The organism is Chryseobacterium sp. AG844 (genome assembly GCF_003182335.1).
Classification (GTDB): Bacteria; Bacteroidota; Bacteroidia; order Flavobacteriales; family Weeksellaceae; genus Chryseobacterium; species Chryseobacterium cupriresistens.
In genome coordinates this window covers 1-98,726 of the sequence record NZ_QGTV01000019.1, presented here as the reverse complement: position 1 = coordinate 98,726, position 98,726 = coordinate 1, and the positions used below count along the sequence as shown (strand labels likewise).

At 36.4% G+C, this 98,726-nt stretch carries 92 protein-coding genes and 5 tRNA genes; 54 read left to right on the top strand and 43 right to left on the bottom strand.

Going from position 1 to position 98,726, the window contains the following annotated elements:
• Nucleotides 1-561: 561 nt before the first annotated feature.
• Nucleotides 562-999, bottom strand: a complete 438-nt coding sequence (locus tag DEU40_RS17365; RefSeq protein WP_110011007.1) for a transposase — start codon at nt 997-999, stop codon at nt 562-564.
• Nucleotides 1,000-2,020: 1,021 nt separating this feature from the next.
• Between DEU40_RS17365 and DEU40_RS17355 the strand changes: the two genes are divergently transcribed.
• Entirely contained in the window at nt 2,021-2,548 is a 528-nt protein-coding gene (locus DEU40_RS17355; RefSeq protein ID WP_171006342.1) for a hypothetical protein, read from the top strand.
• A 187-nt stretch (nt 2,549-2,735) separates the two neighbouring features.
• Nucleotides 2,736-3,362, top strand: coding sequence for a LuxR C-terminal-related transcriptional regulator (locus DEU40_RS17350; protein ID WP_228406552.1), 627 nt, complete (start codon nt 2,736-2,738; stop codon nt 3,360-3,362).
• A 75-nt stretch (nt 3,363-3,437) separates the two neighbouring features.
• On the opposite strand, the gene DEU40_RS17345 is transcribed toward DEU40_RS17350, so the two are convergent.
• The 3 genes from DEU40_RS17345 to DEU40_RS17335 all read right to left on the bottom strand — a co-directional run bounded on the left by DEU40_RS17345 (nt 3,438) and on the right by DEU40_RS17335 (nt 8,773).
• Complete coding sequence (locus DEU40_RS17345) at nt 3,438-4,088, bottom strand: HAD family hydrolase (RefSeq protein WP_181397995.1); 651 nt, start codon at nt 4,086-4,088, stop codon at nt 3,438-3,440.
• Nucleotides 4,089-4,131: 43 nt separating this feature from the next.
• Nucleotides 4,132-6,255 carry a Tex family protein gene (locus DEU40_RS17340; protein ID WP_110011003.1) on the bottom strand — a complete coding sequence of 708 codons (2,124 nt, stop codon included), beginning with the start codon at nt 6,253-6,255 and terminating at the stop codon, nt 4,132-4,134.
• 115 nt (nt 6,256-6,370) lie between these two features.
• Nucleotides 6,371-8,773, bottom strand: coding sequence for a hypothetical protein (locus DEU40_RS17335; RefSeq protein WP_110011002.1), 2,403 nt, complete (start codon nt 8,771-8,773; stop codon nt 6,371-6,373).
• 310 nt (nt 8,774-9,083) lie between these two features.
• On the opposite strand from DEU40_RS17335, the gene DEU40_RS17325 reads away from it, so the two are divergent.
• Nucleotides 9,084-9,761: a YceI family protein gene (locus DEU40_RS17325; RefSeq protein ID WP_110011000.1), complete on the top strand. Its 678-nt coding sequence runs from the start codon at nt 9,084-9,086 to the stop codon at nt 9,759-9,761.
• A 65-nt stretch (nt 9,762-9,826) separates the two neighbouring features.
• On the opposite strand, the gene DEU40_RS17320 is transcribed toward DEU40_RS17325, so the two are convergent.
• Complete coding sequence (locus tag DEU40_RS17320) at nt 9,827-10,183, bottom strand: hypothetical protein (RefSeq protein WP_110010999.1); 357 nt, start codon at nt 10,181-10,183, stop codon at nt 9,827-9,829.
• A 128-nt stretch (nt 10,184-10,311) separates the two neighbouring features.
• On the opposite strand from DEU40_RS17320, the gene DEU40_RS17315 reads away from it, so the two are divergent.
• The 7 genes from DEU40_RS17315 to DEU40_RS17285 all read left to right on the top strand — a co-directional run bounded on the left by DEU40_RS17315 (nt 10,312) and on the right by DEU40_RS17285 (nt 17,778).
• The gene (locus DEU40_RS17315; RefSeq protein ID WP_110010998.1) at nt 10,312-10,566 is read left to right on the top strand and encodes a DUF1294 domain-containing protein; all 255 of its coding nucleotides are present in this window, start codon (nt 10,312-10,314) and stop codon (nt 10,564-10,566) included.
• 87 nt (nt 10,567-10,653) lie between these two features.
• The gene (locus tag DEU40_RS17310) at nt 10,654-10,860 is read left to right on the top strand and encodes a bacteriocin-like protein (RefSeq protein ID WP_110010997.1); all 207 of its coding nucleotides are present in this window, start codon (nt 10,654-10,656) and stop codon (nt 10,858-10,860) included.
• A 137-nt stretch (nt 10,861-10,997) separates the two neighbouring features.
• On the top strand, nt 10,998-12,803 hold the full coding sequence (typA, locus tag DEU40_RS17305) for a translational GTPase TypA (protein ID WP_062675162.1): 1,806 nt from the start codon (nt 10,998-11,000) through the stop codon (nt 12,801-12,803).
• 129 nt (nt 12,804-12,932) lie between these two features.
• Nucleotides 12,933-14,549 carry a glycoside hydrolase family 10 protein gene (locus tag DEU40_RS17300; protein WP_110010996.1) on the top strand — a complete coding sequence of 539 codons (1,617 nt, stop codon included), beginning with the start codon at nt 12,933-12,935 and terminating at the stop codon, nt 14,547-14,549.
• Between the two features lie 243 nt (nt 14,550-14,792).
• On the top strand, nt 14,793-15,344 hold the full coding sequence (locus DEU40_RS17295) for a ferritin (protein WP_110010995.1): 552 nt from the start codon (nt 14,793-14,795) through the stop codon (nt 15,342-15,344).
• A 179-nt stretch (nt 15,345-15,523) separates the two neighbouring features.
• Nucleotides 15,524-16,615: a redox-regulated ATPase YchF gene (gene ychF, locus DEU40_RS17290; protein ID WP_110010994.1), complete on the top strand. Its 1,092-nt coding sequence runs from the start codon at nt 15,524-15,526 to the stop codon at nt 16,613-16,615.
• A 332-nt stretch (nt 16,616-16,947) separates the two neighbouring features.
• Entirely contained in the window at nt 16,948-17,778 is an 831-nt protein-coding gene (locus DEU40_RS17285; protein WP_228406551.1) for a hypothetical protein, read from the top strand.
• A gap of 51 nt (nt 17,779-17,829) precedes the next feature.
• Here DEU40_RS17285 and DEU40_RS22495 read toward each other — a convergent pair whose 3' ends face one another.
• From DEU40_RS22495 to DEU40_RS17275, 3 genes are read right to left on the bottom strand one after another with little or no spacing between them, the layout of a single operon-like run.
• Nucleotides 17,830-17,988: a hypothetical protein gene (locus DEU40_RS22495; RefSeq protein WP_171006340.1), complete on the bottom strand. Its 159-nt coding sequence runs from the start codon at nt 17,986-17,988 to the stop codon at nt 17,830-17,832.
• A 36-nt stretch (nt 17,989-18,024) separates the two neighbouring features.
• The gene (locus DEU40_RS17280; protein ID WP_110010993.1) at nt 18,025-18,222 is read right to left on the bottom strand and encodes a hypothetical protein; all 198 of its coding nucleotides are present in this window, start codon (nt 18,220-18,222) and stop codon (nt 18,025-18,027) included.
• Nucleotides 18,223-18,248: 26 nt separating this feature from the next.
• Entirely contained in the window at nt 18,249-18,437 is a 189-nt protein-coding gene (locus tag DEU40_RS17275) for a hypothetical protein (RefSeq protein ID WP_110010992.1), read from the bottom strand.
• Nucleotides 18,438-18,716: 279 nt separating this feature from the next.
• On the opposite strand from DEU40_RS17275, the gene DEU40_RS17270 reads away from it, so the two are divergent.
• Together DEU40_RS17270 and DEU40_RS17265 are read left to right on the top strand one after the other, a co-directional pair.
• On the top strand, nt 18,717-19,655 hold the full coding sequence (locus DEU40_RS17270; protein ID WP_110010991.1) for a helix-turn-helix domain-containing protein: 939 nt from the start codon (nt 18,717-18,719) through the stop codon (nt 19,653-19,655).
• A gap of 89 nt (nt 19,656-19,744) precedes the next feature.
• A complete protein-coding gene (locus DEU40_RS17265) occupies nt 19,745-20,509 on the top strand; it encodes an SDR family NAD(P)-dependent oxidoreductase (protein WP_110010990.1) in 765 nt (254 codons plus the stop codon).
• 89 nt (nt 20,510-20,598) lie between these two features.
• Here the strand turns inward: DEU40_RS17265 and DEU40_RS22490 are convergent, their stop codons facing one another.
• A complete protein-coding gene (locus DEU40_RS22490; protein WP_181397994.1) occupies nt 20,599-20,775 on the bottom strand; it encodes a hypothetical protein in 177 nt (58 codons plus the stop codon).
• Nucleotides 20,776-21,214: 439 nt separating this feature from the next.
• Nucleotides 21,215-22,363 (bottom strand): methionine aminotransferase, encoded by a 1,149-nt coding sequence (locus DEU40_RS17260; protein WP_110010989.1) that lies wholly within the window; start codon nt 22,361-22,363, stop codon nt 21,215-21,217.
• Nucleotides 22,364-22,591: 228 nt separating this feature from the next.
• Between DEU40_RS17260 and DEU40_RS17255 the strand changes: the two genes are divergently transcribed.
• From DEU40_RS17255 to DEU40_RS17220, 8 genes are all read left to right on the top strand, one after another.
• A complete protein-coding gene (locus DEU40_RS17255) occupies nt 22,592-23,143 on the top strand; it encodes a DUF2867 domain-containing protein (RefSeq protein ID WP_110011012.1) in 552 nt (183 codons plus the stop codon).
• 321 nt (nt 23,144-23,464) lie between these two features.
• Nucleotides 23,465-25,351, top strand: a complete 1,887-nt coding sequence (locus DEU40_RS17250) for a DNA topoisomerase IV subunit B (protein WP_110010988.1) — start codon at nt 23,465-23,467, stop codon at nt 25,349-25,351.
• Between the two features lie 107 nt (nt 25,352-25,458).
• Nucleotides 25,459-25,965: a hypothetical protein gene (locus DEU40_RS17245; RefSeq protein ID WP_110010987.1), complete on the top strand. Its 507-nt coding sequence runs from the start codon at nt 25,459-25,461 to the stop codon at nt 25,963-25,965.
• Nucleotides 25,940-28,531 (top strand): DNA gyrase/topoisomerase IV subunit A, encoded by a 2,592-nt coding sequence (locus DEU40_RS17240; RefSeq protein ID WP_410493756.1) that lies wholly within the window; start codon nt 25,940-25,942, stop codon nt 28,529-28,531. Before DEU40_RS17245 ends, DEU40_RS17240 begins: the two co-directional genes overlap by 26 nt.
• A 37-nt stretch (nt 28,532-28,568) precedes the next feature.
• A complete protein-coding gene (locus DEU40_RS17235) occupies nt 28,569-29,210 on the top strand; it encodes a rhomboid family intramembrane serine protease (protein ID WP_110010985.1) in 642 nt (213 codons plus the stop codon).
• Between the two features lie 30 nt (nt 29,211-29,240).
• Complete coding sequence (locus tag DEU40_RS17230) at nt 29,241-30,329, top strand: helix-turn-helix domain-containing protein (protein ID WP_110010984.1); 1,089 nt, start codon at nt 29,241-29,243, stop codon at nt 30,327-30,329.
• A 159-nt stretch (nt 30,330-30,488) separates the two neighbouring features.
• Nucleotides 30,489-31,274 carry an SDR family NAD(P)-dependent oxidoreductase gene (locus DEU40_RS17225; protein ID WP_110010983.1) on the top strand — a complete coding sequence of 262 codons (786 nt, stop codon included), beginning with the start codon at nt 30,489-30,491 and terminating at the stop codon, nt 31,272-31,274.
• Nucleotides 31,220-32,260, top strand: coding sequence for an NAD-dependent epimerase/dehydratase family protein (locus tag DEU40_RS17220; RefSeq protein ID WP_228406550.1), 1,041 nt, complete (start codon nt 31,220-31,222; stop codon nt 32,258-32,260). Before DEU40_RS17225 ends, DEU40_RS17220 begins: the two co-directional genes overlap by 55 nt.
• A gap of 16 nt (nt 32,261-32,276) precedes the next feature.
• On the opposite strand, the gene DEU40_RS17215 is transcribed toward DEU40_RS17220, so the two are convergent.
• The 8 genes from DEU40_RS17215 to DEU40_RS17180 form a co-directional block, all read right to left on the bottom strand.
• Nucleotides 32,277-33,818 (bottom strand): lectin-like domain-containing protein, encoded by a 1,542-nt coding sequence (locus DEU40_RS17215; RefSeq protein ID WP_228406549.1) that lies wholly within the window; start codon nt 33,816-33,818, stop codon nt 32,277-32,279.
• A gap of 7 nt (nt 33,819-33,825) precedes the next feature.
• On the bottom strand, nt 33,826-34,398 hold the full coding sequence (locus tag DEU40_RS17210) for a hypothetical protein (RefSeq protein ID WP_110010981.1): 573 nt from the start codon (nt 34,396-34,398) through the stop codon (nt 33,826-33,828).
• Between the two features lie 533 nt (nt 34,399-34,931).
• Entirely contained in the window at nt 34,932-35,291 is a 360-nt protein-coding gene (locus DEU40_RS17205) for a DUF4180 domain-containing protein (RefSeq protein ID WP_110010980.1), read from the bottom strand.
• 2 nt (nt 35,292-35,293) lie between these two features.
• Nucleotides 35,294-36,316 (bottom strand): serine hydrolase domain-containing protein, encoded by a 1,023-nt coding sequence (locus tag DEU40_RS17200; protein ID WP_110010979.1) that lies wholly within the window; start codon nt 36,314-36,316, stop codon nt 35,294-35,296.
• Nucleotides 36,317-36,345: 29 nt separating this feature from the next.
• Complete coding sequence (gene prmC / locus DEU40_RS17195) at nt 36,346-37,194, bottom strand: peptide chain release factor N(5)-glutamine methyltransferase (RefSeq protein ID WP_110010978.1); 849 nt, start codon at nt 37,192-37,194, stop codon at nt 36,346-36,348.
• Nucleotides 37,195-37,953 (bottom strand): peroxide stress protein YaaA, encoded by a 759-nt coding sequence (gene yaaA, locus DEU40_RS17190; RefSeq protein ID WP_110010977.1) that lies wholly within the window; start codon nt 37,951-37,953, stop codon nt 37,195-37,197.
• 4 nt (nt 37,954-37,957) lie between these two features.
• Nucleotides 37,958-38,659 (bottom strand): CPBP family intramembrane glutamic endopeptidase, encoded by a 702-nt coding sequence (locus DEU40_RS17185; protein ID WP_110010976.1) that lies wholly within the window; start codon nt 38,657-38,659, stop codon nt 37,958-37,960.
• Nucleotides 38,660-38,703: 44 nt separating this feature from the next.
• Nucleotides 38,704-39,315 carry an L-threonylcarbamoyladenylate synthase gene (locus DEU40_RS17180; protein ID WP_110010975.1) on the bottom strand — a complete coding sequence of 204 codons (612 nt, stop codon included), beginning with the start codon at nt 39,313-39,315 and terminating at the stop codon, nt 38,704-38,706.
• 101 nt (nt 39,316-39,416) lie between these two features.
• On the opposite strand from DEU40_RS17180, the gene DEU40_RS17175 reads away from it, so the two are divergent.
• The 5 genes from DEU40_RS17175 to DEU40_RS17155 all read left to right on the top strand — a co-directional run bounded on the left by DEU40_RS17175 (nt 39,417) and on the right by DEU40_RS17155 (nt 39,933).
• A tRNA-Met gene (locus DEU40_RS17175) sits at nt 39,417-39,489 on the top strand.
• A gap of 38 nt (nt 39,490-39,527) precedes the next feature.
• A tRNA-Met gene (locus DEU40_RS17170) sits at nt 39,528-39,600 on the top strand.
• A 38-nt stretch (nt 39,601-39,638) separates the two neighbouring features.
• A tRNA-Met gene (locus tag DEU40_RS17165) sits at nt 39,639-39,711 on the top strand.
• 38 nt (nt 39,712-39,749) lie between these two features.
• Nucleotides 39,750-39,822, top strand: a tRNA-Met gene (locus tag DEU40_RS17160).
• A 38-nt stretch (nt 39,823-39,860) separates the two neighbouring features.
• A tRNA-Met gene (locus DEU40_RS17155) sits at nt 39,861-39,933 on the top strand.
• Nucleotides 39,934-40,088: 155 nt separating this feature from the next.
• Here the strand turns inward: DEU40_RS17155 and DEU40_RS17150 are convergent.
• The 4 genes from DEU40_RS17150 to DEU40_RS17135 all read right to left on the bottom strand — a co-directional run bounded on the left by DEU40_RS17150 (nt 40,089) and on the right by DEU40_RS17135 (nt 42,582).
• Nucleotides 40,089-40,940 carry a GLPGLI family protein gene (locus tag DEU40_RS17150; protein WP_110010974.1) on the bottom strand — a complete coding sequence of 284 codons (852 nt, stop codon included), beginning with the start codon at nt 40,938-40,940 and terminating at the stop codon, nt 40,089-40,091.
• Between the two features lie 75 nt (nt 40,941-41,015).
• Nucleotides 41,016-41,297 carry a hypothetical protein gene (locus DEU40_RS17145; protein ID WP_110010973.1) on the bottom strand — a complete coding sequence of 94 codons (282 nt, stop codon included), beginning with the start codon at nt 41,295-41,297 and terminating at the stop codon, nt 41,016-41,018.
• Nucleotides 41,298-41,601: 304 nt separating this feature from the next.
• The gene (locus DEU40_RS17140; RefSeq protein WP_110010972.1) at nt 41,602-41,850 is read right to left on the bottom strand and encodes an Ada metal-binding domain-containing protein; all 249 of its coding nucleotides are present in this window, start codon (nt 41,848-41,850) and stop codon (nt 41,602-41,604) included.
• Between the two features lie 18 nt (nt 41,851-41,868).
• On the bottom strand, nt 41,869-42,582 hold the full coding sequence (locus DEU40_RS17135) for a 2OG-Fe(II) oxygenase (protein WP_110010971.1): 714 nt from the start codon (nt 42,580-42,582) through the stop codon (nt 41,869-41,871).
• Between the two features lie 184 nt (nt 42,583-42,766).
• On the opposite strand from DEU40_RS17135, the gene DEU40_RS17130 reads away from it, so the two are divergent.
• Nucleotides 42,767-43,213 carry a GNAT family N-acetyltransferase gene (locus DEU40_RS17130; protein WP_110010970.1) on the top strand — a complete coding sequence of 149 codons (447 nt, stop codon included), beginning with the start codon at nt 42,767-42,769 and terminating at the stop codon, nt 43,211-43,213.
• 346 nt (nt 43,214-43,559) lie between these two features.
• Here the strand turns inward: DEU40_RS17130 and DEU40_RS17125 are convergent, their stop codons facing one another.
• Nucleotides 43,560-44,141, bottom strand: a complete 582-nt coding sequence (locus DEU40_RS17125; RefSeq protein ID WP_110010969.1) for a hypothetical protein — start codon at nt 44,139-44,141, stop codon at nt 43,560-43,562.
• Between the two features lie 335 nt (nt 44,142-44,476).
• Between DEU40_RS17125 and DEU40_RS17120 the strand changes: the two genes are divergently transcribed.
• The 4 genes from DEU40_RS17120 to DEU40_RS17105 all read left to right on the top strand — a co-directional run bounded on the left by DEU40_RS17120 (nt 44,477) and on the right by DEU40_RS17105 (nt 48,470).
• Complete coding sequence (locus tag DEU40_RS17120; protein WP_110011010.1) at nt 44,477-44,842, top strand: BlaI/MecI/CopY family transcriptional regulator; 366 nt, start codon at nt 44,477-44,479, stop codon at nt 44,840-44,842.
• Between the two features lie 5 nt (nt 44,843-44,847).
• The gene (locus DEU40_RS17115) at nt 44,848-46,764 is read left to right on the top strand and encodes a M56 family metallopeptidase (RefSeq protein ID WP_110010968.1); all 1,917 of its coding nucleotides are present in this window, start codon (nt 44,848-44,850) and stop codon (nt 46,762-46,764) included.
• 56 nt (nt 46,765-46,820) lie between these two features.
• Nucleotides 46,821-47,723, top strand: a complete 903-nt coding sequence (locus DEU40_RS17110; RefSeq protein WP_110010967.1) for a GLPGLI family protein — start codon at nt 46,821-46,823, stop codon at nt 47,721-47,723.
• Nucleotides 47,724-47,906: 183 nt separating this feature from the next.
• Nucleotides 47,907-48,470 (top strand): sugar O-acetyltransferase, encoded by a 564-nt coding sequence (locus tag DEU40_RS17105; protein WP_110010966.1) that lies wholly within the window; start codon nt 47,907-47,909, stop codon nt 48,468-48,470.
• Nucleotides 48,471-48,543: 73 nt separating this feature from the next.
• Here the strand turns inward: DEU40_RS17105 and fsa are convergent, their stop codons facing one another.
• Nucleotides 48,544-49,197 (bottom strand): fructose-6-phosphate aldolase, encoded by a 654-nt coding sequence (gene fsa / locus DEU40_RS17100; RefSeq protein WP_002978975.1) that lies wholly within the window; start codon nt 49,195-49,197, stop codon nt 48,544-48,546.
• 299 nt (nt 49,198-49,496) lie between these two features.
• Here fsa and DEU40_RS17095 point away from each other — a divergent pair, with 299 nt between their 5' ends.
• Nucleotides 49,497-49,985, top strand: coding sequence for a YdeI/OmpD-associated family protein (locus DEU40_RS17095; RefSeq protein ID WP_110010965.1), 489 nt, complete (start codon nt 49,497-49,499; stop codon nt 49,983-49,985).
• Nucleotides 49,986-50,049: 64 nt separating this feature from the next.
• Here DEU40_RS17095 and DEU40_RS17090 read toward each other — a convergent pair whose 3' ends face one another.
• Entirely contained in the window at nt 50,050-50,580 is a 531-nt protein-coding gene (locus DEU40_RS17090) for a tetratricopeptide repeat protein (protein WP_228406548.1), read from the bottom strand.
• A gap of 194 nt (nt 50,581-50,774) precedes the next feature.
• Between DEU40_RS17090 and pepE the strand changes: the two genes are divergently transcribed.
• The 4 genes from pepE to DEU40_RS17070 all read left to right on the top strand — a co-directional run bounded on the left by pepE (nt 50,775) and on the right by DEU40_RS17070 (nt 54,964).
• The gene (gene pepE / locus DEU40_RS17085) at nt 50,775-51,467 is read left to right on the top strand and encodes a dipeptidase PepE (protein WP_110010963.1); all 693 of its coding nucleotides are present in this window, start codon (nt 50,775-50,777) and stop codon (nt 51,465-51,467) included.
• On the top strand, nt 51,467-52,318 hold the full coding sequence (locus DEU40_RS17080) for a hypothetical protein (protein ID WP_110010962.1): 852 nt from the start codon (nt 51,467-51,469) through the stop codon (nt 52,316-52,318). The genes pepE and DEU40_RS17080 overlap by 1 nt, the downstream gene beginning before the upstream one ends.
• Nucleotides 52,319-52,414: 96 nt before the next feature.
• Nucleotides 52,415-53,788, top strand: a complete 1,374-nt coding sequence (dacB, locus tag DEU40_RS17075) for a D-alanyl-D-alanine carboxypeptidase/D-alanyl-D-alanine-endopeptidase (RefSeq protein WP_110010961.1) — start codon at nt 52,415-52,417, stop codon at nt 53,786-53,788.
• Between the two features lie 6 nt (nt 53,789-53,794).
• Nucleotides 53,795-54,964: a sensor histidine kinase gene (locus tag DEU40_RS17070; RefSeq protein ID WP_110010960.1), complete on the top strand. Its 1,170-nt coding sequence runs from the start codon at nt 53,795-53,797 to the stop codon at nt 54,962-54,964.
• Nucleotides 54,965-55,078: 114 nt separating this feature from the next.
• On the opposite strand, the gene DEU40_RS17065 is transcribed toward DEU40_RS17070, so the two are convergent.
• From DEU40_RS17065 to DEU40_RS17045, 5 genes are all read right to left on the bottom strand, one after another.
• A complete protein-coding gene (locus DEU40_RS17065) occupies nt 55,079-56,935 on the bottom strand; it encodes a PDZ domain-containing protein (RefSeq protein WP_110010959.1) in 1,857 nt (618 codons plus the stop codon).
• A gap of 132 nt (nt 56,936-57,067) precedes the next feature.
• Complete coding sequence (locus DEU40_RS17060) at nt 57,068-58,699, bottom strand: M1 family metallopeptidase (protein ID WP_110010958.1); 1,632 nt, start codon at nt 58,697-58,699, stop codon at nt 57,068-57,070.
• A 135-nt stretch (nt 58,700-58,834) separates the two neighbouring features.
• Nucleotides 58,835-61,795, bottom strand: a complete 2,961-nt coding sequence (locus DEU40_RS17055) for a reprolysin-like metallopeptidase (RefSeq protein WP_110010957.1) — start codon at nt 61,793-61,795, stop codon at nt 58,835-58,837.
• Nucleotides 61,796-62,021: 226 nt separating this feature from the next.
• A complete protein-coding gene (gene tatC / locus DEU40_RS17050) occupies nt 62,022-62,849 on the bottom strand; it encodes a twin-arginine translocase subunit TatC (protein ID WP_171006338.1) in 828 nt (275 codons plus the stop codon).
• A gap of 130 nt (nt 62,850-62,979) precedes the next feature.
• Nucleotides 62,980-63,939, bottom strand: coding sequence for an SIS domain-containing protein (locus DEU40_RS17045; protein ID WP_110010956.1), 960 nt, complete (start codon nt 63,937-63,939; stop codon nt 62,980-62,982).
• Nucleotides 63,940-64,097: 158 nt separating this feature from the next.
• Between DEU40_RS17045 and recQ the strand changes: the two genes are divergently transcribed.
• The 5 genes from recQ (at nt 64,098) to lpdA (ending at nt 69,995) form a co-directional block, all read left to right on the top strand.
• The gene (recQ, locus tag DEU40_RS17040; RefSeq protein WP_110010955.1) at nt 64,098-66,302 is read left to right on the top strand and encodes a DNA helicase RecQ; all 2,205 of its coding nucleotides are present in this window, start codon (nt 64,098-64,100) and stop codon (nt 66,300-66,302) included.
• Between the two features lie 231 nt (nt 66,303-66,533).
• Nucleotides 66,534-67,616: a glycosyltransferase gene (locus DEU40_RS17035; RefSeq protein WP_110010954.1), complete on the top strand. Its 1,083-nt coding sequence runs from the start codon at nt 66,534-66,536 to the stop codon at nt 67,614-67,616.
• A gap of 76 nt (nt 67,617-67,692) precedes the next feature.
• Nucleotides 67,693-68,037, top strand: a complete 345-nt coding sequence (locus DEU40_RS17030; protein ID WP_110010953.1) for a hypothetical protein — start codon at nt 67,693-67,695, stop codon at nt 68,035-68,037.
• A 37-nt stretch (nt 68,038-68,074) separates the two neighbouring features.
• A complete protein-coding gene (locus tag DEU40_RS17025; protein WP_110010952.1) occupies nt 68,075-68,461 on the top strand; it encodes a cupin domain-containing protein in 387 nt (128 codons plus the stop codon).
• A gap of 130 nt (nt 68,462-68,591) precedes the next feature.
• Entirely contained in the window at nt 68,592-69,995 is a 1,404-nt protein-coding gene (lpdA, locus tag DEU40_RS17020) for a dihydrolipoyl dehydrogenase (RefSeq protein WP_047429636.1), read from the top strand.
• A gap of 138 nt (nt 69,996-70,133) precedes the next feature.
• On the opposite strand, the gene DEU40_RS17015 is transcribed toward lpdA, so the two are convergent.
• Nucleotides 70,134-70,595 (bottom strand): hypothetical protein, encoded by a 462-nt coding sequence (locus DEU40_RS17015; protein ID WP_228406547.1) that lies wholly within the window; start codon nt 70,593-70,595, stop codon nt 70,134-70,136.
• 118 nt (nt 70,596-70,713) lie between these two features.
• Between DEU40_RS17015 and DEU40_RS17010 the strand changes: the two genes are divergently transcribed.
• Entirely contained in the window at nt 70,714-71,538 is an 825-nt protein-coding gene (locus DEU40_RS17010) for a S1 RNA-binding domain-containing protein (RefSeq protein ID WP_110010951.1), read from the top strand.
• A gap of 36 nt (nt 71,539-71,574) precedes the next feature.
• On the opposite strand, the gene DEU40_RS17005 is transcribed toward DEU40_RS17010, so the two are convergent.
• A complete protein-coding gene (locus tag DEU40_RS17005; protein WP_181397993.1) occupies nt 71,575-75,486 on the bottom strand; it encodes a T9SS type B sorting domain-containing protein in 3,912 nt (1,303 codons plus the stop codon).
• A 178-nt stretch (nt 75,487-75,664) separates the two neighbouring features.
• On the opposite strand from DEU40_RS17005, the gene DEU40_RS17000 reads away from it, so the two are divergent.
• The 4 genes from DEU40_RS17000 (at nt 75,665) to DEU40_RS16985 (ending at nt 81,968) form a co-directional block, all read left to right on the top strand.
• Nucleotides 75,665-76,258: a TetR/AcrR family transcriptional regulator gene (locus tag DEU40_RS17000; RefSeq protein ID WP_062675102.1), complete on the top strand. Its 594-nt coding sequence runs from the start codon at nt 75,665-75,667 to the stop codon at nt 76,256-76,258.
• Nucleotides 76,259-76,348: 90 nt separating this feature from the next.
• Complete coding sequence (locus DEU40_RS16995; RefSeq protein ID WP_110010949.1) at nt 76,349-77,701, top strand: TolC family protein; 1,353 nt, start codon at nt 76,349-76,351, stop codon at nt 77,699-77,701.
• 9 nt (nt 77,702-77,710) lie between these two features.
• Nucleotides 77,711-78,772, top strand: coding sequence for an efflux RND transporter periplasmic adaptor subunit (locus tag DEU40_RS16990; RefSeq protein WP_110010948.1), 1,062 nt, complete (start codon nt 77,711-77,713; stop codon nt 78,770-78,772).
• A 7-nt stretch (nt 78,773-78,779) separates the two neighbouring features.
• Nucleotides 78,780-81,968 (top strand): efflux RND transporter permease subunit, encoded by a 3,189-nt coding sequence (locus DEU40_RS16985; protein WP_110010947.1) that lies wholly within the window; start codon nt 78,780-78,782, stop codon nt 81,966-81,968.
• Nucleotides 81,969-82,296: 328 nt separating this feature from the next.
• On the opposite strand, the gene DEU40_RS16980 is transcribed toward DEU40_RS16985, so the two are convergent.
• The 8 genes from DEU40_RS16980 to DEU40_RS16945 all read right to left on the bottom strand — a co-directional run bounded on the left by DEU40_RS16980 (nt 82,297) and on the right by DEU40_RS16945 (nt 88,509).
• Nucleotides 82,297-82,743, bottom strand: coding sequence for a KTSC domain-containing protein (locus DEU40_RS16980; protein WP_089692357.1), 447 nt, complete (start codon nt 82,741-82,743; stop codon nt 82,297-82,299).
• 250 nt (nt 82,744-82,993) lie between these two features.
• The gene (locus DEU40_RS16975; protein ID WP_110010946.1) at nt 82,994-83,758 is read right to left on the bottom strand and encodes a hypothetical protein; all 765 of its coding nucleotides are present in this window, start codon (nt 83,756-83,758) and stop codon (nt 82,994-82,996) included.
• 548 nt (nt 83,759-84,306) lie between these two features.
• Nucleotides 84,307-84,990, bottom strand: a complete 684-nt coding sequence (locus tag DEU40_RS16970; protein ID WP_181397992.1) for a DUF2306 domain-containing protein — start codon at nt 84,988-84,990, stop codon at nt 84,307-84,309.
• A 118-nt stretch (nt 84,991-85,108) separates the two neighbouring features.
• Nucleotides 85,109-85,690, bottom strand: coding sequence for a GDP-mannose pyrophosphatase NudK (nudK, locus tag DEU40_RS16965; protein WP_110010944.1), 582 nt, complete (start codon nt 85,688-85,690; stop codon nt 85,109-85,111).
• 38 nt (nt 85,691-85,728) lie between these two features.
• Nucleotides 85,729-86,634, bottom strand: a complete 906-nt coding sequence (locus tag DEU40_RS16960) for a TIGR01777 family oxidoreductase (RefSeq protein ID WP_110010943.1) — start codon at nt 86,632-86,634, stop codon at nt 85,729-85,731.
• Nucleotides 86,635-86,659: 25 nt separating this feature from the next.
• Nucleotides 86,660-87,004, bottom strand: coding sequence for a hypothetical protein (locus DEU40_RS16955; protein WP_110010942.1), 345 nt, complete (start codon nt 87,002-87,004; stop codon nt 86,660-86,662).
• A gap of 5 nt (nt 87,005-87,009) precedes the next feature.
• Nucleotides 87,010-87,603, bottom strand: coding sequence for an HPP family protein (locus DEU40_RS16950; protein WP_110010941.1), 594 nt, complete (start codon nt 87,601-87,603; stop codon nt 87,010-87,012).
• Nucleotides 87,604-88,509 carry an arginase family protein gene (locus tag DEU40_RS16945; protein WP_110010940.1) on the bottom strand — a complete coding sequence of 302 codons (906 nt, stop codon included), beginning with the start codon at nt 88,507-88,509 and terminating at the stop codon, nt 87,604-87,606. It lies immediately after the preceding gene.
• A gap of 378 nt (nt 88,510-88,887) precedes the next feature.
• Here DEU40_RS16945 and DEU40_RS16940 point away from each other — a divergent pair, with 378 nt between their 5' ends.
• The gene (locus DEU40_RS16940) at nt 88,888-89,679 is read left to right on the top strand and encodes a hypothetical protein (protein WP_110010939.1); all 792 of its coding nucleotides are present in this window, start codon (nt 88,888-88,890) and stop codon (nt 89,677-89,679) included.
• Nucleotides 89,680-89,796: 117 nt separating this feature from the next.
• Nucleotides 89,797-90,822: a methyltransferase gene (locus tag DEU40_RS16935; RefSeq protein ID WP_110010938.1), complete on the top strand. Its 1,026-nt coding sequence runs from the start codon at nt 89,797-89,799 to the stop codon at nt 90,820-90,822.
• Between the two features lie 195 nt (nt 90,823-91,017).
• Here the strand turns inward: DEU40_RS16935 and DEU40_RS16930 are convergent, their stop codons facing one another.
• Entirely contained in the window at nt 91,018-91,392 is a 375-nt protein-coding gene (locus DEU40_RS16930) for a helix-turn-helix domain-containing protein (RefSeq protein WP_228406546.1), read from the bottom strand.
• Nucleotides 91,393-91,742: 350 nt separating this feature from the next.
• On the opposite strand from DEU40_RS16930, the gene DEU40_RS16925 reads away from it, so the two are divergent.
• From DEU40_RS16925 to DEU40_RS16895, 7 genes are all read left to right on the top strand, one after another.
• The gene (locus tag DEU40_RS16925) at nt 91,743-92,075 is read left to right on the top strand and encodes a single-stranded DNA-binding protein (protein WP_062675086.1); all 333 of its coding nucleotides are present in this window, start codon (nt 91,743-91,745) and stop codon (nt 92,073-92,075) included.
• A 14-nt stretch (nt 92,076-92,089) separates the two neighbouring features.
• Nucleotides 92,090-92,545, top strand: a complete 456-nt coding sequence (locus tag DEU40_RS16920; protein WP_228406545.1) for an HRDC domain-containing protein — start codon at nt 92,090-92,092, stop codon at nt 92,543-92,545.
• A gap of 123 nt (nt 92,546-92,668) precedes the next feature.
• Entirely contained in the window at nt 92,669-94,039 is a 1,371-nt protein-coding gene (gene hisS / locus DEU40_RS16915) for a histidine--tRNA ligase (RefSeq protein WP_110010935.1), read from the top strand.
• Nucleotides 94,040-94,138: 99 nt separating this feature from the next.
• Nucleotides 94,139-94,987 (top strand): PH domain-containing protein, encoded by an 849-nt coding sequence (locus tag DEU40_RS16910; protein ID WP_110010934.1) that lies wholly within the window; start codon nt 94,139-94,141, stop codon nt 94,985-94,987.
• Nucleotides 94,988-95,004: 17 nt separating this feature from the next.
• On the top strand, nt 95,005-95,652 hold the full coding sequence (locus DEU40_RS16905; RefSeq protein ID WP_110010933.1) for a GNAT family N-acetyltransferase: 648 nt from the start codon (nt 95,005-95,007) through the stop codon (nt 95,650-95,652).
• Nucleotides 95,653-95,714: 62 nt separating this feature from the next.
• Nucleotides 95,715-96,251, top strand: coding sequence for a PH domain-containing protein (locus DEU40_RS16900; protein WP_110011008.1), 537 nt, complete (start codon nt 95,715-95,717; stop codon nt 96,249-96,251).
• Between the two features lie 60 nt (nt 96,252-96,311).
• Entirely contained in the window at nt 96,312-97,103 is a 792-nt protein-coding gene (locus DEU40_RS16895; protein ID WP_110010932.1) for a class I SAM-dependent methyltransferase, read from the top strand.
• Nucleotides 97,104-97,196: 93 nt separating this feature from the next.
• Here DEU40_RS16895 and DEU40_RS16890 read toward each other — a convergent pair whose 3' ends face one another.
• Together DEU40_RS16890 and DEU40_RS16885 are read right to left on the bottom strand one after the other, a co-directional pair.
• Nucleotides 97,197-97,433: a YtxH domain-containing protein gene (locus DEU40_RS16890; RefSeq protein WP_110010931.1), complete on the bottom strand. Its 237-nt coding sequence runs from the start codon at nt 97,431-97,433 to the stop codon at nt 97,197-97,199.
• Nucleotides 97,434-97,532: 99 nt separating this feature from the next.
• Nucleotides 97,533-98,375, bottom strand: a complete 843-nt coding sequence (locus tag DEU40_RS16885) for an isoaspartyl peptidase/L-asparaginase (RefSeq protein ID WP_110010930.1) — start codon at nt 98,373-98,375, stop codon at nt 97,533-97,535.
• Nucleotides 98,376-98,726 lie beyond the last annotated feature (351 nt).

Here is a 98,726-nt window from a genome sequence, read left to right as displayed (position 1 = left end):
TAATAAAAAGTTATTTCCGTAAAATTTTTTGAGCTATGAGGGCTCAAAATTTTCCAGAATAACTTTTTAACTTACACAGTTAGTGAGACACTACCCTTTTGGAAGTAAGGATAATATTGGATAACTGACAATTATTTTTAACCCCTAACTGTCAGATAAAGTCGTGGCTATTACAACTTATTACCAGTATTTTTTGTTCCTCATGCTATTATTCCCAAGTTGGAATTAATACCTCTATTCTATAATTTGTTTACTTCTATACCTATGTGTTGGTTAGTCATACTTATTCATTGAAGATAACTAATAGTACAGACAATGTAACTATTAAATATTTAAGCTCAGGTGCCACAGGATCTGGTCCTGTTACTCAAATGTCCGTAAAACGATTAAAGTAGGGTGCAGTTTCTTAATTTCTATATTTTACTAAAAAAAAGACTGATTTTAGTCTGTTTTTTTTATTTATTTTTCATCCGTAACTTTTTTTTGACAATTTATTGCATAGGCGTAACATGATAAATTGGCATTAAAGTGACAGTATGACTTTACAAAAATTAAGTTGATCTACTTGTTTTTATCCGTATACTTTGCTATCCACTTATATAGTGTAGTTTTTGGAATTTTATAATCATTTATTATTTCCAGCTTTGTTTTTTTTCCTGTTTCAATTTGCTCAAGGATAAATTCTATAATTTCCTTGGTATAGATATTTTTCCTAAATGCAGGAAGTGAAGATGTTTTTTTATCGGAAGTTTTAAGGGAAGCTTCCTTTTTAGGAGGAGAAAAAAGTATCAGATGCTGTGAGTAGGCCCGGAAAAAATCATATTCCAGCAATTTGCTCCACCTCAATAATTTATCGGTTGTCAGATCTTGTTCAAGGAACATTTGTTCAATTTCAGATTCAGTACATTTCATGAAGCTGCATGCTCTCTGCATGTCCAAATCTTCTTCCAGAAATTTAGCTTTAATAGTACTGCCAATATGTATTTTTTTAAAATTCAAAATAAACGATATTATATAATTAAAATTTATTTTCGCAAAGAATAATTAAGTCTGAGGACTTACTTATCGTTGGTTGGATGACAAATATGGTTTGGATTATAGTGAGTATTTTCACTATGCTCTGTACAGGTGATATAAATTCCTACCTGAGAAGAGAAAATAATAGGGATAAACATTTTTTTTATCATTTGTTCAAATTTAGCATTCATTCTTTTTCTGTAATCAAATGGTTCTACATCACAGATACATCAATCTATGGTGTAGGATCAAAAAACTCCCGTAAAACGGGAGTAGCAACTTTGATCAGTATTATAGATATCTATAAAAATGAAAACTGATTTTGTTATTAAATATTGAGAACTGAAAGTTTTACAATAAATGTTTTTGTTTGTGTGAAAACATTAGTTAAATTCTCAATTCACTATTTCTTTTGTGCTTTATATCAGATTGTATCAATAAATTTTACTGTTGCAAAGCTAGATCTGGCATATGATTAAAGCAAAATTTTATATACATCAAAAGTACATCAATTTACAGTTTGCTGCTATAATGGCATCCGGGGCATGAAGATCTAATGCAAAAATGGAATTTTATCAATTGATTATACTACCTCAATAAACTTATTGATAAATTAATTTTCTGATGATTTAAAATTTATTAAAACTGATTGTTTATGCGTTTTAATTAATCAACAAATAGTGAATATAATCATGATATGTTTTTAAATTTAACTAAAATTAGTAAAAATTTTATGACTATATGTTTTTTTATTTAATTTTATGGAAACTAAATTATGTGTTGTAATTTGGTTAAAATAGTTATTATTAATATTTTGTTAGGTAGTTCTTATGTGTTAGAACCTGATGTTGCTTTTTCACTCTAGAAACTCATTATTATTTAATTTACTATGCAAACATTAAAGCTGAACCAATTTTCGAAAATATTGCTAAGCACGCTGATATACTTTTTGTTTTCTAAGTTATTCTATTCTCAGACATACACTCCTCAATATATAGATAGTATGTTGATCAAAGTAAATGAGAATTTAAGAGTAAGTGGCAGAAAGAAAGAATTAATTGACCTTAATACGAAGTTTTACAATATCAGTATAAAACAGGATTATAAAAAAGGAGTAGTACTTTCATATATTAATCTGGGTAATATGTATGCGACCGTCGGGATGTATGAAAAAGCCTTCAAATACCTTCAGTTGGCTGAAGAGGACCTTGAAGGGATGGAAGATTACTACCTGTATACAAGACTATATCAGGAGTATGGTCAGGCTAATTTTGTAATAGGTCTTTATAAAAAAGCCATTAAGTATAATTCCAGATCAATTTATTATGGTAAACAAATAAAGGATAAGCATGATCAGGAGATTTTATCTGTTGTTTATGCAAACAGAGCCGACTTTTTAAGGGAAACAAATTCGGTTGATTCTTCGTTAATCTATCTACACAAAGCTTTAGATGTAAAACCAACACCGGTTATCAATTCCACGATTGCTAATCACTACCTGCTTTTTGGTAAAAATGAGGATTCTGCATAGGTGTATTTTAGCAGGGCTTTTTCTCTTTTAGAAAAAAAAGATTACTGGGATTCCCAGAGGGCGATTACTCATTTTTATTATGGGAATTTTTTATTTGAAAAACAGGATTATAGTCAGGCATTAGATTAATTATATTAAATCGGTAGAAATACTCAAAAAAACCCAAAGAATCTATCTGGTTCCTGTATTGTATCAAGCTATTGCCAAGACCTATAAAAAACTGAACAATAGCTCAAAAGAGAAAGATTATCTGGAAAAATATGCTAAATTAAACGATAGTCTGGAAAAGGTATGGGATGAATCAATCAATACTTCTCTTGATAAAATGATTCAGGAAAAGGAGAAAAATGATATTGAAAAAAAGCATTCAACCATCATATATAATGTAACCGTTTTTGTATTATTGGGTGTTATTGTACTTGTATATTGGGTTTATCAGAAAAGAATTACTAAAAAGCGTAAAATAATAGAGGAGAAAGAATTAGAGACGGAATCTCTGATGAAAAAAATGTCTGCTAATGATGAAAGGCTGGTGTTTTTAGCAAAGAAAAATGATCCTTTGTTTTTTAATGAATATCAAAGTGCTTATCCTGAGCTGATTGAAAAGCTTTTTGAGATTAATCCAAAGCTTTCAGCAAATGAGCTTTCTTTCTGTGCAATGATACAGCTGGGCTTTTCCTCTAAGGAAATTGCACAATATGGCTTTATGCAGCACAGATCGGTACAAACAAAGAAAAATAGATTACGGAAAAAATTAAATATTCCATCCGATGTAGATCTTTATTTTTTCTTGCAAAATTTAAATTCCAAATAATAATTCAATCGCATTGTACGCGCACTTGTAAGTGTATTTTTTGTAAAAAATAAAGACTGTCTTGAGAGACCGCCTTTATTTGGTTATATTGGTAACGCGGAGTCCTACTTGTGAAAAGGAAAGAATCGCTGGCTCGTACAGAGGGTTGGTTAACTTTCCAAATCCATATTTGCAAAAAATAAATGGTAACCCATTGGATGTTGCAGAATCATAATCAGTTTGAGTATCTCCAATATATAGGGTGTCTTCAGCAGATAAATAATTTCTTTCCATAAGAAGCTGTATGTTTTCAGATTTGTTTTTTTTGGTCCGCCCGTGAGACTCAAAATCTACAAACAGATCACTGAATTGATAATAATCTAAAAAAGATTCAATATAGCCATCCTGACAGTTGCTTACAATGAAAAGGGAATAGTTGTTAGCCAGATTCTTTAAAGTCTCTTCCACACCATCATATAAAATTCCACCTTCTAAGTGAAGCATTTTATTTTCTTCGCCTACAATTTCAGAAAGAAGTTTCTGAGCCTGCAGGTCTGAAATGCCGGGAATAATATCTTTTACAATATCATGAGCTAATAATCCCATATACTGATCCATGTCTTCAGGCTTCAGTTCTTTTTGGATCAACTGATGCTTACCCAATACTTTATTCCATATTTTGATAATCGTAGCTCTGGAATCCCATAATGTTCCATCCAGATCGAAGATTAAATTCTTTGTTTTCAAAATGATAATTGTTGGTTTAATTTAAATACATAACGGTTAAAGATTACAAAATCATGCTCAGCTGCACTCTTTTTCTTGCTTCATCTACTTCCGTTACCTTTACACGAACATGCTGATGAAGTTTTACCACTTCATTGACATCTGATACAAAGCCATCTTTAAGCTGGGAAATATGAACCAGCCCGCTTTCTTTGATTCCTAGATCTACGAAACACCCAAAAGCGGTAATATTATTGACAATTCCCGGAAGAATCATTCCTGCTTTTAAATCTTTGATGCTTTTAACATTCGGATCGAATTCAAATACTTTTGCTGCTTTTCTTGGATCCAGTCCCGGCTTTTCAAGTTCTTTTAAAATATCTTTAATGCCTAAAATTCCGATTTCTCCTGTTGTATAGTTTTCAGGTTTTACCAGAGCTATTTTTTCTTTATTGGCAATCAGCTCAGTGGTTTTAATACCCAAATCTTTTGCCATTTTCTCTACAATTCCATACGCTTCCGGGTGTACTGCAGAGTTATCCAATGGGTTTTTGGCATTGGTGATTCTCACGAAAGCGGCAGCTTGCTGGAAGGCTTTTTCTCCAAGTCTTGGAACTTTTTTAAGCTGTTTTCTGTCTTCAAATGCTCCGTTCTCAGTACGGTAATTCACAATGTTTTCTGCCATTTTTTCTCCGATTCCGGAAACATAACTCAATAGTGACTTACTGGCGGTATTTAAATTAATTCCCACAGAATTTACACATTTCATGACAGTAGAATCCAGCTCATTTTTAAGTTGAGTCTGGTCCACATCGTGCTGATATTGCCCAACTCCTATAGATTTGGCATCAATTTTTACCAATTCAGCCAGCGGATCAGAAAGTCTTCTTCCGATAGAAACGGCTCCACGTACTGTTACATCATACGAAGGAAACTCATCTCTTGCAATTTTACTTGCAGAATACACGGATGCTCCGGCTTCAGAAACTACAAAAACCTGCAAAGGCTTATCAAAAGCGATCTTTTTAATGAAAAATTCTGTTTCGCGGCTTGCTGTTCCGTTACCAATAGAAATAGCTTCAATATTATAGGCATTCACCATAGAACGGATTTTTTTCATCGCCATTCCGCTTTCATTCTGCGGAGCGTGAGGGTAGAGGGTTTCGTTATGCAGTAAGTCTCCCTTCTCATCCAGGCACACAACTTTGCATCCGCTTCGGTATCCGGGATCTATTGCCAGAATTCTTTTTTCTCCTAAAGGTGGGGCAAGAAGCAGCTGGCTTAAATTCTCAGAGAAAATTTCAATTGCTTTTTTGTCTGCTTTTTCTTTGGCTTCCTGTAATGTTTCATTTGAAATAGCAGGTTCCAGAAGCCTTTTGTAGCTGTCTTTTATCGCCAGTGCAATCTGGTCCGAACTTTCATTGTTGGATTTAATGACCGCTTTTTCAATAAAACCGATTGCTTCTTCTTTATCTACAGCTACATTTGTTTTTACAAAACCTTCAGCTTCTGCTCTCAACATTGCCAGAAGCCTGTGGGAAGGAGTTCTGGCAAGACTTTCTTCCCATTCAAAATATTGGGAGAATTTCTGTGCATCTTCTTCATCTTTTTTGGCTTTTACAACTTTAGAAGTGATAACAGCCTTACGCTGAAATAATCTGCGGAGATTTTTACGTACATACATATTTTCATTGATCCATTCTGCCATGATATCTCTTGCTCCCTGCAATGCTTCTTCTTCAGAACTTACTTCATTATTAAGATATTTTGAAGCCAGAAAATGAAGATTATTACTTTTCTGACTCATAATAATTCTGGCTAAAGGTTCAAGTCCTTTTTCCTTGGCTGTATCTGCTTTGGTTTTCTTACGCTTTTTGAAAGGCAGGTAAAGGTCTTCCAGCTCCTGGATATCAAAGTTTTCTTCTATTCTCTGCTGAAGTTCAGGCGTTAATGAATTCTGCTCTTCTATCGATTTTACAATAGATTCTTTTCTTTTAACAATGTCCTCAAACTGCTTGCTGATTTTTGAAATCTGTTCAATCTGTGTTTCATCAAGGTTTCCGGTCTTATCTTTTCGGTAACGCGAAATAAAAGGAATGGTGCAGTCTTCTGCTAATAATTGTAAAGTATTGTTGATGCTCTTTTCAGAAATGCTGAGATGTCTCTGGATAAATTCTACGGTCGTCATTGTTCTGTTTTCGGATAGCTAAAATAGGGTTTTGGAATGAGAAAGATGACATACAGATAGAAAAAAGCCCGATTACATTGTATAATAATCGGACAGTATGATTAATTTAAATGAATTAAGGTAGCACTTCATTATAATAAAGCGGGGTCTCATTAGTTTTATCATACCCCATGATAATGATTCTGTATTTCTTTGCATCGTCGTTATTGTAGAACTGTACAGGTGTTGATTCCTGAGTCTGAGCTTCCTGATTGGGGCTCCAGTAGAGAACGCTCCGGGTGTCTTGTGAGATCTTTCTAAAAGCTTCATTGTCATACACCGGACTCTCGAACGGAACTTCTTTGTCATATCCGGAGAGGCTGATTTGCCTTAATTGTGATGGCTGGTTTCTGTCTATTGTCTTGCCAGAGGAACTGCCCCGGCGGGTATAAATGGCTATGGCTCCGTTGCCACCTCCGGGTGCTCCCGCAAAAAATCCTTTGATAACCTTTACCAGGGCAATCTCTGAGGAAGACATATTGCTTACCTGGCCCGGTGAAACAGGCATTTCATCTAGATAAATTTGGGTTGGCTCATTATACAGATATGGAATATAAGTTCCGTTTTTAGAATCGATCCTTAAACTGGAAACCCTCCCTTGCAGCCATTGCATAATGCCGGTTGAGGTAACAGCTTTCGGATCATTAATAAAATCAAAAACTTCCTCACGGGCACTTCTGAACAGCGGGCTGCTCAATTCATTATTTAATTTTTTAGTCTTGCTTCTTATTTCTCCCCTTAACTTTATTTCTTCAATGTTTGTTACTTTCTCATTGATCATTTTATGGGTGTTGAGTGCTATAAATGACCGTGTGATCTCTTCTGATGGCGGATCATCATTAGAGCGCTGTGTGAGCTGACAACAAGTAAGGGGAAGGCTCTTTTGATAAGGAATAAAGTCGAAATTCGGCTGGAAATAAACAGAATAATTATGATCAGGCTCTTTAGACTCTGAATTAAGCTTATATGAAAATTTCATTGAATCTTCAAAAATTAAATTGTTGAGGATAAAGAATCCGCTTTGATCTGATTTGATTTGAAAAATCTTAGATCCTGATTCAGAATCAAAAATTAAATTTAAATCTGTGTCGGGAGCTGGTTTCCCCTGAATATTTATTTTTCCTTTATAAGAAAGATAATTTTCAGGCTGATATTTGATTGTTGGAAAATAGCCTGAAATAATTGATTTCCAGTCAAAACGTTTCCATTTCTCTGAAATCAAAAGAGCATCCAGTGCTTCTATATTGCGGTTTTTTGTAAAATACTGAGCCGGGCTTGCTATATTTGAAGTAATATCTCCGGTTAGCCATAATGAACTTAATAAGCTATGATCTTCTTCGGTGCTTTTCGTATTAGCGTCAATTATCAAAACAGTATAGTTGGAATAATCCGCATCTTTAGGAATAGCAAATGAATTTTTTCCACGGGAGGAGTTGCTGAATAAAAGAGATTGTAATTGTGGTTGTTTGATTTGTAATATTTGTGGCTGTACGAAAGACAACCTGCTGGCAATTACATTCTCCTTATCGTCAAAAACAGTGAGCTGCAAGATACCATTGACGAGCTGATTGTTGGGAATAGAGTATTCGGTCTCGTTGATAATTTTATTTACCTGAGCCTTATAAACAAGCTGGTTGTTTATCGTTCCTAAGATTTTGTAATACTGGGAATCTTGAGAAGTATTTTTTGTCTGTAAAGCATATTTTACATAATCCTTATCGTTGATTACCCGTAAATATATTCCTGATGAAGATACTTCAGGTAAGGCGACATTTTGTTTCTGACCTTGCTTATCCTGAATGACAAGCTGATATTTTTTACCACTTTTTGGAGTAAGGCTGAATAGGCCTACATTTTGATCAAACCCCTTAAATGTCACAATTTTTACATCAGGATTTTCAGAATCTACTACATATCCGTCCCAATCGAGGGGAGCTGTTCCTGCAGATTGTAAACGTACAGCCAGTTTCGTATTGATTCCGTCTATAAGATGCCCGCTTTCGGGGTGTATTGAAGCGGTCCAGCTGGATGCTGGATTGAGTATTAATTTTTCAGGTGAGGCAGGATTATAGATTGCAATAGGTTTTATAAATTGGAAATCCTCATTAAAATTAGCCATCCAGGCTGTGTAAGCTCTGATGTAATAAACGTCTTCTTTTAGAAAAGCGGGCAGAGAAATGCTTCCGCTTCCTTCTCCGTCAATTAAAGGAACCAGTTTTTTACTGATCAGTTTTTTATTCCGGTCATAGAGTTCTACAAATAGTGTAGTAGAAATAGCTGATGTATTGTATCCATCAAATACGTAAGATTTAAACCATACATTTTCACCTGCAACAAAGCTGTTTTTATCTAATAGCAGATGTATTTTTTCCTGATGATATTTTTGTTCAAATGTTTTTATTGCCTGTTCAGCTTTTGTTTGGGCATTAAGGCATAGTGTAGTGCTTAAAGCAAGTAGAAGTATTAGTTTTTTTGACATTTCATGTAAAGATTTGTGTTTTTACAAAAGATAAAAATACATATTTTACCCATAAATAAAATAATATAACTTGGTTTTTATTCCTATTAAATATAAATGGTTGTTGATCAGGATAAAAAGTGATTATAACAATGGATTTAAAGTGCAGTTTAACATGATTAATGCGAAAAAAAGGTGAAAAAATAATACTTACAGACAATAAAAAAAGTAAAAACATTTTTTCTTGATGTATGTTAAGGCTTCTCCAAATAGGTTTTTCTATTTTTGTACCCGAAAACAACAAAATTCAAACTTTTTTAAACAGTTCAATATGAAAAAAATTAGCGTAATAGCATTAGTTGGAGTAGGATTGCTTTTGGCATCATGTGATAAAGGAAAAACAGCGGAGTCTGCAGCAACATCTCAGGAACAGACAGTAGCTGAAAGCAAAGGTGAAACACTGGCAGTAGACACAGCAGCTTCAGTAGTAAACTGGAAAGCATTCCACAAGGGAGGTATGGCACCTCGTTGGGGAACACTTACTGTAAAATCAGGAGATATTAGTGTTGATGCAGGTCAGGTTGCTGCAGGAAACTTTATTATTGACATGAATTCTATCAAAGTTGATCCGGCTTCAGTAACAGAGAAGGATAAAAAACCGGCAGACCTTGAAGCTCACCTTAAAAACCCTGATTTCTTTGATGTAGCTAAAAACCCTACTTCAGATTTCAAAATTACCAGTGTTACAGATTTGAAGGACGCACCAAAAGATGCAGTAGCAGGAGCAAATAAAACAGTAAGCGGAAACCTTACATTATCAGGAAAAACAATGAATGTTACTTTCCCTGCTAAAGTAGATGTGACTGAAAACTCAGCGGCTATTCAGGCTAAATTTACAGTAAACAGAGCAGATTGGGGAATCAAATTCGGTACTTCAGAAGCAGACCCTGCAGAATGGATGATCAGCAAAGATATCGAGATTGCTATCGATGTAAAAGCTAAAAAATAAGTTATTTAAATTTTAATAACAATCGGGCTGTCTTTAAAGGCAGCTCTTTTTATTTACTGTAAAAATCAGTTCAAAATCGTTGAATTCTGAATTCTTACACAATATTCGCTTCCAAGATAGAGAGGATTACCGTGCTTTTCAGACCAGAATCCATCAAGTATATCCTTATTTAGACAGCGATATACAGCAACACCTTTATATAGTTTATGATCTTCACCTTCATAATTGAAGTTGATTACCAGAATCTGATTTTTATAGAATCCGGTACCATTTTGTATATGGTCGCCGATAATCCATTGCGCGATGATACGGTTGTTCCCATCAATGGATAAGGTTAATATACCATGATATGTGGGTAGGGAAGACTCTTCCTGATTACTCCCTTCAATAGAGTAGCTTCCTGCAAGATCCTGTACTGTCATTGATTTTATTTTTAGGAAGCGCAAATTTATAAAATCTTATTCTGATAAAATTATAAATATATTCATGGTTGTAAAGTTGTTTCCATATACAAATTAAGCTTTATTTTTGCCACAAATTAATTTTTTGAATGATTCCTTTTCTTTTTATAATAAACCTGATTACATTTGGGATCTTTGGATTTGATAAATGGCAGGCCCAAAAACATCAATGGAGAATCTCCGAAAATGCTCTTTTAGGAATCTCCCTTCTAGGTGGAATTTTAGGAGCGGCTTCAGGAATGGTGATTTTCAATCATAAAACATCAAAAAAATCTTTTTTAGTAAAATTTGTGCTTGTGGTTTTGATTGACCTGGTTGTGTTTTACAGATTGATAAGACGTTGATATTAAAAATGTTAAATGTTTTTAATAAATAGTTGTCATGATTTATTTTTTTTATCTTTATCAGGCTAATAACAAATAAAGAACAACATGAAAAATCTTAAAAAAATTTCCAGAACAGAAATGAAATCAGTTCAGGGAGGAATCGTCAAAGGAATGGTAAGATGCAAAGATGCTGATACATGCGTTGTAAGATGGGGATGGGGAACCAGATTCTCCAGCAATTGTGCAGAGTTTGACATTATATGTGGAGAACCGCCTGCAGTAGATCCATGCGAAGTACAGGCTTGTGTATAAATAATCTGAAGAGTGTTTTTTTGAGCACTCTTTTTTATTGTCTTGTAAATAAGTATTTTAAACAAAATATTAAATATTTGTATAACTAAATATTTTTTCATTAAAAATCACTACTTTTGCACCCGTAAAAATCTTTTATGCAAAACATTAGAAATATTGCGATTATCGCACACGTTGACCACGGAAAGACGACTTTGGTTGACAAGATCATTCACGCTACCAACATTTTCAGAGAAAATCAGGAGAGTGGGGAGTTAATTATGGATAACAACGATCTTGAAAGAGAAAGAGGGATCACGATCTTATCCAAGAATATTTCTGTTACTTATAAAGACACAAAAATTAACGTAATCGATACTCCTGGTCACGCCGATTTTGGTGGAGAAGTAGAAAGAGTATTGAAAATGGCTGATGGGGTTATTTTGTTGGTGGATGCGTTCGAAGGACCAATGCCGCAAACAAGATTCGTACTTCAGAAAGCTTTGGAATTAGGATTAAGACCATTAGTGGTTATCAATAAAGTAGATAAACCAAACTGCCGTCCTGACGAAGTTCATGATAAAGTATTCGACCTGTTCTTCAACCTTGATGCTACAGAAGAGCAATTGGATTTCCCTACATTCTATGGATCTTCAAAACAAGGATGGTTCAACACTTCATTAGAGCAGACTGAAGATATCTTACCATTATTGGATGGTATTTTACAATATGTTCCTGAACCGAAAGTAACAGAAGGTAATCTTCAGATGCAGATCACTTCTCTAGACTTCTCTTCTTTCTTAGGAAGAATTGCAATCGGGAAAGTGACAAGAGGTGAGATCAAAGAATCTCAATGGATTGGTCTTGCTCAGGCAGATGGTAAAATTGTAAAAGGAAAAGTAAAAGAACTTTACGTTTTCGAAGGATTAGGAAAGAAAAAAGTAACTGAAGTACAGGCAGGTGATATCTGTGCTGTAGTAGGATTTGATGCCTTCCAGATCGGAGATTCTTTCGTAGATCTTGAAAATCCTGAGCCATTGGAAAGAACGGCAATTGATGAGCCTACGCTGAATATGACGTTCTCTATCAACAACTCACCTTTCTTCGGTAAAGACGGTAAATATGTTACTTCTAATCACCTGAAAGAAAGATTAACAAAAGAATTAGAGAAAAACCTTGCCTTAAGAGTTCAGCAGACTGACGATGCCAATACATTCCTTGTATTCGGTAGAGGTATTCTTCACTTATCAGTTTTGATCGAAACAATGAGAAGAGAAGGGTATGAAATGACTATCGGTCAGCCGCAGGTTATCTTCAGAGAAATTGATGGTGAGAAATGTGAGCCTTATGAATCTTTGGTTGTTGATGTTCCTGAAGAATTTGCTTCAAGAGTTATTGACCTGGCAACTCAGAGAAAAGGTGACCTTCACATTATGGAAACTAAAGGTGAAATGCAGCACATGGAATTCGAAATTCCTTCAAGAGGTTTGATCGGATTACGTTCTCAGATGTTGACAGCTACAGCTGGTGAAGCTATTATGGCTCACCGTTTCACAGAATATAAGCCTTTCAAAGGTGCTATTCCTGGAAGAAACAATGGTGTTTTGATCAGCAAAACAACAGGTCCGGCTACAGAATATTCTATTGCTAAACTACAGGATAGAGGTAAGTTCTTCGTTGATCCGGGTGAGGAAATCTATACAGGAATGATCATAGGTGAGCAAAACAAACCTGGTGACTTAGTAGTAAACATCGTAGAAGCAAAACAGTTGAACAACATGAGAGCTTCCGGAAAAGATAAAGATACTGGTGTTGCTCCGAAAATCTTATTCTCACTTGAAGAATGTATGGAATACATCCAGGGTGATGAAGCGATTGAGGTAACTCCGAACTTCATCAGAATGAGAAAGAAAATCCTTTCTGAAGAAGAAAGAAAAAGAGTAGAAAGATCTGCAAAAGCATAATCAAAATCTTATACATAAAATCAAAGCCTCGATTTTCGAGGCTTTTTTTCTATACCTACCCATTAAATGCTTATTTTGGCATAATAATCTCTGAAATAGAAAAATAAATTTTAAAGTAGTTTTGTGACTATGAGAATGAATAAATTAAAACTTATCGTTTTATTGGGCGTTTTTGCATCTTACGCTACCTCCTGTTCCGTTCAGAACAATGTTGTAAAAACACCTTCCGCGAAGAATCCGACAAAACCAATCAACAATACAAATCCTCCGAAAGTAAATCCGACAGCTGTAAAACCTGCTACAGGTACAGGAACTTCCGGTGAAGAAAATTTCAGAACCAATCTTCCCGAAATCAAAAGAGAATTCCGTGGAGCATGGATTGCAAGTGTTGCCAATATCAACTGGCCATCAAGAAATGATCTTACGGTAGAGCAGCAGAAAGCAGAAGCAATCAGTATGCTTGATATGCTGAAAGACAATAATTTCAACGCTGCTATTTTCCAGATCAGACCTTCCGCAGATGCACTTTATACAAGTAATATCGAACCATGGTCTTACTTTTTGACCGGAGAAACAGGAACTGCACCATATCCCAATTATGATCCGCTTCAGTTCTGGATTGAAGAAGCTCATAAAAGAGGGCTGGAACTGCATGTCTGGTTGAATCCTTACCGTGCACATCATACCAACGGAGGCGCAGTAAATAAGCTTTCAATGGTCAATAAACTGTCTGATATTGTGGTTAGACTAAAAAACGGAATGTATTGGTTTGATCCTGCTAATCCGAAAACACAAGGCCACGTATCCAATGTGGTGAAAGATATTGTAAAAAGATACGATATTGATGCTGTACATTTCGACGATTATTTCTATCCTTATGCCACTTACAACAAAGGTGCGGATTTTCCTGATAATGCAAGCTGGAATGCCTATGTAAGCAGTGGCGGAACCTTATCCAGAGCAGATTGGAGAAGAGATAACGTGAATAAATTTGTAGAGCGTATCTATAAAGAGATTCACGCAGAAAAAAATAATGTAAGATTCGGAATCAGCCCGTTCGGGATATGGAAACCAGGATATCCGGCAGGAGTTGTAGGATCATCACAATATGACGAATTGTATGCAGATGCTAAATTATGGTTAAATAAAGGCTGGGTAGATTATTTCTCACCACAGCTTTACTGGCCTATAGATTCCAAAGGACAAAGCTTCGAAGGCCTGTTAAGCTGGTGGCAGTCTGAAAATACAATGAAACGTCACCTGTGGCCGGGATTGAATACTGTTGAAATAAAAGTATCAGACCGTCCGGCTGAAATCAAAAACCAGATTGCAATTTCCAGAAATATCCTTAAAAATGATGCCGGAGAAATTCATTGGAGTATTGCCGGGCTTACCAAAAATCCAAATATGCTTCCCGCTTTGAAAAGCGGACCATACAATGAAAAAGCATTAGTCCCAAAATCTCCGTGGATTAAAGCGGTCCCATTGCAGACTCCAACCTTGTTTATTGCTGATAACGGAAGTTTTGCTCAGACAAGCTGGAGTACAAAAAATGCCGCTGATGTTTTCCTGTGGGTACTTTTTACTCAGTACAACGGAGTATGGCAAACAGAAATCCTGACATTGGATACGCTTTCAAAAGATATTCCCAAATCTAAAGACGGAAAAAAATTGAATGCCGTTGCCATCAAAGCTATCGACAGATTAGGAAATGAAAGTGATTATACAGCAAGAAAGATTAAATAGTTGGGATACTATCCATCCTAAATTGGTCATTGCGAACCTTTTGGTGAAGCAATCTCAATCATAAATTTAAAAAACCGGTTCTCAGACAGAACCGGTTTTATTTTAGAATAACTATAAATTATTGATTTAAGTTACTGAATTTCAGTTGTATTTTAAAGGCGTTTTGAAATTTTTATACGGAATAATAATCCTATCGGAACTGTTTTTGCATGATTCATTCCATAATCACCAAAATATAACATTATGAATACTAAAAGACTTTCCGACAACATGGAAAAGGCATTAAGTGATCAGATGAACAAAGAAATTCATGCATCACACGTTTTTTTATCCTATGGAATCTGGGCCGATGACAAAGGCTATCAGGGAATTGCCAATTTTCTTTACCGCCATGCTCAGGAAGAGAGAAACCACTCCATCAAATTCATGGAATATATTTTAAACAGAGGAGGAAAACCAAAGGTAGACGCTATTCCTGCTCCTCCCGCAGATCCCGAAAGCCTTACTGCCTGCTTTGATGGTGTCTTTAAGCATGAAGTTGACAATACAACCGCAATTTACAGAATTGTAGATCTTTCTCTTGAAGAAAAAGACTGGGCTACATGGAATTTTATGCAATGGTTTGTACAGGAACAGATTGAAGAAGAAACATTAGCACAGAACTTAATTGATAAATTAAAAATTGCAGGCGGCGACAGGGCAACAGATGAATCTTTATTTACTTTAGATAAAACTTTGCAGGAAGCACCGAATGATGTGCCGCTGGCTCAGAATGCTACAGGGGACAATCCTTAAAACAATTGGTGAAACCAGACCTTTTAAAAATCTGTCAGAATATTGGCAGATTTTTTTTATTATGAAACTCCCTCAAAAATCACTATCTTTGCACACTCGTAATTCAAGGTTCTGAGTTCAATGTTTAAAGTTGGAGAAACCTTGAGTTACCCTAAACCTTAAACTTTGAATTTTACAATATGAAATGTGGAATCGTAGGCTTACCGAATGTAGGTAAATCAACTCTTTTTAACTGTCTGAGCAACGCAAAAGCTCAATCAGCAAACTATCCTTTCTGTACGATTGAACCGAACCTTGGAACGGTTTCTGTACCGGATCAGAGATTGTTTGAACTGGAGAAAATCGTAAAACCTGAAAGAGTTTTACCAGCTGTAGTTGAAATTGTTGATATTGCAGGTCTTGTAAAAGGAGCCAGCAAAGGAGAAGGATTGGGAAACCAGTTCTTAGCTAATATCCGCGAGTGTGAAGCGATTATTCATGTTTTAAGATGTTTTGACAACGGAAATATTGTTCACGTAGAAGGTTCAGTAGATCCGTTAAGAGATAAAGAAATTATTGATATAGAACTTCAGCTGAAAGACCTTGAAACAGTGGGGAAAGCAGTTGAAAAAGCTAAAAAATTCATCAAGTCAGGGAAGAAAGAGGATATTCTTACTTACGAAACACTTCAGAATTTACAGAAATTCCTTGAGGATGGTAAAAATGCAAGAGAATTTGCTGCTGATGACTTTACAAAATCAATTATCGGAGAAGTTCAGTTGTTGACGAATAAGCCGGTTCTTTACGTTTGTAATGTAGACGAAAACTCTATCAAAAACGGAAATGAGTGGATTGCCAAGATTGAAGAAATGGCTAAAGGCGAAGGTGCTGAAGTCGTAGTATTAGCGGCACAGATTGAAGCTGATATCAACGAACTTGAAACTTTCGAAGAAAGAGAGATTTTCCTTGATGAGCTGGGACTTACAGAACCTGGTGTAAACCGTCTGATCAGAAAAGCTTATGATCTTTTAAAACTTCAGACGTACTTTACAGCCGGAGTAAAAGAAGTAAGAGCCTGGACTATCGGACAGGGATGGACTGCTCCTCAAGCTGCAGGAGTAATCCACACAGACTTTGAAAAAGGATTTATCCGTGCAGAAGTAATCAAGTATAATGATTATGTAAACTATGGTTCTGAAGTAAAAGTAAAAGAAGCCGGAAAACTTTCTGTAGAAGGTAAAGAATATATTGTACAGGATGGTGACATCATGCACTTTAGATTCAACGTATAAGAAAAGTATTAAAGTTAGTTATATTAAAAAGCGCTTCCATGTATTTGGGAGCGTTTTTTGCATTTGTGTATTAAACTTTAACAATGAAAATTTTTTGTTTCGCAAGCCTTATTTTATTTTTCTCATGCACAAAACCGGCAGAAGAAAACTGTTTTGTAAACCGCAGAGACCAGGTATTTGAAAGTTATAAGGAACAAAAGCCTTTTACAACAGAACAAATATTAAATGAAAAGCCTGATTATCTTGATATAATAAATCTAAAAAAATACTGAAGCTTTAAGAAAGACAGTATCGGGTCTTATACCCACTCAGGATCTGAGAAGTATAAAATAATGGAAAAAAGACTGGAGAATGAATTCAAAGTGTTCAGGGAGAAGTTTTCGGATCAGTTTATGATTTATTCGTCACAGCAGACAGCTGATACAATGTATGGATTAGGTCGAAACAGACTGGGATTTTGGTTACTCAAAATCGAACATGATATACCTGAGGCCTATTTTCTTGGACTGAGCTTTAGCCATTACTATATAAATGAAGTTCAGGAAAATCCGATTATAAAAGATGGAGTCCTTCAGTTGGAAGGAAGTCTCGTGAAAATTATAAAGGTTGAAGGACTTCCAGGTTATGACGATTATTCAGCAATGGAAGACGGAAAAATGTTTAAAATAAATCTAAAGTATTTGATGAAGGATTCTGACCATGACGGATATAATGACATTTTTGAAAAAAGCATTGGTCTGAATCCGCAAAATAAGGATACAGATGGCGATGGCATCAATGATTTTGAAGATATGAATCCTATGTTCATATCTGAAAAGAATAAATTCACACAGCTTTACGAACTTTTGCTGCCGGGCTATGGAACTGTTGAGATGAAAAAGCTGCATTATACATTTCAGGTTTATGAAACTGATTGTAATTATTTTCAGGGGATCAATCCCGGCCTTAGAGTTTTGTTCATTCCGGAAAATAAAAACAGGCAGACCTATTACACAAGAATGACGGATGTAACAGATCAAGGTATTTCCAAAATTCAAAGAAACAATAAGAATCCTGATACATTTTATATTTTTATATCAGGAAGTAGTTTTACAAATGATTATGTAGCAGAATATGCAAAAGGAAAATGGGTGCTAAAGAATATTGGAGGCACTGTTATTTAGTAATTTAACAATAAAAAATCGCTCCCGATTAGAGAGCGATTTTATTTGAGATTAAAATTCGATACCGGGCTGGCATTGTAGTTCTGCGCAGGTAAAAGAATATTTCTTACAAGTAAGGTCTGGAAGCAAGCACATTTCTTTTCCTCCGGTAATAACTCTTAATTGTTTTTTGTTTAATTTTTTTCCTTTAGCTAAATTTTGATTTTTCATAGTGCTTAATTTTGGAGTTGAGTGAATGATTCTATTTTAAGGTTGCGGTCTGCAGATTTTTTGTGCACAGCCAATAGAGATCTTGGTGCAGTTTCGGACATCATCCGGAGGATAGGTTTCACAAGGAAATTCCGTACATGGGATAGGCTCCATGCAATCTAACATACCTCCATGAATCAATTTTAATTGTTTTTTTTCAAGCTTTTTACCTTTGCTTAATTCAATCTTTTTCATAGTTTTTGTTTAAAATGATATTTTAGTTATAACTCAGGTCTGCACTCTTTTTGTGCGCATTTAGGAGAAATGATTGTACATCCGTATGGATCAGAAGATGGCTCACAGGGTGTTGGACATAAAACAGGTTCCATACAGTTAATAAGACCTCCTTTGATCGTTCTTAATTCTTTTTTGTTTAATTTTTTTCCAATGTGACTGATTTGATTTCTCATTGATTTGATTTTTAATGGGTTAGTTTTAACGAAAGTAATAAAAATAAATGAAGTATATCACTGTCTTTAGAAAAAAATGGAGAGTTTTTTAAATATTTTATTATGGTATTGATGATGAATATTAACTGTAATCGGCAAATACACTGAATTTTTCAATAAGTTAATAAGGCTTTATTTTTGAGATGTAAAGAGACTTTTTTCTTTGCCAAACAATCTGGACTCATTTCAAAAAATGTTGGTTGATAAGTTCGTATATTTGAATTTTACAAATTATTTGTGATGAAAAAATTAGCATTTACTTCACTGGAAGATTTTTATAATGAGATGGCTGCCAAGTTGGGCAAAGATCTTGAAAGTATTTTTCCAAAAGGACTTCACAAAGACATTGGTCACTTTAATGTCTTCGATATTGCCCAGACCATCGAAAGAGCAAAGACCACTTCTGAAATGCCCTATAACAGAAGGAAGTATTATAAGATCAGCTTTATAAAAGGACGGAACAGGGCAGAATATGCGGACAAGGTCATTTCAATTAAACAGAACGCACTGTTATTTGCAACGCCTAAGGTCCCTTATCACTGGGTTCCTGAAGATCCCGATCAGTCAGGAAGTTTCTGTGTTTTTACCGAAGACTTTTTCATCAAGGATAAATCGTACTACAACCTCGAAGATCTTCCTATATTTCAGCCAGGTGGAGTGCCGATCTTTGAAATTGATGGTGAACTGGCAGAAGAGATTGAAAACCTTTTTAAAAAGATAAAAAAAGAAATTGATTCAGATTATGTATTTAAATATGATCTGATCAGAAACTATGTTCTGGAGCTGATCCATTACGGACAGAAATTACAGCCTGCTTCCAAAATATCATCGTCAAATGATGCATCCATGAGAGTGGTTTCTTTGTTTATAGAGCTGCTGGAAAGACAGTTTCCCATAGAATCCTGGGAACAGAGACTTCAATTGAAGACTGCAAAAGATTATGCAGAGCGGTTGGCGGTTCATGTCAATTACTTAAACAAAAGATTAAAGGAAAGCACAGGAAAAACTACCACGGAATTTATTTCAGACCGTATTATCCAAGAAGCAAAAATTCTTTTGAAACAGACCAGATGGAATGTGTCAGAAATATCGTATGCGCTGGGATTTGAAGAGATTGCTCATTTTTCCAATTTCTTTAAAAGGAAAACTTCTTTTACTCCATTAGAATTTCGTTCCTGATTTGAATTTTGCAAATTTCAGATTGATTCAAGCAAACCCTTCAGTCTGAAAATTTCCCAACTTTGTACCATCAAAATAATCAAAATACAATGAACACAAAAACAAATATTGCACTGGTAACCGGAGGAAGCCGTGGATTAGGGAAAAACTCAGCACTTAAAATTGCTCAAAAAGGATTGGATGTTATTATTACCTACAGAAGCAATAAAGAAGAAGCAGAAGCTGTTGTGAATGAGATCAAATCAATGGGAAGGAATGCTGTGGCTTTTCAGCTCGATACAAAAGACATTAAAAGTTTCGATGCCTTTATAAAAGATGTTACAGATCATTTGAAGGAAAGTACAGGAAGCACTCATATTGACTACCTGATTAATAATGCAGGAACAGCCCTATATTCACCGATTACAGAAGTGACAGAAGAACAGTTGGACGATGTGGTAGACATTCATTTTAAAGGCGTATTTTTTCTGACTCAGAAATTATTGCCATTTATCAATGACGGAGGAGGAATTATCAACGTGTCTTCAGGCTTGGCAAGATTCGCAACACCGGGATCTTCTGTTTACGGATCCATCAAAGCAGGCGTTGAAATGCTCACAAAATATATGGCGAAAGAATTAGGTTCAAGAAAAATCAAAGCCAATGTTGTAGCGCCGGGAGCTATTGAAACAGATTTTGGCGGCGGAAGAGTAAGGGATAATGAAGAAATCAATGCCATGGTAGCTGGTGTTACAGCTTTGGGAAGAGTAGGTCTTCCAGATGATATTGGTGGAGTGGTGGCATTCCTGTGTACGGAGGATGCAAGATGGATCAACGGGCAAAGAATTGAAGTTTCAGGAGGGATGTTTTTATAAAGTATGATAACCTTAAGTGAATTATTATCTTTAAATAAATCGGCCGGCTCAGAATGAGCCGGCCGATTCCGGATATGGAGTAATGTATTTTATTCAACAGCTTCAAGAGGTTCCGGCAGCTGGCATTTTTGTTCTGAACAGCCGGGTCCGATGTAGATACAGTAGCCTGAAGAATTGGTGCATCTTATGTTGCCCAATCCTCCGTGGAATGTATGCAGCTCTTTTCTGGTTAATTTTTTTCCTTTGTTTAAATCCTTGTTTTTCATGGTAGTTTTATTTTTGGTAATTATTGATTTATTATTTTTTTGATTTAGATATAATAGGAAAAATAAACTAAATAAATCACTAAATAATGATTATATATGATAACATTACTATCGATAAAACTATAAAAACATTTAAATATCAATATTTACGTATCATTAACAGGCCGCTCCTCCGGAGCTTTATTTTTTTGCAGGGACTTCACTTTTTTTCTACTAACAGCAGATTCCGATGGGATCAAATCCAGCTCCTATGGGAACTGACTGCTAATAGAACGTATTTGTTTTAAATATAGCTCCAGGGGAGCGACCTGATACTCATGCTTTAATTTAATCGGACAGGAATAGTATTATAAATAAATACTCCGCAGATTAAACAGACAAGACCGGTAGTTTTGATCTGCCAATCTGAAAAGTCAGATGGGTGAAAAATCGATGACTGTTAAACCTTTGATAAATTCTCAAGAGCTTTTTCCAGTGTTTCCTGCTTCTTCGCAAAGCATAATCTGATCACATTCTCGTTCAGCCTGTTTTTATAAAATGAAGAGAAAGGAACGCTGGCAACCTTATGGTTGATGGTAAGTTCTGAAGCAAAATCAAAATCATTTTTATCTGAAATTTTATCATATTTTACTGCCTGGAAATAAGTTCCTTCACAATCCAGAAGTTCAAATGGTGTGCCTGCAAGGCCTTTTCTCAGGAAATCTCTTTTTTCCTGGAAAAACTGATTAAGATGGGTGTAATGTTCATCCTTTTTCATGTATTCTGCCAGTGCGAGCTGAATGGGAGTATTTACGCAAAAAACATTAAATTGATGAACCTTTCGGAATTCATCTGTTAGGCTTTTTGGTGCTGCACAATAGCCTACTTTCCATCCGGTAACATGGAAAAGTTTCCCAAAAGAGGCTACAAGAAGGCTTCTTTCTTTCAGCTCAGGGTATTTACAGATGCTTAAATGCTGTTTTCCGTCAAAAACAATATTTTCATATACTTCATCACTCAGAATAAGAATAGAAGTTCCTTTTACAATCTCAATAAGTTTATGTATATCATTTTCTTTCAGGATTTTTCCTGAAGGGTTGTTGGGATTGTTAAGAATAATCATCCTGGTCTTTTCACTGACAAGATTTTTTACAGCAGTCCAGTCGATTTCATAATCTGGGGCTTTCATTTCAAATCGTTTCACAATTCCCCCGAAAAGCTCCACAGTAGGTTCGTAGCAGTCATAGGCCGGTTCAAAAATAATCACTTCGTCATCCTTTTTAATGAAAGAGGCGATAGCGGTAAAAATGGCCTGAGTACCGCCTGCAGTAACTGTTATTTCAGATTCCGGATGGTATATTGCCTGATGGCTGTTTTCAATTTTTCGTGCAATTTCTTCCTTTAAGCCAATCATTCCACCAAGAGGAGCGTACTGATTGAACCCTTTTTTGATAAAGTGATCCACATCATTGAGTAATTCCGGATCTGGCATAAAATCAGGAAAACCCTGAGAAAGGTTGATCGCCTCATTTTCATTGGCAAGTTGAGTCATCTGGCTGAAAATAGTAGTTCCTACATTGGAAAGTTTTGATAAAGGAAGTTGTATCATAAAAGCAGTTTTGTTGACCGAATTTAATGAAATATTTAAAACAGTTTGAACTTATGGTAATAAAAATCAGAAAATAGCAGGTTTAAAGAGAATGATGGCAAATTATAAGAAGCACTCAATAGTCAGTTTCAGACCATTAAATAAATCTAAACATTTGTTTAAATTTTCCTTTTAAATGAATGGAAAGATACTTACATTTGTTAGACAACAACCATAAAAACAATGACAATGAAGATTAAGAAGACAAAGTTTCCTGAAAAATCTGTTTTATCTCCGGGAAAAAAAGATTTCGACTATATTGATAGTTTTCAGGGAGAACTTACAGAATGTGGTAGAAATATCGATATCTCAGAAATAGGAAAAGCTTTCTTTACAAGCGGGCCAAAATGGGGAAAGAAAATGTTTGCTTTCAGAAATAGAGTAATGGGATTATTCGGTTTAAAGACAGGTTCTGAAAATGAGAAGCAACAAGCAGAGAAGGTTTTCCAATGCGAAATTGGCGAACGAGCGGGACTTTTTAAGATTTTTGATAAGACCAGTAACGAAATTGTTCTGGGAGAAGATGATAAACATCTGGATTTCCGGGTTTCTCTTTTAATTGACAAAAATAGTAAAGATGTCAATCAAAACTCACTTACCATCTCTACTACGGTAAAATTTCATAACTGGTGGGGCGTTTTGTACTTTTTACCCGTTCGTCCTTTCCATAAGCTGATTGTTCCGGCTATGCTGAAAAATATAATCGGGCAGCTGGAAAAGAATAAATTGTATACAGTGTAAATATTGAAATAAAAGACCATCCACATAACAGGATGGTCTTTTTTTAAGGAATAAACTTAATAAAGTTTAATAATAAATCAATATCTCGGTTGGTTATTCACCACCCTTAGAGTCTGTAATAAAAACATGTTGAAAAGAATAAAATTATAAAGAATATGAGGGAAGTAAAGAAATTTTTCACTTGATAATGATAATTTCGTAAATATATAATTTGATTAAAAATACTACAATGTTTGCAGTGAAATATTGAAAAAAACAAGTTGAAAAAATTCGGATAATTTTGGACAATTTTGTACTTTTGTATGTTTGCTGAAATCATATATGTCACAAGAAATAAATCCAACCTACTCCGAAGATAATATCAGAACCCTTGATTGGCAGGAACACATCCGTCTGCGCCCCGGTATGTACATCGGGAAGCTCGGTGACGGTTCTTCCGCTGATGATGGTATTTATATCCTGCTAAAAGAAATTCTTGATAACTCTATTGATGAGTTTAGGATGAGAGCAGGAAAAAGAATTGAAATAAAGCTGGATGACGGTAAAGTTACCATCCGTGATTTTGGCCGTGGAATTCCATTAGGAAAAGTGGTAGACGCGGTTTCAAAAATGAATACCGGAGGTAAATACGACAGTAAAGCGTTTAAAAAATCTGTAGGATTGAACGGGGTCGGTACCAAGGCGGTAAATGCCCTTTCAGATTATTTCAGAGTTCGTTCTTTCCGTGACGGAAAAATGAAAGCTGCCGAATTCTCGCGTGGGATGATCAAAGAGAACTTTGACGAGAAAGAAACTTCGGACAGAAACGGTACCGAAATTTCCTTTATTCCTGATGGAGAGATCTTCCTGCATTTCAAATACAGAAAAGAGTATATCGAAAGAATGCTCCGTAACTATGCTTACCTGAATCCTGGGCTTAAAATTCTCTTCAACGGAGAAACCTACTATTCTGAAAATGGTCTAAAAGATTTGCTGGAAGAAGAACTGGAAAGCGATATCCTTTATCCGATCGTTCATTTGAAGGATGATGATATTGAGGTTGCCATTACCCATTCCGACAAATCACAGACAGAAACCTATTTTTCATTCGTTAACGGACAGAATACAACGCAGGGAGGAACACACCTTAATGCTTTCCGTGAAGCATATGTGAAAACAGTTCGTGAATTTTTCAATAAAAGTTTTGATGCTTCTGATATCAGAAAGTCGATCATTGCTGCGATTTCCATCAACGTAGAAGAACCTGTTTTTGAATCCCAGACCAAAACAAAATTAGGATCCAATGACATGGGGCCCAACGGACCTACCGTAAGAACATTCATCATTGATTTCCTGAAGAGTAAACTGGACAATTTCTTACACAAAAACCCGGAAATAGCAGAAGCAATTCAAAGAAAAATCTTAATTTCCGAAAGAGAAAGAAAAGAATTATCCGGAATTCAGAAACTGGCCAGAGAAAGAGCAAAAAAAGTATCTCTTCACAATAAAAAACTTCGTGACTGCAGGCAGCATTATAACGACCAGAAAGCCGAAAGAAAAGGAGATACCCAGATCTTTATTACCGAAGGAGATTCTGCATCGGGATCGATCACAAAATCCAGAGATGTAGAAACTCAGGCTGTATTTTCACTGAAGGGTAAACCGCTGAACTGTTATGGTCTTACCAAAAAAGTGGTGTATGAAAATGAAGAATTTAACCTTCTTCAGGCAGCTTTAAATATTGAAGAAAGTCTGGAAGACCTGAGATACAATCAGGTAATTATTGCTACCGATGCCGATGTTGACGGGATGCACATCCGTTTGCTGATGATTACTTTCTTCCTGCAGTTCTTCCCGGATCTGATTAAAAACGGACACCTTTATATCCTTCAGACTCCGTTATTCAGAGTAAGAAATAAAAAAGAAACAAGATATTGCTATACAGAAATAGAAAGGGTAAAAGCATTAAATGAACTGGGGAAAAATCCTGAAATCACGCGATTTAAAGGATTAGGAGAAATTTCTCCTGATGAATTTAAGCACTTTATTGGCAAAGATATCCGCCTGGAGCCCGTAGTAGTAGGAAAAGACCAGACGATTGATCAGCTTCTGGAATTTTATATGGGGAAAAATACTCCGGACAGACAGACTTTTATTCTTGAAAACCTTGTGGTAGAGGATGATACAGATATAGATAAAAAAGAAATACTGGATGAAGTAGAAAATTAAAAAAACTATAACTTTAAAAAACTGGTTGTAAAGCCATTGCAGACTGAAAAAAGCACAACTTTGGATGAAGTAGGAATTATAGTACTTACACAGCCAAAAAAAATAAAATGAGACTAAGTAACCGTAATAAAGCATCAATTTATAATTTTTTATGCACGTTGCTTTTGATGATAACCATGGTTGGCATCATCGCATTTGCTGCTAATGAATATAGGTTTAATGCGGTGGGGAAAGAAAGTTATTTATTGATTATTGTTCCTGCTCTGCTGCTGATTATCTTTTACATCAGCGGAAGACAGATTTTTGAATATGACAGCGATGGAGAAGCTTTGAATTTTAAAAACAGGAATATCATTCCATTTCTGGATAAGCCACTTCACGACGAATTTCCAAAATACAAACTGATCAAATATGATGTAGTCAGTATTCTCTTTTTCAAAAGATTATACATCACCGTTTCAAGTAAGAATAATGGTTCTGCTATATTGAAGTACCAGATTTCTTATTTGAACAGAAAACAAGTAAACGATTTAAAACTCTCTCTAAACAAAGTAGTGAAAACTAATAAAGAGAAAAAAGATAAACTAGATGATGACAGAAGAATATTCGCATGAGGGTGAAAGCTTAAAAAAAGTCTCCGGTCTCTACAAAGACTGGTTTCTTGATTATGCTTCCTATGTAATTCTGGATAGAGCTATCCCTTCAATATATGATGGTTTAAAACCCGTTCAACGAAGAATTATGCACTCCATGCGGGAGCTGGAAGACGGCCGTTACAACAAAGTGGCCAATATCGTGGGAAATACCATGAAATATCACCCGCACGGTGATGCTTCCATTACAGATGCCATGGTGCAGATCGGGCAGAAAGAGTTGTTAATAGATACACAGGGAAACTGGGGTAATATCTATACAGGAGATTCTGCAGCCGCTGCGAGATATATTGAAGCAAGACTCACCCCTTTTGCTTTGGAAGTAGTATTTAATCCTAAAACTACAGAATGGACAAAGTCTTATGACGGAAGAAACAATGAACCTATCGATTTACCGGTTAAATTCCCTCTGCTTCTTGCACAGGGAGTAGAAGGTATTGGAGTGGGGCTTTCCACCAAAATTCTTCCTCATAACTTTAATGAACTTATCAATGCCTCTGTAGCCTACCTGAAAGGTAAGAAATTTGAACTGTATCCGGATTTTTTAACAGCCGGTTATCTTGACGTTTCTGAATATAATGACGGTCAAAGAGGAGGAAAAGTAAGAGCAAGAGCCAAAATTACCCAGACGGATAAGCATACATTGGTGATTTCCGAACTTCCTTATTCTAAGACAACCACTGATCTTATTGACTCTATTTTAAAGGCCAACGAGAAAGGAAAGATCAAAATCAAAAAGATTGAGGACAATACTTCAGACAAAGTAGAAATCCTTATTCATATCCATAATGATGTTTCACCGGATAAAACTATTGATGCTCTTTATGCATTTACAGACTGTCAGGTGACCATCTCTCCCAATGCCTGTGTGATTGTAGGGGATAAGCCTATGTTCCTTACGGTATCCGATATTCTGAAAACGAATACGGATCATACAGTTTCATTGCTGAAGAAAGAATTGGAAATTGAGCTTCATGAGCTTCAGGAAAGCTGGCATTTCTCTTCACTGGAAAGAATTTTCATCGAAAACAGAATTTACCACGATATTGAAGAGGTAAAAACCTGGGAAGATGTTCTGAAGACCATTGATGCAGGATTAAAACCGCATACCAAACATCTTTTAAGAGCCGTTACGGAAGAAGATATTTTAAAACTGACAGAGATCAGAATCAAGAGAATTTCAAGATTCGATTTAGATAAGTTTAAGGAAAATATTGCTTCGCTGGAAGGCAAAATAGAACAGGTGAAATACAACCTGGCCAACCTGATCGCTTATGCCATTGAGTATTACTTAAATATTCAGAAGAAATACGGTAAAGACAAACAAAGGAAGACTGAACTCAGAATCTTTGATACCATTGATGCTACAAAAGTAGCCGTAGCCAATGAAAAGTTCTATGCAAATTTCGAAGAAGGCTTTATCGGGACATCTTTGAAGAAAGATCAGTATTTGTTCGACTGTTCTGACATTGATGATATCATCACATTCAGAAAAGACGGAAGTATGAAGGTTGTAAAAGTGGAAGCGAAAACTTTCATCGGAAAAGATATCCTTCATGTTGCCGTATGGAAGAAAAACGATAAAAGGACAGTGTATAATATGATCTACCGTGAAGGCAGGGAAGGACCCTATTATATGAAACGATTCTCTGTAACCGGAGTAACCCGAAATACAGATTATCCGCTGGCTTCAGATAAAAAGGGTTCTGAAACACTCTATTTCTCAGCCAACCCTAATGGAGAAGCAGAAACGGTAACCGTGCTTTTAAAACCAAACCCAAGAATCAGAAAGAACAAAATGGAGATTAACTTCTCCGATCTGGCCATCAAAGGACGTGATTCCAAAGGAAATCTGGTAACTAAGTACGCTGTCAAGAAAGTAGATATGAAGGAAGAAGGAGTTTCTACTCTGGCCCCTAGAAAAATCTGGTTTGATGATACGGTAAGAAGACTGAATGCCGATGCAAGAGGAACACTGCTGGGAAGCTTCAAAGGAGATGATAAAATTTTGACCATCAATACAAACGGGGAAGTAAAACTGGTGTCTTTTGACCTTGGCAACCGTTTTGATGATGAATACCTGGTATTGGAAAAATGGAGACCTGCACAGCCGATCACCTGCATCTATTACGATGGAGAAAAAGATATTTATTTCATTAAGAGATTCTTACTGGAAAATACCGGTAATGTACAGACTTTTATGCCATCTGAACATCCGAAATCATTCATTGAAAATGTAATTGTTGCCAACGATGCCACTGCAGAAATCATTTTTGCAAAAGATAAAGGAAAAGAACGCGATCCGGAAACGATAAATATTGATGAGTTCATAGCGGTAAAAGGAATAAAAGCCATCGGAAACCAGTTTACAAAATTCAAAGTAAAGGCCATTAATATTACCATTCCTGAACCGGTAGAAGAGGAGCCTGAAGTATACGAAGATCCTGAACCTGCTGGCGAAACCGATGAAGACGGAGGAATGATCGGAGATCTTTTCCAGGATAACGGGAATAATGAAAATGAATAGATCGCATGTTTATTCAGTTATAACATAAAAGAACATAATGGATATAGTTGTTATCATTATCATTGCAGCCACATGTATTTTTAGCTACATGGGTTTCAATAACACAGCATTATTTGAAAAATATAAATTCAACGTCGGAGCGATTGCGAATCGTAAAGAATATGTAAGGCTGATCAGTTGTGCATTTTTGCATACAGACTTTATGCACTTGTTTTTTAATATGCTGTCCCTGTATTTTTTCCAGGGCGTGGTTATTAGTTTCTTTGGAGAAATAGGATTTTTAATTCTTTATTTCGGATCCATGATCCTTGGAAATTTATTCAGCCTGCAGATTTATAAAAAGCAGCCGTGGTATTCTGCAATTGGAGCATCAGGAGCGGTTTCCGGAATTATTTTTGCTTCCATCGCTATGGCTCCGAATGAGATCAGTGTCAACTTTTTGCCGGGATGGTTATTCGGAACACTGTATTTCGGATACTCTGTATACATGATGCTGAATCCCAAGCAGTGGGACAACCTGGGCCATGCTGCTCATCTTGGAGGAGCATTTTTCGGACTGGTTTACTCTATTGTAATGCATCCACAGCTCGCTATTAGTAATATTCTTTTCCTGGGAATCATGTCACTTCCCCTTATCTATTTAGGATATGAAATTTTTGTAAGAAAGCGAATAGGATAAAAGACTATTTATAATCAAATATCAAAACCAATGAACACATCAGAGTTAAACAGTTTCATCGTGATACTTATCTATGGTTCATTGGTTTTGCTTTCTCTGCTGAAGCTGGCGAACCCCTTAAAAGTAAACCATAAGGCCAATTTCTGGTTCGGGATATTTCTCTTTCTGTGGTCTACTTTTTGGCTGGATGAAGTACTGTTTCTCATCACTGGTTCAATCATCGAGTTTCATTCCTTGTTTTGGGTTAGACTTATTCAGTTTTTTACCCCTATCGTTTTTTACTTTAGTGTACTGTTTTATACTAATCCGTCTTTTACTTTTAGAACTAAAGATTGTAGATTTTTGATACTTCCTGCAGCTTTTGTGCTGTGTCTCATACTGGTAAAATCAGGGTACGAAAAACCATTTGAATATCTCAGTATTATTCTGATCCTGATCCAGGCTCTCTTTTACACGGGGCTTTCTTATATTACCATCAGAAAACATCAAAAGAAAATTCAGCAGTTCTCATCCAATACTGAAGGAATCAATCTAAACTGGTTGGAATATATCATTCTGGTACTACTTATCGTGAATATTATCTATGTGATTTATAATCTGTTCTATGATCCGAAATCACTGAATTTCTTTATCAATGCGGTCTTTTTATCCGTTATCTACTGCGTGGGATACTATTCTCTGAAGCAGAAGGAAATTTATCCGTTAGAAGAAAAACAAAGACAGGAGCTGATCTCTATTGATGAAGATTCCGGTCCGGAAGAAGTAAAGAAAAAACTGATATCCGATGAAGAATTATTAAAGATTAAAACCATGCTGGAAGAAATCATGGAGCTTCAGAAACCTTATCTTGACAGTGAACTTAACCTGATCAAGCTGGCTGAAATACTGTCCGTTTCTACCCATCATCTTTCTTATGTCATCAATACAGGGTTTGGAAAAAACTTCTTCCAATACGTTAATGAGTTTAGGGTAGAGTATGCCAAAAAACTTTTGAAAGAGCCCAACAGTAAATTGTCTGTTTTGGGGATTGCCTATGAAGCCGGATTCAATTCTAAAACCTCTTTTAATACAACCTTTAAAAAAGTGACCGGACAAACACCATCTGAGTTCAGAAAATAAGTTCAGGTTTATAAACTCTTACTTTTTATTTGTTTTAAATAATTGATTGTCATGTAGTTGTTTGTTTTAATTTTCATTTCTTAAAATCAGTTCGTTCAGATAATCCTGAACATTCAGACATCCTCTTTACGATAGCTTTGTACCATACAATTTAAACTTATGGATACCAAAGAATCATATGCGGTCGTCACGGGTGCAAGCCAGGGACTTGGAAAATCATTTGCTGAACATCTTGCAAAACAAAAAATCAATGTCATTCTTATAAGTCTTCCGGATCAGAATCTCAGAGAATTATCCGGAGAGCTGGAGAAACAGTATGGAATAAAGGCTCATTACTATGAAACAGACCTTTCTGTTAATGAAAATGTAATGAAGCTGACAGAGTGGCTCAACCGTTCTTTTGATGTTCATATTCTGATAAATAATGCAGGGCTTGGGGGAACAAAAAAATTTACGGAAGCCTCTTCGGATTATATCAACACTATTCTACAGGTGAATGTGGCAGCCACCTCACTGATGACACATCAGCTGCTTCCTAACCTTTTAAAGCAACCCAAAGCCTATATCCTGAATGTTTCAAGTATGGCTGCTTTTTCTCCGATTGGTTTTAAAACCGTATATCCAGCTTCTAAAAGTTTTATCCATTCATTTTCAAGAGGACTGCATGAAGAACTGAAAGATACCAATGTTTTTGTAAGCGTTGTGAATCCCGGGGCAATGAAAACCAATAAGGATGTTTGTGAAAGAATAGAAAAACAAGGTTTTATGGGAAGATTAACACTTTTGAATCCTGATAAAGTAGCTTCATACTGCCTCCGGCAGTTATTTAAAAAAGATTCCGTAATTATGGTGAACCCAATCAGCTGGCTGGTGATGAAAATTTTACCCATATGGATCAAGCTGCCATTGATGACCCAGGCTATAAAAAGAGAGATCGAAGCATGAAAAAAGTATGTGTAACCGGAGCAACAGGGCTTCTGGGAACTAATGTTATCCTTAAATTATTACAAAATGGTTATTCTGTTATTGCTCTGGTGCGTAAGAAAAGCAGCTGGCTGGGCGAAGAAAACGAAAATCTGAAGCTTGTGGAAGCGGATCTTCTGTGCGATATTTCTGGGCAGCTGACCGATATTGACTCTATTATTCATGTGGCGGCAGAAACACGCCAGAATCTTATCCGTTATGATGAATACAGAAAAGTGAATTACGAGGCTGTTGTAAATCTCTTTACCCATGCAGAATTGATGGGCGTAGAAAAGTTTTTGTTTGTGAGTACTGCCAATACCTTAGGATTTGGAAACACCGCATTCCGGGGAACTGAAAAAGCACCGCAAATCTATCCTTTTACCCATTCACTGTATGCTCAAAGCAAGCAGGCTGCGGAAGATTATCTTTTAAAGAACAGTAAGAACACAGAGGTTATCATTGTTAATCCAACCTTGATGATCGGAGCATATGACAGCAAGCCAAGTTCCGGGAAAATCATCTTCTGGGTATGGAAAAAAAAACTGGTATTTTATCCGAAAGGAGGGAAGAACTTTGTGCATGTGGAAGATGCAGCCAACGGAGTAGTAAATGCCGTTGAAAAAGGAAAGAATGGCGAAAAATATCTTCTAGCTAATGAAAACTTAAGCTACAGAGAGTTTTTTAAGAAAGTGAACCGGATTACCAGGCAAAATCCAATCATGATCCCAATTCCCAACAAACTTTTAAGTTTCCTTGGATTAATTGGTGATGTTTTGAGAAAATTTAAAATTAAAACAGATCTGAGTTCTTCCAATATGAAAGCTCTACAGATTAGTAATTATTATTCTAATCAGAAATCAATAGAAGAGTTGGGAGTTCAATACCAGCCTATTGATAAAGCGATCGAAGATGCTGTTCAGTATTTTATTGAAAATCCTGTTAAAAATAAAAAAACCAGCTCCTAAAAGCTGGTTTATCCAATTATCTTGTGATTTTCTGAGTTACATTTTTATTAGAAATAACGCAGGCTTTGCTGCAGTTATTGGCACTTGAAATATTAACCTGTACCAATGCCGGCAATGACCTGTACTCTTCCTTGTTGTAAGGCGCTTCAGTACCATTACTTCCACCTCCTTTAATATCATACTGTATCTGGGCTACTCCTGTGAATCCTGCCGCAGGTTTGAAAGAGAGTGCTCCGGTAGTAGGGAAATAGGTCCATGTTCCCTGGCTATTGGTGTAGACACCGCCTGTTATATTGGGAATTACAGCTCCGTTATTATCTAAAAAACGAAATGAATTAAAATCAAGGTTATTATAGGAAAGGGTTGGAGGATTCTGCCCATTAGCTGAAGAATAAGCCGCATCATTAAGCAAAGGATAATACGTCGACTTTATCCCTGGACAGCCTGCAAACAAATCATCTGTTACTTCGGCAGCATAAGGTCTTGTAACCCCTAAGTTTTTCAGTAAATGTATATTTTTGGCAGCTCCCGTAGATGCTGCAAATCCAATTCTGAAAGTAGAAGGAGGCGAAGTATCCAGAGTCCTTACCGTAGTGTTGGAAATGGTAGTCTCGGTATATTTCAGCGAAGTAGGGTAGTAATAATTGTCAATCACCTTTTCTTTCACCGTTCCGTGCTGAATTTCCAGGGTTATATTGTAACCTCCGGCCGGATTGGGGACAAGGGTAACATATGCTTTACGGAATCTTGCATCATTTTCATTCTGAGGAATTGTAGTTCCGCCACTTTCAATGCTGAACTGTTGAAGTGCTGTATTTTTAATCCCAATATATTTTCCTGTTGCCGTATCCAGGTAAGCAGATCGGTTGCTGCTGGTTGGTAAAGCATTGGTTGCGATACTGTAAAGCAGCGGATAACCGTTATATCCTGCAGGCTCAGCTGAAGACAGATACTGGTTTCCACGCTTTCCTCTTAATGAAATGTTGCTGCGCCCATCTGCCAGTCCCACCCCAAATATTCCGTTTCTGATCCTTTCAGTTTGGTTAAAACTTGTTTTAAAATTTCCGTATTCATCCAGGCCTATTCCCAGGTAACCACCTCTCAGTCCTTCCGTAGATTCTCCTCCGCGTACAAAACTATATCCTAATCCTCCCCCAAAATATCCGAGGTTAAGCTGATCTTTAGGAATAGAACCATCTACCAGGAATATGGAAATTCCATCTCCTCCGTTGGTATTTCCTCCATAAATGGCAAATTCAAACTCAAACTTGATTCCCTGATCACTTTTGAATATTTTATCTGCCAATATCACTCCTCCTGAAATATTATTCACACTTCTGGTGAGCCTTAGCCCGTCTGTGGTAAAGGTTGCGTCATTCTGAACACCGCTGGTAGCTACCTTATAGGCTTCCTGGGGCTGTAATCCCTGAGTAAAGTTTACAAAATAAGGATAACCGGTTCCCTGTTCGTTCTGAGCCTGGATATTTTGAGAACAGGCAAATAAGGAAAAGGTAAACAAAAACCTTTTGTACCGTAAAATTGAGCTGCTGTTTATCATAACTCAATTATTTAACAACAAAAACAATATTGATAAAAGAACAGTCAGTAGCTGCAGCTTTTACATCATAAGTCATAACTCCGTCATCAGAAATAGAAATATTACTGAATACATTAGGGTCGGCATCGGTTACGTAATAGTACAGATCTTTACTGGACGGGAAAAAAGGAATAGAAGCGGGAGCACTGGTACTCTTTGCTTTTGGAGATCCAAACTGGGTTTTATACAATGTATACAAATCTTTAGTCCGGCCAGTAGCTGTGATGGAAGTGTCAAAAGAAACACTAGGCATATAAAACATTTTTACGGCATTGCTGCTGATACAAAGCCAATCCGGTTTGAGAGGAGTACCGATATTCTGACTTAAACATTTCTTATCTGTATCGTAGATAAGAAGCGAGTTGGCAGGATTGGCAATAGCATCTCTTTGTACTGTAGTCAGTCTGGGTATCAGCATACCTTTATTTTGACTATAAACATCCAGAATCGCACTCTGGTCTGGGGTAGATGTGTTAATCCCTACTTGAGCGAAAGAAAGTGAACTTGCAAAAACGATTGGTAGAAATAATTTTTTAATCATGATGTCGTAATAATTTTTATTTGTGTGTTTTTTGTTTTTTACAGGAAGAAATCTTTATAAGGCTTAATTTCATTAAAGGCAATAGATATAACCAACAAGTCCATTAATACAATGAATTGTTTTGCTCAAATAATAGCCAGACGAAGCTTTTGTTCAAAAGCTCATCAACAGATATAGTAAGTATGTTTCATAAAGAAATATCCTATACCTACCTGGGTGGTTGAAAAATTAAACGATTATGTAGCCGTATAAGCTCTTAAATAAGTAAGATTCATATTCCCTCGTGTTTTTTGCAAATGTACAAAGAAATGTTCAGATGTTTATGGTTATAGAATTAATTCTAGTCTTCTCTTAATGATTAATGTAATTTGTGTTGAATTTTTACACAAGCTTACCAATCAATAAGATTATTTTTATTATGTACATCTTTGTATTGTGGTAAGAAATTAAAAAAACAGATGATGTTGAGGCAGTGACAGCTTAAATTGAAGAAAAATTTTTCCGTTTTTGTATCTAAAGAATTGAAAAATAGACTATTTTGAAAAATTAGCTAAAGCATCTTCCAGTGTTTGTACAAAATTAATGTGATTTGTTTTATTACTTTCAAAAATAAAATCCCTCATACTTTTGCTTTCATATTTACTGAAATCGCCAACAATAGCCAGTCCTATGCGGTAGTTTGAAAATTTCTGTAGAATTTCTCCGGCAATTTTTGTTTTTAAATCAAAGAATTCAGGAGTAATATTTTTTTCGTAAAGAATAACTTTGTCAAACCCCTGATAATAGATATTTCCCATAAGATCTAACCCATCTTGTGCAGACCGGATAATGATGTCATCAGAAATAATTTCTGCAATTTTAATAGAATTGATTTCGTGTTGCTGAATAATCATGTTTACTGTATTGTTTTTTTTATGTCATGTAGAAAGTGGTGTGGCGGAAATGCATCTCCCTGATTGGTAAGTGCAATAATACAGCTGTTATGCTCCAAATCTCTCCAGAATAAAGCTTTAAAACCGTTCAGGCCACCTGTATGCATTGCTGATTTTTCTCCGCTTTTATTCTCTATGTACCACGCAAAGCCGTAATTTGATATTTGTCCGTCAGATAACTGGAAAGGAGAATACATCATACTGATATTTTCTTTATTAATAAAAGAATTGTTTCGTAAAGCCTGATCAAATTTATAGAGATCTTCAGGAGTAGAGTAGATTCCACCGTCACCGGTTGTTAAAATTGAATAATCATCAGGCTGCTTTTGTTCATTATATCCGAGTGCTCTATTGTGAATAACTGTCCCAGGTTCATACACATAAGTGTTATTCATTTTTAATGGAGTAATAATCTGTTCATTGATGAATGTACTGTATGATCTACCTGAAACCTTTTCAATAATCAGGGAAAGAACAATATATCCGGTATTGCTGTACTTAAATTTGCTGTCCGGAACAAAATCAAGATTTTTAAGATTAAACAGCCAGTTTATTACCTCCTGATTCGTTAATCCTCTTTTAGAAAACAGGTTTTCATAATCCCTGATTCCTGAAGTATGATGCAAAAGCTGTCTGATTGTAATGTTTCTGGCATATTCAGGAAGCGTTATAAACCGGGATGCTTTATCATCAAACTTCAATAAACCTTTTTGCTCCAGCATGATAATAGCTGCTGCAGTGAAGGGTTTACTGAGGGATGCAATGTAAAATGAGGTATTTTTATCTGTTTTCAGCCCTTTTTCAAAGTTGCGGAAACCCAAAGCCGTATCGCAAACAATCCTGCCGTTGTTCACAATCAAAACGGAACCATTGAACTCTCCTTTACTATAATATTCATTTACAACATCCTTAGTTTGCTTCTGGCAGGATGTCAGCTGCATCATCAGTGAAATACAAATGAGAATTTTCCATAGTAAAGTTTTCATAGGTTAAGTATTTAAACAGGTAAAATTACTTATTTCCCTGCATAAATAAACCGGTCATTTTCAGATAAATCCTTCAATAGTTGTGCATTAGGAAAATCCTGATAAAGACTGAGTGTTTCAAGCCCCAGCTTCTGATTGATTTCAAGGAATACAAGTCCGTTCTCATTCAAATACTTTTCAGCATCTTCTGCAATTTTTCTGTAAAAAATCAGAGCATCTGAAGTAGGGGAGAAAAGAGCCATTTTAGGTTCAAATTCTTTCACAGAATCAGCAATTTCAATCTCCTCCTCAATTCCTATATAGGGCGGATTTGAAATGATGATGTCATAATTTTCAGCCAGATCAAAATTAAGATAGTCGGCATGAATGAACCGGATTTCCAATTGGTGATACTCTGCATTTCTTTGGGCTGTCTTCAAAGCTTTCTCAGAAAAATCAATAGATGAAACCTCTGCTTCCGGGAAATGTTTCTTTAAAACCAATGGAATAACTCCGCTTCCGGTACCTATATCCAAAATCTTTAAACCTTGAAGCTTAAACTTTGAACCTTTAATCTCCCTGATAGCAATTTCCAATAATTCTTCTGTTTCAGGGCGGGGAATCAGAACATTTTCATCCACAAAGAATTTCATTCCGTAAAATTCTGTTTCACCCAATATCTGCTGATAAGGTCTTCCGGTTTTAAGTTCTGAAACAAGATGATCAAGTTTTTCTTCATCATCCATCAGAAGTTCCTGTTCAGCAAATCTTCTTTGCTGAAATGAATCGAAACCTACGATCTGCTGAATGAATAAAGACGATAAAAACACACTTTCCGAGTCTGTATAAAGATCGGAAAGTTCTGTTTTGAAATATTTTTTAAATGCTGAGATTGTCATTTATCTTGTAAAAACCAGTTTTGTATCTGTAGACTTCTCTTCATCAATTCTGTATCCTTCATAGTTGAATGCTTTTACATCCTCCAGTGTTTTGGCGTTGGTTTCTGCACAGAATCTAACCACAAGACCTCTGGCATGCTTTGTATACACAACAATGGTCTTCAGTTTTCCATCTTTTAATTCATAAAAATCAAAATCAATGACTTGGTGGTCCAGTTTTTTTCTGTCGACTACTTTTCCATACTCGTTGCTGGCAAGGTGAAGGAGGATTTCTCCTTTTTTCATTTCAGCATTCAACTGCTCTGTAATCTTTTCTCTCCAGAATTCGTATAGGTTTTTATATTGCTCAAATTCAAAAGGACGACCCATTTCAAGCCTGTAAAGCATCACTTTATCAGATGGTTTCAGTAAACCGTAAAGCCCGGAAAGGATTCTGTAGTTTTTTTGAAGGTAATCTACAGCATTTTTATCCAGTGTTTTAGCATCAAGACCTCTGTAAACCTCTCCTGTAAAGGCAAACATAGCAGGAGCAGATTCTTTTGCTGTAGGTTTGGACTTCCATTTTTGATTTCTTTCCCAGTTTTCATCAGCAAGCTTGGGTGATATTTCCATAAGCTCGGAAAGGTATTTTGGTGATTTTTCTTTTAAATAAGATTGTATCAATGCTGCATCTTCAATGAATTTGGGAGTAGTGGTTTTCAACAGATCCGTTGAATTTTCCGTGTTCATTAACTTGGCAGGAGATGTTATAATTTTCATAATGTTAAAATACAGATAAGTGTTTTATATCAATACAATTCATGACCATCATTGCGATAAAATCAATCATAAAATGACAGATGATCAGAATTTTAATATTTGAATAGCGTTTATAAAATACAGCAAACACGATTCCGATAAAAAAAGGTCCAAGAACCTGGCTTATGGTACCGTAAGTGCTGTGCAGAATTCCAAATAAGACAGCTGAAATAACAATGGCAACTGTCGGGTTATTATATATTTTTTCAATCCTGGGCTGGATATAGCCCCGCATCAGAAATTCCTCTACAATAGCAGCCGTAAGGCATGTAAAAATAACTAAAAAAAAATTATTTCTAAGAATGGGAACAAGGTTGAGAAGCTTCTCACTTATTTTTTCCTGTGTAACGAACATGACGACTGCATTCAGAATCACTCCGCCAATCAGACAGATAAAATATAAGCTCACAACAGCTTTGATGTAAAATGTTGCGGAATATTTCTTCTCCTTTTTAAGAAAAAAAGCACTTTTCTCAATAAAGACATTGTATAGAAATACAATGATAAGAACGATCCATAGTATAATTCTGCTGAGAAAGAAATTGGTTTCTGTAATTCCTCTTATTCCCGTTATTGTGGTAACAGCAGGAAAAGAATAGAGCATCGCTGCTGCTAAAATAACAAAAGTGAGTAAAATTCCTACAGCATATTTCCCGGTAAGACTCATAATTCAGTACCCTAAACCTTGAACTTTAAACTTTGAACCTTGAATTAAATGATCCCTTTTCCCTGACGGATGATTTCCGGTTCTCCTGAAGTAAGGTCTACAATAGTAGAAGCTACATTATCACCATATCCTGAATCAATCACGATATCTACCAGATGATCATATTTTTCAGCAATAAGTTCAGGGTCGGTAGAATATTCGATAATTTCATCATCATCTTTAATGGAAGTGGATGCTATGGGATGGCCCAGTTTTTCAACAATAAGCTGCGGAATCGGATGATCCGGAACACGGATACCAATTGTTTTGTGGCCTTTATAGGCTAAAGGTAAACTTTTGTTGGCTTCAAGAATGAAGGTAAACGGCCCGGGAAGATGACTTTTCAGAAACCTGAAAACTGACGTATCAATAGGTCTTGTAAAGTCAGAAAGATGGCTGAGATCATTACAGATAATTGAGAATTTAGACTTGTCAAGCTTTATTTTTTTGAGCTGAGCCAGCTTTTCCATGGCTTTTATATCAAAAATATTACAGCCTAAAGCATAAATCGTATCAGAAGGATAGATAATCAGCCCGCCATTGTTTAATGTTTTAATAACCTCATTCACAAGATTTTCCTGTGGGTTGTCTGGGTAAATTTTTAATATTTTTGCCATAAAACAAAGATACAAATAATAAAATAGTTTTTATAAAAGTCCTTTATTTAAAAGAAAAATTAGGATTTGTAAAAATTATTCGTACCTTTGCAATCCAATATCGCGGGATGGAGCAGTAGGTAGCTCGTCGGGCTCATAACCCGAAGGTCATCGGTTCGAGTCCGGTTCCCGCTACTAAGCAAGTGTTTTCGGTAAGCACTCTAAAAATACACCGCGGGATGGAGCAGTAGGTAGCTCGTCGGGCTCATAACCCGAAGGTCATCGGTTCGAGTCCGGTTCCCGCTACTAAGTAAGTGCTTTCGGTAAGCACTCTAAAAATATACCGCGGGATGGAGCAGTAGGTAGCTCGTCGGGCTCATAACCCGAAGGTCATCGGTTCGAGTCCGGTTCCCGCTACTAAGCAAGTGTTTTCGGTAAGCACTCTAAAAATACACCGCGGGATGGAGCAGTAGGTAGCTCGTCGGGCTCATAACCCGAAGGTCATCGGTTCGAGTCCGGTTCCCGCTACTAAGTAAGTGTTTTCGGTAAACACTCTAAAAATACACCGCGGGATGGAGCAGTAGGTAGCTCGTCGGGCTCATAACCCGAAGGTCATCGGTTCGAGTCCGGTTCCCGCTACTAAACGAAAAATCGGTATGACTTATTGTTATACCGATTTTTTATATGTTCTGCCTAAAAAAAGCTTAATTAAATGAACATATTAATTAAGCTTTGTAAATTCTATAGTATTTTTAAGATCTGTTGATGGTATCCGATATTATGATATTGCATAATTATTGAATTAGTTCAATTGAATTTTCATCTGTTAAATTTTGCAGTTTTTGTTTTTGTATATTTCGTACCGTTTCCATAGACTCTGATGTTATAGTGGTCTCCGAGTTTGAAAGTGATCCGATCATATTATTAATGAAATTCTTTTTCGCCTCTTGTAAGCCCGCTATAGAAGTTTCCGTAGAATTCTCATATCTTTTTTTCCTTACTGTCAATTCCATACCCTTCAGTTTCTCGCTTGATACAGATTTTACAAGTTCATAGTCATAATCTCCATTTTGATCCGATATTTTAATAATCAATCCCGGTAATCCTGTAAATTTATAAGGGCCGTACGAGAGGGGAATATCGGTGGAATACCAGGCGATCCAGTTTCGCCCTTTGTAATTAAGTTCAGCTTTTTTACAGTTAAATGATTTTATCACTTTGGACTCATTAATAAGTTTCCAGTTGTTTATGATAGGTTCTTTATAGGAAAGTAATGTCATCCCGATATTTTCAAAATATTGAATGTTCTGATTAGATTGGATAATTGTGTACGGGAATTTGGTTTTTGGGAAAGATTTTCCCCTAAAATCTATATTTGAATATCCGTTTACGGTAGCTTTTTTAAACTCACTTTGAAACACAGAATCAAATTTTACAGCTTTTTCACTGATAAAAAAAGCCCGGTCATTCAAGACTTGTAAAGAGAAAAACTCTTCATGTATATAGTTGGGGGTTGATTTGTTTATTTTCCCTTTTAATAAATAGGTGAAGTCCGCAACAAGGGCTTCTTTTCTTTCTGTTTGAGAATAAAATAATGCAAATAAAAAGAAGGTAAAAAATAAAGAAATTTTCTTAGAGTTACTCATGATATTATGATAAATAAAAACTGCACTTACAGTTTATTGTTATTATTACTGTAAGTGCAAGATATAATTAAAAAATTAATTACAGTAATTTGCTTCAAGAGCTTCTGTCCATGCCATTATCTGTGCTTCACTCCAGTTAGACTGATTAGTTACCGCAGCTACACCACAGCTTGTAGTATAATAGATTGGATAAAATTTGGAATATTTCTTCTTTGTTTTAGAATCTTTCTTCAAAACTTCTATTCGGTTTTCTTTTTGAATCTTAGACGTAGTTGATTTTTCGTTCTTAGATGGAGCTGTAGCAGCACTCATGATTCCCGCTGTAAGAATTCCAGCGATTAAAATAATTTTTTTCATGGTTTTAAAATTTAAAATTAATTGAGTCGCGAATATCCGAGCGTCTTTGTTGTCAAAGGTTCTCTTCTGTTTTCATTTTTGTAAATCTAGGACATTACTACTTCTAATATATGTTTCAAAAATGATATTCTGATAACTGCTTAAATACTATCGCAATAATCAAATTTATATAACCATTAATTAATTTGATTACGGTTTTCCATAAGGAAAAATATAAAATTTTTTTATAGCAGCTTAAATTTTATAGAATTCTGTTTTTATTCTCTGGTCATTGCAGACAAAACGATGTTGGTGTACATTTGAATTAGTCCATATTCATTTCCTTCCATTTTTTATAAGCTTCTTTCATACAATGCCCGCAGGGACGATAGCCATTTTCTAAAGCTTCTTTCTCATCTGTGAAGAAAACCCTGTTGCCTATTTTCATTCTCTTTCCTGAGCGGCAGCTGAGCAATCCATAGATTTTCAGTTTTTTATTTCCTCCAAAACGAATTTCTCTGTGATGGATTTTACTTCTTAGACTTTCGGTTGGGATCTGAGAGTGCTGAATCATGATTTACTTATTGAATAATTAAGCAGTCGCATCATGGAAGATAATACCTAACGCGTAGCGGTTTCCTTCTTTAACTTCACTTACACCATGTTTCATATTGACCCTGTAATAGCCTTTGGTTCCTTTCTCTGGTTTAAACTGAGTCGTAAAAATAAGTACATCCCCTTTTTTGGGTTGCAGAACAATAGCCTTTGACTGAGCTCTGGGAATCTGCTGGGTAAGCACAAACTCGCCTCCCGTAAAATCCTTGCCGGGTTCGCTGAGCATTAAAACAATCTGAATGGGAAAATAAATATCTCCATATAAATCCTGATGCAGCGTATTAAATCCTCCTTTTCCATATTTTAAAATTAATGCCGTCGCTTTTTGCTGCCCGTTAAGATGACATTGGTCTAAGAATTCCTGATGATCTGAAGGAAATTGGGTGTCTATTTGTAAAGCTTTAAACCATGCATTGGCGACAGGCGCCAGATAAGGATAAATAGTTTTTCGTATGGTTTGAATAATTTCAGGTAATGGATAGTTAAAATATTTATATTCACCCAATCCGAAACGATGTCTGGCCATGACAACTGTTTTCCGGTAAAAAGCTGAATGATCATAATCCGATTTCAGTTTTTCACATTCGTTTTCTGACAGCAGATTATCAATGATGGCATAGCCGTTTTGATGCATTGTTTCCGTAAGGCTTTCCCAGTCAATATTCTTGATTGTATGAATGATATCTTTCATTGTTTTGATTTTATTCTGCAAAAATCCATAGTTCTTCAGAACAATACAATCCGAAACATGTGGTATTTTTATCGATGAATAAAGAGTTATAAAATACCTGGCCTATTGATTTAATATATTTCTGGATGATACCACTGGTCTTGTTTAAGGCTACCTTTGCCCTATTAATAAAATAGATATAACGATGAATTACATTATTAAAAAGGCAAGTCTTGAGGATCTTGATGAAACAGCTGAATTGTTCAATCTTTATCGTGTTTTTTACAGACAGGAATCGGATCTTGAAAAAGGGAAGGCTTTTCTCAAAGAACGGTTTTTAAACAGTGAGTCTGATATTTTCCTTGCTGTAGCAGACGGAAAAGCCGTAGGATTCGTACAGCTTTACAAATTATTTCATTATACCAGATTGCAAAAACAATGGTTGTTAAGTGATCTTTTTGTTCATCCTGATTATAGAGGGAAGGGGCTTTCTGTCGCATTAATTGACCGCAGTAAACAATGGTGTGAAGAAACAGGAGCGTGTGGACTGATGCTTGAAACCGAAAAAACAAATGATATAGGAAACACGCTGTATCCACGCTGCGGGTTTGAATATGACGGACTACATAATTACTACCATTGGTGGAAGTAGAATAAAGCTATTCAGTACTGATCATAGTGCAGCTTTTTCAGCTACTTTTACTTCTATAAGGACAAGTAGTATTAGTTCTACAGTTCTGAACGTTTAATTCTACAGGTATTTTCAGCCAGCAGAAGGGTATAATCCTATTTTTGTAAAGCTCTTACAGATCATGGGTAGGACAGTTGATCTGTAGAGCGTATGCAAAAAAATCTCTGCCTATTTTCTACTTTTTCCCCAAGGTTTTATGATTAGTACCACAAAACTGCTTTTTCCGGCGGAGATTTTTTGCTTTTGAATACAAAAAGAGAATGACGATCGTCATTCTCTTTTTGTATTCTTAAAATATAATTAAATATTATTGAGCCAGTTGAGCGTAAGGAGTAAGCTTGTTGTCATCAGACATCGTCTGTCCCAGAAAGTCTCTTTTCTGATCCGCTTTCATTCTGCCTGCAGCATCATTGGCATTGAAATAAGCTTCACTTAGTTTTGTAGCGATATCAGCAGGTTTGAAATCGAATTTTGTATCTCCTTCAACTCCAAGATAACCATTCTTTCTTGTAAGGTTAGTAATATAATTGTTGTAATTGATCATGGTTCCTCTCATCATATTGTTATGGTATTCCATACATTTCTTAGCTTTTTTAGATGAATTGTTCAGGATACAGTTTTTCATGTTGTTTCTGTATAAAAACCATTCAGATTCTACAATACCATATTCTCTACCCAAAGCAATCTTTCCGTTATTCACAATATTATTATCGCCTTCTTTTGTAGCGATCGTCTGAAGATGTTGAATAACCAATGGAACGGTAGCTTCGATTTTTGATTTTGTATCTTTCAGTATGCTAAGATCGGCAGCAGGAGAACCCTTCTTTTGTGCTGTAGTAACATTAAAAATAAGCAGTAATAGTACAATCAGTAAATTATATCTTTTCATGAGAAATTTTTAAAGCACTAAAATAAATATAATTTCCCGGTTAAAACAAATTCATTTTAATTTTATTTAATAAAATTTAACAAGTTTTAAGAATTTACTTTTGAAATCCTTTTTTTTCTATCGATTACGCAGGCTATATTTTCACTCTCTTAAAAATTTAATATATTTTAACTATTTTTATTCAATTGATTATCAAGCGTTTAATGTTTTACTGGTGTTTATCACTAAAAAAATAGTTGTTTGATTCAATTTTATTTCTACATTTGTATAACTAATTTCTTAGTGATATAGAAGTCAAAAGGTTTATATCACGATAAATGATAAATGAACAGGATATGAAAATTCAGACTTTAACAAAAGCAGAAGAACAGGTAATGCAGTATTTATGGAAGATAGAAAAAGGATTTCTTAAGGATGTTCTTGATCTTTTTCCGGAACCCAAGCCCCATACCAATACGGTATCTACCATTTTAAAAGTGTTGAAAGATAAAGAATTTGTAGACTATCGTGTACATGGAAGACAGCATGAGTATTTTCCGCTGGTTTCAAAAGAACAGTATTCCGGGAAAACCATTAAAAGTCTTGTAAAGAACTATTTCAAAGGCTCTTACAAAAGTGCCGTTTCATTTCTGGTAGAAAAAAATGAAATGACGGTAGAAGATCTTGAGATGCTATTGGACGAACTCAAAAATAAAGACTAAGACCTATGGAAGCAATACTTTTATACTTTGGAAAAATTATTTTATGTTCAGGTGTAACATTTTTGTATTATCAATTGTCTTTAAAGGACAAGACATTCCATCATTATAACAGATTTTATCTGCTGGCAGCAATTGTGATATCCCTGTTATTGCCACTTATCAGAGTAGATGATTTTACGATAGAGGTGAATAATGATATATATATGCTTCTTGACAAGATTCAGAATTTTAATTCAGAAAAAAATATAAACAATGGTAACCTTTATTTTAACATTATTTTTTCAGCTCTGGGACTGGTTTCTTTCTATTTTCTAGGAAAGCTGCTGTATGGGATTTTTAAAATCCAGCAGTTTAAAAATCAATTTCAGAAAGAAAGCTTTGACGGGATCAATTTTTACCGTACAGACCTTAATGAAGCTCCATTTTCCTATTTTAAAAACCTGTTCTGGAAGAATACAATTACCCTGCATTCTGATATCGGAAAACAGATTTTAAAGCATGAAATGGTACATATTGAGCAGAAACATTCCTTTGATAAGATCTTTATTGAGATTATTACTTCTGTGTTCTGGTTCAATCCGTTTTTTCATATCATCAAAAAAGAAATTAATCTCATCCACGAATACCTGGCGGATAAAAAAGCCGTACAGCAATCGGACACCAAAGCATTTGCGCAGATGCTTTTAGCAAGCCACTTTTCCGGAACAAAGTTGCCTGCTGCCAGCCCGTTTCTAAGTTCAAACCTTAAAAAAAGACTTAAAATGTTACAAAAACCAAAAACCAAGTTCGGATATGCGCGAAGAATTCTTGCATTGCCGCTTTTATTTACCGTAGCGTTTGCTTATCTGGTAAATGCGAAGAACAGAGAAATCGAAGAAACCAATCTTTCTATTAAAAAAGCAGTTTCAGAAATAAAAAAAGATACCATCAGACCTGAAAAATCGGTTCAGGGAAATATCCGGGAATTAAAAACCTTATCACCCGGTGAACACAAAAAATTAACTGATCTTGAAAAAAAGATAAAAGAAAAAGAGAAGGAGCTGGATGGATTGGATCCGGAAAGTGATGCCTTCAGTGATAAAATTGAAGAAATAAGTAATCTGGCATCAGAGATTGGAGAGGTAGCTGCCAAAGTTGAAGTTGATAAATATTTCAATTCTGCTGAATGGAAAAATCAGATGAAGGAGCTTGAAAATATGGATCCTCTTGATAAGAAAGAACTTCGCAAAATAAAAAGAGCAGCTAAAAAAGCGGGAAGAGAGGCTGCAAGAGCGGTAAAAGACATCGTTCCGCCCACACCGCCTAATGCACCGGATGCACCTCTGGCGCCAATAGCTCCAGAAGCTCCACTTGCCCCAAAGGCTCCTAAAGCTCCCAAAGTAGTTTATTTTAAAAATAATAACACCGTTTATTATAAAGATCTGAGCGCTAAAGAAAAAGAAGAAGTACGCAAAGCAATGGCAGAAGCCAGAGAGGCGATGAAAGAAGCTGTAAAAGCCAGAGTGGAAGGTGAAACAGCAAGAGCCGAAGGAGACAGAATAAGAGTGAAGGCTGAAAGAATCAGAATTGATGGGGAAAAAATCCGAAAACAAGTTGAAAAAGCCCGTGCAGAAGCAGAGAAAAGATCTGTCAGCTTCAGAGACGGAGCATTTATTAAATTTGACGGTAAACCTGATGTTATTGTAATGAATGCTGATTTTATCAAAAAAGACGGCAACGGAAATATTGCCATGAATGGAGTGAAAAATTTCAAAATAAGCGGTAATGATGATGTAAAATATAAGTATTATATTGACGGAAGGGAAGTTTCTAAGGACGATGTTAACTCATTAGATACAAGTAATATATCGAAAGTTAATGTCAATACTCAGAAAAAAGGAGATTTTAAGCAAGGGGAAGTAAGAATCGAAACAAAGAAATAAGTTCCATCAGGCTTTGTCAGTGTCAGATTGGCAAAGCATTTTTTTAAACATACATTATGAAAAGTAAAATTCTATTTTTTTTATTTCTGGGTGGGCTTGTCAGTGCACAGGTCAACAGGTTTTTTTATGAATACAAGTTTATTCCGGATTCCAATAATAAGGAAGATGTAAAGACGGAAATGATGATGCTCGATATCGATAAAAACGGATCAAGCTATTACAGCCGCGATAAATTTGTATCAGATTCTATTGGAAAGGCAGAGCTTGAAAAACAGTTAAAAGCCGGAGGTGGAAATATCAGTGTTAACAGACGGGAAAAGCCCGGGCAGGTCTCTTATAAAGTTACCAAACAATATCCTGATTTCAAAACCTATCTTTTCAGAAGCATTTCTACAGATAAATATAAAATAAAAGAAGATCAGAAACCGGAATGGAAAATATTGGCCGAGAAACAAAAAATAGGAGCGTATCAGGCTCAGAAAGCCACTGCCAGCTTTGGAGGAAGGGAATGGATAGCCTGGTTTGCAACAGATCTTCCTTTTCAGGATGGGCCTTATGTCTTTTACGGTCTTCCCGGTCTAATCGTAAAGATTGAGGACACCACCGGCTCTCATATCATGACGATGATAGGTAATAAAACGATTAATACTCCGGCTGTTGACTCGGAAATGCAGATGCCTGATCATGTAAAAGTATTGGGAATAGGCGGAAAAGAGCTGGAAGTAACTAAAGATCAGTTCAAAAAAGTATGGAAGGCTTATGTAAATGATCCGGCAAAGAATATGAGAGAAATGTTAATGAAAAATGGTGATGGCAATACGAAATTTAGTTTTAAGCTGAGAACAGGAGACGGTAAAGAAATCTCAGATCCCAATCAGGTACTTAGGGAAATAGAAAAAAATACTAAAGAAGCCCTAAAAAAAGATAACAATCCGATAGAACCGGATCTGGTAAATTAAAAATTATATTTTCTAATATCTGCAGGATGGCATACGTGTCATCCTGTTTTTGTTTGACAAAAGAAGTCAAATAAAATGTGACAAATATCAATTCATGATGTTATAATATATTTTTTTATCTTTCAATAAGCAATAAGCAATAAGCAATAAGCAATAAGCAATAAGCAATAAACTTTATATCTTATGACAGAAAAGGAAAAATGTGCAGCCGGACTTTTATACAACGCCAACTACGATAAAGAATTAATAGAAGAACGCATTGCATGCAAAGATTTGTGTCAGGAATATAATGCCCTCAAAAACTCCGATTCCGAAAACAGATTCCGATTGCTTAAAAGCATTATGGGTAGTATAAAAGAAAATATCTGTATAGAACCCAGCTTTTGGTGTGATTACGGATATAATATAACCGTAGGAGAGAATTTCTACGCCAATCACAATCTGGTTATTTTGGATTGTGCCAAAGTAGAGTTTGGTGATAATGTGTTTATAGGCCCCAATTGCAGTTTTTATACGGCAGGTCATCCGCTTGACGCGAAACAGCGAAATGAAGGACTGGAATATGCACATCCTATCAAAGTAGGTAATAATGTATGGCTGGGAGGCAATGTGGTTGTACTTCCAGGAGTTTCTATCGGAAATAATTCTGTGATTGGAGCTGGAAGTGTGGTAACGAAAGATATTCCTGAGAATGTAGTGGCCGTGGGAAATCCGTGTAGGGTAGTAAAAAATATCCCGGAAGAATAATATACAGAATCACTATAAAGTAAAATCCCGGAACAATGTTCCGGGATTTTTATGTTTGAACAAGGATCAGTGATTATGCTAATTTCTGAGAATCTGCAACAAACTGAGCCAATCCGCTGTCTGTTAATGGGTGCTTCAATAAGCTCAAAATCGGAGGAAGTGGAGATGTGATAACATCAGCCCCGATTTTAGCACAGTCGATAATATGCATTGAGTGACGGATAGAAGCTGCCAGGATTTCAGTTTCGTACATATAGTTATCGAAAATCAATCTGATTTCCTGAATAAGGTTCAAACCGTCTGTAGAAATATCATCTAATCTTCCTAAGAACGGAGAAACATAAGTTGCTCCTGCTTTAGCTGCCAGAAGAGCCTGCCCCGGAGAGAAGATCAATGTACAGTTTGTTTTGATTCCTTTGTCAGAAAAATATTTTAAAGCTTTGATTCCGTCTTTGATCATCGGAATTTTTACAACGATATTCGGGTGAATAGCAGCCAATTCGTCTCCTTCTTTAATCATTTCTTCATACGTTGTAGAAAGAACTTCCGCAGAAATATCTCCGTCTACAAGCTCGCAGATCGTTTTATAATGGTTTTTGATGGCTTCAGCTCCCTGAATACCTTCTTTTGCCATTAGGGAAGGGTTGGTTGTTACACCATCTAAAATTCCAAGGTCTCTTGCTTCCTTGATTTGCTCTAAATTAGCTGTGTCAATAAAAAATTTCATTTTGATAAATAGATTTATTGATACAAATATAGGGAATTAATTGGGTTATGAGGTATGAATTTTGAGTTACCGGGTTTTGGGTTTGCGGTGGTAGAGTAAGAGAGTTTGAGGGTAAGCGGGTTTGGATATGGGAGTGTATGAAAGTAATGGTTTTGAAATAATAAAAAAAGAAATTCCCTACATATTCGTCAAACTGTTATTTTTGCTTCTAGCTTCTAGCTTCTAGCTTCTAGCTTCTAGCTTCTAGCTTCTAGCTTCTAGCTTCCAGCTTCCAGCCAGACCAACTTAAATTACCATCCATGAAAAACAATAGTTTCAGCGCCACATTGAAAATCATAGGAATTAATCCTTTTGTATTTGTTCCGGAAGAAATATTGGACACGATTTTTGAAAAATCCGGTAGAAATAAGAGCCCCATTGCTGTCAAAGGAACGGTGAACGGGAAAGAATTCAAACAAAACCTCATGAAATATTTAGGTGATTGGAGGCTTTACGTGAATCTGACAATGCTGAAAAATTCTCCCAAAAGAATCGGGGAAATTATTGAAGTTGTTCTGGAATATGATGATTCCGACCGAAGTATCGCTATTCATTCTCAATTAGAAAAAGCAATTAGAGAAAGTGCTCTGGCAACAGAAAATTTTGAAAAGCTTATTCCTTCAAGAAAAAATGAGCTGGTAAAGTATATTAATAATTTAAAAACCGAAGCCAGTATTCAGAGAAATATTGAGAAAATCATCAGGCATCTACATGGTGAAACAGATTTTTTTGGAAAAATGATTGAGTAGATCTAAAACTTATTGATCATTAAAAGAAAATGCCGGAAAAACTTTCCGGCATTTTCTTTTTTTACTAAGAATTTAATGCTTTGCTAAGCTTCACAGCATCCTCGTTGGTAGGATCATACTGTATCGATTTCGCAATATGTTCTTTTGCTTTATTAGGATCTGTTTTCTGCTCTGTGAAGGCAAGATAGAAATAAGCATATGCCAGATTCTTCTTGTTTTGCTCTACTTCTTCAGGTTTTACCGTTGCAATATACTTTTCATAAGCAATTTTTGCGTTGGCATCATCTTTTGCAGACTGATAGGCATAAGCCTGGCTGTAATAAGCCGGAGCCCAGTCCGGTAATAAAACTGATACTTTTTTCCAGGTATCAATAGCATTGGGCCAGTCTGAAGCCTCCTGATAAGCATTAGCCAGCTTTGCTAATGATTCTGCATCCTTTGGATTGGCCGCGATCTGTTTTTTAAGATCTTCGATAGTTGGATTAGTTGTTTTACTCGTTGCTGCTGAAGTTTCAGGCTGAGTCGTTTGTGCATTTACAAGACTTACACTTCCTGCTAGTATTAAGCCTAAAAACAGGCTATTAATTTTACTCATTTTCATAATCTTATATTTTAAAGTCAAAATCTAAAATTCAATAATAATTCCACAAAACCGTAAATTTTAGAGGCTTTAAGTTTTTTTAGAAAATATTAACGGGATTGATGTTTTTTTTAATTTAATTTTTGATTCGTTGCTCTTTGAGGCTATCTTTGTGATTCGTTTTTAATAATACTTATAAATTTCGTGGTATGAATATCATATTAGCTTCAACATCTACACTTTTTGGTGGAGAATATCTGGAATACTTAAGAGAAGAATTAATCCAACTTTATAACGGAATTGATGAAATTGTATTTATTCCTTTTGCAAGACCAGGCGGAATTTCCCATGATGATTATACCGCAAAAGCACGTTCTTTCTTTGAAACCATCGATATAAAAGTGAAAGGTCTTCACGAATTTGAAGATAAAAAGGAAGCCATTCATCAGGCAAAAGGTTTCTTTACAGGAGGCGGAAATACCTTTTTATTGGTTAAAACATTACACGAAGAAGGGCTGATGTCTGTCCTGAAAGAAAATGTATCAAAAGGAAAAGCCTATCTCGGATGCAGCGCAGGAAGCAATATCGGAGGCCAGAATATGAAGACTACCAACGATATGCCGATTGTATATCCGCCAAGTTTCGACTGTATGGGATTGGTGCCTTTCAATATTAATCCGCACTATCTTGATCCTAATCCCGACTTAAAACATAACGGAGAAACCAGAGAAACCCGTATTCAGGAGTTTCTTACCCAGAATGATATCAAAGTGGTTGGTCTAAGAGAAGGGAACTGGATCAGAAGAACCAATGATTCCATTACTGTAGAAGGAAGTGAGCTGACAAGGATTTTTGAAAAAGGAAAAGAGCCTTACGAAATAGAAGCAGGAAGCAGACTTTAATGAGCGAAAATGAAATTAATCTTTTCATAGAACGCAATCTCACTAATTTTTCAGTGAACAGTACCGGATGGAATGAACTTATCCGGAAATTGCTGTATGAATTTGCTTTGGCAGGCTGGAACATGGAACACCGTGTCTTTGGAAAGGAGAAGTTTGGTGAATTGAGATGCTATACCTATTCTGAGGATGAAATACTCAATAACAAGCTTAAAAACATCAAAGATAAGTATTCGAAATTATCGGTAAAAACTTGTGAAATCTGTGGAGAAGAAGGTAAAATGAGAACCATAGGTTCCTGGCAGACCACATTGTGCCTGAACCATTTTCTGGAACAACAGCCCGTTATTGAAATTGATGACAAACAGAATGTCAAAAGAAGTAATGAGGTTGTTCTGAATATTCAGAATATTGTCAAAGCCGAGGTTGAGTATGATCTTAAGAGTTTATGGCTTTATACCCATCCTGAAGAGGGATTTTACTTTTCATGGCAGGAACCCAATTATTATCTGCTTTTGAGAAGCGTTCCCCTTTCTTTTTTTCCAGAAGAGAGTCGGAATGAAATCTCAGCAGTATTTCAGGACCTCCGGAATTGTGAAATATGCGGTTATAAAGCTGTGCACCAAAAAAACTGCCTGAGATGCCATCATGAACCCTGGAATGATTCAGGATATTTTATTCAGGATTACGGGGAAAAATCAAAATATATAAAGGAATGCCAGATGGACATTTTTATTGATGAAGATGATTATGAGAAATATTTCAAACATGATCGTTCATTTGAAAAAACTCCTGGCCATCAGATACTTTTCACCTCCGAAGAGCTCAGTGAGTATGAAAAGCTTTTATTTTAACTATATTTGATCAGAATTTAAATCAATAGAAAAAGGTCCGTATACTCTTTGTAGACTGTATTGGAACCTTTGCATGCAGACCCAAATAACAATGTAATGAAAAAAACATTTGCAGTTCTCATACTCTCTGTACAGATGGTTGCTGCACAGAATATAGCCCAAAAATTAGATAAAGTAACAAAGGATCTTATGGATTCTTCAGGAGCAGTATCTTCCAGCTTATCTTTTTATGTTTCCGATGAAAACGGAAACTTTTTATATGAATATCAGGGAAATAAGGGTCTTTCTACTGCCTCTACGCAAAAGATTTTCACAGCAGGAGCTGCACTGGAAACTTTAGGAAAAAACTATACTTTTACCACGACTTCAAGCTATTCCGGAAATATCTCCGGAGGAACGCTGAATGGAAACCTTTTCATCAGCTCCAACGGCGACCCTACTTTGGGAAGCTGGAGATATGATGGCTATAAACCCGAAAATTTTAAAAAGAAACTGATTGATGCTATCAAAAATTCAGGGATAACAAAAATATCAGGGGATCTGATCATTGATGATTCTTATTTTGATCATCAAACGATTCCGGGAGGCTGGCCGTGGGATGACCTGGGGAATTACTATGGTGCGGGTGTATGGGGAATCAACTGGAAAGAGAACCAGTTTGATATCAATATTAATGGAACCGATTTTAAAAGCTTTTCTTATCCGCTGGAAGGGGTGAAGTGGCTGAATGACCTGAAAACAGGAGGAAACTCGGATCAAAGCCTGATCTTTACCGCTCCTCATTCTGATGTCGCTTTGATTAATGGAATGCTCCCGGCTGGAAAAACAGTTACTGTTTCCGGTTCTGCTCCCAATCCGCCGCTGCAGCTGGCAGCAGAAGTAAAACAATGGCTGAAGGAGTCAGGAATTGAACTTTCTGGAAAAGCTGTAACGAATTCTCAGCTTGAAGTAGATGGAAAAAATTCTTTAGCAGCTCCAAAAAATAATATTCTCCTGACTTATCAATCTCCGACTCTTGATAAAATTGTGTACTGGTTTCTGAGAAAAAGTATCAATCTGTATGGAGAAACATTAATTAAAACGTTAGGAAAAGAGAAAAAAGGAAATTCAAGCTTTAAAAGCGGAGTTGCCTATCTGAAAGAATTCTGGAAATCAAAAGGGATCAATCCTAATATGATCAACTTTGCAGATGGAAGTGGGCTTTCCCCTCAGAATTATGTGTCTGCAAAAGCAGAAGTGCAGGCTCTTTTATATGCTAAAAAACAATCCTGGTTTGAAGCTTACTATGATGGATTTCCGGTTCAGGATAATGGAATGAAAATGAAAAGCGGAACGATGAGAGATACCAAATCATTTGCCGGATACCACACCGCAAAAGATGGGAAAAAATATGTATTTTCGATTATCATCAACAACTATCAGGGAAGCGGAAATACTGAGCTGCAGAAAATCCTGAATGTTTTAAAATAAAATACTTTGAGAAAATCCATCCTCACCAGACTGAATAACTGGATCATTTTTGTTGTGATGACTACTTTGGTTATTGCCATTGTAGTGGCTTCAACATCGCTTATTAATTTTCTCAGAAAAGAGGAGATCAAAAGGATCAGTCTTCTTTCCAAAGCGATAAGAATACAACAGGAGGTTAAAACTCCGGATACTGATGTGCTGGATCTGCTGCCGGATATTCTGAACATTAACAATACCATTCCGTTCATTGTAACAGATAAATATAAAAACCCGATTCTTGACCTTGGATACTACAGAAATATTCCTGAAAGTACGATTAAAAGTCCTGAAAAACTGCAGGATCTGATCCGCAATATGGAAAAAAATTATGATCCTATTGAGATCAAAGTGCCGGATGGAAATAATCAGTTTGTCTATTATGACAACTCGCGTCTGCTTAATAATCTCAGGTATTCTCCCTATATTTTAGGGCTGTTTATTCTGCTGTATTTTGGTTTTTCTTTCTGGTTTTTCAAGACTATTAAAAAGACGGATGAAGGATATCTTTGGGCGGGTCTGGCTAAAGAAACTGCACATCAGATCGGAACTCCTTTATCATCCATGATCGGGTGGATGGAAATTATGAAGCTTGATAATCCGGATTCGGAAGGAGTACATGAAATAGAAAAAGATATTGAAAGACTCAGAACGATCTCAGAGCGATTCTCAAAAATAGGTTCTGTTCCAGAACTGAATGACAGAAATTTTAATGAAACCATTCAGGAGAATTATGATTATTTAAAAACAAGGATCTCCAGAAAGATCAATTTTACGCTTAATCTTCCTACGTATACCGTTCTGGTTCCTCACAACAAAATTCTGATGAGCTGGGTCATTGAAAATCTGGTAAAAAATGCGGTGGATGCGATGAAAGGTGAAGGCTCTATTACCATGTCTGTCTTTGAAAGAAATAAGAATATTCTCATTGAGGTAAAAGACAATGGAAGCGGGATGACCAAACAGCAGGCACGAAATGCTTTTAATCCCGGATATTCTACCAAGAAAAGAGGCTGGGGACTAGGATTGTCACTGGCAAGAAGAGTTATTCATGAATACCACAATGGAGATATTAAGATTTCCCAGACTGAAGTAGGAAAGGGGAGTACTTTCAGGATTACGATCAGAAAAGAGGATTGATTCTCGTTGAAATTAGGGCCAATAAGAAACCTAACACGTTTTCAAAACCTGTTAGGTTTGTATCAGGATAAAGCTGATAAAAATAAAAAGCGGGAAATTTCCCCGCTTTTCTCTTTATTTTTTACCTGTAAGCCACTGAGTCTGTAGTTTCAGTTCTTCCGGTGTTGGATTCGCTTTGAAAGAAAGTGTTTCCATGGTCATTTTATCCAGAATAGCCTTTCCTTTCAATGTCATTTTCTCTTTCTTCCCGGCATTGTCTCTTAGAATGGTTACCGTAACTTCCTGTCCTTCTTTAATGGTTCTGGTATATCCAATAAAATCCTGTACCTTTTTGATGTCTACCGTTCTTCCGTCTAAAGCAAGTACCTGGTCTGTGATTTTAAATCCGATACTTTTCGCAAACGGAGATAGTGCAGAATGTTCATCAAAAGCAAAGGCATTGGTCTTTTCATCAAAGCCTGTCTGATTCGGATCTTTGATAAACCAGAACAAAGGCTGGCTTTCCTGCTTTTTAATATCCACCCCTACCATGCTCAGATATTGTGCATAAGGTGTTGGCTGGTTTCCTGCGATATATTTGTTGTAGAATTCTTTTACCTGAGGATATCCGGTAATTGTTACCAATTCGTCAATCAGTTTATCATCTTTGAAAGGTTTGTTTTCACCAAATCTCTGAGACAGTTTTCTGATCATATCACGATATCCCATTTCTCCGTTGGACAATTTTCTAAGCTCGATGTCTAAACACATGGCTAAAAGAGCTCCTTTCTCATAGACGTTTCTGTACTGATCTTTATAAGGCTCTACCAATACATTTTTACTCATTACTGTAAATGGCATTGTATCGTCATAGCTCTTGGAATTGGCAATTTTCTCTCCCATTCTCTGAAGGAACTGATCTTTATTGATCAAACCTTCCTGGATCTGGAATAAGTTGGCAAAATATTCCGTTCCGCCTTCATACATCCATAAGTGCTGAGACATTTTCGGATCTGCATAATCAAAATAATGAATCTCTTCGGAATGGGTTTTCAGAGGGTTTACCGTATGGAAAAACTCGTGGGAAACGACATCCGTAATGGTATTGTCAATGGCATCCTTCGGCATTGCTTCAGGCAGCACCACACTTGTCGATTCGTGGTGTTCCAATGCTCCGAAACCTTTAATGCTAGGTCCGTCACCACCGGAAAGATAAAGCATGATAGCATACTTTTTATTCGTGTTCATATCGCCCAGGAATTTCTTTTGGGCAACCACCATTTTTTCAAGATTTTCTTTGAAATCGGCAGCTTTATACTTTCCTGTCGGAGAATAAACGCCTAGCACTAGATCCATTCCTCCGGCATTGAAGGTAATATAATCCGGCTTTGTATACATTAATGGTGAATCGGTCACCTTACCATAGTTGGCTAGAGTATAGGTATCTGTTGATTCAGATTTATCCTGATCTACCAGCGCTGTGGTTCCGTAGAAATCAGTGGGTTTCTGAATGACAAGCTGATAAGGAACATCCTGCATGTTCTCGATATATCCGATAAATCCGTGGGTATTGATCATGTATATCTTTCCTTCTTCAATATCAGTTCCTGAAGGAGAAAATACGGCTTTATGCTTAGAGGTATCCAATTCATCATCAAAACTGTCATTTACAAGATAAGAGATTTTGGAAAGACCCTGAGCATTTTTCAATGAATAGGTATTGTCATTTACTTTAGTATAAGTAAGCTCTTTTCCTTTATTATCGTAAAATTTGATTCCTTCGATGAATCTTCCGTAGTCGTCTACAGAATAAGTACCCGGAACTGTTTTAGGGAAATGAAATTTAATGTCACCGGATTTCATTTTTGGGAACTCCATGGTAACGGCTACTTTATCATCTTTTACGTTGACTAGATCAATAGTGGTTTTTATAGACTGTGCATTTGCTAAAAAAGCAGCAAAAATACCAAGGCTAAGTACTGTTTTTCTCATTAGGTTTAAATTAATAGTTAAATAGTTGCTTTTTTTCTGAATTTGTTACGAAAAAAGTATTAAACTTTTCTTAAAATTTTAAGGTAAAAAAACGAAAGGCAAATCTGCTGGTCTGCAAATCTGCCTTTTTCTTTATTTAATATTTTTATAATTAATATAATAGTTGGGATCAAGCTCAACCGGAGAGCTCTTTTTAAGCTTTACGGTCTGCCACTCTTCCGTTGGATTTATGGTTTGGTCACCATTGATGAGTATCGGCAGTTTAAGGTTTTTTACCACATCGGTATACCGGAATTTTAAAGTATCACCATCCTGAGCATACTCAAGGGTTGGAATTTTTATTGTTCTCAGGTACTGATCAAATACCGTTGAAAAATCGATTCCCGATTTTGAGGAGATATAATTTTCTACCTGTTGTGTGGTAACCGTCTGATGATAAAAATCTTTATTCAAACCTCTTAAAATCTGTCTGAATTTTTCATCATTATGGATAACCTGTCTTATCGTGTGAAGCATATTAGCCCCTTTCGGGTACATATCTCCGCTGCCTTCATTTCTTACACCATAACGGCCGATAATAGGAATGTCATTGTCTATCAATTTTCTGATCCCCTGAACATAGGTGTCAGCAGATTTTTTGTCCATATATTTTTCCGTGAAAAGAGTCTCGGAATAATTGGTGAAACTTTCATGGATCCACATATCAGCCTGATCTTTTGCTGTGATATTATTGGCGAACCATTCGTGGCCGCTTTCATGAATAATAATGAAATCCCAGTTTAACCCGACTCCTGTCCCTGAAAGATCTCTGCCCAAATAGCCGTTCTGATATTTGTTTCCATAGGCTACATTACTCTGATGTTCCATACCAAGGTGAGGAGATTCTACAAGTTTGTATGAATCCTCATAAAACGGATACGGGCCAAACCAGTATTCAAATGCGGAAAGCATAGGTTTCACCTGTTGAAACTGTTTTTTTGCCTTATCCAGATTATAGTCAATTACCCAGTAATCCAGATCCAGTTTTCCTTTTTCGCCTTCAAATACATCTTTAAAATTTACATATTTTCCTATACTCGGGATAATGGAGTAGGCATTGATAGGATTTTTAACCTCCCAGGTATAAGTAGTTTTATTTCCGGCTGTCTTTTTATCAGTGAGTCTGCCGTTACCTACACCTACCAGATCATTAGGAGTTATAATTTTCATGATGATTCCGTTGTCAGGTTCATCACTCCAGATATCTTTGGTAGGAAGCCATATGGAAGCTCCTATGCCTTCGTCAGCAGCAGTCATCCATGGATTTCCTTTCTCATCTTTAGTGAAAACCCATCCGCCATCCCATGGTGCATTTTTAGCAATAGCAGGATTTCCGGAATAGATGACGTTAATCGTATATTTTTCGCCTTTTTTGAATTTTTTATTCGCTGTAATGAAAATAAAGTCTCCATCCTGTCTGTAATTGGCGATAGGAAAGTTTCCTTCCACTTTGTCAGCTTTCATAGGCTGCTGAAGGTCAATCTGAAATACAGGATTGGTAATATCTTTTATAATCTCAAAACTGATTTTATTATTTCCTTTGATACTTTTCTGCTCAAAATCCGGTTCCACGGAAAGGTCATATTTTTTGACATCCCAAAAATTTCTGAACTCGGTATTGGAACCCTTTAAAGTATCCTGTTTGGTGAAAGTCTTATCTTTTTCAAAGAACTGTCCGAAAACCAGTCCTGATGCAAATAAGAGGGTGTATGACAATTTTTTCATGTAAACTGTTATTAAATCTTTTCAAAAGTATAAAATTAAATTAATAGCCCGATGCCGGAAATCAAATTAAATACAGATTTTAGGAAGGCATAAAAAAAGCCCGGTCATTGCCGGGCTCTAAAAACGGGTTAGGTTTTATTTTTTGATGAATTTCATATTTGAAGTCGTTCCTTTGTCTTCAATTGAAATAATATAAGTTCCTGTCGTTAATTTTGAAACAGAGATTTTATTATCATTAATAGGTCCGTTCATAACTTTCTGACCTGCCATATTCGTAATGATAAACTGAGCTTTAGATGAAATTTCAGTTACATTCAATATATCACTTGCCGGGTTAGGGTAGATCTGGATTGAACTCTTATCTTTCACTGTCTCACTGGTGGAAAGCTGCTGCTGAATCAATACCGGATAATCCTCAACTTCACCATATTGCTGGTTGCTGCATCCGCTGCTTGGCTGGCTTTCATATCCTAATACAACTCTCATAATAACGTTGCCTCCCGTATACGCGTCTGCCGGTACAGAGAATGTTCCGGAAACCGGTGTTGCTATACTAGGTGCACTGGTGTAGATTACTTCAGAAGAAGAGAATACTCCGTCTTTGTTGAAGTCTATCCAGGCGGTTACTCCATCGTTATACTGTGAGCTCGTCCACGCCTTGGTGATGCTTATATTATTCCCTGAAGATCCGGACATAAGGGTAATCAGTTTCGATGGATCAGTAGTGTAGTCTGTGTAAGGAGTGTTGCTGCTGGTATTTGAAACGGGGTTCATTCCTGCGCCGGTTACCGTAACATTGGAAATATACTCGTCAGCGGCATTGGTTCCGGTGATTGAACATTTAGCAAAAGATAATGTGGTAAAATTCGTTGATGCTGAATAAGAACCAACCGAAGCACTACAAACATTGGCTACCTGTACTTCATATTGAGTAGCTTCTGTAAGCCCTGAAATATTATAAGAATTTGTTGAAACAGGAACAGTAGTCCATGTGGCTGTCCCCACTTTTCTGTACTGTACAGAATACGTTGCTCCAACTAACGCTGTCCAGTTTACAGATGCAGATGTTCTTGTAATACCACTTACCGTAACTCCTGTAGGAGCAGATGTTGTACAGGCGCCCGCTGATGCGGAAACAGTAGCATTCCCAATGGCATAGAATACATTATCAATGGCACTTACTCTTATTTTTACACCGGTACCTGTAGCCAGAGAAGAGAATGAAAACGGCTCAGATCCGTCATTAGCTGTAGATGGGCTGATAACTGTCCATGTCGTTCCATTATCTGTAGTATAATCTATTTTAACATTCTGAACATTGTATGGTGCATTATTCGTGTTGACAACATCCCATGTAACCGCTCCAGGTGTATTATTATAAACGGTGGTTGAAGTCACTTTGAAAGGACCTTCATTTCCTATGTCCACCTTCATCAGGCTGCTCTGTGTCTGCTGCTGTGCAGCATCCGGATTGTTATCTCTCACCGTTACCTTGAAATTCATTGTTCTTGGGATATTGGATACAGTTTCCCAGTCTGTAGGGCTGGTAAGAGTACCATTAAGAACGTTGGTGAATTTAGGGAAATAACGGGTAGGGGAAGTGGTAGGCATCAGAGATCTGAAATTCGCACCATTATTTCTGGTTGCACTTACCGGACCAAAAGCAGACGTAGCCAGATCATACTGTTCCCAGGTATAGGTCATCGGATCATTTTGTGGATCTGTTGCAGAAGCTGTTAACACAAAAGCGGTTCCTTTAGGGATCATTTTATTAGCCATCGGCTGAATAGAAGGTGGTGTATTTGCCACATTTGTAATAATTCCACAGTCCTGAGCATTAACGTAGGCTCCTACTTCTTCAATATTTTTGGTATGGAAATAAGCATCAGAATGCATCTGAACATTATAGTTGGTAATACCGGCATATCCCATAATCGAAGATCCTGATCCCGGCTCCATGTGGGCTCCGTGCAAAGCAATAGACATGGTGTGTGCAGCACCAAACTGGTGACCAATTTCATGAGCTACAAAATCGATATCATAATTATCTCCAAAAGGCTGATCCGGAGTAGAAGGAGAAGTGATTCCTGCTCCTTTAGAAGTAGCATCATTGTTGTTTGCAGGGTTTCTGCAGACATTTCCTACATCTCCGGCACTTCCGCCACCACCTCTGTGGCCAAAGAAATGTCCTATATCATAGGCTGCGTTACCTACACCAGCGGTATTGGTAAGGGTTTGCTGAAGCTGAAGGTTCCATGCTGCGGGAGCGCTATAGGTACCATTTGAATTGGTAATTACATTCGAATAAGGATCTGTAGCGGGATCTGCAAATATAAGTTGTGGAAGATCCTGTACGATCATGTGGATCCCAAAATCTTTTTCAAAAACACCATTTACACGGTTCATCGTAGCATTAATACGCGCTGCTGCCAAAGGAACACTTCCGGCAAGCTGTGTATATTCGCCGTTTACCGAGATGGCAATTCTATAGGTTCTGTATTTTTGTTCGTTACTTTTATTAGCATTACCTAATCCCTTCAAAACATTTTTTGTTTTAAGAAGCTTATTCATTTCTTTCTTTGCCTTCTCAGGCTCAGCAGTTCTGCATTCGAAAGGGTCTTCATGGGATTTGTTGGATTTGAAAAAGACCCCGTATACATCCTTTTCTTTATTAATAGGTTCTATAAATTCGTATTTTCCTGAATCAGTATCGAATGTCATAGATTGGAAATCATTAGGTGCTGTACTGAACCGGATTTGTTTATGTGGATTATCTAACCCGATACCGGCATATGCTCCCAATTCGTATTGGTCTGCCATTGATTTTTCAACTACGGGCGAACTGTAAACCGAAAATCTTTCAATTCTTCCATCTGCTGTAGGGATAGAAACGATTACAGCGTTTCCACCTTTTCCTGCTTCAGGAGCATCCTTTAGTTGATTTCTTAATGCAGAAAGGTCAAATTTGTAGGCATATTCTACCTTTATTTCCTTTCTTATCGGGGTGATTTTTTCCGAGACAGGTTCCCAGCGTTGTGCCTGCAAACCGCCCAGACTTAAAGCCAGTGCACAGACGAAAATAATTTTCTTTTTCATATTTTTATTGATTGTTGTTAAAGTTTTTAAAGATAGTGTATTTTTTTAAAAGAAATGTTGATATAACTGTGTTAATTATTCTAAACTTTATATTTTTGGTTAAATTTTATTGTTGTTTTAATTAAATTAAGAATAAATCTAATTAAGATTAATATTTTTATATAAAATAAGCGCTACTATTCAGCTGAATAGTAGCGCTTATGCTTTTATGAGTAAAAAATACTGTTTATTTCTGTACTACAGGAAGATTTGCGTTGTTTTTCTGTACTTTTTTATAAGTGAACGTACACATCATGATGCTGAATTCATATAAAATCAATAGCGGGAATGCGGCCATCAACATACTTAAAACGTCTGCCGGAGTAATGATTGCAGCTACTACCATAATTAATACAATGGCATGGCGACGGTAAGTTTTCATGAACGTAGGCGTAAGAATTCCGATGCTGGTAAGGAAATAGATCAGAATCGGGAAAAGGAAAATAACACCCATACCCAACACCACCTGTAAAAATAATGTGGTATAATCACTTAAATCATAAAGGGGAACAATAATATCTGAGATTTTAAAAATAACCCCGAAATTGACTGCAAACGGAAGGATAAGAAAATAACCGCATAAAACTCCGGTCATAAAAAGCATCCATACCGCATTAATAATATAAATAGAATTTTTTTTCTCTCTCGGATGTAAAGCCGGACTGATAAAACGCCACAGTTCCCATACAATATAAGGAAATGCTGCTACCATTCCGCCAAAAATTGAAACAGCCATCATGACATTGAACTGCTGATACAATCTTTGTACACGAACAGGAAAGTCCTTTGGAAGATGAATACTGTCTTCACCTAAAATCATTCTTGAAAAATGATTTACAAGTCTGAAGGTAGGGAAATCATTTCTGGTAGGCCCAAAAAAGATATGGTCCATAATCCAGTTGATGTTAAAGCCTACCACAAAAGCGGCAACTATGATAGCAATAATCGATCGGATCAGGTGCCCTCTTAATTCTCCTATATGCCCAAGAAAGGACATGTCTTTACCTTCACTCACAGAATAAAATTTTAAAGCGCAAATTTATAAAAAAAATGACAGAAGCAAGAGTCTGTGAATGATTAGTTAGATTTTACTTACAATCTGCAAAATCATCCCTCAGTTTAACATCTCCTCTGATTTATAAGTTCTAATTAATCCCTTCGTCTAACAATTTATGCAGGTCTATGATCCCGAAATACTTCCCGTTTTCCGTTACTACAAGCTGGCCGATATTATTTTCTTTCAGAATTTTCATGGCTTCTTTGGCCAAAGCACCTTTTTCAATTGTTCTCGGACGGGCAGACATGATATCTTTAGCTGACACCTTACTGATATCTTCTCCTTTCATCAGCATTCTTCTTAAATCTCCGTCTGTAATAACGCCAATAATCTGGTCTCCATTCGTTACCACCGTGATTCCGTGGCTCGAGGCACTGATGGAAATAATGACATCTCTTATTGAAGAATCTTCCGTAACCTGAGGCTTTTGAGAAGAAAGGAACTGTTCTACTTTTGATGTCAGGTTTTTTCCTAAACTTCCTCCCGGGTGGAATTTGGCAAAATCATTCGCTTTAAAATCATTCAGTTCCATTAAAGCAACAGCCAAAGCATCTCCCAAAGCCATTTGTATAGTTGTAGAGCTGGTGGGTGCCAGTTTATTAGGGCAGGCTTCGATATCAACATGAGTATCCAAAATAACTTCCGAAAATTCTGCCAGTTTACTGGATCTGTTTCCGGTCATTCCAATTAAAGAAGAAGAGTAATCTTTTAAATATGGAACCAGATTGGCAATTTCCGGAGAATTTCCTGAATTCGAGATACATAAAACCACGTCCTGTTTCTGAATAACTCCAAGATCACCATGAATCGCTTCTGAAGCATGTAAAAACTGTGAAGGTGTACCGGTTGAGTTTAATGTAGCAACAATTTTGTTACCCACATGTGCCGATTTTCCGATTCCTACAACAATGAGCTTCCCTTTTGCAGAATGAATGATCTCTACTGCACGGGCAAATTCGTCATCGATTCTGTTTTTTAATTTTTCAAGTTCAGAAATTTCTATTTCTAAAGTGCTTTTTGCAATTGATATAATGTTGGTTCTATCCATTTTACGATGATAAGGTATACAAAAAAGTTCCTAAAAAATGTTATATTTTAAAAAGAATATTTAATATAAATTTTATTTTTTATAAATTCGTTCGCTTTTATTTTAAGCAGAATTTTTATAACTTTGGGTGAGATGCAAATTTAGCAATAGAAAATTAGATGAGCGCAAAAAAAGCCAATTTATCAGGCGAATTGAAAAAGTATTTTGGGTTTTCTACATTTAAGGGCCAGCAGGAACAGATTATAGATAACCTATTGAATGGGAAGGATATATTTGTTTTAATGCCTACAGGTGGCGGAAAATCATTATGTTACCAGCTTCCGGCTCTTATTTCGGAAGGAACGGCAATAGTAGTTTCGCCCCTGATAGCGTTGATGAAAAATCAGGTAGATGCCGTGAACGGCCTTTCATCTGATGATGGGGTAGCACACGTACTGAATTCATCATTAAACAAAACGCAGACCAAACAGGTTTTTGACGATATCAAAAGCGGCAAAACCAAGCTTCTGTATGTAGCTCCTGAATCATTAATTAAAGATGATTACCTGGATTTTTTGAAAGAAGTGAAAATTTCTTTCTTTGCTATCGACGAGGCTCACTGTATTTCAGAGTGGGGACATGATTTCAGACCGGAATACAGAAATCTGAAACAGATTATAGACAAAATCGCCAATGTACCGGTGATTGCTTTAACGGCTACTGCTACTCCTAAGGTTCAGGATGATATCCAGAAAACTTTAGGAATGACCAATGCATTGGTGTTTAAAGAAAGCTTTAACCGTCCTAATCTCTATTACGAAGTATGTCCTAAAATCAATGTAGATAAGGAAATCGTAAAATTTATCAATCAGCATAAAGGAAAATCAGGAATTGTATACTGTCTGAGCCGTAGAAAAGTGGAAGAATTTGCCCAGCTTCTGCAGGTGAACGGAATCAACGCTCTGCCTTATCATGCCGGTCTTGACCAAAAAGTAAGAGTAGCAAATCAGGATAAATTCCTGATGGAAGAGGTAGATGTTATTGTAGCCACCATTGCCTTCGGAATGGGAATTGATAAACCGGATGTACGTTTTGTGATCCATTACGACTTCCCGAAATCACTGGAAAGTTATTACCAGGAAACAGGAAGAGCTGGAAGAGACGGAGGAGAAGGCCACTGCCTGGCATTCTATGATCCTAAGGATATCGAAAAACTGGAAAAATTCCTGGCTCAGAAACCCGTTTCTGAAAGAGAAATCGGATTACAGCTTCTGAATGAAGTCGTAGGCTATGCCGAAACTTCCATGAGCAGAAGACAATATATTCTATACTATTTTGGAGAAAGTTTTGATCCTGTGAACGGAGACGGAGCAAAGATGTGTGACAACTCATCCAATCCTCCAAAATTGAAAGATGCTACTGCCGATTTAAAAAAGGCCCTGGAGCTGATTAGAGACACAGGCGAGAAGTTCAAATCAAAAGATCTGATATCCGTTATTGCAGGAAAAGAAAATGCAGTGACGAAATCCTATAAGCTTGAACAAAGTTCTCACTTTGGCTTTGGAAAGGATGAAAAAGATAACTATTGGAAAACAATTTTAAGACAGGCGACTGTTCAGAATTTTTTACAGAAAGATATTGAAACCTATGGGGTTTTAAAAATTACAGAGAAAGGAAAAAGTGTTCTGAATGGCAAATCTAAAGACACCTTTTTAATTGCTGAAGACAGAGAATTTGATCTTACCCAGGCGAAAGCTGAAAGTGATCAGGTACAGCAGCAGGCTGGAGGAGGTATGGATCAGAACCTTTTCAACCTGTTGAAAGAATTAAGAAAGAAAGTCGCTAAAAAACATGGAATTCCACCATATACCGTCTTTATGGATCCAAGTTTGGAAGATATGACGGTTCAGTATCCGATTACGGTAGATGAAATTACCAAAATCTATGGAGTAGGGGAAGGAAAGGCCAAAAAATATGGTAAAGAATTCGCAGACTACATCAAAACATACGTAGAAGATAATAATATCGAACGTACCCAGGATATGGTATTGAAGCAGGTGGCCAATAAATCCAGCCATAAAGTTTTCATTATCCAGAGTACTGATAAAAAGATTGATCTTGAAGATATAGCAAGAGCTAAGAACCTTTCTATGGATGAACTCCTGAAAGAGATGGAAAGGATCGTTTACCAGGGAACAAAGCTGAATATTGATTACTATATTGAAGATAATTTTGATGAAGATATTGTAGATGGATTCATGGAATTTATGAACGAATCTGAAAGCGACAGTATGAAAGTATTGCTGGATGAATTCGGGGATGAACTTTCTGATGAAGAAGTGAGAATGTTGAGAATTAAATTTATCAGTGACGTAGCGAACTAAAAGGAGAATACATTTTAGAATATAAATTATAAGTAAGTTTTTCAGCAGAAGAACTTACTTTATTTTGTAATGTGTTAACTCTATAATGATTTGTAACGTGTTAACTCTATAATGAATAGTAATCAAATTAAATTTAAAGCTTAGTTAATTTCTGTTAATTACCATGAAAACGGCGATCTTCACCCTCACAATATTTGAAAGATAACTAAACTTTTTAGTAACTTTGATAGGATGAAAAAAATATCTGTCATATTTATTCTGCCGGACTTAGAAACCGGGGGCGCAGAAAGGATTGTTACCACAATAGCGAATCATCTCTCCCGGGATCGGTTTGAGCCTAAGATTTTGCTATTACGTAAGCAGGGCGGATATTTGAATTTTCTGAAAAAAGATGTTGAAATTATCGATATCAATACTGAAAGAATAAGACATTCATTAAGGCCTATTTTAGGAGAGATCTACAGAAGAAAACCGGATATTGTCTTTTCAGGTTTTGGTGAGGTAAATGCTTATTTATCCCTGTTTATAAAACTTTTTCCAAGAACGAAATTTATTGCCAGGGAAACTAATGTTGTCACACAGCATGTAACCCGCAAAGAGATTAAGTTTTTCTATAATTTTTACAACAACTATCAGAAAATTATTGCTCAAAGCGATGATATGATGAAAGATCTTGTCGATAATTTTAATATTAAAAAGAAAAAAATTGTCAAGATCAATAATCCTGTAGACTTTGATTTCATTGAAGATAAAATGGCCTTGTCTTTAAAACCCGAATGCTTCAAATACAATTATAAAAATGTAGTGGCCATTGGAAATCTGTCTTCCAGAAAAGGGTTTGATAACCTGTTAAAGGTTTTTTCAAGGCTTAAAAATGAAAATATTATGCTTCATATTTTGGGAGATGGAAAAGATAAAGACCTTTTGCTTCAGACCAGGGAACTTTTAGGATTAAAAAAAGTGATTTTCCATGGCAGACAGGAAAATCCCTACCAGTATCTTAAATATGCGGACTTATTTGTGCTTTCTTCACGATACGAAGGCTTTCCCAACGTTCTTCTGGAAGCTGGTGCCTGCGGAACTTATTCCCTGGCCAATAACTGTCCCGGCGGAATCAACGAGATTATCCAGCATAATATAAACGGAGAGATTGCAGATATTGAGAACCATGACAGGTTTGCCCGGGAGATTGTAAGAATCCTTCAGGGCAATTATAATCGGGATGCTGTAAAAAATTCCATTAAATCAAGGTTCTCAAAAAATATTATTCTGGATAAATATGAAAAGGTCTTATTGGATCTGGTCAAACCATAATGACTCCATTTGCTTTATAGACTGTTAATTTCTTACTTTTGAGGCTACAAATTTTATCTGAAAACCCATTTTATTCATGAATAAAATCCAAAAATTAGGATGTGCCTGTGAGAAACCTGATTTCCATTATACCGAATTCAGAAGTTCAGAATTAGGAATCGATCATACCAACGGAAGAAATGGAGAAGTGTCTATCCAACAGTGCAAATTATGCCAGAGAATCTGGATTCATTACCTTGTGGAATATGAGCATTATTCTAGATCAGGAAGATGGTATAAAGGAATTGTTTCGAAAAAAGACCGTCCCAACATCACTCCGGAAAATGCAGTAGAATATCTGGAAAGCCTTGAATGGTATGTCTATGGAGGCTCATTTTTTGAAAGTACGGGAACCATTGGACAAGGAAAGTTGAATATATAATTTTGCTATACTGATTTCTTACAATTAATACCGATCTATGAAGCCACTTATTTTCGCTGTTTTAATGTTGAATTCTGTTGTTATGATTGCTCAGCAGAAAACCATCTCCAGAAAAGAGTTATTAAAAACGGCTCTTGATCAGCAAGTAAAATCCACAGAAATTCAGGAAATAACTATGGCTGCAGGACAAGGAGCTCCCGAGCATCTGCATCCCTGTCCGGTTTTGGGAATCATCAATTCCGGAGAAGCCGTTTTTCAGATAGAAGGACATGAGAAAGTGGTACTTCATACAGGAGATGCTTTTTACGAACCTAAAAATGTAAAAATCCTTCGTTTTGATAATGCATCAGCTGAAAAACCGCTTGTATTTACCGCAATTTATCTGAAGGAAGGCAATGAAGAAAATATAAAATTCATAAAATAATACTTTTCATTAAACTGGAGCATATAATTACCATTTTTAAAATTGATAAAACTCACTTTGGTGCTTGGTAATTTATATGTAAATTTGTAAGAATTAAGATAGATAATAATAAACAAATTCATACAATAACATGAGTCAATTCGATGTTACCGTAATAGGTTCTGGTCCCGGTGGTTATGTTGCTGCTATCCGTGCAGCACAATTAGGTTTCAAAACAGCAATTATTGAAAAATATTCAACTTTAGGCGGAACTTGTCTTAACGTTGGATGTATTCCGTCAAAAGCACTTCTTGACAGCTCTGAGCATTTCGAAAATGCAAAACACAATTTTGCAGGTCACGGAATCATCATCAACGAGCCGCAAGCGGATATTGCCAGAATGATCGAACGTAAAAACGAAGTGATCAAGCAGAATACTGACGGAATCAGCTACCTGATGAACAAAAATCAGATTACTGTTTTTGAAGGAGTAGGAAGCTTCGAATCTGCTACTCAGATTAAAGTGACTAAAAACGACGGTTCTTCTGAAACGATCGAGTCTAAATATACCATCATTGCAACAGGTTCCAAGCCATCTACATTGCCTTTCATCTCTTTAGACAAAGAAAGAGTGATTACTTCTACGGAAGCTTTAAACCTTAAAGAAATTCCTAAGCATTTAGTAGTAATCGGAGGTGGAGTAATTGGTCTTGAACTAGGTTCGGTATATCTAAGACTGGGAGCACAGGTAACGGTTGTTGAATTTATGGATAAAATCATCCCTGGAATGGATGGAGCTTTAAGCAAAGAATTGACTAAAGTTCTTAAAAAACAAGGAATGAAGTTTATGCTTTCCACTGCGGTTTCTGCAGTTGAAAGAAACGGAGATACTGTAAAGATCACGGCTAAAGATAAAAAAGGTGAAGAAGTAGTTGTAGAAGGAGATTACTGTTTGGTTTCTGTAGGTAGAAAACCTTACACAGACGGTCTTGGTCTTGAAAAGGCCGGTGTAGAGCTTGACGAAAGAGGAAGAGTAAAAGTAAACGATCACCTGCAGACTAATGTTGCTAATATCTATGCGATCGGTGACGTTATCAAAGGAGCTATGCTTGCTCACAAAGCTGAAGAAGAAGGAGTTTTCGTTGCTGAAACATTGGCAGGACAAAAACCTCACATCAACTATAACCTGATTCCTGGTGTTGTGTACACATGGCCAGAAGTTGCTGGAGTTGGTAAAACTGAAGAGCAGCTGAAAGAAGAAGGTGTTGCTTACAAAGTAGGATCTTTCCCGATGAGAGCTTTAGGTAGAAGCCGTGCAAGTGGTGATATCGATGGTCTTGTGAAGATTATTGCAGACGAAAAAACTGATGAGGTTTTAGGAATGCACATCGTAGGAGCAAGAGCTGCTGACCTTATTGCAGAAGGGGTAATTGCTATGGAATTCCGTGCAAGCGCTGAAGACATCGCAAGAAGTTCTCACGCTCACCCAACCTATGCAGAAGCTATCAAAGAAGCTGCATTGGATGCTACCGCAAAAAGACCTATTCATATGTAATATCTGATTAAAGGATTTAATCATTTAAATATTTAAAATTAAAGGCTGTTTCTTTTGGAGACAGCCTTTTTTATAGATTTTTGCTATAAAGAACGAAACTTGGTTTTGAAAAAAAATCATCTATAAACCAATAACTGTTTACATCATTTTCAGATGGTCATAAAACTTAGAATGTTTTTGTGCAATGTTGAACTGGATCCCAAAAGTTATCCCTTTAAAATATTTTTCTTTATGAATGGGAAAAGCATATCCTGTATTGAGAAATATCGCATTAAATAAGGAAAAACCTATTCTCGGTTCCAATGAATATGGATTACCAGAGACTCCGATCAAAAGCCCGGCACGAAGAATGTTGACATTCATCTCAGGAATAAATTTATCTTTATCATTAACATGGGTATAAAGTAAAGAAGGGCCAAGGATAATAGAACCATCATAACTATTTCCCAATCTGATTCTAATCCTGCCTGAAGGACATTTCTTCCGGTATAACGATAGGAAAGACCCAATGCTGTTTTTTCCAGCAGCTGAGCATTTGAAAAAAACGTTAAAAAAATAAGAGGTAGGATTATCAATTTTCTCATGATTATTTTTGTTCAAATATAAAGGTTTCAGAGGCTTTACAAAAGATGAAGATAGGCCTTTAAAGAATTATAATAGCATTGACTAGGATAGCATCTTCAAATTTCCGTACCTTTGTCAGCTAATTTTATCATCAATGCAACTCGGAAGAACTCAAACTTTAACAATTTCAGAAAAAATTAATTCAGGATGGATCCTCGTAGATGAATCCGGTGAGAAGGCTTTTCTGCCTAAAATCTTTATTCAGGAAGAAAAAGAAACAGGTGAAGAAGTTGAAGTTTTTGTATATCAGGATGATGATAAATTAAAAGCAACCACTGAAATTCCTTTGGCTGAAGTAGGTGAATTTGCGGTAATGAGCTGTGTCCAAAGCCTTCCTAGCGGAGCTTTTATGGACTGGGGAATCATTAAAGATTTATTTATTCCTTACAAGCAGCAGAAAACCAAAATCATTGAAGGGAAAAGATATCTGGTTTATATCTATGTAGACGAAGATATGGAACTGATTACAGGTACTACGAAGTTCAAAAGAAATCCTCAGTATGATGATCTTCCGTTCAAAAAAGGTGACAAAGTAGATCTGATTATGATGAACGAAAGTGAACTGGGCTGGAATGTGATCATCAACAAAAAATACATTGGTTTGATCTATGCTTCCGATGTTTTTAAAAAACTGTATCCATTGTCAGAAGAAACAGGATACATCAAAGCTATCCGTGAGGACGGTAAAATAGATGTTTCTTTGCAGCCGGAAGGTTTTGAAAATATTGATGAGTTCAAACAGAAGATTCTGAACAAACTGGAAGAAAATTACGGACTTTTGTATGTGTCCGATAAATCTTCTACTGAAGAGATTAAAGATGAGCTTCAGATGAGTAAGAAAAACTTTAAGAAAGCAATCGGAGGACTTTATAAAGATAAGATCATCGATATCTCAGACGATAAAATCAAATTATTATAAAACAAAAAACGGGCAGAAATTTCTGCCCGTTTTTTGTTACTCCCTGTTTTTGATCAAAAGCCATCCGTTGTAGATTCTTCCGTCAGAAACTTTTATGGTATACCAGTAATTTCCTGTAGAAATAGGATGGGATTCATATCTTCCGTCCCACTGGAAAGGTTTATTTCTGATAATCTCTTTGTAGATTACAGCACCTCTTCTGTCATATAAACTTACTTCTGTTCCCGGATAGTTTTCCAATCCTGCTATTCTCCACGCATCATTGATTCCATCTCCGTTAGGACTGATGGCATTGGGAATATTGAATATCGAGAAGTTTTTCTGTCCGATAATACATCCGGATTTTGTTCTCACATAAACGGTGTATTCTCCCATACTTAAATTGGTGAAAATGTTGGAATCCTGCCATGTGGAATTATTTAAAGAAAATTCAAAGTTTCCGCTCTGAGAAAGAATAACGGTCGCTGTATTGTTCGTGATATTGACAGAAACAATATGTGCTAAAACAGAATAGCTTACCTGAGTTGAACTTGTATTTTCACAACCGAAAATATTGGCCACTTTTACAGTATACGTTCCCGGAGTCGTTACAGTAATTGTTTGAGTGGTTGCTCCGGTATTCCATTCATAAGACATAAATCCTGGTCCTGCATCCAGAACAACAGACTTTCCTTCACAAAAATCAAGCTTATCAGGAAGTTGAACAAAAGGTTTTGGATTTAGGGTAAGACTTAACCGAACTCCTTTGAAACATCCGTCAGGCGTTGCCACTCTTACGTGAATAAGTGTTGTTCCGGTATTCAATACGTAAGCCGAAGGATTGGCAATAGGGTTGCCTGCCGTATCAGTGTAGGTAAAAATATAACCGGCCGGATTATTAATAATACTGGCTTCATAAGAATGAAGATCGACAGTCATTGAATTTGCGGTAGTTGAATTACATAAAACCTGTGTTACATCTTTTGCAGGAACATTATCAGTAGACAGAGTTACTGTTATTGCCAGTTTTTCAGATTCACAGTTGTTTAATGTTTGCGTTACATAATAGATTTGTCCGCTTACCAGAGGAGTTGACATTGGAATTACATTTCCTGCTGCATTATAAAATTTAAGAGCAGTTCCCGTTACAATCAGTTTTTCTAAAGTAGGGTTGGCAGAAGCACAGAAATCCTGATTTACATTGGCTGTCGGTTTAGGAGTTGTATTTACCGTTACCAGAACTGCTGTTTTATTACTCTCACAACCATTAATAGTCTGAGAAGCATAATAGGTCTGTCCATTGATAAGAACAGTTGTTGCAGGTACAATATTTCCTGCCGCATCATACCATTTTATATTCTGACCTGTGATCTGTATGTCAGAGATTTTAGGATTATTGGTGGCGCAGAATGTTTGCTGGGTATTAGCCGTTGTCGGAAGAGCTGTTGATGTCACAATTACATTCTGGTTCTGAGTAGCGGTATTTCCATTTCCGTCGTTATAAGTCCAGTGGATAATATAGTTTCCGGGGTTTGAATAAGATAAAGGATCTGTTGTTGTTGCAGTAATTGGTCCTGCACAGTTATCAGTAGCAGTAGGAATAGTAGTAACCGTTGTATGACAGTCTCCTGTAATGTCTGCCAGCAGAGTAACATCAGGAACCGGAGCCGCATTATCACCTACAATCACGTTTACTGTAAAAGTCCCATCACAAGCACCTGATCCTGAAACCTGGCATATATATGATCCTGCCTGAGCTGTTGTTGCATTTGGAATAGTAGGGTTTTGCTCATTGGATGTGAAGCCATTTGGCCCGGTCCAGCTATATACTGTTCCTCCGGTAGCGTTGAGTTGGATTGCCCCATTAGGACATACCGGCGAATTAGAAGTAACAACCGCTGCAGAGGTACAATCCTGAAATTTAGCAATGAAAATATCATTTCCACCACCTGGCGACTGTTGAAAGGTTCCCGGTGTTGCAATACCAGCTGAATTCCCACTTGACATGCCTGTCAGATAAATGGCACCTTCATCATCTTTTGTCGCCTCTCCCTGTTGCGTTGCACCGTTTCCTGTGTAATAGGTTCCCCATTCTTTTACATCATTCTGATTGTATTTAATTAAAAACGTAGAAATATACATTGCGGGCATTCCCATATAGGCACCCGGAGTAGAGATGTCGGGCTGCCCGCTGGAATGCAGTCCTGTAAAAAAAACATTTCCGTTAGTATCAGGATATGCCAATAGCTGGAAAGAGCCTGTAAAGTTAAAATAGCTTTTGCTAATCGCATTCGTAGTTAAATTTACCCTCCATATTCCAGGCTGTCCCATTGGAAAAGCGGTAGTTGAATATCTTCCCGGAAGAATTAAAGTATTGTTTACAATTCTGGCTTTCCATATCTGTTCCGAACCACTGTTTCCATAATAGCTTGATCTCAGAATTGAAGTTCCTGATTTTGAAATCTTAAGGTATAGTCCGTCTGATTCCCCTCCTTTTAACGGTTGAAAAGCATTGCTCATAGGGATTGCAGAAGATTGTGTTGCTCCAATTATTTCAAGGTTATCGCTTGAGGAGAGAATTTGGAAAATGGAAGTAGAACCGTCACTTCTTCCAAAGTAAGTAGCCCAATCGACATTCCCTGTTGTTGAATTCAGAGATGCCAGAATACCGTCTGTATACCCGATCGGTGTTGATTTTGCAGGCTGCATGGCGTTAACAGTCGGAAAGTCAGCACTGAAAGAATCACCACCAATGTATACATGATTTTGATTGTAGGAAACAGTATAGAGTTTATTCTGCCTGCTTGAAGAAAACTCTTTTTCAAAAGCAAAACTTCCGTTATTATTAAACTTTACCAAAACAATATTTTCATTATATTGTGCTCTTTGAACGGTTCCGCCTGCATAAATATTAAAACTTTCATCAAAATCTACATCTGCAAATCCGTCATTCATTCCGAAACCATAGTAAGTTCCCCAAAGCCTCTGCCCGGTTTTGGTCAGTTTCATCAGAAATGCATCAAGAGCGCCGGCAACATTTTGCTGATAGGTCCCGGAAGTAGCGAAGTTTGTGGTACTGGTAGTGGTTCCGAAAACATAGCCCTTACTCTGAAGATCTGTTTTTATCCTGCCGTAATCTTCTCCGTATCCTCCTGCATAGCTTCCCCATATTCTTGTGGGTACCGGATCTATTACAATGGTCTTGTCAGAAGTATTTACAGGAGCGGCAAATCCAAAAGTATGGTCTCCAAGATCCTTAAAAGAAACTTCAATATTTTTTTTGGTATTTCCGACAACCCAGCTGTTAGGAATATCTTCATAGATTTCCCCAAACCGCACACTCATGGTGAGCCTACCATTGTTTATTAAAGTAGGAGCTCCATTAAATTTCATTTGTATGTCTGAAATTTTTCCACCAGGATTGATGATGAAATTATATTCGATGGGTTTTAAAGTATCGTTAGGTTTAAAGAATACCAAATCTATATGAGGGTATATATTCTTATAGCGGATTTTTTGATATCGGTGAACATTACTAATGCCTTTTGGATTATCTGGAAGGTTATAATAGTTATCATAATCCGGAGATCGGCCTTCCGCAGTAATTGTTGATTGGGTATTGGAATTCACGAGATCAATATCTACCCTGTGAATCAGCTTTTCATAAATATATTCACGGATATGATACTGATCTGGTACTGAAAGCGCATTTTTTTCCTTTTTTGAAAAATCAGGATTACTGGTTTTCTTTATTTCGTAAATATCGTAAGAAAATCCTCTGGTTCGAAGCTGTACATTAAGACCATTTGAATGGAAAAGGTATCGTACATCTCGATTTACCTTCCCGTTCTGATCCGTAATCTGACCTTTGTTTTCATAAAAATAATAGAAATTGTTTTCAGAAACTTTTTTCTGTGAAAATAGAAGTACCGCGCTCAATAGTGAGAACAGTGAAAGAATTTCCTTCATCAGGTTATTAATTTTGCGGCAAAGATATAAAAATAGACTTCTCATTAAATAATAACTAATCACAAACTTTCATTCACAAACATGATGGATATCATGACATTTTTGTTTAATTTTTATGTTTAACAATTTTGTCAAAAATAAATTTTACTATAAATTTGCACAAATTTGTTTAACAAAAATGTCAAATCAAGCAAAAAAAGACCAAACACAGGAATTAATCAAGGAGACAGCGAAGAATTTATTCTTTGTGAAAGGAAAGTTTGATGCTACTACGCAGGAGATTGCAGATGAAGCAGGAGTGAACAGAACCCTTATTAATTATTATTTCCGTTCAAGAGATAAGCTTATCCAGATCATCTTTGATGAAGCGCAAAGAGTAGAACAGGAAAAATCGAAGATCATTCAGAATTCAGCTCTTCCTTTTAAAGAGAAGATCAGCAAATTTATAGAAAGCAGTCTTTCCACAAGCCTTCAGTATCCATATCTGGAAACGTATATTGTGTCACAGATCAATAAAGGAACCTGCCATCACAGAGAAATTGAGGAAGATATCCTGAACGATATGTACAAGGATATTGAAAAAGAAATGGAATTGGGAAATATTGAGAAAATGGCACCCGTTCAGTTTATTCTGAATATGGTTTCGCTACTGGTATTTCCTAGTGCTATAAGACCATTATTCATGGAGAATCTATTAATTAATGATGAAGAATATGATAAAATTATTTCTGAAAGAAAAGAGATTATTATCAATATGTTGTTCAAAAACTAAAAAAAACTAAAGTATTTCTGAAAATGATTCGTCAAATAGAAATAAATAATGAATGAAAATTAAATAAAAAAATAAACGAAGTATAAAATTATGAATAGAAAACGTATAACTGCTACAAAGCTAAAAATTGGGATAGCTTCAGCATTTATGATTTTCGGCTCAACCCTGATGTCTGCCCAGCAGCAGGTTTCCCTGCAGGAAGCGATTAAACAGGCACTTCAAAATAAAGCAGAAGCTAAAAAAGCTGCTTTACAGGTGAAAAAAGCCGAATACAAGATTGATGAAGCCAGAGCCGGTGCCCTTCCTCAGGTCAGTGCTACGGCAGGTTTAACCTATAATCCGATTATTCAGGAATCTTTGCTGGAATTTGGAGGAGAGAAAATCAGAGCTCAGTTTGGGCAGCCTTGGGGTTCAACAGCTTCTGTACAACTTCAGCAGGCGATTTTTGATCAGAGAGTCTTTACAGGACTGAAAGCTGCAAAGTCAACTAGAGAGTTTTATGTACTGAATGCTCAGTTAACCAATGAACAGATTATTGAAAATGTTGCAACAGCTTATTATCAGGTGTTCGTACAGGAGGAAAATCTTAAAACGGTAACAGCCAGCTATGCCAATACTGAAAAAGTAAGAAATGTTATTAAAAGTTTGGTTGATAACGGTTTGGCAAAAGCAATCGATTTGGACAGAACCAATGTTCAGCTTACCAATATCGGTTCCAATAAGCAGGCTTTAATCAACTCTGTTGAACTTTCAAAAAATGCCCTTAAGTTTTATATGGGAATCCCGATTTCTACAGACATCGAGCTTGAAGAAAAAGAAATCGAACCAAAACCTGAGCTGATTGCGAGCAACGTAAATCTTAATGATCGTACAGAGCTTAAAGTTTTAAATAAAAACAGGGAACTTTTGGTTTTCAATAAAAAAGCGACTGAAGCTTATCTTTATCCATCAGTAAATCTTACGGCGAACTACGGATGGGGAGCTAACGGAGCAAAATTCCCATTGACCAATGGCCTTAGTAGAGGCGTTCTCTGGAGCGATTTTTCAGCAATTGGTTTGAATGTCAATATTCCTATTTTCACGGGTGGAGCTACCAAAGCGAAAATCAACCAGGCAGAAATTGATATTCAGGATCTTGATGTTGATATTGAAAACACTCAACTGAGCTTGAGTTTAGATTATAAAAATGCCGTTACCAATATGGAAAATGCATTGATCAATCTCGAAAGCATGAAAGATAATGTAGGATTGGCGGAAAGAGTTCAGAAAAATACCCAGTCAAACTATCAGTATGGACTGGCAACACTTACAGAAGTGCTGGATTCTGAAAATGCTCTTACGCAGGCAAAACAGAACTATTCCAATGCATTGCTGGATTATAAACAGGCAGAGATCAAGCTGATAAAAGCTAAGGGTGAACTAAACACACTACAAAACTTATAATAAACTAAAATGAAAAAAACTTTAATATATATCATCGTAGCAGCTGTACTGGTAGGTTTAGCCGCTTACAAGATTGCGGGTAACAAAGAAAAACAGACGCAGGAAGTAAAAGAAGTTGCCAAGCAGGTGGATAAGATCAATGTTAATATTGTAACCGTTACAAGGGAAAATATTGATACAGACTACTCAGCCAACGGAACTTTTATTCCTAAGCAGGAAATGAACCAGTCTTCTGAAATATCAGGGCGTATCGTAAGCGTTCTGGTAAAAGAAGGTTCTAGGGTAGGAGCAGGACAGGTTTTGGCAACTATTAAAAAAGATGCTATCGAAGTAGATGTTACCCAGGCTCAGAACAATCTGCAGAATGCTATTATTGATAACCAACGCTATGAGAACGCATATAAAACAGGCGGAGTTACAAAACAACAGCTTGACAACTCAAGACTACAGCTGAAAAATGCTCAGGCTGCAGTAAGAGCACAGGGTGTAAAAGTAAATGATACAAGCATCCGTGCAGGAATCAGCGGTACGATCAACAAGAAAATGGTTGAACCTGGAACGGTGGTTTCTCCCGGAACATCGATGTTTGAAATCGTTAATATCAACAGTCTGAAACTTTCTGTTTTGGTAGATGAAAGCCAGATCGGAAAAATCCAGTTAGGTCAGGAAGTACCGATTAAAGTAAATGTTCTTCCGGAAGATTCTTTCGTAGGTAGAATTACTTTCATCGCTCCTAAAAGTGATGCTTCTCTGAATTTCCCTGTTGAAATTGAAGTACAAAACAGAGGAAACCTTAAGGCTGGTATGTATGCAACGGCTAAATTCAGTACAAACAACGGCGCAGAAACTCAGAATATGCTGACCGTTCCTGCAGAAGCGTTTGTAAATGGAGTAAGCTCAGGACAATTATTCATTGTTCAGAATGGTGTTGCTAAATTGATCAAAGTAACCATCGGAAAAGTTTACGGAGATAAAGTTCAGATTTTAAGTGGATTGAATGGAGGAGAGCAGGTGGTAACCAGCGGACAGATCAACCTGGACAACGGATCTAAAGTGAACATTATAAAGTAGCAGATCTATGAAGTTAGCAGAAATATCGATCAAAAGACCCTCGCTGGTAATTGTATTGTTTACAATTCTCACGTTGGGAGGTATCCTGAGTTATACACTCATGGGATACGAATTGATTCCAAAGTTTGAAACCAACATGGTAACCATTTCTACGGTCTATCCTGGAGCTTCGCCTGCAGAGGTGGAAACCTCCGTGACCCGAAAGATTGAAGATGCCGTAGGTTCTTTGGAAAACGTTAAAAAAGTAGAATCTTCTTCATACGAAAGCTTATCCGTAATCATGGTTCAGCTGAACGATGGAGCCGATGTAGACTACGCTTTGAATGATGCGCAGAGAAAAGTAAATGCGATTCTGGCAGACCTTCCGGAAGATGTGAAGGCGCCGTCTCTGAATAAATTCTCCTTAGATGATTTACCGATTATCACGATGAGTATTTCATCGGATAAACTGAACAGTAAGGACCTTTATGACTTATTGGATAAAAAGATTGAACCTATTTTCTCCCGTGTAAATGGGGTAGCTCAGGTGGACCTTGTAGGTGGACAGGAAAGAGAAATTCAGGTAAATCTTGATGAGAAAAAATTACAGGGGTACGGACTTTCAATCGGAGACGTGCAACAGGCCATTCTTTCATCAAACTTAGATTTCCCTACAGGAAGTTTGAAAACGAGAACTACAAAATCTACGATCAGACTTTCAGGAAAGTATAAATCTACAGAGGAAATGAACAACCTTGTTGTTTCCAATAAAAATGGAGCTCAGGTACGTTTATCTGATATTGCAACAGTTTTCGACTCTCAGAAAGATGTTGAAAAAGTAGCGAGATTCAATCAGTTTCCTACGATTTTGATGCAGGTTAAGAAACAATCTGATGCCAATGCGGTAGCAGTATCTGAAAGTGTTCAAAAGACCATTAAAACAGTAGAAGAAGCCTATAAAGTTCAGGGAGTAAAAGTGAAAATCGTAAACGATACAACAGAATTTACTCTTGAATCTGCCAACCACGTTATTTTCGACTTATTCTTAGCGATTATCCTCGTGGCAATTGTAATGTTACTATTCCTTCACAGTATCAGAAACGCATTCATCGTAATGGTTTCTATCCCGGCTTCATTGGTGGCAGCGTTCATCGGAATGAACCTGATGGGATATACTTTGAACTTAATGAGTTTACTTGGACTTTCACTTGTGGTAGGGATCCTGGTGGATGACGCGATTGTAGTACTGGAAAACATTTACCGTCACATGGAGATGGGTAAAAGTAAGATCAGAGCAGCGTATGATGGAGCTTCAGAAATCGGATTTACTGTTGCGGCAATTACCCTGGTAATTGTAGTGGTATTCTTACCGATCGCGATGAGTTCAGGTCTTGTAGCCAACATCCTTGCCCAGTTCTGCGTCACGGTAGTTATTGCCACCTTGTTATCATTATTGGCTTCATTTACCATTATTCCTTGGTTATCATCAAGATTCGGTAAACTGGAACATTTAACAGGGAAAAACTGGTTCGAGAAATTCATTCTTTGGTTTGAAGGATTAATAGACAAGTTTACACACTGGATCACAGGAATCCTTGAATGGTGTCTGAAAACGACGTTAAGAAGAATTTCAACAGTGGTAATCACATTCATTGTTTTAATCAGTTCATTCATGCTGGTAGCATTCGGGTTTATCGGAGGAGAGTTCTTCCCACCAATCGACCGTGGCCAGTTCCTGGTACAAATGGAATTGTCAAAAGATGCAACCGTTGAGAAGACAAACCAGTTAACGTTAGAAGTTGAGAAATTCTTAAGAAATGATAAAGATGTTGTAGATCTTATCACAACAGTCGGACAACAGTCTACTGGTTTTGGTGGTGCTCAGGCAACTACTTACCAATCTGAGGTTCAGGTGAACTTAACTGATAAGTCTGAACGTTCTGAAAGTACCAACATTAAAGCTGCAAAAATAAAAAGACAGCTGGAAGAGAAATTTACAGGAGTTGAGTTTAAAACGGCTCCAATCGGTATCATGGGTGCGGAAAATGCTCCTATTGAAATGGTAGTAACAGGACCGGATAACGCTACAGCAGTGAAAGAAGCAACAAGAATCCTTGAGCTATTGAAAAAAGTTCCTGGAGCAGTAGACGCCGAATTATCAACCGATACAGGTAGCCCTGAAGTTCAGGTAAGTATCGACAGAGATAAAATGGCAGCTTTAGGCCTGAATCTTTCAAGTGTAGGACAGACGATGCAGACCGCATTCAACGGAAATACAGACGGAAAATTCAGAGCGGGAGAATATGAATATGATATTAATATCCGTTTCGGTGATGTGAACAGACAATCTATTGATGACGTTAAAAACCTTATGTTTACAAACCCTCAGGGGCAGCAGGTTCGTTTAAGTCAGTTTGCTAATGTGGAAATGGGTTCAGGACCGAGTTTGCTTGAACGTAGAGATAAATCTCCTTCTGTAAAAGTAAGAGCGAAAGCTGTTGGTAGACCGGTAGGGGACGTAGCGAATGAATGGGCAAACCAGTTCATGAACAGCGATAAAAAACCTGTAGGTGTAGATTATATCTGGAGTGGAGATATGGAGAACCAGCAGGAAGGTTTCGGTACGTTAGGAATTGCATTATTGGCCGCTATCGTATTGGTATACCTGGTAATGGTTTCACTATATGACAGTTTCGTATATCCTTTCGTGGTATTGTTCTCAATCCCGTTGGCGATGATCGGGGTAATGGTTATCCTTGCCTTAACAGCCAACTCGCTGAACATTTTCACCATGTTGGGTATGATTATGTTGATTGGTCTGGTAGCGAAGAATGCGATCCTTATCGTTGACTTTACGAATGCAAGAAAAGCAGCTGGTGCCAATACTCATGATGCCCTGGTACAGGCGAACCACGCACGTCTTCGTCCGATCCTGATGACCACCATTGCGATGATCTTCGGTATGTTACCGATCGCATTGGCAACAGGTGCCGGAGCAGAGATGAACAAAGGTCTTGCATGGGTAGTAATCGGTGGTCTGACATCGTCACTATTCCTTACCCTGATCATTGTACCGGTAGTATATTCATTATTTGACTCTCTTTTAAGAAGAATGGGACAACATAAGAAAGTAGACTACGAAGCTGAAATGAAAGCTGATTACGTACACAGAGAACTGAATGAAGACGGATTTACTCCGAAGCATTTGGATAAATAAATTAAACCTTTAATTAACCGAAAGCCGTGTCATCTTGATACGGCTTTTTTTGTTGGTAAATGTCATTCTGACGAAGGAAGAATCTCGTTTTGTAGTCTTTCCTATGAGATTCTTCACTTCATTTCATTTCGTTCAGAATGACAAACGTAGACTGTTAACTTTTGGCTCATTCAATAGGAGCGGCCTTACTCCTGAGCTCAGATGAAGGAAGCATGCTTAATTCTATAACGTTCATTATTCGGCTTTAGCCAAAACATAAAGCCATGTTTTGGCAACAAAAAAAACTCCCAGCAAAACTGGAAGCTTTGTATATTATAATAGGAAAAGATTAATCTGCCATAGCCTCTCCGGACTTTCTGTAAACGAAGTTTCCGTAGATATGTCTTCTTGCAAAACGGCTTGGTGAATCAGCATTGATCATTTTGATATACGTGTTTTTTGGAACGCCCATATATTCATACATATTCCCGTTCAGATGCTGAACCGTTAAAATTGATTTCTCCAAATAAAAATCCTGAATATTGGATTTTGTAATGGTTTCAGTATATTCTTCCTTATATTTTTCCTGCGTTTCCGGATTGATACTTACCAAAAAGTGGTAGGCTTCAATCACAGATTTGCTTTTTTCTTCAGCTTCCTGCTTTCCTGCTTCATCATTAATGAATTTATCAGGATGGGTATCTTTCATCACATTTCTGTAAATCGTCTTTAATTCTTTTAAAGTAACGTTTTTATCGACTCCAAGAAGTGTTCTGTGCTCACCAATTTTTTTCATATCTCTAATCCTTATTTTCGGGGTGCAAAATTACGGATTTAAATCTGATAAACCATAACTTATTCATTATTAATTTATTTAGTTGTTTTTAAAGCATTAAATCAGGATGATTAACTGCTGTAGAATCTGTATTGTTAACTTTCACAGCCGATTAAACTCTGATCATAATTTTATTCAATGTGGGAATACATAAAAAACAGCGCCCAATATGAGTGCCGCTATATTTAATCTTTCAGGTTTTACATCAATCCTAAGGTTCATCACAAGTTCTTTTCAGCTTGGTGAAAATCTTATCAAAATCCTTGTAAGAACTCTCTTCATTATCACGCTTTTGTCTGAAACTGCTGTTGGCACAGTTATGAAAACCTAAACCAATCATATCGATTAAAGCATAATCTTCTTTTTGAGGATCATTCATTTTGGCCTCAAATCTTGCCATTACACCTTTTGGGTCAGCATTATTTTTGCTTTTAAGTTCAGTATACGCTCGCCATGCGGCAAACATCTTTTCTCTGTCGGGAGAGGAGATGGCGTCAATCTGTTCTCTACAGGTATTGTAATATTTACTGTTTCTCAATGTGGTAGGATCAGAATAGGCAAGGATTTCTTCTTTATTAAGCTGGTATTCATTTTCAAAAGAATCAATGGTTTCTTCCATTAATTTTTTCCATTTCGGAAGATCAATTACTTTAAGGCTGTACAATTCTTTTTTCTTTTCTTCATACTGCTTTTCCAGTTCCTGTAAATAGGTTTCTCTGTTTTTACGGATTTCTTCAAGCTGGGCAATTTTAAAAACAGGCTGGGTATCAAATACAACCCCATTGAACTGATACAAAAGTTTATTGACGCCGTCTATTTCTTCTTTTTTATATTTAGCCGGGTCAAAATACCCTTTATTGTCACAGTTAAAGGTCTGATAGCTGTAAGGGGTCAGACTGTTTGCTTTTGCAGGAGTTTTTTGCCCCCAAATAGTAATGGATAAGGCCAAAGCAAGCCCGATCATCATTTTTTTCATGTACATAACCTGTTGAAAGAATCCGAATTTTCTGAATTTCAGTGCAAAATTAAAGCTTTAAATTCAAAATATAAAGGATTAAATAGATTTTCTCAATTGATTTTGCAAATTTTATATGGATTTTATACTTGCGTTTTTGTATTTTCAGAATTCAGGTGTTTTAAATTCTGAAAAATAGACGGTTATAAACTGATACAGAGGTGTTTTTGTTAATGATAATTGCTTACTCCAATAAGACTGTAATCCGGTTACGAAAATAAAAAGGATTAGATTTTTCCTACAGATCCGTTTATAATTTTAACCTTGCTGGAATTATGAATTTTGTCTCAAATAAAGTTAGTTGGGATCAGTTCTCCAGTTTGGTTGTTTTTCTAAATTTAAAATAATAGATTTACATCAATTAACACAAAACCATGATCTATTATTTTTTTCTTCTTTTTATTATCGCTGTTTTTGGAGGCATTTCTTACCTCATCATGCGTTTTTTCGGTAAATGGACCAGGCAAAGCAAATATGAACTTATTTTTAACACCTTCATATTTATTGCTTCATTTTTTCTGGTGTCGTTTCTCAGTCTGTATATTTTCTTTTCTACCCTTGATTTCTCCCGTTAACCAGGAGTTTTTTCTAAGAATTAAATAAGCAAGGAAAAGGTTGATAAAAAGGGAAGCCCAGACATTCAGACCATAAAAAAGCCCGTAGTCATGATAAGCTTCGTTATAAAACAGATTTTTAACAATTCTGAAAGTAATCGCTGTAGTGGTGACGGCATAGCTGAAGACCATATACATTCTGTGTCTGTTCACATTTCCTTTTTTGATAGAAAATACGGCAGCAAAAGTGAAATAAGCCCAAAGTACGTCCTGTACCAGAAAACCTGTAATTCCGATAAGCCCTCCATTTGAAAAAAGTCCCAGTACAAAACACGCGGGAACATTGATGATCAGAATATTGTACACATATATTTTCCCGATAAGCTTGTGAAGGTTTCTGTTTTCCGCTAAAAACCGGTTCGAAAACTGTGTCAAGCCAGCGAGCAGACAAAGTGTTATTGAAAAAATATGAATGTAGAAAAAAGTCATCCAGTATGGATTTCCGACTACTTCTTGTTTGAAAGCCAGAAATCCGGTATTTTGATCCAAAGAAGTATATTGGGAAATTACTTTCAGCATCAGGATGCTGAAAAGAAGGACTAAAAATAAAGCGCCAGCTTTAATTATCTGTATTCCCAAAGACTTCATATCGTATAAACTACCGGAGTTAATTTATTGCTTTTATTCAAATAGACGTTTTTTTGTATCAATCATCATTAATCAATCATCATTAATCAATCATCACTCATATTCTATTTTACAAGATTCCTTTGATCCTCAGATGCTGCAGAAGCATGATGGTTTTTGCATCTTTGATTTCTCCTGTGTCAATCATTTTCAGGCTTTCTTCAAAAGATAATTCAAGAACTTCTATATTTTCCCCTTCTTCTTCCAGTCCGCCTCCATCATTGATTTTCATTTCATGAGAATATTCTGCAATAAAGAAATAAAGAATTTCCGTCACAGATCCGGGCGACATATAGGCTTCAAAAACCTTTTCAACCTTGGAAATTTTATATCCGGTTTCTTCTTCGGTTTCTCTTTTGATACAGTCTTCAGGATTATCATTATCCAGAAGTCCGGCACAGGCTTCTATGAGCATGCCTGTAGAATTTCCGTTGATATAGGTCGGTAATCTGAATTGTCTGGTGAGAATAACGGTGTTGGAGACTTTATTGTAAAGAAGGATTACGGCTCCGTTTCCGCGGTCATAAGCTTCTCTGCTCTGGGTTTCTGTAGTTCCGTCCTTTTTTAAAACAGAGTAGGTAACTTTGTTTAAAGTATACCAGTTATCTGAAAGGATTTCCGTGTTTAATAAGGTTATATTCGGGTTTTTCATTAGAATATTGTTGTGTTATAATAAATGTTTTCTTGAAATTACTTTTTTAATAAATCCTTTAAAGCTTCCTCCAGATCAGGAAATTTAAAATGGAAACCTGTATCCTGAAGTTTCTTTGAAGAAGCTCTGGAACCTTCCAGAATAGCATTTGCCAGTTCTCCGAATAGCAGTTTCAGAACAAATCCGGGAATATTGGGCATCAATAAAGGTCTTCCAAGTACTTTGGCAATTTTTTTTGTCAGATCTTTATTGGTGGCATGTTGTGGAGAAACAGCATTATAAGCACCATCCATTGTTGGATTTTTTAATGCAAATTCATAAATAGAACAGATATCCTCAATATGAATCCATGGCATATATTGTTGGCCGCTTCCCAGTGGAGAACCGATATAGTACTGAATAGGAGGGATCATTTTCTTTAAAGCTCCGTCTTTTTCAGAAAGAACTACGGCAGTTCTTATTTTGACAACCCTTTCTGCCAGATCCTGTTCCTTGAAATCATCAGCAGCTCTTTCCCATAAAATCACCACTTCACTTAGAAAATCATTACCCGGAGGATCGTTTTCTGTGTAAATATTTTCTGAGGTTTTTGTACCGTAAAAATTTATTCCTGAAGCTGAAATAAAAGAAGTAAGCTTGATTTTATTTTTTCTTAAAGTGGTTCGAAGCAATTCTGCGGAATCTACACGGCTGGAAATCAATTCTCTTTTTCTTTCCGGGGTCCACCGCTTTTCTGAAATATTGGCACCTGCCAGGTGAATGATGTGTGAAACATTGTCAAAGGCTGTTTCATCTATACTTCCTTTTTTGATGTCCCATTCATACTCATAATCATGTTTTTTTTTCCGGGTCAGAAATCTGATCTCGTATTCGCTCCCTATTTTTTTTGCCAGTTCTTTAGCGATCATGCCGCTGGCGCCGGTGATCAGGACAACTTCTTTCATAATACTATATTTGTAGTGGGTGGGTTTATGCCTGATTTTTTACTATCAGTACAAAATCATCTTCCAGAAGTTTATAACCGTAATCATAAATGAACTTGTATTCAGAACCATTTTTATAAACTTTCAGGTTGGTAAAATAATCGAAATCAAAACCCAAGCCATCCAGTCTGGATCTGGGGACTTTTGTTTTACCATCGGTATTGATTTCCATCAGAATGCGGTAGTTTTTACGGAGTTTGTTATTAACATTCCGCATCAGATTGTTAGAATCTTTATTCTGCTTATTATTATAGGCGTTCCGGCAGGCATCGTTGCAGAATTTTTTATCAGACCTTCCGATGATTTTCTCGCCGCATTCCAGACAATTCATAATCTTTATTTTAAGTGATGGTGGTGTCTTTTTTTCAACAGCTTTTTGAACATGCTGTGAGCAGGATAACTTCTGTTGGGTGTAATATTATTAAAAAACAGAGCAACAATCAAAAGAATAATGCATCCGGATAGAACAGGGGAGAGAACATACCAATATCCCAATTCAGGAATTTTTCCTGTAGAACTTACCGCGATCAGCGCTGTAGCGCCACCTGGTGGATGTAATGTTTTCGTATACTGCATCAATACAATGGAAAATGCTACTGCCAAAGGTGCCGAAAGCCAGATGATATCCGGAACAAACTGATATACAGTTACCCCTACCAATGCCGACAGCACATGTCCGCCTATAAGATTCCGGGGTTGGGCCAGAGGACTCTGAATAGCTCCATAAATAAGAACACTCGATGCCCCAAAAGAACCGATCAGGAATATATTCTCAGTTTCTGCCAGTGAATGGGACTGGATAAAGGCAATAATCCCGATTCCAAAAAATGCGCCCAAAAATGACCAGAAATGTTCCTTGTAATCTACAAGTGTCTCTTTATAGATCACATATTTTGAAACCCTGAATGTTCTTTTGAATGTCTTCTTCATTTACTCTTCTTTATTTTTTATAATTTGAATTAAATTGTCTACAAACGGATGGGTGTATGTTCCATTTTTATCATAATCGGGATCTAAAATGGTAATCTCTATTCCAAAGCACAGGGAATTTCCGATCAAGGGTTCCAGCATTTCCCTGAGATCATCATAACTGATTCCATCCTCCATTCTGCTGTCTACGGCAGGCATAATCTCATCTTTCAGAATATCTACGTCAAAATGAATGAAAAATCCATCCAGCCTTTTTTCTTCAACCATTTTCAGAAAGTCATCTGCTGTTCTTCTGAAACCATTTTCTCTTAGCTGATAAAGGTCAAAATAATGAATACTGGAATTGATAATCTGATCAACATATTCCTTATCATCAGTTTCTGCATTTCCGCAGCAAAAGATGTTTTCTTCAGCGAAATAAGGTTTTAAACCATTAATATCAGTCAGTTTTTGGTGTCCGGTACCGGTAATGATGGCGAGATCCATTCCTGCTGCACCTCCGGTTTCAGAAAGTTCAGGAGGAATAAAGTCTGTATGGCCATCAAGATAAAAAAGGCCAAAATTTCCCAGTTTTTTCAGGGCGATGGCATTTCCTATGAGAATACTGCAGTCACCTCCAAGAATAATATTGAATGTGTTCTTTTGGTAATGGTGGAAAATACAGTCAGCCTGTTTTTTAGCATATTCAATAATCTGATCTGCATTTCTGACCTTTGATTCTCTGTCAAAATCAATAGAATATTCCGGAGCTTCCAATCTGAAAACGTTGGCAGGATCAATTCTGCTATGAAAACCAAATTTTCTGAGCCAGTCCGGAAGTTTTCGTACTCCTGGTTCTGTCTCATGCTCCTTTTTTGTAAGTCCCAAATTCAGAGGGAATTCAAAAATATTGATATTCCTTTTCATAGAAGAATTTTCACAAAGATACAGAATTATCCGTTTGCAAATGGATAACCGCTGGGTTGAAAAAAGATGGTGAGATAAACTCGCCTGCAGGATTATTATTTTTTAAGAGTTGAAATATTGTAGTTGCTGTACCTGTGTTGGATAGTTGAGTCCAGGGTAAAGAATATATTCACTAAAGCTATTTTTTTGGAAAGAGTATATCTTTTATGTAATTCACTCTATTTTGAAAAACTTAGAATTTATCGGTGTTTTAAATGAATTTTTTATAAATAAATGTTTATTATTATGTATAACAGTCTTATTTTCAATGAATAATTTGAATTTTTATTTCACTGTATTGTGGTTTTTTGTAATTTTAATGCATCAAAAAAACAAACCATGAAAAAATCCAATTTATTACTCAGCATTTTATGCTCTTCGCTTATTTTTGGACAGGTAGGGATTAACACGACATCTCCACAAGGAGTTCTGGATGTTACTTCTGCAAATTCTGCAGTCATACTTTCCAGAAATGCCAATCCTCCGGCCAATGTGACAACACCCACAGCAGGAATGATTATCTACGATACCACCAATAAAACCTTAAGGTATTATAATGGAACCCAGTGGAGTACCGTAATTTCTTCCCTGACATTAACAACCGCTAATGAAGGAGTTGTTAAGCTCAATAGCGGGGCAGGAGTAAAACCCACATTTGCATTCAGAGCTTCCGGAGGAGTTCCTTTAATGACGTACCAAAACGTAGTCTATCAAACTCCAATGAATATTGTGACAGACTTTGCATCATCTCCTACAACCACATGGCCGGAAAATATTATCAACCCCGTACCCGGAGATATATATGATCCGGCAACGGGACGATTTTTAGAAAACCCTATTGCCGGACAGGTTCATATGTGGAGGGTTATTGTAAGCTATGCCAATAAAAATAATGGTTCAGTAGCCTTTGTAACGGTAAACCTTTCCAATCCCGTTCCGCCTTCAACATTCTCCATAGATCAAACCGCTGTTGCACCCAATGGGGTAACCTCCGGAGATCTTGTTTTTTACCTGGTGAGTGTTGCCGATCCTTTATCTATAGGCAGCGGATATCTTATTAAAATAAAATCTGATACCGCATTGGATGCTACAATCAGCAGTGTAACAAGGATTTCTCAGGCAAAAGACTAATCTCATTATTTAAAGCTTAATTTCAAATTTGACACATGTCAGACAAGAACAAACTCATCAGTTTGTTCTTGTTTTCAGGCTCAATATTTAACGATATTAAATTAATCAATATTTGCTATGGGAAAACAACTCATTAAGCCAGAGTTTACTTTTAAAATGTTTGAAATGCTGGGTGTTTTATGGCTGGCCGGATGTGTAAAAACAGCTGCTGAGCTCAATATTGCAGATTTACTGACCTCTGGTCCTCAAACTATTTCTTTCCTTGCAGAAGAAACACAATCGCATGAAGCCCAACTGTACCGGGTAATGAGAGCGTTGTGTGGTGCAGGAATCTTTGAAGAATTAGAAAACAAAACGTTTGCTTTGAATGATTTCGGAGCTGCCCTGCAAACCGATGTTCCCGGAACAGCAAAAAATTTTGTTCTGACCATTATGAATGAACATTTCCCGTGCTATGGAGAACTAACATATGCCGTTCAGACAGGAAAAGTTCCTTTTGAACACATTCATGGGAAAGATCTTTGGGGATTTTATAAAGAATTTCCTGAAACAGGTGAAAACTTTGGAAAGGGAATGACGGGAATGTCCGGTATGGAGCTGAAAGGAATTATAGAGAACTATGATTTTAAACCTTATAAAAAAATTGTTGATATAGGAGGAGGCAATGGGGTTATGATCCATACTATTCTGAAAAATGCTCCGCAAAGCTCCGGGATTATTTTTGATGAAGCCAATGTTATTGAAAAAACGATCACAATGATTCCTGAAAATCTTAATGAAAGGTGTTCTACAGCAATAGGAAGCTTTTTTGATGAAGTACCGCAAGGTGCAGATTTATATACCATGAAATGGATCCTGCATGACTGGAATGATGATAAATGTGTACAAATTCTTAAAAACTGCTATGATGCAATGCCTAAAGGAGCAAAACTATTAATTATAGACGCAGTTATCCCGGACGATTCTTTAAATAAGCCCCATATCGCCAAACTTCTGGACATTGTTATGCTGGCTAGCCTTACGGGAAAAGAAAGAACTTTAAGTGAGTTTAAAATGCTTATTGAAAAAGCAGGATTACACTTTACTCAGATTATTCACATCGGAACAGATGCAAAAAGCATTATTGAATGTGAAAAAATATAAGTTTCAATTTTTATTTTTAGTTGCATGATTAAGTAGGAGGCGCTCAACAATTTTGTTGAGCGCTTTTTTAATTTGTTTACTGTAAAAAAGAAAAATTAAAAATTTGTGGTTGATATTGTTAAAAAAAACTATCGCTGAAAAATATAAATTTATTTTTTTAGCGATAGCCCCTATTCGTAATTAATATTTGTATTGTTACTTTTTCAATCTGTTGATTTCTTCTTTCAGCAGACCTATATATTCCTGCATCGTCTTGATGATTTCTATGCTTAATTCATTTGTAATTTGTCCCATATTGTTAGCTGAAAAACCACTATTGCCAACATTTGCGCCCGGACTGTCGTTAAAAACAGGATTTTCAATAACAATTTTAGCTTCCTCTTCTTCGTAAATCTCTTCGATAGGAACCTCTAAAAACTGGGCAAGTTTGTTCCACTCTGTCTGTGTTATAGATACAGTACCGTTTTCTTTTCTGCTATAGTTGGAGACGTCGGTAGGGATCACTTCAGCCATTTGCTGTTGAGTGAAACCTTTCATCTTTCTTACTGTACGGAGTTTTTCTTTTTGCATATCAGACATTTTTACAAATTTGCAAAAAAAAATTAAATTAAAAAGAAAAAAAATCCTTGTCATACATCTATTTTTCAATGTTTTTTAAAGAAGAATTTTATTTTGGGATAAGGCTTTTCATTGTTTAATTTTTACTTTAAAAGTGAAGATTATTGCTTTTTAAACTTGATAAATAGTGTTTTATAAAGAATTCTATTTAGTTTCCTATCCGTTTACAAACGACTACAAACGGATTTAAATAGTTTATAACCGACTGTCTTACCGGAACATCGCAATCTTTGCAACAGAGATTTGAGAAAAACAGTGAACGTCTCTTATCTGAATTTATTAATCTTTAAAATCTAAAAGTTATGTCACTAAGAAACAAAGTAACATTAATTGGTTACACAGGTAAAGAAGTTGAAATGGTAAACTTCGACAATGGAAACGTAAAAGCAAGTGTATCTTTAGCTACCAGCGATCATTACACGAATGCGAAAGGAGAAAAAGTAGAAGAAACACAATGGCACAATCTGATTGCCTTTGGGAAAACAGCAGAAATCTTTGAAAAGTATGTTACCAAAGGAAAAGAAATAGCTGTTGAAGGAAAACTTACCTACAGATCTTATGATGATAAGGATGGGGTGAAGCGATATATCACGGAAATTCGTGTAGATGAAATCCTGTTACTAGGAGGTAAATAATTCTAAAAACACAAATGATGAAAGTAAAAGTTTTTAAAATCAGGCTTCCGGAAGAATTTCTCTACAAAGATCAGAAAATGCTGGATGATTTCCTGGACGCCAATGAGATTATGAAAGTAGAAACAGCTTTTGTGAACGAAGAACGTTATTGGTCTGTTATATTGTATTTTGAAGAATTAAAGCCCACAAAAAGTACAGTAAAAGAACCAAAGGCAGTAAAATACTCTGCAGATACTGATCTTTTGAATACCGATGAAGAAAAAATTCTGGATGCTCTCAAATTCTGGAGATCGGAAAAAGCCAGAGAACAGAACCTGCCCACTTACTTCATCGCGAGCAACAAAGAACTGATATCTGTAGCCAAGTACAAGCCTGCTAAGAAGGAAGAATTGCTTGAAATCAAAGGGTTCGGAAAGCATAAGATTGAAAATTACGGTGAAGAGATTCTTGAGATTCTTGAAAGCGTATGATTTTTTGGAATAATTGATAATAGTAAAGGAAAAGCTGGGGGAAACACTTTCTTCAGCTTTTTATACTGTGTAAAATTCCTTTCAATTCCTTACTTTTGCATTTATCAAAATGACATACAACAAATGAAGCCAAGTTTAGCAAAAGGGACGAGAGATTTTACGGCACAGGAAGTTTCCAGAAGAAAATATATCATCAATATTTTACAGAATAATTTTGAATTATTCGGGTTTCAGCCTTTGGAAACACCTAGTTTTGAAAATCTTTCTACGTTGACAGGAAAATACGGAGAAGAAGGTGACCGCTTGATTTTTAAAATTTTAAATTCAAGCATCAACGAAGCGAAAGAAGAGAAAAAAACTCAGATGCTTCATGACTTTCAAAAAGCATTGGAAAAACCATTCAGTGCAGAGAGTCTTACAGATAAAGCTCTTCGTTATGACCTTACCGTACCTTTTGCAAGATTCGTAGCGATGAATCATGGTAAACTGACGTTCCCGTTCAAACGTTCTCAGATCCAGCCGGTTTGGAGAGCAGACAGACCTCAGAAAGGAAGATTCAGAGAATTTTATCAGTGTGATGCCGATGTAGTAGGAAGTGAGAGTTTATTACAGGAAGTGGAGCTGGTTCAGTTGTATCTGAAATCTTTTGCAGATCTTAAAGTTCCTGTAACCATTCATATGAATAACAGAAAGATTCTGTCCGGATTGGCAGAATATGCAGGAATCACAGATAAACTGATTGATTTCACTGTTGCTCTTGATAAACTGGATAAAATTGGAAAAGATGGAGTTGTAAAAGAACTTTTGGAAAGAGAAATTTCTCAGGAATCTATTGATAAGCTGGATTTCCTGTTCAGCCAGTCGGATGATGCATTGGAAAATCTTCTTCAGTTAAAAGAAAAATTTGCAGGGAACGAAATCGGACTAAAAGGGGTAGAAGAGCTGGAATTTGTTCTTACCCAATCTTTGAACCTTGGTGTGGATATTCAAAACCTGGTCTTCAATATTACCCTGGCAAGAGGTCTGGATTATTATACGGGGGCTATTTTCGAAGTGAAAGCGGATGAAGTTGCTATGGGATCCATCGGAGGTGGCGGTAGATACGATAATCTTACTGAAGTTTTTGGCGTTAAAAATATTCCAGGAATAGGAATCTCATTCGGATTAGACAGAATTTATCTGGTCATGGAAGAACTCAACCTTTTCCCGGAAGAAGCATCAGCCAAAATAGAATATCTGTTTGCTAACTTTGGAGGTGAAGGAATCACGGATGCATTAAAGCTGATCATGAAGCTAAGAGCTAAAGGGATTTCTGCAGAACTATACCCTGAAAATGCAAAGATCAACAAGCAGTTTACGTATGCAGAAAAGAAAGGCATAAAGAATCTGGTTTTCCTGGGTGAAGAAGAAATTAAAAATAATACGGTTACTTTTAAAGATCTTGAAGCGGGAGTACAGAAAACGGTTTCTTTAGAAGAATTTTTAGGAGAATAATTTTTAATTATATAAAAACAGAACAACTGCAAAATTACTTTTGTGGTTGTTTTTTTTTGATGGATGTTGAGAATTTAAATACTTTTGAATAAAAAAGGAATGACTAATAATTGTGCGTTGTGTAATACAGAATTAACATCTATGGATACGCTTCTGGGAGCGAATTCGCTTTCGGATGGTAATGTTTTATGCAACAAATGTTTGAATAAAGTGAGCGATATTAATGAAGAATTGCTTTACAATCTTAATAAATTCAGCATTAAGGATATCAATAAAATGCTGAGTGCAGAAAAAGCTGAAGACGTGCAGGCTGTGATGACTAGAGAGCAGAATCTTCCTGCAGCGATACTCTATGATTCTCATCAAATCTCAAAAGAGGTTTATAAGCGAAGACATCAGAAAATAAAGAACGAACTGGAAATGCTTCATGCTAATCTGTCCATGTTTACCAAAGGAGAAATCAAAGAGCTTCCTTATCTGATTTCAGAAGATGAACAGATTACAGCGATTACTGACGCTCAGTTTGTCAATACATTGGATGCCGGAGTATTGGTAGCAACGCCCAAAAGGATGATTTCTGTATCAAAAGGAATGTTTGGTGTCGCAAAGATCAATATTTACCCTAATGAAAACATACAGTCGGTGAGCTTTGTAACCCATCCGAGATCTCCGATTATTAAACTGCATCTGGATGAAAGAATAGTTGAGTTTGAATGCTATATGGATAAGGAAGATGCAGAGAAGTTCTATGATACAATAAAAACCATTTATAATAATTCTAAGGATCAATCTCCAAAACAAATGGGTAAAGCAGGAAAAAGTATTGCAGTCTCATCAGACGATATTTTGAATCAGCTTGAAAAACTTGGTAAGCTGAGGGAAAACGGAATTTTAACCGATGCCGAATTTGCAGAACAAAAGAAGAAGCTGCTGGAGCAATTACCATAAAAATTTTATACCCAATCATGAAAGATAAAGTATCTGCAAAAATAGTAGAAAGCTGGCTTAAAGGCTGGTGCTTATCAAGAGAAGTACCTTTTCCCGTTTCATATAAATCAGGATTTCATGTCAATGTAGGAGATGAAAAACAAAAAGAACGTTTTGTATTTCCTGAGCTTAATGACGATTTTTTTCAGCTTGCCAATTCAATTACCGAGCCTTGGATTTATCTGAAAGCATCTGTTCCCCCTGATCAAATTACAGATCAAATTCCTGAAAGATGGAAACTGCAGCCACAGGGATATATGATGACGTGTTTTCATCCGATGAATTTTCCGGACACAAGTCTTGCAGAAGGATACCATCTGGAATTTTCTGAGTACAATACAACCCTTGTTATCACGATTGTGGCGGAGAATGGTGACCAGGCTTCTATAGGACGTATCTCTCTTATAGATGATGTTGCTGTGTATGACAGGATTATTACCGAAAAAAGTCATCAAAGGAAAGGGCTTGCCCGTTTTTTATTGAAAGAACTGGAGAAGATCGCTTTATCCAAAGGTTTTTACAAGAATATTTTAGTGGCAACGGAAGAAGGAAAGCTGTTGTATGAAACCTTAGGCTGGAAGCTATACTGTTTGCATACTTCCATTGTAATACCATCAGAAGACTAATATTTTTATTGAATTAAATTTAATTACTTATAAAGAGTAATTTAGACCCAAAAACTAACGCTATGAGTGAAAAATCAAGACTTGACGAAATAAGAGAAGAGCTTAAAAAACTGGATATCAGCCCTACCATATTTGCCCGGAAAGAAATTCGTGAATTACCGGATATCCTTTCACCGGACGAAAGAATTGTCTATCTCGTAGAAGGCAGAAATAAACTGAACAACCATCATATCATCCTGGTAGCCACAGACAGAAGACTGATTTTTGTGGATAAGGAGTTCATGTACGGATTGAAAGTAGAAGACTTTTCTTACAGCAAAATAAGCTCCATACAATATGAAACAGAATTTTTATTAGCTTCCATAGATATTCAGGTGACTGATGACGTGGTAGAAATTGATGGAGTAGGAAAGTACCATGCTGAACTGTTCTGTGAAAAAGTAAGAGATTTCATGTCCCGTCCGGAACAACATTTTCAGAGTAAATCCGAACCTAGTATTTTAGATCAGCTGGAACAATTGGGAAGATTAAAGGAATCCGGAGTTCTAAGTGAGGAAGAATTTCTGGATCAAAAAAAGAAATTAATGGAGAAATTGTAATCATTGTGTTGAATAATGAAATTACTTGATGGGTGGAACTCCCATTTTTAAACTAAAGCAATGGAAAATTACTTAGAAATTAATAAAAAATCATGGAATGCCAAAGTAGAACCTCATCTGAAATCGGATTTTTACTTTGTAGATGAGTTCTTAAAAGACAGAACTTCGCTGAACTCCATAGAGCTGGAGCTTCTTGGAGATATAAAAGGAAAAAGTATTCTGCATTTGCAGTGTCATTTCGGACAGGATTCTATTTCCCTGTCAAGAATGGGAGCAAAAGTGACCGGAATTGACCTTTCTGATAAAGCGATTGATACCGCCAGAGAACTTGCACAAAAATGCGGTACAGACACAGAATTTATCTGTTCAGATGTATATGAGCTGCCCAATGTTCTGGATCATAAGTTTGACATCGTTTATACAAGTTACGGTACCATTGGCTGGCTTCCTGATCTTGAGAAATGGGCGGAAATTATCAATCATTTTCTGAAGCCGGGAGGGCAGTTTATTATGGCAGAGTTTCATCCTGTCGTCTGGATGTTTGATGATGACTTTACAAAAGTTGCATATAATTACTTCAATGAAAAACCGATTGTTGAAACCTATGAAGGAACGTATGCAGATCAGTCTGCCCCTATTGTACAGGAGTATGTCATGTGGAACCACTCCTTAGCAGAAGTGCTTGACAATTTAATGAAAAAAGGTTTGAAACTGGAGACTTTTCAGGAATTTGACTGGTCACCTTATCCGTGCTTCAGACATGTAGATGAATTTGAAAAAGGAAAATGGAGAATTCCACAGTTCGGAAATAAAATACCGTTGGTGTTCGCTTTGATTGCAGAGAAAATATAAGATTTATTTTAATCCTAATAAAAAGTCATCGTAATTACTATTACGATGACTTTTTCCTATATATGAATGTTAAAAAAAACTGCTCTGTGTTGGTTAGCTCAGGGAGTCCTCAGCCTTTGTTTTTGCTTCGTCCACTTTATTCTGAACCTGGGAAGCAACATCATTGGCTTTGCTCTTAAGGTCATTTCCCCATTTGTTAAGATTATCTTTAGCTGTATTGATCTTATCTTTTACCGCTTGTTGATCTTCAGGGCTTGAATTCTTATATTTCCAGTAAGCTAATGCACCTAATCCTAGTAAAGCTAATAAGCCTTTTGTCTTGTTTCCCATGATTTCTATTTTTTTAAGTATTAATATTAAAATTTGTTATTATGAATAATGTAAAATACGTGCCAAAAAAATAAATGGACTTATAAATAAATGTTAAATTTAGGAAAAGACTTCAAGTTTTTCACCATCAAAACTGGCGAAAACCATAGTAGGATACGAATCCTGATGATGTACATTTCCATCTTTATCAATGGCGATGGCGCCTGCAAACCCATCAATGGTTTTAAGCTCCTCAAATGTTTTATCGAAAGCCTGCTGAAGGCTCATTCCATCCGTAACTCTTGTTACAATTTTTGCAGCCGTAGCATTGCTGACAATATCTTCACCAACCCCGGTACAACTTACCGCACAGAAAGCATTGGCATAATTTCCGGCCACTGTGGCAGAATCTGAAATTCTTCCGGGAATCTCGAAGCCTTTACCTCCGGTAGATGTGGCAGCAGCCAGTTTTCCTTCATGATCAATTGCAACACAGCCTACAGTTCCTTTACCTCCGTTGGCTAATTTAGCTTCATATTCTTTTCTTCTCTGGGGAATTTCTGTAGAAAAATTTTCAAAACCATTTTCCGTAGCATAGATTTTAGCACCATTTCCCCCTAAGACTCTGTCATCTTCACCTATAAGATCTTTAGCAACAAAAATCGGGTTTTGTACATTCTCAATGTTAATTACGCCGCTTAGCTTCTGGGTATTTCCGTTCATAATGGCAGCACTCATACGGATAACGCCATCACTCTGGATTTGAGAACCTGTTCCGGCATTGTATAACGGATCATCTTCCAGCAAGGAAACAGCATAAGCAACAGTATCAAAAGCCGAATGGGTCTTAAGATAATCGAATGCCTTTTGAGCAATTTGTTTTAATGACTCCTGTTTTGCTGTTTTTACTTCATGGCTTTGATCGCTTTCAGAGAAAAAACCGCCGTGGATAATTACTTTCATAAAATTATAGATGATGGTTGATAAATAATTTCTTTTACGAAGTTAATTAATAAAAGATAAAAGATAAAAGATAAAAGATAAAAGATAAAAGATAAAAGATAAAAGATAAAAGATAAAAGATAAAAGATAAAAGATAAAAGATAAAAGATAAAAGATGTTGTTGTTAAGCAACTATTATGCATCTGGATATCAACATCAATAGGGATGGGCTATAATTCTGAGCGGAGACGAAGAAAGCCCGCCTTACAATAAACGTGACACTCTCCCACAAAGTGTGTAAGTTAAAAAGTCAAGGCTTGGATTTTATAATCTGAGCCTTTTTTCAAAAATAAGCATAAATTGGTTGAGAAC

Bases quoted from the DNA above. Each gene is read 5' to 3' on its own strand.
- DEU40_RS17185 (WP_110010976.1), bottom strand. From the start codon at position 38,659: ATGAGTCTTACCGGGAAATATGCTGTAGGAATTTTACTCACTTTTGTT.
- DEU40_RS17255 (WP_110011012.1), top strand. From the start codon at position 22,592: ATGAAGATTAAGAAGACAAAGTTTCCTGAAAAATCTGTTTTATCTCCG.
- DEU40_RS17055 (WP_110010957.1), bottom strand. From the start codon at position 61,795: ATGAAAAAGAAAATTATTTTCGTCTGTGCACTGGCTTTAAGTCTGGGC.
- DEU40_RS17000 (WP_062675102.1), top strand. From the start codon at position 75,665: ATGTCAAATCAAGCAAAAAAAGACCAAACACAGGAATTAATCAAGGAG.
- DEU40_RS16900 (WP_110011008.1), top strand. From the start codon at position 95,715: ATGAGTGAAAAATCAAGACTTGACGAAATAAGAGAAGAGCTTAAAAAA.
- DEU40_RS17035 (WP_110010954.1), top strand. From the start codon at position 66,534: ATGAAAAAAATATCTGTCATATTTATTCTGCCGGACTTAGAAACCGGG.
- DEU40_RS17210 (WP_110010981.1), bottom strand. From the start codon at position 34,398: ATGATTAAAAAATTATTTCTACCAATCGTTTTTGCAAGTTCACTTTCT.
- DEU40_RS17230 (WP_110010984.1), top strand. From the start codon at position 29,241: ATGAACACATCAGAGTTAAACAGTTTCATCGTGATACTTATCTATGGT.
- pepE (WP_110010963.1), top strand. From the start codon at position 50,775: ATGAATATCATATTAGCTTCAACATCTACACTTTTTGGTGGAGAATAT.
- DEU40_RS17355 (WP_171006342.1), top strand. From the start codon at position 2,021: ATGTTGATCAAAGTAAATGAGAATTTAAGAGTAAGTGGCAGAAAGAAA.
- DEU40_RS17315 (WP_110010998.1), top strand. From the start codon at position 10,312: ATGATTCCTTTTCTTTTTATAATAAACCTGATTACATTTGGGATCTTT.
- DEU40_RS16885 (WP_110010930.1), bottom strand. From the start codon at position 98,375: ATGAAAGTAATTATCCACGGCGGTTTTTTCTCTGAAAGCGATCAAAGC.
- DEU40_RS16920 (WP_228406545.1), top strand. From the start codon at position 92,090: ATGATGAAAGTAAAAGTTTTTAAAATCAGGCTTCCGGAAGAATTTCTC.
- typA (WP_062675162.1), top strand. From the start codon at position 10,998: ATGCAAAACATTAGAAATATTGCGATTATCGCACACGTTGACCACGGA.
- lpdA (WP_047429636.1), top strand. From the start codon at position 68,592: ATGAGTCAATTCGATGTTACCGTAATAGGTTCTGGTCCCGGTGGTTAT.
- DEU40_RS17110 (WP_110010967.1), top strand. From the start codon at position 46,821: ATGAAAAGTAAAATTCTATTTTTTTTATTTCTGGGTGGGCTTGTCAGT.
- dacB (WP_110010961.1), top strand. From the start codon at position 52,415: ATGAAAAAAACATTTGCAGTTCTCATACTCTCTGTACAGATGGTTGCT.
- DEU40_RS16960 (WP_110010943.1), bottom strand. From the start codon at position 86,634: ATGAAAGAAGTTGTCCTGATCACCGGCGCCAGCGGCATGATCGCTAAA.
- DEU40_RS17205 (WP_110010980.1), bottom strand. From the start codon at position 35,291: ATGATTATTCAGCAACACGAAATCAATTCTATTAAAATTGCAGAAATT.
- DEU40_RS16950 (WP_110010941.1), bottom strand. From the start codon at position 87,603: ATGAAGAAGACATTCAAAAGAACATTCAGGGTTTCAAAATATGTGATC.
- DEU40_RS17105 (WP_110010966.1), top strand. From the start codon at position 47,907: ATGACAGAAAAGGAAAAATGTGCAGCCGGACTTTTATACAACGCCAAC.
- DEU40_RS17325 (WP_110011000.1), top strand. From the start codon at position 9,084: ATGAAAAAAATTAGCGTAATAGCATTAGTTGGAGTAGGATTGCTTTTG.
- DEU40_RS16930 (WP_228406546.1), bottom strand. From the start codon at position 91,392: ATGCAAAAAGAAAAACTCCGTACAGTAAGAAAGATGAAAGGTTTCACT.
- DEU40_RS16945 (WP_110010940.1), bottom strand. From the start codon at position 88,509: ATGAAAAGGAATATCAATATTTTTGAATTCCCTCTGAATTTGGGACTT.
- DEU40_RS17225 (WP_110010983.1), top strand. From the start codon at position 30,489: ATGGATACCAAAGAATCATATGCGGTCGTCACGGGTGCAAGCCAGGGA.
- DEU40_RS17130 (WP_110010970.1), top strand. From the start codon at position 42,767: ATGAATTACATTATTAAAAAGGCAAGTCTTGAGGATCTTGATGAAACA.
- DEU40_RS16905 (WP_110010933.1), top strand. From the start codon at position 95,005: ATGAAAGATAAAGTATCTGCAAAAATAGTAGAAAGCTGGCTTAAAGGC.
- DEU40_RS16910 (WP_110010934.1), top strand. From the start codon at position 94,139: ATGACTAATAATTGTGCGTTGTGTAATACAGAATTAACATCTATGGAT.
- DEU40_RS17125 (WP_110010969.1), bottom strand. From the start codon at position 44,141: ATGAAAAGATATAATTTACTGATTGTACTATTACTGCTTATTTTTAAT.
- DEU40_RS22490 (WP_181397994.1), bottom strand. From the start codon at position 20,775: ATGAAAAACAAGGATTTAAACAAAGGAAAAAAATTAACCAGAAAAGAG.
- DEU40_RS17200 (WP_110010979.1), bottom strand. From the start codon at position 36,316: ATGAAAACTTTACTATGGAAAATTCTCATTTGTATTTCACTGATGATG.
- DEU40_RS17150 (WP_110010974.1), bottom strand. From the start codon at position 40,940: ATGAGTAACTCTAAGAAAATTTCTTTATTTTTTACCTTCTTTTTATTT.
- DEU40_RS17120 (WP_110011010.1), top strand. From the start codon at position 44,477: ATGAAAATTCAGACTTTAACAAAAGCAGAAGAACAGGTAATGCAGTAT.
- DEU40_RS17080 (WP_110010962.1), top strand. From the start codon at position 51,467: ATGAGCGAAAATGAAATTAATCTTTTCATAGAACGCAATCTCACTAAT.
- DEU40_RS17215 (WP_228406549.1), bottom strand. From the start codon at position 33,818: ATGATAAACAGCAGCTCAATTTTACGGTACAAAAGGTTTTTGTTTACC.
- DEU40_RS16925 (WP_062675086.1), top strand. From the start codon at position 91,743: ATGTCACTAAGAAACAAAGTAACATTAATTGGTTACACAGGTAAAGAA.
- DEU40_RS17280 (WP_110010993.1), bottom strand. From the start codon at position 18,222: ATGAAAAAGATTGAATTAAGCAAAGGTAAAAAGCTTGAAAAAAAACAA.
- DEU40_RS17065 (WP_110010959.1), bottom strand. From the start codon at position 56,935: ATGAGAAAAACAGTACTTAGCCTTGGTATTTTTGCTGCTTTTTTAGCA.
- DEU40_RS17320 (WP_110010999.1), bottom strand. From the start codon at position 10,183: ATGACAGTACAGGATCTTGCAGGAAGCTACTCTATTGAAGGGAGTAAT.
- DEU40_RS17240 (WP_410493756.1), top strand. From the start codon at position 25,940: ATGATGACAGAAGAATATTCGCATGAGGGTGAAAGCTTAAAAAAAGTC.
- DEU40_RS17340 (WP_110011003.1), bottom strand. From the start codon at position 6,255: ATGACGACCGTAGAATTTATCCAGAGACATCTCAGCATTTCTGAAAAG.
- DEU40_RS16980 (WP_089692357.1), bottom strand. From the start codon at position 82,743: ATGAAAAAAATTGGTGAGCACAGAACACTTCTTGGAGTCGATAAAAAC.
- DEU40_RS17265 (WP_110010990.1), top strand. From the start codon at position 19,745: ATGAACACAAAAACAAATATTGCACTGGTAACCGGAGGAAGCCGTGGA.
- DEU40_RS16935 (WP_110010938.1), top strand. From the start codon at position 89,797: ATGGGAAAACAACTCATTAAGCCAGAGTTTACTTTTAAAATGTTTGAA.
- DEU40_RS17300 (WP_110010996.1), top strand. From the start codon at position 12,933: ATGAGAATGAATAAATTAAAACTTATCGTTTTATTGGGCGTTTTTGCA.
- DEU40_RS17010 (WP_110010951.1), top strand. From the start codon at position 70,714: ATGCAACTCGGAAGAACTCAAACTTTAACAATTTCAGAAAAAATTAAT.
- ychF (WP_110010994.1), top strand. From the start codon at position 15,524: ATGAAATGTGGAATCGTAGGCTTACCGAATGTAGGTAAATCAACTCTT.
- DEU40_RS17260 (WP_110010989.1), bottom strand. From the start codon at position 22,363: ATGATACAACTTCCTTTATCAAAACTTTCCAATGTAGGAACTACTATT.
- DEU40_RS17285 (WP_228406551.1), top strand. From the start codon at position 16,948: ATGGAAAAAAGACTGGAGAATGAATTCAAAGTGTTCAGGGAGAAGTTT.
- DEU40_RS17090 (WP_228406548.1), bottom strand. From the start codon at position 50,580: ATGAGTAAAATTAATAGCCTGTTTTTAGGCTTAATACTAGCAGGAAGT.
- nudK (WP_110010944.1), bottom strand. From the start codon at position 85,690: ATGAAAAACCCGAATATAACCTTATTAAACACGGAAATCCTTTCAGAT.
- DEU40_RS17025 (WP_110010952.1), top strand. From the start codon at position 68,075: ATGAAGCCACTTATTTTCGCTGTTTTAATGTTGAATTCTGTTGTTATG.
- DEU40_RS17335 (WP_110011002.1), bottom strand. From the start codon at position 8,773: ATGTCAAAAAAACTAATACTTCTACTTGCTTTAAGCACTACACTATGC.
- yaaA (WP_110010977.1), bottom strand. From the start codon at position 37,953: ATGAAAATTATAACATCTCCTGCCAAGTTAATGAACACGGAAAATTCA.
- recQ (WP_110010955.1), top strand. From the start codon at position 64,098: ATGAGCGCAAAAAAAGCCAATTTATCAGGCGAATTGAAAAAGTATTTT.
- DEU40_RS17310 (WP_110010997.1), top strand. From the start codon at position 10,654: ATGAAAAATCTTAAAAAAATTTCCAGAACAGAAATGAAATCAGTTCAG.
- DEU40_RS17180 (WP_110010975.1), bottom strand. From the start codon at position 39,315: ATGGCAAAAATATTAAAAATTTACCCAGACAACCCACAGGAAAATCTT.
- DEU40_RS17135 (WP_110010971.1), bottom strand. From the start codon at position 42,582: ATGAAAGATATCATTCATACAATCAAGAATATTGACTGGGAAAGCCTT.
- hisS (WP_110010935.1), top strand. From the start codon at position 92,669: ATGAAGCCAAGTTTAGCAAAAGGGACGAGAGATTTTACGGCACAGGAA.
- DEU40_RS17295 (WP_110010995.1), top strand. From the start codon at position 14,793: ATGAATACTAAAAGACTTTCCGACAACATGGAAAAGGCATTAAGTGAT.
- DEU40_RS17245 (WP_110010987.1), top strand. From the start codon at position 25,459: ATGAGACTAAGTAACCGTAATAAAGCATCAATTTATAATTTTTTATGC.
- DEU40_RS16995 (WP_110010949.1), top strand. From the start codon at position 76,349: ATGAATAGAAAACGTATAACTGCTACAAAGCTAAAAATTGGGATAGCT.
- fsa (WP_002978975.1), bottom strand. From the start codon at position 49,197: ATGAAATTTTTTATTGACACAGCTAATTTAGAGCAAATCAAGGAAGCA.
- DEU40_RS16890 (WP_110010931.1), bottom strand. From the start codon at position 97,433: ATGGGAAACAAGACAAAAGGCTTATTAGCTTTACTAGGATTAGGTGCA.
- DEU40_RS17250 (WP_110010988.1), top strand. From the start codon at position 23,465: ATGTCACAAGAAATAAATCCAACCTACTCCGAAGATAATATCAGAACC.
- DEU40_RS17220 (WP_228406550.1), top strand. From the start codon at position 31,220: ATGGATCAAGCTGCCATTGATGACCCAGGCTATAAAAAGAGAGATCGA.
- DEU40_RS17275 (WP_110010992.1), bottom strand. From the start codon at position 18,437: ATGAGAAATCAAATCAGTCACATTGGAAAAAAATTAAACAAAAAAGAA.
- DEU40_RS16955 (WP_110010942.1), bottom strand. From the start codon at position 87,004: ATGAATTGTCTGGAATGCGGCGAGAAAATCATCGGAAGGTCTGATAAA.
- DEU40_RS17005 (WP_181397993.1), bottom strand. From the start codon at position 75,486: ATGAAGGAAATTCTTTCACTGTTCTCACTATTGAGCGCGGTACTTCTA.
- DEU40_RS17145 (WP_110010973.1), bottom strand. From the start codon at position 41,297: ATGAAAAAAATTATTTTAATCGCTGGAATTCTTACAGCGGGAATCATG.
- DEU40_RS17095 (WP_110010965.1), top strand. From the start codon at position 49,497: ATGAAAAACAATAGTTTCAGCGCCACATTGAAAATCATAGGAATTAAT.
- DEU40_RS16975 (WP_110010946.1), bottom strand. From the start codon at position 83,758: ATGAAAAAAATGATGATCGGGCTTGCTTTGGCCTTATCCATTACTATT.
- DEU40_RS16990 (WP_110010948.1), top strand. From the start codon at position 77,711: ATGAAAAAAACTTTAATATATATCATCGTAGCAGCTGTACTGGTAGGT.
- DEU40_RS16985 (WP_110010947.1), top strand. From the start codon at position 78,780: ATGAAGTTAGCAGAAATATCGATCAAAAGACCCTCGCTGGTAATTGTA.
- DEU40_RS17235 (WP_110010985.1), top strand. From the start codon at position 28,569: ATGGATATAGTTGTTATCATTATCATTGCAGCCACATGTATTTTTAGC.
- DEU40_RS22495 (WP_171006340.1), bottom strand. From the start codon at position 17,988: ATGAAAAATCAAAATTTAGCTAAAGGAAAAAAATTAAACAAAAAACAA.
- DEU40_RS17060 (WP_110010958.1), bottom strand. From the start codon at position 58,699: ATGAAAAAATTGTCATACACCCTCTTATTTGCATCAGGACTGGTTTTC.
- DEU40_RS16895 (WP_110010932.1), top strand. From the start codon at position 96,312: ATGGAAAATTACTTAGAAATTAATAAAAAATCATGGAATGCCAAAGTA.
- DEU40_RS16940 (WP_110010939.1), top strand. From the start codon at position 88,888: ATGAAAAAATCCAATTTATTACTCAGCATTTTATGCTCTTCGCTTATT.
- DEU40_RS17045 (WP_110010956.1), bottom strand. From the start codon at position 63,939: ATGGATAGAACCAACATTATATCAATTGCAAAAAGCACTTTAGAAATA.
- DEU40_RS17140 (WP_110010972.1), bottom strand. From the start codon at position 41,850: ATGATTCAGCACTCTCAGATCCCAACCGAAAGTCTAAGAAGTAAAATC.
- DEU40_RS17270 (WP_110010991.1), top strand. From the start codon at position 18,717: ATGAAAAAATTAGCATTTACTTCACTGGAAGATTTTTATAATGAGATG.
- DEU40_RS17115 (WP_110010968.1), top strand. From the start codon at position 44,848: ATGGAAGCAATACTTTTATACTTTGGAAAAATTATTTTATGTTCAGGT.
- prmC (WP_110010978.1), bottom strand. From the start codon at position 37,194: ATGACAATCTCAGCATTTAAAAAATATTTCAAAACAGAACTTTCCGAT.
- DEU40_RS17030 (WP_110010953.1), top strand. From the start codon at position 67,693: ATGAATAAAATCCAAAAATTAGGATGTGCCTGTGAGAAACCTGATTTC.